The following is a 112,222-nucleotide window of genomic DNA, read 5'->3' on the forward strand; positions in this document are numbered from 1 at the left end:
CTGCGTCTTTGATGGATGGGGCGGACAAGTAAGTAAAATCAAATAGTTATGGGAGACCGTGTGCAAAAATCGCACACGAAAGTTCTGCTTCTCTTCTTTTTTCGTTCCCGCGAGGGAGCCGCCGGCAGCCCCTTTCGGACGCTCCTCTGCCCACGATATTGACCGCTCCAATGCGAATGTTCGCCAGAGTATTTGTGAACTTCATTGTTCGCTGCGGCGTCCAATTTGCCCGGGGTTCTTGGAAGTTTTTCGAACTTTCTGGCTTGCGCCTCCAGCCGAACTGCGCTCGCTTATGAGAGAAACTCGGATATCAGAGTCGTTTTTAGGAAAACTCTGACCAGAGCTCTACTCATTGCCGCGTCCCTCTGGTGTCGTGAACGTCAACTCCAATCATCCTGTTAGTTCGACGCAGTTAGGATGGCTTGCCTTATCCGCACAATAGAATTCCGGATCGTGTCCCAGGGAGTGGTGTAGCTGACGGCTTGGTCGCCGCGCTCTCCGGCATGGGGCCGGGCTGATCAGCGTGCCACGGCTGGCAGGCTGATGAGAGGATCATCGCTCATTTGGCTGATGGTTTCCAGCGTCATGTATCTCGCCCGCTGCACGGCCCATTCGTCGTTCTGTTCGAGTAGGATCGCGCCAACCAGGCGGACGATGGCGTCATCATTTGGGAAGATGCCGACGACCTCGGTGCGCCGCTTGATCTCGCCGTTGAGGCGCTCGATCGGGTTGGTCGAGTGCAGCTTGGCGCGGTGCTCCTTGGGGAAAGTCATGTAGGCAAGCACGTCGGGCTCGGCGTCGTCCATGATTGTCGCCAGCTTCGGCACCTTCGGCCGGATCTGGTCGGCGACGGCGCGCCATTGCGTGCTTGCGGCCTCGGGCGTTTCCTGGGCAAAGGCGGTGGCGATGAAAGCGGAGACGACGCGGCGCCCGCTCTTGCCGGCATGGGCCAGCACGTTCCTCATGAAGTGGACGCGGCATCTCTGCCATGTCGCGCACAGCACCTTGGTGACGGCCGCCTTGATGCCTTCATGGGCATCGGAGACGACGAGCTTGACGCCGCGCAGGCCGCGGCGGGTCAGCTTGCGCAAAAACTCCGTCCAGATCGGCTCGGCCTCAGAGGTGCCGACCTCCATGCCCAGCACCTCGCGCCGGCCGTCCGCGTTGACGCCGACAGCGATGATGACGGCGACCGAGACGATGCGGCCGCCGCGGCGCACCTTCAGGTAGGTGGCGTCGATCCACAGATATGGCCAGTCGCCCTCGATGGGTCTTTCGAGGAACGCTTTGACCTTGCCGTCGATCTCTTCACACAGCCGGCTGACCTGGCTTTTAGAGATGCCGCTCATACCCATGGCCTTGACCAGGTCGTCGACCGAGCGGGTCGAGATACCTTGCACATAAGCTTCCTGGATGACGGCGGTCAGCGCCTTCTCGGCCATGCGGCGCGGTTCGAGGAAACCGGGGAAGTAGGAGCCCTTCCTGAGCTTGGGGATGCGCAGTTCGACGGTGCCGGCGCGCGTCTCCCAGTCGCGCTCACGATAGCCGTTGCGCTGGGCCGTGCGCAACGGGTTCTTCTCGCCATAGGCGGCGCCGGTGGCGGCTCCCACCTCCAGCTCCATCAGCCGCTCGGCGGCAAAGCCGATCATCTCGCGCAAGAGATCGGAATCCGGAGTCTTCTCCACGAGCGCGCGCAGGTTCATCATGTCGTCGGTCATCGATGGTTCCTTCGAATCAGGTTGGTGTCAGCAACCCGACCTTACCGGCGAACTGTCGATGACCACCGCAAAGCCGCTCGCTCGCTACGGCGCTGTTGAGGGCGCGCTCGCGAGCGGCTTCGCTACCGCCGAGATACACCACCTGTGGGGACGCGACCGAATTCCGCACATAGTTTCCGTACACGACAGCCCTTGATCCGCTGATAAAAGGTGGTCGCCTGTGCCTGTACGGAAAAGGGTCGAGACTGTTGAATAACTAGCTGGAACCACCCCAGGGCACTGGAGCCGATTGGTTGGCGCCATGTCTGCCGAACCGGTCCACTTCATGCAGCGGCCAGCCGTCTTGCCAACAGTTGGAGGTTCTGAACCGCTGCGGCGAGAAGGAATTCTTCTTTTGCCCCGCTCAGGCCGCGTAGCCTCAATCGTCGAAACGCGATGTTGCGCTTGAGGTGGCCAAAGAGCCGCTCGATCCTCTTGCGCAGTCGCCGTGAGCGGGCATAGCTAGGTGTGTCGCGCAACGCTCGTACCTGATCACGCGCATCCTCGTCGAAAGATCGTGTAATTCGTCGCGCTGATCCGTCTGTGCAATCCAGCTTTGAGCGACAGGCGCCGCAGTCGGACGGGCGAGCGAAATAGACATTGGCGCGCGCGCCGATGTCCCTTCCCCGATAGGTCAATTGCCGACCTTCAGGACAGGTAAAGCTGTCGCTCTGCCTGTCATAGGAGAATGCGTCGCGGGTCAGTTTGCCGGCGGTCTGGTGTTGGCGTTCAATCACCGGGATATGCGGTTCGATACCCTGCTGCAGAAGCCAGCTTAGAAGACCGGCGCTGCCGTAAGCCTTGTCAGCTGCCAGCCGTTCAGGCGTCAGCCCAAGACGCTCGCGCGTCCGCAACACCATTGTCTTGGTTGTGTCCACCTCTGCGGCGAAGCGAGCCGGGCTGGCCTCGACGTCAAGAATGACGCTGGTTTCAGTGTCGATGTAGTAGTTGGTTGAATACCCGAAACGGCCACGTCCATGCTTGTTTGACCAGCCAGCTTGCGGATCAATCGGCGATATATGTTTCGGCGTCGAAGGTTCACGCTCATCTGGGGCCTGCGGCAGCGCTGCATCGAGAGCGTCGAGATACTCATGCACTGGCCGCGAGATAGTGCCACCGTCGGACCAGGCGGTTGCACCGGCGTCACCAGGAAGTTTCTTCTCCCAGCTCGCATCCGCCTCGATGAAGCTGGCATCGACTGCAGTATCCGTGCCTGAGACCAACCCAGCCGTGGCACAATGACCAACGATCTCCTCGAATAACTTTCGAAACAGATCCCCTTGGCGAAAGCGGCCGTAGCGGTTTTTGCTGAACGTTGAGTGGTCCGGCACAGCTCCGTTGAGGCCGAGCTTGCAGAACCAGCGGAATGCCAAGTTAAGATGAACGTCCTCGCAAAGCCTCCGCTCTGACCGAATGCCGTAGAGATACCCCACGAGGAGCATTCGTAGCATCAACTCGGGATCGATCGAAGGCCTGCCAGTGTGGCTGTAGCTTGAGGCGAGGTGCTCATGCACAAAGCTTAGATTAAGCGTCGCATCGATGCGTCTGAGTAGGTGACCGGCAGGTACGTGCTCATCAAGCCGAAACTCGTAGAAGAGTTGTTCTTGAAGAACGAGCCTGCCCATCATGACAAATCATCTCCAGCGCTCAGCAGAGAGATGGAATCACGTGTTGGGCGGCCATTCAAGCCGAGTTTTTCAACAGTCTCGGTCGTTAACTGGACATTATCTGCCGGTTGATCCAGACGACCCAGTCGCGCCAGGTTGGGCCGCTATTGGGTCGCCGGCGATCCGTCAGGACGGCATACCCGCTCGATTGCGCGGCTCTACGGTCTTTGGACCAAAACGAGTGGTCATACGCCACGACTCGTGTACGCGGCCGCTCCTCTCTGGTCGTGGCGAGCTCAGCACTATCTGCTTGATTTGGACTGGCCTAGGGCAGGCTATTGAGACGATCTTAACTCCAGATGAGCTATGAAATGGCCACAAACTGCACAAACTCAACGAGGCGGGCGGCCTCGAGTTTATCGATGGTTCGGCAATTTCATCGCGCTGAAAAGAGGCCGAAAGATACTCAGGGCAAACCCGGAGAGGCATGATGACCAGCCAGAAGGATCCTGAGGCGACTGCCGCCAACGCGGAGCCGATGACGGTCGACGTGGCGATCGTCGGCGCGGGTCTGGCGGGCACCACGTTGGCAACCGTGCTGGGCAAGGCCGGGCGCAATGTGGCGTTGATCGATCCGCACCGCGTCCATCACGACGAATTTAGGGCTGAGAAAACGCGCATCGAGCAGATGCGGGTGTTCGAGAAGCTCGGCCTAGGTCCCACCATCAGGCCCCTTGTCACCCCGACGGGCAAAATCCATGTCTTCCGCCTCGGCCAGTTCTTCCAGCGCAAGCCGGAGTCGGAGTTCGGATTCTCCTACGGCCCTCTGGTCAATGGCCTGCGCGAGGCCCTGCCGCCGGAAGTTACGCTGACGGTGGGTAAGGTCGCCGAAATCTCGACCGGGCCGGACTGGCAGCGCCTTGTGCTCACCGACGGCACCGTCATCGACGCCCGCCTGCTGGTGGTGGCCACCGGCTACAGTGAGTCGGTACGGCGCGCCGTCGGCGTGGAGCGCGTCGAGCATTCTAAGGCGCATTCGCTGGCGATGGGATTCGACCTTGCGATCTCGCCGCAGGAGTTCGGCTCTCGGTCCATCACCTTCTACCCTAAGCGCAACGCGGCCCGGATTCCCTTTATTACCATCTTCCGGATCGGCAACCGAATGCGGGCAAACATGTTTGCTTACCGGATCGTCGCCGATCCATGGATACAGGCTTTCCGCGCGGATCCCCAACAAGTGCTTTTGCAACTGATGCCGGAGATATCAGCGCTGTGCGGCAACTTCGCCGTCGCCAGCCCGGTAGAGCTCCGGCAGGTCAGCCTGACGACAACGACGGGACACCGCCGCGAAGGCGTCGTCCTCATTGGCGATGCGTTCTCCACGACATGCCCGGCGCAAGGTCACGGCATCCAGCGGGTGGTCACCGATGTTGATCGCCTGTGCTCGACGTACATCCCCGCCTGGCTGGAAACGCCTGGCATGGGTGTCGACAAGATCTGCGCCTTCTACGATGACCCGATCAAAATCGCCGCCGACGCAACCGCCTTGCGCTCCAGCCTCTACGCCAAGGCAATCACTACCGAAACCGGATTGGAATGGCGCATTCGCCGGCTGCGCAATAACACCGCCCGCCAGCTGATGATCATCGGCCGCAAGATCAGACACTTTTCGCCACGGCGGACGCTCGGGGCTGTTCCGGAGAAGCGGGCCTAGATTGGCGTCCAGCCCCCTTGACAGCACCCGACATGTGTCAGCGCCACGCGCTTTCATTCTTCTGTTCGTCGTCGCTGAACGCCTTTTTCAGTCCGCCGAGGACTTCATTTCCGGCTGGCTTTCAGCGCACTGGACATGACGACGGCAACACATCCGGCCAGCAGCAGCCCGCCCACCAAGAGCTGCGGCACGGCGAACCAGACAAGCAGCCCACAGATGGCAACCACCGCCAGCACCCCCAGGGCCAGGAATTCGTCATCGACGAAGAGGCCAAACAGCTCGCGCAAAATGAGGGAAGCAACGTTCATGGCGTGCCCTCCACATCCTTATGCACAGACAATCTGACCGTCACCATGCCGACCAGCAGGAACATCGCGACAAACGCGACGATGGCGAGATCCTGCCCCGGCCAGTCGATGCCGAGCCCTTCCCCGGTCCAGAACACGCCAAAGGACGAAAGCATGATGCCGACGCCAAACTTGAGCAGGTTTTCGGGGACGCGGGCAAGCGGCCGGTGGATGATAATGCCGAGCAGCAGTACGACCAGGCAGGCGGCCAGCGCGCCAATGGCGGCTGGCACAAGAAGCCCCCTGCCGGCACCCACCGCAATGACGATGAATACGACTTCAAGCCCTTCCAGCACCACCGCCTTGAACGCGGTGATGCCGGCAATCCAGTCGAGCTGCGTTTCGTGCTGGCCTTGGGCGGCCCGCAGATTGGCCTCTTCCTTGGCGAATGCCTTGGTTTCGTCATGCAGGGCGATCACCCCGGCCGAGCGCAGGATCGCCTTGCGCAGCCAGCGCAGGCCGAACAGCAGCAGCAGCACGCCGATAACGAGCTGCAGCGCGTGCAGCGGCACGCGGTCAAGTAGCGGCCCAAGGGCCAGGACCAGCAGTGCCAGCAAGGCCAGACCCGCGCCGGTGCCGGTCAGGGCCGGCCGCCAGCCGCGCACAGTGCCCACCGCCAGCACAATAGTCAGCGCTTCCACGGCCTCCACCAAGGAGGCCAGAAACGCCGCTGTCACGGCCGGCGCCGCTGTTGCCCACGAAATCATGACTTAACCACTTTGTTGTTTTGATCGTTCGTTGAATGGATGGAGGATGCTGCGTCTGGCTCCAAAGTGCCGCGCTGTTGGAGCCAATGGACGCCCGACCAGCAAAGGATTGCCCAGGCCGCCCCGACAAACCAGCCGGCGAACACGTCGGTGGGATAGTGCACGCCCAGATAGACGCGGCTCAGCCCGACCATGACGGTCAGAAACACCGCCATCGCCACGAAGTAGAATTTGACGCGCGGATCGGCGTTAACACGCGTCAGAAGGGCGCCCAGCGTCAAAAACACGATCGTCGATAGCGTGGCGTGGCCGCTCGGAAAGCTCGCAGTAAAGACGCGCGCGGCATGCGGAATGTCGGGCCGGGGCCGGTCGAAGCCTATCTTGAGAAATGTGCTGATGGCGACCCCGCCAAGCACCGCTACAGTCATAAGCAGCGCCAGTGCGCGCTTGCGGATCAGCAACAGATATCCGACCGTCGCCGCGAAAACAAAGCCGAGGAAGGTAAAGCTTCCGAGGGCCGTCACATCGCGACCTGCCTCTTCCAGCCAGGCCGGGCCGATAGGGTCGGCGAGATTGCCGCCGCTGCGCAAGGCCATGATGACGGACAGGTCGAATTTGGAGGTGTCGCCTTCCAGAACCTCTTCGGCGAGCATGCCGAAGCCTAGAATCAGGCACCCGGCCAGCAATACGGCGGCTATGGGCCAAATCTCACTGGCACTCGGATGCGCCAGGATCGAGCGCAAACGACGGCAAAGACTATTGCGCTTGGACATCGGCAGAGCTTGTCAAAGGGGCTTTGCTGGTTTCGACCACCTGCTGAAACGTGCGATCCATGGCGCCGGTGCGGCTGGTGAGCCACGGGAAATGCCCATAGCGGAATGACAGCTGCGCATCAGCCTCGGCCGCCGGTTTGCCCTCTTCAAGCAACTCGAACAGGGCAGAGGCCAGCCCGGTGCGGTCGGACCCAGAATTGCAATGGATCAGGATCGGACGGGGCGCCGTGCGCAGCGTCTGCACGAGCGACGCCAGCAGCGCGGCGTCGGGCTGGGTGGTGGCCGACATCGGCAGGCTGATGAGTTGCGCGCCGGCGTCGCGGACGCTTGCCACTTCCGCCTCATACCAGGGCGTGCCGGGGAATGCGCCGCGCAGGTTGAGCACGGTGCGGATGTGCCGCCCCCGAATCACGGAATCGAGCCGTTCCGGCGCGAGCTGCGCCGAGCGGTAGAGCACGCCCGGCTCGACCTCGTGGATGTTGCCGGTGAGCTGGAGATAGCCCGCCCATAAGGCCATCCCGGCGGCGACCCCGATGGCGGCGCCAACCAGGGTCTTAGCCGCACGACGCCAGAGGGGTTTGGGCTTGCGCAAGGCCGGTGTCATGGCGGATCGCACTTTCAATGGGGAAGCGTGCGCGCCAGCACGAAGAAGATACCGACCCCCAGCACCCAATTGCCGCCGGGACAGGCCGCGAGATCAACCTCGCGGACAAAGAGACAGGTTGCGGCGACGATCTCGCCGGCTCCAAGAACAATACGGCGGGACATTGTCTCGATGCCGTCTCCAAGGAACTGGTCATCGAAGACCAAGGCTGGCAAGGGTAGCCTGAGCATGTGTGGAAGTCTCGGTCTCATCATATGATCCTGATCGTTAATGTAACGATGGTAACATGCAAGGAGTTCCATGAAAACACTCGAATGGCTCTTATTGACGTATAAAGTGCCGCCGGAGCCGGCGCGCAAACGCATCGCGGTTTGGCGCAAGCTTAAGGGCATGGGTGCGGTCTACATGCAGGGCGGCGTATGCCTTCTGCCCAAGTCCGACGACCATCTACGTCGGCTGAAGGTGCTGGAGAACGAAATCGCCGAAATGGATGGCGAAGCGGTGCTGATGACGACCGCCGGGCTCGACCCGAGGGAAGAGGACAAGATCGTTCGGCGTTTCAACGCCGACCGCGACGAGGAATACAAGGAACTGGTCAGCAAGTGCGAGGCTTACGAAACGGAGATCGCCGAGGAGACCCGGGTCAAGCATTTTACTTACGCCGAGCTCGAGGAAAACGAGCAGGAATTCGCGAAGTTCAAGACCTGGTTCGCGAAGATCCAAAGGAACGATTTTTATGTTGCCCCTCTCTCTCAGGTGGCGCAGGAATGGCTCACCAAGTGCGAGGGTATTCTTGACGCCTACGCTCACAATGTCTTCGCCGCCCAGGAGGAGAATGCTGGCGGCTTGCCAGCGTCTCCCGTCCGCGACAGGACGCCATAGGCCGGTCACCATCTTCCTCGCGGATCAGGTCGAGCGCCTGCAGGCTGAACGAGGAGAACGTCGTATCTGCACATTTCTAGAGGCTTACGATATTAGGACAGCGTACCCGTTCTCCTGGCCCTGCTGCCAATCTGGAAGCGACAGAATGGCCGTCAATATGCAGGCACACTAAGGCGTAACGATCACTTCGCCGATCATCCCGGCACCCTCATGAGGAATGCAAAAGTATTTGTATCTGCCGGGTACTAAAAAGGCGTGCTCGAACCGCTCGTTGAGCTTCATGCGGCCGGAATCAAATGCGTTCGCGCCTGTGGGCAACACTGAATGCGCCGGCTTGAGGGCTTTGGCGGGGTCGTCGGTCACGGTGTGAACCAGGATGGACTGGTTTTGCCACACAACAGTGTCCCCGGCCCTGATGGTCACACTGTCGGGCTCGAAGCGCAGGTCCTCGGTCGCCGTCACAAAAGCAGACTGTTTCCCAGCCTCCGCCGGTGTGAGGGCAGTGAGGTTGCATAAAATGGCGCATGCTGCTGCTAGAGCGGCCGGTTTAATCATACGGAGGCTATCCGCTCGGCTGGCAATCTTCATCAAAACGTGGCCCGCCGATGCTATGCTCGGCAGGCAGGTAACATGTTTCGGGGACCTGTTTTGTCAACAACCCGTGAACTGCGGGCATCGTTGACCGTCAGCGCCACGCGCTTTCATTCTTCTGTTCGTAGTCGCTGAACGCCTTTTTCAGTCCACCGAGGACTTCGGCAGCCGTCTCGAACATCGCCTTGAGCTGGGGCTCGTCTACCTTGCCGATGTCTGCGCGAAGATGGTCCATGATCTCCTGAAGGCGGGTCTGCATCTTCTGGGTATGGTGCCGTGGATCGCGGTCTGCTTCGCTGGCCATGATAATCTCCTTTGGTACATGAATGCACCCGCCGACGCATTCGACGAGTTGCCTACCTAACTGATCCCGATTACAATCGGTTCCCGATATCGAAATTCGATTGTGAGGTTTTTTTGAGGTACACAAGCCATGGAGCATCAGGACCTGTTGAGCGGGCTGATCCGGCTGCACGTTCTGCATCACGCGGTGGAAGGCGAGGTCTACGGGCAGTGGATGATCGAGGAACTCGGCCGCCACGGCTACCGGCTGAGTGCCGGCACGCTCTACCCCATGCTCCGCGCGATGGAAAAGAAGGGCTATCTGGTTTCAGAGCCACGCCGCGCGGGTCGGTCCATCAGGCGCATTTACCGCGCCACGCCGCTCGGCCGGGATGCCCTCGAAATAGCTCGTGGCAAGGTGCGCGAATTGATTGGCGAGATGATGGAGCCGCGCTGAGAATACTTTGCTGCGCGGGGAGGGCATCATGAGCGCCGGCGAAGGGAGCGTAGTGGCGACCGGGCAGTCCCGGGGCACGGTCGCGGAAGTCTTCCGCGTGTTCCTCGGATTGGGACTGACCTCGTTCGGTGGCCCCGTGGCCCATCTCGGGTACTTCCGCGAAGCGTTCGTCGTCCGCAGGAAGTGGCTCACAGAGCAGGCTTATGCGGATCTCGTCGCGCTTTGCCAGTTTCTGCCGGGACCGGCCTCCAGCCAGGTTGGGATGGCGATCGGCCTTCAGCGGGCCGGCTATGCCGGCCTGGTGGCGGCGTGGGCCGCGTTCACGCTGCCATCTGTGATCCTCATGATCGCGTTCGCCTATGGGGCTGCGGCGCTTGGAGCCCAGGGCGGGAGCGGATGGATACAGGGGTTGAAGGCGGCCGCTGTCGCCGTCGTCGCCAACGCGGTGCTTGGCATGGCCCGCAATCTCGCGCCAGACCGGGAGCGGGCGACGATCGCCGTGATCGGCATGGTGATAGCCATGCTCATGCCGACTGCCCTGGGCCAGCTACTCGTCATTGCGGCTGGTGGAATAATCGGGCTTGTCTGGCTGCATCCGAGCCTCGGCGGGGATGGCCAGCATGATATGATCGCTGTCCCCGTCGGCAGACGGGCCGGTGCAATGTTCCTCGCCGTCTTCTTCGCATTGCTGTTTGTCCTGCCCGCGCTGGCGACGGCGACGGGAGACGCGACGCTGCGGATGGTCGAAGGCTTTTATCGCTCGGGCTCGCTGGTCTTCGGCGGTGGCCACGTGGTGCTGCCATTGCTGCAGGCCGCAGTCGTCGACACCGGACACGTCAGCAAGGAGGCGTTCCTTGCCGGCTATGGTGTAGCGCAGGCCGTGCCCGGCCCACTGTTTACCTTCGCGGCCTATCTGGGCGCCATCTACGCGCCGTCGCCCACCGGGGTTGTCGGCGCGGGGGTCGCGCTGCTGTCGATTTTCCTGCCGTCGGCGTTGCTTATCATGGGCGGTCTGCCGTTCTGGGACACTTTACGGAAGTCGCCCTTGGTAAGACGGGCACTCCTGGGCGTGAACGCTGCGGTCGTGGGCCTGCTCGCGGCGGCGCTCTACCATCCGGTCTTCACCGAGGGTGTGACTTCGCCGAGGGCAATGGCGATCGCAGCCGTGTCGTTCGCTGCCTTGACGGCCTGGAAAGCTCCGCCCTGGGCCGTGGTCATCGCCGCCGGTGTCACAGGATTTCTGGCGCTTTAGGCCGACATCTCACGAGGCAGCAACGCGAAAGGAAAAAAGATGCCTGTCAATCTCAGATACATCGTCCGGGACGTGGACGCAGCAATCCCGTTCTATACCAAGCTCCTGGGATTCGAGTTGGACATTCACCCCGCACCGGGTTTCGCGCGGCTGTTCTCGGCGACCTGCGCCTGCTTCTCAACCGGCCTGGCGCGGGCGGTGCGGGACAGGCGATGGCGGATGGTTCGCAACCTGCGCCCGGCGGCTGGAATCGCTTCCAGATCGAAGTCGAAGACCTCGACAAGGCCGTGGACGGGCTGAAGGCGGAAGGGGCGACGTTCCGGAGTGGAATTATCATCGGAAACGGCGGTCGGCAGGTGCTGGTCGAAGATCCATCCGGCAATCCTGTCGAACTGTTTGAACCCGCGCGCTAGGCACTTTCAGCGCTGTACAATGCTCTTGGCAATCGCCTTGGCCTGGATGCGGGCATTGGCGAAACAGCCGCGAATGTTTGGCCGCATGCCGGTAAACCACAGGCCGGGCAGTTTTGGGTCAGTTTCGCTACCGTTGAACAACGGCACACCCTTGTCGTCGAGCACACCGAGCTTGCCGACCATTCCCTCAAGCCCGGTCCGGTAGCCGGTCGCCGCGATGACAATATCCGGCCCGATTAGGTTTCCATTGTTCAGGACCACGCCGCCCCTGGTAAACTCCAGTATCCCTGGCAGCACGGCAATTCTCCCGGCCTTGATGGCGCGGACCGCGCCATCGTCGGTAGCAATGGCGGTATAGTCGGACTTGAGCCGGCTAGCCCCTCCCGAGGGTGCTCGCGGCAGGCCGAACCTGGTCAGGTTGCCGAACACCAGACGCTGCGTGATCGCTATGATCGGGTCGGCGAGCCACAATGGCAACCGCGCCAAGTATGGCGAAAAGCTATGGACCGCGATCTTGCCAATACGCTTGGGCAGCAGCGACGGGCCGTTGCGGGCTGACAGCCAGATATTTGCGGCGTTCGCATCCACCAGGTGATTGAGTAGGTCGAAACCGGAGTTGCCGGCGCCGACGACCAAAACGCGCCTTCCCGCGTAGTCTCGCACATTGCCAAAATTCGCCGAATGGATGATCCGGCCGGCGAAGTTCTTCGCGCCTTTCCATTCGGGTATGAACGGCTCCCGATCACGCCCGGTGGCAATGACGACATGGCGGGCCAGGCGGAGTCCGTTATTGGTGTTCACGGCCCAATGATCGCCATTGAACGTGATCTCTTTGACGGCGACGCCGAATTCGACCGGCAGACCGTGCGTGTCGCTGAATTTGTTCAAATATTGGATCACTGCCCTTTTATGCGGAAAGGCGGGAGTGTCTGCGGGATAATCGACGCCAGGCAACGTCGACAGATCCCTATGCGAGTTGAGGTGCAGCTGGTCATGCCGGCGATGCCACGGCTCCGCTAAGCGGGTTTCCTTTTCCAGTATCGTTGTTACAACACCCGCCTCGATCAGCTCATGGGCGACGACCAGCCCTGCTGCCCCGGCACCAATGACCATCGCGCCGGGAAAAATCGATTCCTGGCGGGTATGAACGCGCAATTCGCTGACTTCCATGCCTGTGCCTACTGTTAACGACGGCCACAACCGTGATTGACGCTATCGCGTATCTGGCAGTTTGCCGATTGCGACGCAACGTAAAGGACGCGGCCGGCCGTCGATAAGGTCATTAGATTAATATCCGCTCGACCCCATCAAGGCTTAACGAGATGTCATTGAACATGCTGCCGAAACTTCGAATGGCAACTTGAGCAGTCCTGCAGGATCAAGTGGAGTACATGCTCTGCGGGGAGTTTGGCGGGAGCAGTCTCCACAACACCTGGCCGCTTGCCGAGAAGGCTGCCGCCGCCCATGACCATCCCCGGTCCCATGCGCATGTCGGCGCTGATCGTGTTTGGTGCTCGTGCGGCGTCAGCCGCCAACACATCCGCAAGTGACGCGATGTGCGCTGCCAGCGCCTCGAATTCCGGTCGAGCCTGGTCGATTTCGAGCTTGGCACTGGACGGCGCTCCCAACGAAGCACTCGGAAACTCCGTCCCGAGGGCGGCGGTGTGCGAGCGGAGTGTCTCGGCCGCGGCCCTGAACGCACCGGGGTCGTAGGTCACTTTGCCATTGAACATTCCGGCGACGGTTCTGGCTGCACCGGCCATCGCCTTCATCGTGGCCTGCCGCGCCTCGACAACCGCATGGTCCGTGTTGGTGCCAGCGACACCGGATGCACAAGCTAGCGACAGGATCGCCGCCGCCGCCGCTCTTTTCATTGAACCAGCCCTTGGCCCGCCAGTTCGTCAATGATGGGACAGTCCGGACGTTCATCACCATGGCAGTGCGCTACAAGGTGGTGCAAAGCGCCGCGCAGTCCGACCAGCTCGGCAATCTTCCGGTCGATCTCCACCAATTTGGCTTCCGCAATCGCTTTGACGTCCGCGCTCTCACGGGCCTTGTCATTGTAGAGTGACAGCAGTTGCCTGCACTCGTCGACCGAAAACCCGAGACTGCGGGCACGCTGCAAAAACCTGAGCCCATGGAGATCCTTGACGGAGTAGTCACGGTAGCCGTTCTCGGCCCGCCCAGGCTTCAAAAGTCCGATTTCCTCGTAGTAGCGGATGGTCTTGGCCGGCAAGCCTGCCTGTGCCGATGCATCACCGATGTTCATGTGGAACCTCCTCGATCTTACAGTTTCAAAGTGCGCAGCCGGAGCGCATTTCCAATTACCGACACGGAGGACAGGCTCATGGCGGCAGCCGCGATCATCGGCGACAGCAGGGTCCCGAACACCGGATAGAGGACGCCAGCGGCGATCGGCACGCCAAGCACGTTGTAGATGAAGGCAAAAAACAGGTTCTGCTTGATGTTGCGTATGGTCGCCTGGGCGAGGGTCCTTGCCCTGACGATGCCATTGAGGTCGCCTTTCACCAGCGTGATACCGGCACTTTCCACAGCCACATCCGCGCCGGTGCCCATGGCGATGCCGACGTCGGCCGCCGCGAGGGCCGGGGCATCGTTGACACCATCTCCCGCCATGGCGACCTTGGAACCGCCCGCATGCGGTTGGTCGATGAGCGCCTTCTTGTCTTCAGGCAGAACGCCGGCGCGTACTTCATCGATGCCAAGCTTTGAGGCAACCGCCTTTGCGGTCAGTTCGTTGTCGCCGGTCGCCATGATGATCCGAAGGCCAGTTTCGCGCAGCGCTTGAATGGCCTCCTTGGTGGTGGCCTTGATCGGATCGGCCACCGCGACGATGCCACCGAGCTTGCCGCCGATCGCAAGCAACCCGACCTTACCGGCGAACTGTCGATGACCACCGCAAAGCCGCTCGCTCGCTACGGCGAGACCGCAGAAGGATGGCTCTACGTTGCCGCCGTGGTCGACCTGTTCTCCCGCCCCGTCGTCGGCTGGGCGATGAAGGCCGAGATGACAGCGCAGCTCGTCACCTACGCCCTGCTCGTTGCGAATGGCGTCCGCCAGCAAAGCCAGTTAGGCATTACGTTGCCGCCATTGCCGTACCTGCCGTGGACGTGATGGCGAAGAGCATGCGGCGGCGACAAGGCTTACTGATTTGAGGCCAAGTGAACTACCTGCATCCAATCGTGTTGGATTGTTATAGGCTCGATATTAACGGGGCATATCGACCAAGAGATCAGCGACCACCGGAAGGTGATCCGATCCCAGCGCCGGCCCGACAGAGCGGCTGACGAGCGTAACTGGCCCCTTCGCGGTGACGTGGTCGATAGCAGCTCCCAACCACGTTGGAAGGCCGTACTCTTTCGGAAAACGCGTAGGGGTTGCAAGCGTGTCGCTGTCGAGCAGCACGAGGCCTGTTGCTGTGCGGAACCGGACGAAAACCGGAAACTTCGGCACGGCATTGAAATCACCGCTGGCGATGATGACGCGATTTGTCGGCTCACCCGCCACCTGCAAGGACAACGCCGCGTAGTCCTCCTCCTGGCGCTCGATGCCGTTTCGCAGGCGCGGTGTCGCTGGATGGACATTGTAGATGGCCACCACACCATCGCCGCCATCACCAAGCGAAACCAGCACTCGTTGCGCCACCAGCCGGTGGACGCGTTTCCGGAGGCTGGCCGGCGCCGAATCCTTGACCAGCGGGAAGCGGCTGGCGATGACATAGTGGCCTGGCCCGGCTTGCCCATAAGGAAACTCTGCGAGCACCGTTTTCGCAAGCCAAGCTTTGCTCGCCTCCTGTAGCACGACAATATCCGGATGCAGGGTTCTGATGTAGGCGGAAAAGCTCTCGTAGGCCGTGTTGTGAATATTGACGTTGAAGGTCAACAATCTGATCGCTTGGGGTTGGGCCAACACGACCGAGGGCGTGGCGACCAGCATAAGAACGCTTACTGCCAGGCGAGCGAGGCTGGCAGTAGGCCAGCCGGTCAAGCATTCGCGCGTCATGTGGTAACAATCCTAAGAAACGGGCTGTGCAGCGAGCATACGCGAGTTCGGGCGATAATCGATCTCCAGGATTCAAGGGCGTGATGGCGCCCCACAGCAAGCTCCCGTCTGTGACGCCGTAAGGTCTTTGAAGATCACGCAGTCCTGGCCGGGTCCACCGGCACAGGCGATGTTGCAGCGGGTCACAAAGCTTTCCAGCCGACGTTCGAGCAAGCGCAGTTCGGCGAGTTTCTGGCGGACCTCGTCAAGATGCCCCTGGGCAATGTCGCGCGTCTCGACGCAATCGCGGTCGGTGCTGATGGATAGCTCCAGCAGCACGCGCACCTGATCGATGCCGAAGCCGAAGTCCCGGCATTGCTTGATGAACATGGCTGTGCGAGGCGATGCGTGGCGTCTTGTCGAAAAGCTCCCAGCGACGGAAGTCTTCTTCGATGTAGCCGGCGAGCTCGGTCAGGAAGCGCTCGATGCCGATGGCAATCACCAGCTTCATCATGCGGTCGACGCTGACGAAGGGGACGATGTTCAGCTTGGCTGTGGTCATGATCAAAAGCTCCCGGAATGGCTGCGGGTCGGACGGTCCATGATGCGGCGGCCCATCAGGCTCGCCGTCAGGTCGACCATCAGTGTCGCGGTCCGGCCACGCTCGTCCAGAAAGGGGTTCAACTCGACCAGGTCCAGGCTGGAGACGAGGCCGCTGTCGGACAGCATCTCCATAACCAGATGCGCCTCGCGGAACGTCGCGCCGCCGGGAACCGTGGTGCCGACCGCCGGCGCGATGGAGGGGTCGAGGAAGTCGACGTCGAGACTGACATGCAGCAGCCCGTCTTCATCAGCGACGCGCGCCAGGAAGGCGCGCAGTAACGGCGCGATGCCATGCTCGTCGATGGCACGCATGTCGTGCACGGTCACTCCCGCGTCGTTGAGCGCCATGCGCTCGGCCGGGTCGACACTGCGCAGGCCCATCGTGCAGATCCGCTTGGGATCGACGGCTGCCGGCAGGTCCGGGAAGTAGCCGCTGAAACCGGGCTGACCGCTGGCGTAAGCGAGCGGAACACCGTGCAGATTGCCGCTGGCGGTGGTGTCGAGCGTGTGGAAATCCGGATGCGCGTCGAGCCAAAGTACGAACAGCGGCCGACCAGCCTCTGCGGCGCGACGGGCGAGGCCCGACACGGTCCCGGCCGAGATCGAATGGTCGCCGCCGAGAAAGATCGGCATGGCGTCCGCACTCGCTGCGTAGGCGGCCTGGGCAATCGCGGATGTCCAAGCCGATATCTCGGGAAGGGCCTTCAGCGCCAAATTGCCGTGTACAATGCGCCTTGCCGGAGCTGCCTGGACGGCGCCCATATCCTCGACGGCGTGGCCGAGGCCGGACAGCACCTCAGCCAGTCCGGCGGTCCGCAGTGCGCTCGGCCCCATTTCGCATCCCATCCTGCCGGCACCGTCCTGCACCGGCGCCCCAACGATTCGGCAACGCATTAATTTCCCCGCGGTCCAAGTTCGAATGACCGCGAGGGGACCATGGCGAGGTGGCGATCTGAACAGGTAAAAGTGGCAATCCGGAAAGCTTAGTTTATCGTAGTGGCAGCGAAATTGATCAAAATGGTAGCCCACTATGGATGCACTGGACGAAAGGCTCGTGACCTTGCTGCGCCATGACGCGCGTCGCAGCGTGTCGGATCTCGCCGTCGATCTGGGCGTCTCGCGTGCCACGGTGAGGGCACGTATGGAGCGGCTGGAACGATCCGGCGAGATTATCGGCTACACGGTGGTGCTGCGCGCCGACGCCGTCGATCAGCGTATCCGCGGTATCATGTTGATCGAGATTGAGGGCCATGCTGCCGACCGCGTGGTCCGGGCGCTGGGCGGTCTCCCCGAGGTTTCCACCATCCACACCACCAATGGCCGCTGGGACCTGGTGGTCGAGCTCGGGACTGCCTCACTGACCGATTTCGATGCCGTGCTACGGCGCATCCGCCTAATTGCCGGCATAACGGGCAGCGAAACGAGCCTGCTTCTGGCCACGCCGCGCACGACGCGGGCACGACTGACATAAAATCCGATCAAGGCCTAAAGTCGCAGAGTATGCCCGCGACTGTGCGGGCGAGTGAGATGCAAGCCAGCGCTTCTAACGATGCAGAGCTTCTCGGCCGACCCGTTTCTGTTCGCCATGAGCCCGACCGAAACAAGGGAGGACGAGAGCCGAAAGCTCACAGCTAGCCAACCTCTCCGAGCAACGCAGGTTCATCGCCGACAACTTCGCCACGCTGATGCGGGTTGTTGATGCTGGCATTCCTAAGACCATCCACTACCTGCCCAGCGATCCGGCGGCCGTATTCGATCTCGCCTCTTACGCGCTGTTCGGCAAGCTTCACGGCTATTAATTTGAATCGTGAAACCTTTTGACACTCACATCTAGCAGGCTGTTGAAAAACTGTTTTGTTCACGGAACGTATCGGAATCAGACCGAGCACAAACCAGATTCAAAACGGGTATCTCCGATCCTTTTTCCACAGCCTGCTAGGCGGCGCGCGCTGCCAACAGCGCGTGAAAAGCGAGATCCTGCGTTTGAAGTATTTCCTCGAAATTGGTTTCCTAAACGCGAAGCCACGATTCGGGTAGCGCGTGTCCCTTCCTCCCTAAAGCGCGCGGTGTGGGAAGCCGATTCGCTCCAGCCGATGGCGCGCGCGGTCGGCCCTGGCCGGTCATCCGGATCGACGCCGATTGGCCGGGCGGTATGAGCGGCGGACCAGTGTTCAACGAGGCCGGTCATGTGATCGGCCTGGTGAGCACAGGCTTCAGCGGACAGGGCGGCGCAACTGCGACCTTCTTCTCGGGGTGGGATATTCCAGTTCGATCGATGCCGACAATCCTGGTCGCTTTCGTTGTTGGGGAGCGTTTGACGCCACGGGCGAGTTGGTGCGCTGTGGGCAGGACGTGGCCGAGATCGAAGAGTTCGGCCAGGAGCGTGGCATCAGCAATTTCGGCTTGCTCTCGATCGATCCGTCCACCGGCGAGTATATGAGGTTGTTGTGCGAGCGATCGGGATGATGACGGTCAAGGGAACGCCCAATGCTCCGCGTCGCACGCATAAGACTGTTGAATCCGCTCCCTCGCTTCGATCCATCAGAGCTTCTCCCAAAATGGGAACTGTTTTGCTCGACTGATGCGCCTTTCTGAAGCAAGCCGGTGCAGGCGCTGTAACTTGGAAAAGGCGGACGTTATGGCCCCACGGCAAATTGTGCTACAACCTGTTGCACAAACTCGCCGTCAGGCCAGGCCTCGGCGAACGCGCGCATACATTTCAGGTTTCGGGCGGACAGTCCGGTCATTTCCGGGAAAGCCCGGCCAAGATCGCCGGCCAGACGATCGATCACCTTGGCCCCCCAACCCTCGCGCTCCTGCCGGCCCAAAATGTCGCGGCCGATGGTCCAGTAGAGAAGGACCAATTCGCGATTGACCGACAGGCTGGCGCGGTGCCGCGCCGCGGCGATCTTCTGCTTCAGATCACCGACAAAGGCGGTGTAGGTTCGAGCGTCGATTTCGACGGAAGGCCTGTCGATCTTTGCGCGGCGAGGCGCGGGTTTGGATGGCGGAGGACTCATGCCGCCAACTTCATGCGCTTCTTGGCCAGCATGGGGCGGACGAATTTGTCCCATTTTGCCATGGCCGCGCGCTTCTCGGGCATATAGTTCCACCGGTCGTAGCTCTTGGAACTGACGTCTTGCAGCGTATGGTTCTGCAGGCGATCCCGGATCTCCTTGGATAGGCCGGCCTTGCCGGCAAGTGTTTTCCACGTCCGCCGCAGATCGCGGTTTGTCACGAACGGAATGACCTCGCGGTCTCGCTGGCGCCACATGAAGGAATAGAGGGTGCCGTGGCTCACCGGCTTGGTCGGATCGGTTGCTGAAGGAAAGAACCAGCCGTGAGCGTTGGGCGTGATTGATTCGATCAGTTCGGCGGCGATCGTCGGCACGGGGATGGCGTGCGGCTTACCGTTCTTGGTCTTCGACCAGTCGATGATGCGTTCCTTTGCGTCCCACTGATCGACGTGTAGTCGTGCGATTTCCTCTACACGCTGCCCGGTTAGCATCAGAATTCTGACCGCGCGCGTGTATGGCGGATGCACCGGCGTATCGGGGTATTCGAGCCAGCGATAGAGTCGGAGGAATTCGTCCTCGTCCAGCCAGCGCGTCCCGACCTTCTTGGGCTCCGTTGGTATACCCGCCGCAGGATTGTAGACCAAGCGGAAGCGACGCGCCGAGGCGGAGCGGTAGTCATGCTCTGATTTCAAACCCCAGCTAAAGGCGGATCGAATGTAGCTTCGTACATGATCCGCCATCGAGCGCTTGCCGCGCTCATAGATGGGACGGATGATCGCGGTAATCTCGTCCGGTTCAATGTCACGGGCAGGACGGTTGCGTCCGAGCGTGTCGGCGATCTTGTTCAGGCCCTTTTCCGCCTCCTTCCAGGATGGCTTCCCTGCCTCCTTCAGGTAAGCGACATAGGCTTCGAACAGATCGGCAACGGTGCCAGGCCGCGTGTCGCCAGCGATCCGGATGCTACGACCCTTTTGGATCATGTCCGCGAAATCGCGATTGAACACTTCTCGTGCCTTGCTAAGCGGCATCGAAGGATATGATCCGAGCTTCTTCTTGATACGCTTCTGATCGCGCCACTGTTGAGCCATCCAGTCGGCGGTCACGCGGGTCGGCATCGGCTTCATGACCAGCACGAGGCGCCCGGTTCCATGCCCTTCGCCATCGACGAGGCTTAGCTGCTTTCCAGTCTGTTCCACCTGCTTCAGGACGCGGCGTATTTCTCCATCGGTAAGGCTTGGCACTGGGGTTCTCCATCGGCTTCCAAGTGGGGTCGCCAGACGGTTTCGTGGGGTCGGCGACTGGGGTCAAAAAGGGCTTCGATCCCCCTAAAACCGACCCCAATATGCCACAGTACCCGACTCTACGACAAGCCAAAAAATCCTTATGATTCAGCGGTATCCAGCGTGATCCAGCGTGATCAAAATGGGTGAGTGGGATGGTTGTGGACCAGAATGATCGCGGTCGCCGACAGTTCTAGCGCGCGCTTGACCACCTCGCGCGGGTAGACAGGCGTGTGGTCGACGGTGCCGACCTGCTGCACCTCGTCGGCGATCAGCGCGTTCTTCTTGTCAAGGAACAGAATGCGGAACTGCTCGCGCTCCTCGAATGCCATGGCCGAGCGGCAATAGTCGAGAAGCTGCTGCCATGACGAGAGGACTTCGCGGCCGCGAACCTCGCCGCGCGCCATGCGCTGCGCGGTCGCCGCGACGACTTTCAAGTCGAGCGCCACCGCCGGACCGATGCCCTTGACCTCCTGCAGCAGGCCGACCGGTGCGCCCAGCACCTCGGCCAGCGTGCCGAAGCGCGCCAGCAGCGCCTTGGCGACCGGCTTGGTGTCGGCGCGAGGGATCAGGCGAAACAGCAGGAGCTCCAGCAGCTCGTAATCGGGCAGGGCGTCCGGACCGGCAGCGGCAAAGCGCTCGCGCAAGCGGTCGCGATGGCCGAGATAATGTGGCTTTTCGTCAAACGTCACGGGTTTCGCCGCAGGCCGGATGGGCGCCTCGGAGAAGAAACTCCGCTCGTCGTCGTCGCTTCCTGTCCCCACAAGCCGCTCCGCATTTTCCTGGCCGGAAAGACCCGGCGGAACAAGATTAGGCCGGCAGGCCGGGGCGGTCGAGCTTTTTGGGCGACAGCGTGAAGATCTCGCAGCCGGTATCGGTCACGCCGATCGTGTGCTCGTACTGCGCCGACAGCGAACGATCGCGCGTCACCGCCGTCCAGCCATCGGACAGGACCTTCACATGCGGCCGGCCGAGATTGATCATAGGCTCGACGGTGAAGATCATTCCGGGCCGCATCTCGACGCCCTCGTTGACATTGCCATAGTGCAGGATGTTCGGCGCATCGTGGAAGAGCTGGCCGACACCGTGGCCGCAGAAATCGCGTACCACCGAGCAACGCTCGCCCTCGGCATAGGTCTGGATAGCAGCGCCGATGGCACCGGTGCGGGCGCCGGGCCTGATCGCCGCGATGCCGCGCATCAGGCATTCATAGGTGACTTCAAGCAAGCGTTCAGCCGCACGCTTGATGGTGCCGACAGGATACATGCGTGAGGAATCGCCGTGCCAACCATCGAGGATGTAGGTGACGTCGATGTTGACGATGTCGCCATCCTTCAACGGCTTGTTGTCGGGAATGCCATGGCAGACGACATGGTTGATCGAGGTGCAGGACGATTTCGTGTAGCCGCGATAGTTGAGCGTCGCCGGCAGCGCGCCGTGGTCCATGCCGAACTCGAAGACGAAGCGGTCTATTGCCTCCGTGGTAACGCCGGGCTCGACCATAGGCACCAGCTCGTCGAGGCAGCGCGCCGTGAGATCGCATGCCCTGCGCATGCCGGCAAAGCCTTCCTCGCCATAGAGACGGATCTGGCCGGTATTTCTGAGCGGTGCCGTGGCGGCGTCGAGATAGGTGATCATTTTGTCCGTATTGCCGGTAGGGGGCCTTTGAAAGAGCCAGCGTGAAATCCCGACAGATTTGGCACTTGGGGGCGAAAGGTTCAAGGAAGAACTGCCAGGCACGGCCGGGCAGCCGGGATATTTGCATCGTCAGGGCCGGTGTCTTGCCGGTTTGTGCCCGGCTTGCTTTCCTTTCTTGCCACCTTGCGCTAGGGCGGGGGAGGTTTTGGGAGATCGCAACCTTTCATGACGGCCAAGCGTGGCAGATTGCTAGAAGCGCCGCTGGCGGCGGCATGCTCATGTCTGATGGGCATGGTGCTGCTGGCGATGCTGTGCCTTGGCCGGCCGGAGATGCCAGCCTTCGCGGACGCTTTGTCGGGCGGTGCCGGCGTCGGCGTGGAACGGTCTGGCGAGGTGGCGGCGCTGCTGCGTGTCACCGGCAAGGCGCAAGCGCTGGAGGTTCGCGCTGTCCGGCCGGTGCTGGCGAAGTTCGCCAGCGGCCATCCCGCCTTACCGGTCCCCGAAGCTGTTTTCCTTCGGTTTGAACGGACTTCGCCGGACGCGGTTGCTTCCGGACACGGACCGGCCTCGGGTCGCAAGACGAGCGCCAACCAGCCGCGCGCACCGCCCTCCGTCCCGGCCTGAGCGGTCCAGAACCGCACTTTTCACCGCATACCTATCCCTGTTCGCGTCGTGACCGTGCGGCGGCAGTCGGCCGCGCATGGTCGCGCGGCGCGTCATTTCCGGACTATTTCAATGCAACGCATCAAGACATTCAAAACCCTGTCGCGCGCGGTCTCTGCGGCTTCGTTCCTCTCCGTCCAGGCGCTCATCTGCATCGGAACCGTCTATTGGGCGGTCGCGGAGACACTCGGCCTGTCGGGAACGGGGGCAATTATCCTTGCCGTCATTTTCGCGGTGCCATCGGCCTTCGTTCTGGTCACGGTGGTCCGCATGGCTTTTGACTCCGAGACCGACCCGGCGAACCAGTAAGGCTGACGGCTCCTGGCGCAGTCGCTGTCACGCATCGGTTCGCGACCCCAGTGACGACACATTTCTGGGCCAGAAGCCGGTCAGAGCAACTTTTGACGACGAATGGCGTTGCTTGCGTGACGCCAGTTCGGGAGACAGGAAATGGACAGACTGCAATTCGAGGTGCCGGTGCGCATCGCACCCGCGCCCGACCTGCCAGTCGAGGAGATTTACGGCGTCGAACAGGCGCTCGATTTTCTTCAGGACTGGCCCGCGCGACGCCAGGGCCCGATCTATCAGAAGGCCTTCAATGCCTGCTTTGGCGCCACGGTGGACGTGGTCAAGACCGAGGATGCCTGCCGCGCATTCATGGCGTTTTGTCGTGCGAGCGGACTGCTGGCGAGGGACATGATGACGCCGCGTAAGCGCGGTGGCGAGGCGAGGTCGCTGCAGGCCTGACGGCCATCGCCCGTTCCGGCTGTCCGCTCGAAATGCCAAGGGCCGCGTTTGAACGCAGATGACGTGTCGCGATGATCGCTTGGCTTTGTCCTGGACGACTGCCTGAAGACGCGCCAACGCCAGCGCCGTTAAGGTTCCGTTTCCATCTTCGAGGTTACGCCATTGCTTGTTCAGCAATGGTTGATTCGTTGCGTCAGTCCCATGGTTCGGAAGATGTCCTCAGCAAACGTGCGTGCGTTCCCGATTGATCGTCAGGTTTTCCTTGTTCGCGAGGTTGCCGCCAAGCTGGGGACCCTGCATGGCGACAAGGCGACTTCCTTCTGGAAGGCCAAGGCTTCCGAGCTTCTCGATCACATTGTCGGTTCGGGCAAGGACAGGACTTCGGCCAGCGACGAGGTTCGCCGTTTCTTCTTTGCAGTCCAGCAAGAGATGCACATGCTGGCCGCCGACGCCGGCTGAACTGGATTTTTTTCGCGGAATCGGCGGCGTCAAGCTGAGCTGGGGCCGGGCTGCAACTGTCCCCTCACTTGCTCGCTGGCCACTCTGAGTCGATCCCTATGTTGGGTTGATTTCTGGCGACTTCAGAACTTGCCCATCGCCCATGGCGGCGAGCCATTTAAGCGATGGCTTGACAACCTTCGGCATCCCGACGCCATTGTGACGCAGAGGGCGGACAGGGGGATTCCTATGAAGAAGACATACGAACAGCCGACACTCATCAAGAAAGATCGACTGTCCAGCGTGACGGCTGGTCCGGTTGCCTCAACTACGCCGCCACCGCCTTGATGGTGCGATAACAAAAGCGCCCGCCTCGGCTCACGCTGGGGCGGGCGTTGCAATTCAGGCACCGATCCTGCTCTAGCTGAATTTCCGCCGTTACCTTGCCTTTGGAACGGTCGATGAAACGAGTATCGTTTCGCTGACGCCCGTTGACGCGACCGGGCAGGTTGCGACACTATCGTTGTGGGATAGGGGACCATGCGATGAAAGCCGCAGTTGCCGTGACCTTGATGGCCTGCATGACGGTGACGCCATGCCTGGCCGCCACCAAAGCCGATAAAGTAAGGAAGCAGATTTCGGAGGCGATGGAAGGGCTGAAGGACTGCCCGACGCTGTCAGTCAATCTTCCGAGGCTGCAGATGCTGCAGACGGAACTGGACAATCAAGGCAACATCACCGCCGCGCTGAAATCTAACGGCGACATGGCCATGGCCTTCGCCGGCACGCCGGGACCTGGCGGCCCCAAACCGGAACCGCTTTCGCCGATCTGCCAAAAGCTGGTCGACGACTACGGATACGAGGGCAAGAAGATCAAGCGGCTGATCAACGAGCCGTGAGGGCGGTGGGGAGATCGGCGACAAGGTGTGGGTCGAAACGATCACGCCGAAGCCGAAGCGCTGAGATTTTAGCCCCGTGTATGCCACCGCTGCAAGCTCCCTCAACAGGCGCTTTGATTTGCTGGCCAGCACTTCAGCGGGCGCATCTAGCCCCCTGACGGCCGCGTGATAGCCCCATGTCGTATGGACCCGCCGATAGTCGCAGGAAAGCCTTGGAAATCAGAATGGCGTTCACGCCGAGTATGCCCATGCCCGGAAGGAAATTGGCCAAACGTTGGATAGGGAGAGGAGTTTTCAGCTAAGTGCTTGAAAAGTCCTGGTACGCCCAAGGGGAATCGAACCCCTGTTACCGCCGTGAAAGGGCGGTGTCCTAACCGCTAGACGATGGGCGCGCTCAGACGAAGCGGCTTATACTGGCGTTGCGCGCAACCGGCAACCCGTCAGGTGCCACCTTGGGCAACTTTTTTCCCGCCCGTCAGATCGGGCGTTCCGCCGGGTCTGGCGGGCTCCGGTCTGTCGCCAGCTCCTGCCTGCGCGGCAGGCTGCAAACCTGGGATGAGAGGGGAAGATTTCAGTTCGGCATGAACCTGATCGAAATCGAGTTGACCGTCATGTGCTAGCCGTCGCCACCGCCGCTGCGCCGGCGGCAACGCCAGTTCCAGTCGCGCTCGGGGCCGACATCGACGTGCACGGATTCGGTGTGGCAGTAGGTGCCGACGCCGCCGCGGCCGGGCATGCTTCTGATATAGCTTGCCAGCTCCCATTTCGAAACGCCGGGGACCTGGATGTCGGCGGCGGCGCAATACATGTGCAGCGAATTCTTGGCGCCGTTGGCACGCCGGTTGCGGGCCGGGTCGCGATAGCCTGACGTCACCGTCATCTTGCGGCCGTAGTGGCCTTCGATCGTCTTCAGCACCCGAACCAGCGAGGGCTTCAGGCACGCCACGTCGACGCTCTCGTTCTGCTTGAGCAATCCGTTGGGCGCCAGCCGGGCCATGCCGGCGGCGGACGCGACCCGATAGGCCCCGGCGCCTGTGCCCTCGTCCTCATTGAGGTCGACGTCGCTTTCGTCATCGAGGCCGGATTTGCGCTTGATTTCGAACAGGGCCGTCTGGCGCACGCCGGGCAGGGCATCGCTGCCAGTGATGTGGCCGGTCTCTCCGCCGATCGAGGCCAGCTGCACCGGTTTTGCCGTGGAATTGGCCGAGGCCAGCGTGATGATCGGCTTTGCCGGTGCTGACGCCGGCTTGGCCTGCACTGCCGGCGGCTCACCCGACCTGGTGTTGATGAGCGGCGTCGCCGAGGCGGGCGTGGCGCCAAACATCGAGGCCAGGAAGCCTTTTTCTTGGGTACCTCGGCCTGCGGCGATTGTGGCATCTCGCCAGCCGTCACGTAGACCGGATTGTTCATCGCCGGCGCGGCCGTCGGCTTTGGCGCGGTCACGGCTGCATCGGCGGCTGCAATCTGTTGCGCAACCGCGTCGTTCTCCCGCGCCGTCTGTGCCGGCTGCTGCAACGACTGCGGCGTGTTTCCCGCGATCGTTTCGGCGCCCGCCGGGGTGGTCAGCGGAAAGGCGGCCTGGGGGTTCGCTATTGGCACATAGGCGACCGTCTCGGGAAGCGCCGTATCGCTTGCCGTCATCACGGTCGTCTGCTCAGTGGTGATCTGCGACGAATCGGTGACGGTGGCTGCCTTGGCGCTCGAGGCCGCGCTTATGTCCGATGCGGTGGCGTTGTAACCCGGCATTCCAACCGACATTGTCGGGTCGCCAGCCGAGGTGCAGGATGCCAGAAGCACGGAGCACAGCGCTGCCACGATGGCGCGGCGTTCTCCCTTTGCGAGGCTCCATCCTGCTGATTTCAAAGCCAAATTCCCCCTCGATGTCCGGTCGGCATATCCTCGGCGCGGCCCTGAAACGTCGCGACGAGGTACCTTTGTCTCCGATCCGGAAACGAGACCTGTGTCAAATCCGCAAGCTTGGAAGTATTTTTGTCGTGATTGCCGAATTGTGGCCGCTTGAAGGCTGACGACACCATTTCGCCCGCTTTTGCCGGCCCGTCAACTCACCAGACATTACAGTCCGTTACACACGCACCTTCACATAGGTACCGGGAGCATCCCCCAAGGTTTTCATATGCTTGCCGGGTTTGCGAGCCGGCACGCGGGTGTTGTCCTTGGTCTCGATCCAGTCTTGCCAGTGCGGCCACCAGGATCCTGGATGTTCGGTGGCCGCGGCAATCCACTGGCCGAAGTCGCCCGTCGGCGTCCCTCCAGTCCAATACTGATACTTCTTGGATGCCGGCGGATTGACCACGCCTGCGATATGGCCCGACCCGGCCATGACGTAGTCGACCTTGCCGCCGAAATATTTCGAGCCGAGGAAAACGGAGAGCGCCGGCGCGATGTGATCTTCCTTGGAGGCGAGGTTGTAGACCGGAATGGTGATGTCGGCGAGAGAGACCGTGTGGCCCGCCAGTTCCATCGTGCCGCGCGAAAGGTTGTTCTCGAGATAGCAGTTGCGCAGATAAAAAGAGTGGTTGGCCGCGCCCATGCGGGTCGAATCGGCATTCCAGTAGAGCAGGTCGAAGGGCAGGGGATCCTTGCCGCGCATGTAGTTGTTGACGACATAGGGCCAGATCAGGTCGCCCGAACGCAGCATGTTGAAAGCGGTCGCCATCTTGGTGCCGTCGAGGTAGCCCTTCTCGCTCATCGACTTTTCCACCGCCGCGACCTGTTCCTCGTCGACGAAGACTTTCAGGTCGCCGGCATGGGTGAAGTCGACCTGCGTGGTGAAGAAGGTGGCCGACTTGATGCGGTCGTCGCCTTCCTGCGCCATCAGCGCCAGTGCCGCCGCCAGCAGCGTGCCGCCGACGCAATAGCCGATCGCGTTGACATCCCTTTCGCCGGTGGCCTTCTCGATCGTGTCGAGGCCATATTGCAGCCCTTCGCGTATATAGGCTTCCCAGCTCTTGGTGCCGTGGCGCTCGTCCGGGTTGATCCAGGAGATGACGAAGACGGTGTGGCCCTGTTCAACCGCCCAGCGGATGAAGGACTTCTGCGGATTGAGATCGAGGATGTAGAACTTGTTGATCCATGGCGGGCAGATCAGCAGCGGCCGCTTGAGCACCATCTCGGTCGCGGGATCGTACTGGATGATCTCGGCGACATCGCTGCGGCCAACCACCTTGCCGGGAGTGGTGGCTATGTTCTTGCCAATCTCGAAGGGCGAATAGTCGGCCTGGCGCAGCTTCAGATCGCCCTTGCCGGCAGCGATGTCCTCGGCCAGCATCTTCATGCCGCGCACCAGGTTTTCGCCGTTCGAGGCGACGGTTTCGCGAAACAATTCCGGGTTGGTCAGGATGAAATTCGACGGCGAGATGGCGTTGGACACCTGCTTGACGTAGAAGCCGGCCTTGTGACGGGTGTGCTCGTCCAGGCCATCGGCGTGCTCAACCAGGTCGGCCGCCCAGCGCGAGGTGACGAGATAGGCCTGCTTGAGAAAATCGAAGAAGGCGTTGCGGCCCCATTCGGGGTCGAGGAAGCGCTTGTCGCCGCGTTCCGGCTTGACGGCGTCTTCAGTGCCTTCGGCCGCGTTGCTGGTGCGCTGAATGGCGTTGGCCCAGACAGTCATGTAGCCGGAGAACAGCCGCGTCTGCGCTTCCAGCGCGCGCTGCGGATCGGAAAGCCAGTATTCGCTGAGCTTGGAGAAGGTCTTCACCATGTCGACAACCGGCTCGGCGACGCTGTCGCGCACCTCGCCTTTTTCGCGCGGCTCGGCCCACGCGGAAGCCGCCTTGCCGGCCTGCTCGATCATGCGCGCCATGTTCAGGGCGAAGCGTTCCGGGTCCTTCACCAGATATTGCTCGACGGTCGAAGGCTCGTCATCTTCCGCTTTGCCCGAATCGGGTGTCTTGGACATGGTTCGCGGGGTTCCTCCCGAAGCGTTTTCTTGACATATTAACATGGGACATCCGACCGGGTCCAATCTCGCTCTACCTCGGCTGCCAAGGAAACCATATGACGATTAATATTGGCGAGACTGTTTTTTTTGGCGCTGGACGTTTTTTGCGCATCGGCGCGGCAATCATCCTCCTGGGGATTGCCGGGTGTTCGAGCACCAACGGCCCGGAGCCCGTCGCGGCGGGCATTGGGCCGAAGGACACCGGCACCTTTCCAAACCTGAACATCAAGCCGCAAGTGGCGGCGCCGCAGTTCACCGAAGCCGAGAGGAACGCCAAGCTTGCGCAATTGAAGGCCGATGAGAACGCGCAGGCGGCGAAAGGCGGCGGTCCCAAGGTCACCGACCAGGCGGCGCTCAAGGATCTGGCCAAAAAACATGGCGGCGAAACGCTGAAGCAGATCGAAGGCAAATGCGACCCCGCCCTCGACCCTACCTGCAAATGAGTATATAGGGCGCGCGCAAACGCGCCCTCCCAAACACCAAGTGATGTCTGGAACTGCCATGGAAGAGTTTCACAAGGTCCGCCGGCTTCCGCCTTACGTCTTCGAGCAGGTCAATCGGCTCAAGGCCAGCGCCCGTTCGCGCGGCGCCGACATCATCGACCTCGGCATGGGCAATCCGGACCTGCCGACGCCCAAGGCGATCGTTGACAAATTGTGCGAGGTCGTGCGCGATCCGCGCACCCATCGTTATTCCTCTTCGCGCGGCATTCCTGGCCTGCGTCGCGCCCAGGCCAACTACTATGCCCGCCGCTTCGGCGTGAAGCTCAATCCGGACACGCAAGTGGTGGCGACGCTGGGGTCGAAAGAAGGCTTCGCCAACATGGCGCAGGCGATCACCGCCCCGGGCGACGTGATCCTGTGCCCCAATCCGACCTATCCGATCCACGCTTTCGGCTTCATCATGTCGGGTGGCGTCATCCGTTCGCTGCAGGTGGAGCCTGATGACGGCTTCATCCCGGCGCTCGAGCGCGGCGTGCGGCACTCGATCCCGAAGCCGCTGGCGCTGATCCTCAACTATCCGTCGAACCCGACGGCGCTGGTCGCTTCGCTCGACTTCTACAGGGACGTGGTGGCGTTCGCGAAGAAGAACGACATCATCATCCTTTCCGACCTTGCCTATTCGGAGATCTATTTCGACGGCAATCCGCCGCCTTCGGTGCTGCAGGTGCCGGGCGCGATCGACGTCTGCGTCGAGTTCACCTCGATGTCGAAGACCTTTTCCATGCCTGGCTGGCGCATGGGTTTTGCCGTTGGCAACGAGCGGCTGATCTCGGCGCTGACGCGGGTGAAATCCTATCTCGACTACGGCGCCTTCACGCCGATCCAGGTGGCGGCCGCGCATGCGCTCAACGGCGACGGCGCCGACATCGCCGAGGTGCGCGACATCTACCACAAGCGTCGCGACGTGATGGTCGATGCCTTCGGCCGGGCCGGCTGGGCCGTTCCCGCGCCCGCGGCCTCGATGTTCGCCTGGGCGCCGATTCCGGAGCCGTTCCGTCATCTCGGCTCGCTCGAATTCTCCAAGCTGCTCATCGAGCACGCCGACGTGGCGGTGGCGCCCGGTGTCGGCTTTGGCGAGCATGGCGACGATCACGTGCGCATCGCGCTGGTCGAGAACGAGCACCGGATCCGGCAGGCGGCGCGCAACATCAAGCGCTTCCTGGCGACCAGCGCCAAGCAACCCAACAACGTGGTGCCGCTTTCCGCACACCGGTAGGCTTGCCGCACACAATTTCGATCTGACCTGAAGGACGTCGCCGGCTATGGCTGAAGCACTGCGTGTTGGAATTGCCGGTCTTGGCACGGTTGGCGCTTCAGTGGCGCGTGTGCTGCGCGACAAGGCGGCGGAACTGACCCGGCAGTGCGGGCGCGATATCATCGTCACCGCGGTCTCGGCGCGCGACAAGAAACGGGATCGCGGCGTTGATCTCGGTTCGGCGAAATGGTTCGACGATCCGGTCAAGATGGCGCAGGCCGCCGATATCGATGTTTTCGTCGAACTGATCGGCGGCGACGAGGGGCCGGCGCGCGCCGCGGTGAAGGCGGCGCTCGAAGCCGGCCATCATGTCGTCACCGCCAACAAGGCGCTGCTCGCCAAGCATGGTGTTGCGCTGGCTGAGATCGCCGAGAAGCGCGGCGTGCTGCTCAACTACGAGGCGGCGGTGGCGGGCGGTATTCCGGTCATCAAGACGATGCGCGAGGCGATGGCCGGCAATTCGGTCACCCGCGTGTTCGGCATTCTCAACGGCACCTGCAACTATATCCTCACCCGCATGGAGGCCGAGGGCATCTCGTTCGATGCTTGCCTGAAGGACGCGCAACGGCTGGGCTATGCCGAGGCCGACCCGACCTTCGACATCGAGGGCCACGACACCGCGCACAAGCTGTCGATCCTGACCAGCCTTGCCTTCGGCACGAGGATCGCCGCCAACGACATCTATATGGAAGGCATTTCCAACATCACCCAGGCGGATATCCGCGCGGCCGGCGATCTCGGCTACCGCATCAAGCTGCTTGGCGTCGCGCAGCGTACCGAAAGCGGCATCGAGCAGCGCGTGCACCCGACCATGGTGCCAACGGCCTCGGTCATCGCGCAGGTGCATGGCGTCACCAATGCGGTGGCGATCGAGACCGACATACTGGGCGAACTGCTGCTCTCCGGCCCCGGCGCCGGCGGAAACGCCACAGCCTCGGCCGTCATCGGCGACATCGCCGACATCGCCAAGAGCCGGCCCGGCTTCCAGCATGGCCCGGTCTTCGGCCGGCCGGCGAAGGAACTGAAACCCTACAAGAAAGCGCAGATGCGCAGCCATGCCGGCGGCTACTTCATCCGGTTGACCGTGCACGACCGCATCGGCGTGTTCGCGGCGATCGCCAAGCGCATGGCCGACAACGACATCTCGCTGGAATCGATCGTCCAGCACGCGGTCAGCGAGGAGGCGGCGGCGCAGAAGACGGTGATCCTCGTGACGCACGAGACGACCGAGGCCGCCGTGCGCAGGGCCGTCGACGGCATCACCAAGGATGGTCACCTGACCGACAAGCCGCAGGTCATCCGCATCGAGCGGGCAGGGTAGCATCCAGCCGGGTCGCAGCACGGGCAGGAATCGCGCCGGTATTGCACCTCGGTGCGATGGCAAACAGCCGCGATCTCCCGGAACGAATTCGCCTCGGAGCCGTTCTCTTGGTCAGCAACCAAAGGAACCGCTTCATGGCCGATACCAACAAGTCCGACACCCCCCATATCGACGACATCCAGAAGGCGCTGGAAAAGCAGATCGCCGAACTGCGCAAGGAGATCACCAAGATCAACAAGAGCATTGCGGCGCGCGGAGCGGAAATGCTGGATGACGCCAGCGAGCAGGCTTCCGATTTCTACGAGACGGCGGCCAGCCGCGCGTCGCGAACCGCGCAGCAGCTGCGCACTCAGGCCCAGGCAGTGTCGGAAGTCGCGCGCGAGAATCCCGGCACGACGACCGCCGTGGTCGGTGTGATCGGCCTGCTCGGCTTTCTGGCCGGGCTCGCGATTGGCCAGTCGATGAACGACACGCCGCGCCGCTGGTATTGATGGCGTCCCGATAGAGCGGGCTTTGCCGGCTCATTTCCTCGTTTTCGGCAAATCATTTCCAGGAGGGCATTATGGCTTCATCGATGTTGATAGGCATCCTGATCACGTTCCTCGTGATCATTCTCGTTCTCTATCTGGTTCAGCGTCTGCCGCTCGACGCCAGGATGAGGCAGATCGTCCAGATCATCGTCATCATCATTGGCATCATTTCGCTGCTCAAATATCTCGCGGTCTTCTAGGCGAGCGAAGCGCGCCAATGCGTCGCGGCTGGCTGTGATGGGATCAGGCAGCCGACCGGCAACCCATCATGATTTTCACTTTTTCAGTCCGGCCCGGTTCTTCTCGACCGGGCCGGCCGCATTTCAAAAATGTGTTTAATCGATTGATATTGCTGGTTATTCGATAAAACTCTCGGCAGGTCTTGCCGTTGTCATGCTCGTTTGACAAAAGAGACGCGCCTCCGGCGGGAGGCGGCGTGCAAGCGAGGATTTGCCGAAATGAATGTGGCCCAGAACATCGTCGCCGGACTTGACCGGATACTCCCCATGGAGCTGGTGCGCGTCACCGAACGGGCCGCTGTCGCCGCCGCGAGGTTGCGCGGTCGCGGCGACGAGAAGGCGGCCGACCAGGCCGCCGTGGACGCCATGCGCCAGGAGCTCAACCGGCTTGCCATCAAGGGCACGGTGGTGATCGGCGAGGGCGAGCGGGACGAGGCGCCGATGCTCTACATCGGCGAGGCAGTCGGCTCCGGCAAAGGTCCCGCCGTCGACATCGCGCTCGACCCGCTCGAGGGCACGACGATCTGCGCCAAGAACCTGCCCAACGCGCTCGCCGTCATCGCGATCGCCGAGAAGGGCAGTCTGCTGTTCGCGCCCGACGTCTACATGGACAAGATCGCCATCGGACCCGGCTATGCCGATGGCGTCATCGACATCGATGCCTCGCCGGCCGAGAACATCGCAAGCCTCGCCCGGGCCAAGGGCGTCGCGGTGTCGGACATCACCGCCTGCATCCTCGACCGGCCACGCCATGCCAAGCTGATCGACGCCGTGCGCGCCACGGGCGCCGCGATCCGGCTGATCGGCGACGGCGATGTCGCCGGCGTCATCCACACCACCGATCCCGAGGAAACCGGCATCGACATCTATCTCGGCACCGGCGGCGCGCCAGAAGGGGTGCTGGCCGCGGCGGCGCTGCGGTGCACCGGTGGCCAGATGCAGGGCCGGCTGATCCTCGATACGCCTGAGAGGATCGCGCGCGCCGCGAAAATGGGTATTTCCGATCCGAAGCGGGTCTATCGTGCGCAAGACATGGCGCGCGGCGACGTGCTGTTCGCGGCCACTGGTGTCACCGACGGCAACATGCTGGCGGGGGTCAAGTTCGGCCGCACCTACATCACCACCCACACGATCGTGTTGCGCTCGTCCTCGCGGACCGTGCGCGAGATCAAGGCCCGGCACCAGGATCTGGATAAGTTCTAGACCGGCTTGCGAAGCCACGTCGCAGTCGTTAGCCATCTGGTTGCATCCGATGCTGGCTGTAAGGACCTGGCGATGAAATCGTTCGACTGGCACGCCGACCCGATCTCGCGTGCCACGGCCATCACCAAATCCTATCGCAACACCCAGAACGTGCGCCGCTTTTTCACCCGCGAATGCGGCAATGGGTTCAGGTTCGATCGACCTTTCATGGCCTGGCTCAAGGACGGTGTTCAAAAGACAATGGGGGATGCCGCCGACGAATGGCTTCGGCGCCAGGCTGAAAAGCGGAAAGCGTAGTGAGGTCTCCCATCACCGCGAACCGCTTGGCTTTGCCTGCCTTTGGCCTATCCTGCGGCCACACATGAGTTGGCAAACCGCATGACCGGCGAACGGCGACTCTTCCTCGACGTCAGGCAGTCGGCTACCGGCATCTCCTGGGAGCACCGGCTGACCGAGCGGCAGGACATGGTTGCGCTTGCCATCGCGCAAGGCCATGGCGTGCCCGACATTGTCGCGCGCGTGCTTGCCGGCCGCGGCGTCACCGCCGAGCAGACCGAGCGTTTTCTCGATCCGACGATCCGCGACCTGCTGCCGGATCCGGCATCGCTGACGGACATGGACAGGGCGGCGGCCCGCCTCGCCGCCGCGGTGATAGCCAGGGAGAAGGTGGCGATCTTCGGCGACTATGACGTCGACGGCGCCGCCTCGTCGGCCTTGCTGAAGCGTTTTCTCGCGCATTTCTCGGTGCCGTCGGAAATCTACATCCCGGATCGCATTTTCGAGGGTTATGGTCCCAATCCGGACGCCATGCGCGAACTCGTTTCGCGCGGCGCGACACTGATCGTCACTGTCGATTGCGGCACCAACAGCGCCGCTTCCATCGATGCCGCCAATGCGGCGGGCGCCGATGTCGTCGTGCTCGATCACCATCAGGTTGGCGGTCCGTTGCCGGCGGCAATCGCTGTCGTCAATCCCAACCGCGACGACGACCTCTCCGGACAGGGCCATCTGTGCGCCGCCGGCGTCGTCTTCCTGGCCCTCGTGCAGACGGCGAAGATCCTGCGTGGCCTTATGGCCGACGCTGAGCCGCCGGACCTGCTTTCGCTGCTCGATCTGGTGGCACTTGCGACCGTCTGCGACGTGGTGCCGCTCATCGGCGTCAACCGCGCCTTCGTGGTCAAGGGGCTGCAAATGGCGCGCCAGCAAAAAAACGAAGGGCTGGCGGCACTCGCCCGGGTTTCGCGTATCGGCGAGCCGATCAGCACCTTCCACCTGGCCTATCTCATCGGTCCGCGCATCAATGCCGGCGGGCGCATTGGCGACGCGGCACTTGGCAGTCGCCTGCTTGCCACAGACGATCCGGTCGAGGCCCGCACCATCGCCGAGACGCTCGACCGGCTCAATCAGGAACGGCAGCTGATGGAGCAGGAGATGCTGGCGGCGGCGCGTGCCGAGGCCGATGCCGAGCTTGCCGGAGGCAATGGCCCGGCGATCGTCGTCACCGCCAGCAACAGCTGGCATCCAGGCATTGTCGGCCTGCTCGCTTCACGGCTGAAGGATCACGCGCGGCGGCCTGCCTTCGCCATCGCCTTCAATGCCAACGGCGTCGGCACCGGGTCGGGCCGATCGGTATCGGGTTTCGACCTCGGCCGATTGGTGCGAGAGGCCGCCGATGCCGGGTTGATCGTCAAGGGCGGCGGCCATGGCATGGCGGCCGGCATCACGGTGGAGCGCTCGCGACTTGGCGAGCTCAGGGCGTTTTTCGAAGAGCGGGCGGCGGCCGATGTGTTCCGGCTGCAGGGCGAGGAACGCCTGGCGATCGATGGCGCGCTGGCCGCCGAAGGCGCAACGGTTGGTCTGCTCGACGCGCTCGAGAAGGCGGGACCATTCGGTGCCGGGCATGCGGCACCCGTCTTTGTGCTGCCGCGTCATCGGCTGGCCGACGCCAGGCCGGTCGGCACCAACCACATTCGCGTCGACTTGCAGTCGGAAAGTGGCGGCCGTATCCAGGCGATCGCCTTCCGTGCCGTCGATACGGCACTTGGCGAATTCCTGTTCAAGAACCGAGGCAAGACGGTGCATGTCGCCGGCTCGCTGTCAGGCAATTACTGGAATGGCAACCGCACGGTGCAATTTCGCATTGTCGACGCGGCCCGAGCGTAGGGTTGATCAGGCGAGAACGGTCTGCAGCCGCGTCAGTTCGCCGATCTGCGCCATAGTTGCCTCATAGCCGAGGCGGATCGCCTCGTCGGCGCGATGGAATTCGGTCAGGCCGATATGGCTGAGCTTCGGCTGCAGCGACATGTCAGGCGGATCGCCGGCAAGCCTGGCGCGCGAAATGCGGTCCTGGATGATGTTGAAGGCTTCGACCATGACGCCGGTAATGCCGAGCCGTGTCTCGCGGGACTGGCGTTCCGTGTCGACCTGGCCGGGCCTCGGCGCATCCTTTTCGATGACCAGCTCGCCGGCGCTGTGCTTGATGACGGCGGCGCGGCCGAACAGATCGTAGTGAAGGTTGACCGCAACAACGAGCGGCTGCTCGTAGGCGCGGCAGACCGAAACCGGAACCGGGTTGACCAGTGCGCCGTCGACCAGCACGCGGCCGTTGCAGTTCACCGGCTCGAACACGCCAGGCAGCGCATAGGAAGCGCGCATGGCGGTGATCAGCGAGCCGCTCGACAGCCAGATTTCATGGCCGGTGCGGATCTCGGACGTCACTGCGACGAAGGGCTTGGGCAGATCCTCGAAACGAACACCGGCCACATGTTCACGCAGGCGGGCGTCCAGCTTCATGCCGCCGAACAGGCCGCTGCCGCGCAGATTGAGGTCGAGTAGGCCGAAAATGCGCCGCCTGGTCAGGCTGCGGGCGAAGTCTTCCAGCTCATCCAGTTTGCCGGCGAGGTAACAGCCGCCGACCAGCGCGCCGATCGAAGTGCCGGCGATCATCGAGAGCTCGATACCGGCTTCATCGAGCGCGCGCAGCACGCCGATATGGGCCCAGCCCCTGGCACAACCGCCACCCAAGGCGAGCGAAATGCCTGTTTTCTTTGCAGGTTTTGGTTCGGACGCGCCGCCCGACGAAGAGAGGCCGTTGGCTTCCCGAACGTCTGGTCTGCTACGCAATGACGCCCACTCGAGCACCATAATCTCCCTTGTCCCACTCCCTTTCTACAGGAAGTCCGTTTGAGAATAGTGAATATGAGTGGTTTGTGAATATTGAATGGTTCACAAAGGCTTCCGATACGTGTTTTCCGCATCGAACAGCGGCTTGCTGCCGTCGCCGGCAAGCGTCGCCCTGCCTTCGATCAGCCCCACCGTCCGATAAAAGCATGAACGCCGACCGGTGTGACAGGTTGCGTCGTGGCCCAACACTTTGACGCGCAGCCACAATGCATCCTGATCGCAGTCGGTGCGCATCTCGACGACATGCTGGAAATTGCCCGAGGTTTCGCCCTTCTTCCAAAGTGCGTTGCGCGAGCGCGACCAGTAGTGGGCGATGCCGGTTTCCAGCGTCAGCCCCAGCGCCTGCGCATTCATGTGCGCCACCATCAACAGCATGCCATCTTCGGCATCGGTGACGACCACCGTGACGAGGCCGGCGGCATCAAAGCGCGGCGAGAGGACAGTGCCTTCCTCCAGCGCTTTCTTGTCTGATGGGGCTTTCGGAAATTCCAGTGCCGACATCGCCGGTTCATTTTCTTGTTTGACCATGATCTTTTCCGAAAACCGGTCTCCACTTTTCGGGATCATGGTCTGGCGAAGCCGGCGGGACCGATCAGACTCCGCCGCCGCGCACCATTGTGACGAACCGAACCTGCTCATCGGGAGTGTCCTTGAAGACGCCGGTGAAGGTCGAGGTGAGGGTGGTGGAACCCTGCTTGCGGATGCCGCGCATGGCCATGCACATGTGCTCGGCCTCGATCATGACGGCGACGCCACGGGGATTGAGCACATCCTGGATGACGCCAGCGATCTGCGCGGTCAGCGCTTCCTGCGTCTGCAGGCGATGGGCGAAGATATCGACGACGCGCGCGATCTTGGACAGGCCAACGACCTTGCCGTCCGGCAGATAGCCGACATGCGCCTTGCCGATGATCGGCACCATGTGGTGCTCGCAATGCGAATGGAAACTTATGTCCTTGACGATGACCAGGTCGTCGTAGCCGGCGACCTCCTCGAAGGTGCGGCCGAGTTCCTCGGCCGGGCACATGTCATAGCCGCCAAACATTTCGCGATAGGCCTTGGCCACGCGTTTCGGCGTGTCGACGAGCCCCTCACGGTCCGGATTGTCGCCGGTCCAGCGCAAAAGCGTGCGCACGGCAGCCTCGACCTCGGCTTCGCTCGGTCGGTCGGTGACCGGCTTTTCCATATAGGCGGACTGGGGCATGAGTTTCTTGATGACGGCATCCATAAAAGGCGTCTCCCGTAGTTCCTCTCTCAAGGAGGAACGAGTTGAACGGACCACGACCTTTCGGTGTCGGAAACTCGCCCCGTTTCCAGCCCCGTAAGCGGCGTGAACTTTCCGGCAAGGACGCTGGCTTTCGCTGCCTTGTCGATACCGGACTGCCAGCATTATATATGGTCATGACGAGCGAAAGGAAGACACGGCAGCGGCAATCGCTGTTCGCTGGGCGGCGACGGATTGGAAAATAATGATCAACGACGTCTACAATGCGAAAATTCTCGGTTTTGCTGGAAACATCGCGCGCATCGGCCGGCTCGACCATCCCGACGCGACCGCGAAGGCGCACTCCAAGCTGTGCGGTTCGACCGTCACCGTCGACCTCAAGATGGCGGATGGCGTGGTCACCGACTTCGCCCATGACGTGAAGGCCTGCGCGCTCGGTCAGGCGTCATCCTCGATCATGGCGCAGCATGTCGTCGGCGCGAGCGCCGAAGAATTGCGCGCGGTGCGCGACACCATGCTGAAGATGCTGAAGGAAAATGGCGCCCCGCCTGACGGCCGCTTCGCCGACCTGAAGTATCTGGAGCCGGTGCGCGACTACAAGGCGCGCCATGCCTCGACCATGTTGACCTTCGACGCCGTGGTCGACGCGATCGGCCAGATCGAGAAGAAGCGCGCCGAAGAAGCAGCCTAGGCCGGATCCCCTAAATTCCGCGCGCGCCTGCTTTCGGCAAATTCGCCGCGGACCCAGTCGGCGAAAGCCGCGGCCGGTTCCGACAGATCCTTCAAATTTCTCGCCACCAGCCAATAGGAGCCGGAAGCGACGTCGATGTCGAACGGCTTGATCAAGGCGCCGGATGCGATTTCCTCGCCGATCTGCAAGAGATCGCCCAGCGCCACGCCGTGCCCGAGCAGGGCGGCCTGCTTTGAAAGTGACGCATCCGCCAGCATGGGACCGCGCGCGGGCACGGCATCGGCGGGAACACCGGCTGCTTCGAACCAGCGCGCCCAGCCCTGCCGGTTTTCCTCGTGCAAAAGCGTGTAGCGACCAAGGTCGATCGGCTTCTCGAGGGCAGGACCCGAGGCGAGCAGCGCCGGCGACAGAACCGGTGAATCGACTGTCGAGGCAAGTCGCTCGGCCTCGCTGTGCGGCCACGAGGCGGCATGCGCGCTGAAGCGCAAGGCCAGTTCGGGCTGATCGCCACGGAACTCGATCAGCCTTGGATCGACTTCGAGGGAAACGTCGATATCGGGTCGCAATTCGCGAAATCGATTGAGCCGTGGCACGAGCCACACGGATGCAAGTGAGGGTTCGACGCTGACGCGAACCACTGACTGCGCCGGGACCGCGACCAATTCCGAAAGCAGTCTGTCGATGTCGTCAAAACTCCGGACCAATTGGGCGAGCAGACGCCGGCCCGCATCGGTCAGTTCGACGCGGCGGTGGTGACGTTCGAACAGGGGCTGGCGCAGGAAGATTTCGAGCTCGCGGATCTGCCGGCTGATCGCCGCCTGCGAGACAAAAAGCTCCTCGGCCGCCCTGCTGAAGCTCAGATGCCGGCCGGCCGCCTCGAAGCTCCTCAATGCCGTCAGCGGCAATCGACCGCGCTTCATTCGCATAACCTCAGATTATCCGTAGTGGAAATTATACTCGTTTGAAGGCGAGAGCCAGTGGCGGTCTAATCGCGTCAAAGGAGACACGGTCATGATCCAGTTCCTGAGCATCCTTGGCGATGTCATGCGGGTCGCAACGTTTCAATGGCGTGACGAACAGCAGCATGCGAAGCGCCGTGAGGAGCCGGCCAGTCCTGGCCGCTGGGCGCCTTCGGCCGGGCGACATCCCTATCGTCGTTCGAGACCCTGAAGCGGACGACACGGCAACGGGTGGACGGGGATTGCGTTCTCCGGCCGAAGTCCACATCTATCCGTTGGGAAACGCGATACGGAGAATGCGGTGCGCGACCAACATGGGCATGCGCATATCGCCGGACGGCCGAGGCGCGGGCGCAACTGGCCAGGGCCATGGCGCAAGACGCCGGGGCGTCTCCTTGGCACATCGCTTGTGCGCCTTTACCAGCTGACGCTGTCGGGCTTTATCGGCAATTCCTGCCGGCATCTGCCGACCTGTTCCGAGTACGCGCATGAAGCAATCGCCCGCCATGGCCTGTGGGCCGGCGGCTGGATGGGGTTTTTCCGGGTGCTTCGCTGCGGGCCATTCGGCACGCATGGCATCGACCTTGTGCCGGAGGCGCTCGCGGATCGTTTCGTCTGGTTCATGCCCTGGCGATACTGGCGGATCGGAAGAAAGCGTGGCGATCCGCCAGGCTGATCGCGCCGATCAAGGCCGCGCGGGGGCGCACGATTTAACCATCTGGTAGGGTTAACGACAACCTGCACAAAGACTGCGCATTTGAGACAAAATCGAGACAAGAGACCTCGCTAAGCCGCTCGCGAACCCCTGCTGGAGCGAGCATCACATGCGCAACGTCGACCGACTTCCCTTCATCCTTGCCGGCATCCTGTTCCTGCTCGCCTGGCTGCTGGGATTTCCGATGCGCGCGCAATCGGCGCCGCTTGGGCAGGTGCGGTGCACGCTGACCGCCGATGCTGCAAGCGGCAAGACGCTCTACCAGGACGGGACCTGCGATCGGCTTCGGCGTGCACGGATGATGTGACCACCAGCGTTGTTCGCCGCTCCCTTCGGTGCCTTGGAAAAGCGGGCGGCGATATCGCTACTCTCGAGATCTTCGATTTCGTCGAAGCCTAGGTCAGTTAGGGATTTCGCCAGCTCGTCCGGAACAAAGAAGCTGATCCATGGCTCCCCGACAGACGCGACGCGCGCCGCATGGAAAGCGAGAGCAGCCTTTCCCGCAGCGTCGCGGCTCTCAGCCGGTTCGCTATAGTCGAACACCACCTCCGAGCCACGAACACCGGCTATCCAGGACAGCGTGTTGAAGATCGCTTCCTTCGTCAAATAGGGGACGACGCCCAGCCAGATGAAGAAGCTCGGTTCGGTCGACTGCAAGCCGGCCGCGGCCGATTCTGCGGACAGGCTTTGCCGCTCGAAGTCGACTGGCACGAATCTGGTGGCGGGTGGCTCGGCAAGACCGCTATCGGCAATGCATTTGCGTTTCCAGGCTTGCGTGGCCCGGTGGTCGACTTCGAACACGCTGAGACCCGCATACGGATTGCGCAGCGAAAACGTATCAAGGCCAGCGCCAAGCACGACGAGCTGCCGGATGCCGCGACGCACCGCCACCGCCAGCCAGTCCTCGGCGAACCGGGCGCGCGCGGTCACGAACAGGCGCATGCGCCGGCGGCATTCGTCTTCCTCCTCAAGCTCCTGTGCCGCGGGAGCCGCTTCACCCAGAATCGCGATCGCGTAGGGATCGCGAAACAGCCCTGCCTGCGGCGAAAACTGATGCAGGGCCCTCATGCGTGCGACGCCAAGGGCGGTTCGGCTGGGTGTTGCGTCTTCCATGCTGGTGATTCCAGTTTATGTCGTGCATTTTCGCAAGCCTCTGCGACTGGTCTGCGACATCCGTGGTGACATTTCCTGACGACTGCGCCAATTGCCGCTCTTTACCTGACGCAACGCTGCCTCTAAAACCTCGCCCGCTGCCGGACGCCTCCGGCTTTTCCCACGACCACCCGCGCTCGTTTGCGGGACTGGATAGGAGATACAAATGCTGAATTCCGTTTCCCTGACATTTCCCGATGGCTCCGTCCGCGATTACGACGCGGCGATGACCGGTGCTGGTCTTGCCGAATCGATCTCGAAGTCGCTGGCCAAGAAGGCCGTCGCCTACAGCATCGACGGCACGGTGCGCGACCTCTCCGACCCGCTCGGCAAGTCCGGCAAGGTCGAGATCATCACCCGCGACGATGCGCGCGCGCTTGAGCTGATCCGCCACGACACCGCCCACGTGCTGGCGGAAGCCGTGCAGGAGCTGTGGCCGGGAACGCAGGTGACCATCGGGCCGGTGATCGAGAACGGGTTCTATTATGACTTCGCCCGCAACGAGCCGTTCACGCCAGACGATTTCCCGGTGATAGAGAAGAAGATGCGCGAGATCATCGCGCGCAACAAGCCGTTCACCAAGGAAGTCTGGTCGCGTGACAAGGCGAAGAAGGTCTTCGCCGACAAGGGCGAGCGCTACAAGCTCGAACTGATCGACGCCATTGCCGAGGATCAGGATCTCAAGATCTATGCCCAGGGCGACTGGTTCGACCTCTGCCGTGGCCCGCACATGGCCTCGACCGGGCAGATCGGCAACGCCTTCAAGCTGATGAAGGTGGCCGGTGCCTATTGGCGTGGCGATTCGAACAACCCGATGCTGACGCGCATCTACGGCACGGCCTGGGCTGACCAGGCGCAACTCGACGCCTACCAGACGATGCTGGAGGAGGCCGAGAAGCGCGACCACCGGAAGCTCGGCCGCGAAATGGACCTGTTTCATTTCCAGGAAGAGGGGCCGGGCGTCGTCTTCTGGCACGCCAAGGGCTGGAGGATGTTCCAGAACCTGGTCAACTACATGCGCCGCCGCCTCGACGAGCAGGGCTATCAGGAGGTCAACGCGCCGCAGGTGCTGGACAAGAGCCTGTGGGAAACATCAGGCCACTGGGGCTGGTATCGCGACGCCATGTTCAAGGTGACCGTCGCCGGCGACGATACCGACGATGACCGCGTCTTCGCGCTCAAGCCGATGAACTGTCCGGGTCATGTGCAGATTTTCAAGCATGGGTTGAAGTCTTACCGCGATCTGCCCGTAAAACTTGCCGAATTCGGCAATGTGCATCGCTATGAGCCGTCGGGCGCGCTGCACGGGCTGATGCGCGTGCGCGGCTTCACGCAGGACGATGCGCATATCTTCTGCACCGAGGAGCAGCTGGCGTCGGAGTGCCTGCGCATCAACGACCTGATCCTGTCGACCTATGCCGATTTCGGCTTTGACGAAATCAGCGTCAAGCTGTCGACGCGACCGGACAAGCGCGTCGGCACCGATGAGGCGTGGGACCACGCCGAAGCGATCATGGGCAGCGTGCTGGAGACGATCAGGACGAGGTCCGGCAATCGGATCAAGACCTCGATCAATCCGGGCGAGGGCGCCTTCTACGGACCGAAATTCGAATATGTGCTGAAGGACGCCATCGGCCGCGAATGGCAGTGCGGCACGACGCAGGTCGACTTCAACCTGCCGGAGCGCTTTGGCGCTTTCTACATCGGCTCTGATTCCGAGAAGAAGCAGCCGGTGATGGTACATCGCGCCATCTGCGGTTCGATGGAACGCTTCCTCGGTATCCTGATCGAGAACTATTCCGGTCACTTCCCGCTGTGGTTCGCGCCGCTGCAGGTGGTGGTGGCGACGATCACGTCGGACGCCGACGACTACGCGACCGAGGTGGTGGCAAAACTAAAGGCCGCCGGGCTGCTGGCCGAAGCCGATCTGCGTAACGAGAAGATCAACTACAAGGTCCGCGAACACTCGCTGGCTAAGGTTCCGGTCATCCTCGTCTGCGGCAAGCGCGAGGCGGAGGAGCAGACGGTCAACATGCGCCGGCTGGGATCGCGCGACCAGGAATCGCTTGGTCTTTCCCAAGCGATCGCACAATTGACCGAAGAAGCGATCACCCCCGACCGCCGGCGCAAACGCGCTGCCTGATCCGCACAGTATCGACGAAATGGCGGTGGAGCGATCCACCGCCATTTTCATATCCCTGTCACGCCAACCTTGTAACGAGCCCTCATGCTCAAACTGAAGACGCGCGAAAAACCGTTTCCCGAGCTTTCCTATGCCAATCCGCGCCAGCCGGCGTTGACGCGGTGGGTCATCCATTCCATCGAAGGCCTGTCAGGACGCGATCGCTACACGGCGCTCTATGATTTCTGGCGTCGCCACGTCGTGCCGACTGGCGAGCGCGTGTTCAGCCGCATGCTCGACCTGATCGACGTCCGCGTGCGCACCGCCGATCAATGGCCGCCCGCGCAATTGCCGGATACGCCGCTGGTGATCGTCGCCAACCATCCGTTTGGCATCGGCGACGGCATTGCCGTGCTGTCGCTGGCCGAGCAACTGGGGCGCCCGTTCCGGGTGATGATCCACAAGGACCTGCTCAAGATCCGCGAGATGGAACCCTATTCGCTGCCGATCGACTTTTCCGAGACCAAGGACGCGCTGAAAAACAACATGGCCGTGCGCCACGAGGCGGTGCGGCTGCTGAAAGAGGGCGTCACCATCGTGGTGTTTCCGGCCGGTGGCGTCGCCACCGCGCCGAAGGGCTTTGGCCGTGCGCGCGACCTGCCATGGAAGATGTTTCCGGCACGTCTCGTCCAAGACGCCAGGGCGTCCGTCATTCCGATGCATTTTTCCGGGCAGAACGGCCGGCTGTTCCATCTTGTCAGCGGCCCGATGAACATGGCCGAGCGCGACGGCCGGGTGGCGAAATTCGTCGGCAAGGCCTCGCTGACGCTACGCATTTCGCTGCTCATTCACGAATTCGCGCGGCTGTCGGGCAAGGCGATCGACGTGCGCGTCGGCGATGTGCTGAGCTGGAGCGAGCTGGAACCATTGCGTGACCGCAAGGCATTGCTCGATCGCCTTCATCGCGGGGTGTTCGATCTGGCGCCAATCACAGCGCGTCGCAAGATTCCGTTTCTGCCGGCGCGGACCAAGCTAGCAGCCTGAAATCAGCATCCACGTACGGTGCTGACTTAAGGTCAAAGAAACGGGCATTTTCCGAAGCGTCCGCCAGAAGGCTAATCCGCGCCTTCCTCGGGGTCCATCGCCGCTGCCTCGGTGGCCAGAACCTCGATTTCCTGGTTCTGTCCGGCCACGACCGTAAAATCCTTCTGGTAGATGCGGTCGCGGTTCTTGGCGATGATGGTGTAGTCGCCCTCGGCAAGCACCATGGAGGCGAAGGCGCCGACGGTTTCCTTGATCGGATCGCCGGATTCGTTGAGCAGCGACCAGGACGTGTCGGCGATTGCCTCGCCACCGGTTTCGCGCACCAGCTTCATCGTGATCTCGGCAGCGTGGTGCTCGACGGTGGCTTCCGTCAGCTTGCCTGCCTCGACGCGGATGTCGGAACGGATAACCGCGTTGACCGCGCCATAGGTAGAGACGACGTGGTAGATGCCGGCGTTGAGCCGAACGACAGTGTTGGGTTCGACGTCGGGGATGATCAGCGCGCGGTCGCCATTGGGCTCGGCGTGGCTTTCGTAGATCGAGAAGCGCAGATTCTTGGGCGGGATGCGCACTCCGCCAGACAGCACGGCGTCAAGTTTGAGCCCGCCGGCGTCGAGCACCAGGTTTTCGCGCTTGGTGTCCTTGCCGACGGTGATGCGCTTGGTGGCGCCGGCCCGGCCATAGGAGGCGTGAACCAGATAGCTGCCGGGTTCGAGCTGGAAGACGGCGGTGCCGCCATGCGCGGAAGCCACCATTGGCAATTTGCCGTTGACGGCTTCGGGCTTGAAGACGCGCCAGACGATGCCGCGGGTGATGTCGGAACCCTTGTCGGTCAGCTGGGCGGACAGCGTGATGGCGCCGCCGCCACCGAGCGCGAGCGGTGTTTCGTTTTTCGGCGTCGCATAGCTCGAAATGCCGGGCAGCTTCAGGTCGCTGATGCCGTCCTTTTGCTGTGCAACAGCCATCGGAACCGGCGCGATGAACAGCGCGGCACAGAGCCAGACCAGGAAAAGACGCAGTGTCCCCTCAAACATGCCTTGCGTTGAAGCCCAAGGCGGTGGCAATTTCAAGGCTTAAGAGTCCGATCGACAGGACTCTTCCGTCGGCGCTGCCCGCGCCAATGCCCGAGCCGCCCGTGTTCCCGATGGCGCGCTTCAGCTCAAAACAAGAGTTCTAGGAGACTTGCGCCCATGACGTCGCCGATCATCGACTTTCTGCTGACCCGAAATTCAGCGCCGATCCCGGAACTCAAGGAGCCGGCGCCGAATGAAGCGGACATCGCGACGATAATCGCCGCCGCCTCACGTGTGCCCGACCACGGCCGGCTCGAACCCTGGCGTTTCATCCTCTACCGTGGTGACGCGCGCGTCGAGATCGGCAGACAACTGGCTGCCCTTGCCGAACAGCGGGAAGGACCTTTGCCGGAGGGCCGCCGCAACCAGGAATTGGCGCGGTTCTCACGCGCACCGCTGGTCATCGGCGTCGTGTCGATCCCGAAAGAGAATCCCAAGATCCCGCAATGGGAAATGTTCCTGTCCGGCGGCATGGCGGCGATGAACCTGATGATCGCGGCCAACGCGCTGGGTTATGGCACCAACATGATCAGCAACTGGTATTCCGACGTGCCGGAGGGCAGGGCGCTGCTGGGGCTGGCGCCGCAGGAGCGCGTCATTGGCTTTGTCCATATCGGCTCCTATGCGGGCCCGGCACCGGAGCGGCCACGGCCAGATCCGGCAAAGCTTTACGGCGACTATTCGGGGCCGTGGGTGGGCTGAATGTTCTACGAGCCGTCAAAGGGCCATGGGCTGCCGCATGATCCGTCGAAGGCGATCGTGGCGCCGCGCCCGATCGGCTGGATTTCGACGCTGAACGCGGCCGGCGAGATCAATCTCGCGCCATATTCCTTCTTCAACGCCGTTTCGACCCGGCCTTTCATCGTCTGGTTCTCCTCCGAAGGCGAGAAGGACAGCGCTACCTTCGCCCAGGAAACCGGCGAGTTCGTCGCCAATCTCGTCAGTCGCGATCTCGCGGAGAAGATGAACCGCACCTCGGTCAGCGCACCGCGCGGCGTCAACGAGTTCGTCTATGCCGACCTTGCCATGGCGCCGTCGCGCCTCGTCGCGCCGCCACGCGTGGCGGCAGCACCGGCGGCGCTCGAATGCCAGGTGACGGAGGTCTTTCGGCCAAGGGGGCTCGATGGAACGCCGACGAGCGCTGTCGTCGTCGCAGGCGAAGTGGTCGGCGTGCACATCGACGATGCCTTCCTGAAGGACGGCCTGTTCGACATCACCAAGGCCGGCAACGTCGCTCGTCTCGGCTACATGGATTATGCCAGCGTCGACAAGGTGTTTTCGATGCGCCGGCCGCGCTGGGGCACGGACTGACCCGCCGATTCGGCCCGTCCGCAATCCCAATGCTTCAGTCGGGAAGGCCGGTATGCGGCCCTGAGCGATCGGCCGTGAAAAGGCGAAAGCGATTTCCCCTTTGTTAGAACACACGCTAAGAGAGCGGCTTCGGCGGTGCGTTGGGGTTGGCGCATCGACCTTGGGGATAGTGCGGGGCGCAGGCTACATGAAGAAACGAGACTCGCTGGGAACCCGGCTGCGCTACGGCTTTGACAAGAGCATGGCCGCCGGCCCGATCGCGCTGATCGGCTGGCTCGCCGTCGTTTCCCTGCTGATCATCATCGCCGCCGCGGGTTTCCTTGCGGTGACCCGCATCGCGCCGGAAGGCGGCGAGCCGCTGAACTTTGTCGAAGCGTTCTGGGAAGCGCTGATGCGCACGCTCGATTCCGGCACGATGGGCGGCGACACTGGTTGGGCCTTCCGTCTCGTCATGTTGTTGGTCACGCTGGCCGGCATCTTCGTCGTCTCGGCTCTCATCGGCGTGCTCAGCGCCGGCGTCGACAGCAAGCTCGATGAATTGCGCAAGGGCCGTTCGCGGGTGTTGGAGACCGACCACACCATCATCCTCAACTGGTCGCCGTCGATCTTCGACGTCATTTCCGAACTGGTCATTGCCAATGCCAGCCGCCGCCATCCGCGCATCGTCGTCATGGCCAATATGGACAAGGTCGAGATGGAGGACGAGATCGCGGCCAAGGTCGGCAAACTGGGCAACACGCGCATCATCTGCCGCAGCGGCGACCCGACCGATCTCTACGACCTGGCCATCGTCAATCCCCAGACCTCGCGCTCGGTCATCGTGCTGTCGCCAGCCGGCGACGATCCGGATTCGCAGGTCATCAAGACGGTGCTGGCGCTGGTCAACGACCCAAACCGGCGTGCCGACCCCTACAATATCGCGGCCGAGATCCGCGATGGCAAGAACGCCGAGGTCGCCCGCGTCGTCGGTGGCGCCGAGGTGCAGCTCGTGCTGGCCGACCAGCTGATCTCGCGCATCGTCGTGCATTCGAGCCGGCAATCGGGTCTGAGCGGCGTCTATTCGGAGCTGCTCGATTTCGACGGCTGCGAAATCTACACGATCGAGCAACCGGATCTCACCGGCAAGACCTTCGGCGAGGCGGTAATGGCGTTCGAGCACTGCACGCTGATCGGGCTTTGCGACGCCAAGGGGCGCGTCAGTCTCAACCCTTCGTCGAACCTCGTGATCGCCAGGGACATGCGCGCCATTATCATCGCCGAGGACGATGCCGCGATAAGGCTGGGAAGCGCTGGGATCAAGATCGACGCGGCGGCGATCCGCGGCCCGCGGCCCGTCGAGGCGAAGCCTGAGCGCATGCTGATCCTTGGTTGGAACCGGCGCGGCCCGATCATCACCTACGAACTGTCGCGCTACGTCGCGCCTGGTTCGATCCTGACCATCGCCGCCGATACGCCCGGCCTCCAGCAAGAAGTTGCCGAACTGCCGGTCGCCGGCGACAATCTGACGGTCAATTGCCGCGTCACCGACACGTCGAGCAGTACGGCGCTGGCAGGTCTCGACGTGCCTTCCTACGACCATGTGCTGGTGCTCGGCTACAGCGAAACCATGGCAGCACAGCCGGCCGACACGCGCACGCTGGTGACGCTGCTGCATCTGCGCAAGATCGCCGATGATGCCGGCCTGCACATCAGCATCGTCAGCGAGATGATCGATGTGCGCAACCGGGAGCTTGCGGCGGTGACCAAGGCCGATGACTTCGTCGTCAGCAACAGGCTGGTCAGCCTGATGCTGGCGCAGGCGTCCGAGAACCAACACCTCGCCGCGATCTTCGATGACCTGCTCGACGAGAAGGGTTCTGAAATCTACATGCGTCCGGTCGCCGACTATGTCGCCATCGACCGACCTTTGACCTTCTGGACGATCGCGGAATCGGCGCGGCTGCGCGGCGAGATCGCCATAGGTCACCGACGCATCCGCGCTGGAGACACCGACCAGCGGGCGCTGGGCGGGGTGACCGTCAACCCGCTGAAGTCGGAAGCGCTGGCCTATCTGCCGGAGGACCGGATCATCGTGCTGGCGCGAGACTGAGACTAAGCGGAAATCCCGGCTGCCCTGGCCCGAGCCAGAAGCCGTTCGGCCAGCCGCAGATGCGGTCGGTCGACCATCTTGCCGTCGATGCCGACGACGCCGGGGTTTCCCGCCGCGTGGAACGCCGCCACGATTGCCGCCGATTGTCTCACCGCCTCGGGCGAAGGCGTGAAAGCGGCGTTGATGACGGGCACCTGATCGGGGTGGATCGCCATCTTGCCGGTGAAGCCGTCGCGCTCCGCCTCGGCACATTCCGCTTCGAAGGCGGCCATGTCGCGAAAATTCGGAAAGACGGTGTCGATCGCCGCGACTTCCGCAGCAGCTGCCGCAAGGATGGTCGTCAGGCGCGCGTGGCGGAACACATCGGTGTAGCGGCCTCGCTCGTCGCGCGCCGCGCGCGCGCCGAGCGCCGCGGACAGGTCCTCTGCCCCCCAAGTAAGGCCGGCAAGTCGCGCGCTTGCTCCGGCATAGGTCGCCGCCGCCAGCACGCCCGCCGGTGTTTCGGTGATGATCGGCAGGATCTTGATCGCGCCGTCGGCCAAGCCGTTTTCGGCCTCACGAACCCTGAGCTTTGCCGAGAGATGCTGCACATCCTGGCCGCTGTTCGACTTCGGCAGCATGATGCCGTCGGGCCTGGCTGAAACGAGCGCCGCCAGATCGTCATCGGTCTGCCCGGTCGAAAGGTCGTTGACCCTGACATAGATCGCGGAGCCGGTTTGCGTCCTGTGGCTGGCAACGAAACGTGCCGCGATCTCGCGCGCCAGCACCTTGTTCTGGGGCGCCACGGAATCCTCGAGGTCGACGATGACCACGTCGGCGCCGGCGCCAAAGCCCTTCTCCAGCTTCCTCTCCGAATCACCGGGGACGAACAGCAGCGAACGCATCAGGCCGCCTTCTTCAGCATCATGGCCTGCCTGGTGCATTTGGCAACAAGGTCGCCATGCTGGTTGTAGGCGCGGTGCTCGAATTCGACGATGCCGCGATCAGGCTTCGATTTTGATTCACGCACCGAAATCACCGTTGTTTCGACGCGGATGGTATCGCCATGGAAAACCGGATGCGGAAACACGGTTTCCTTCATGCCGAGATTGGCGACCGTGGTGCCAACGGTGATGTCATTGACCGAAATGCCGATCATCAGGCCGAGCGTGAACAGCGAGTTGACCAGCGGCTTGCCCCATTCGCTTTTGGCGGCGAAGTCGAAGTCGATATGCAGCGGCTGCGGGTTCAGCGTCATCACCGAAAACAGCATGTTGTCGCTCTCGGTGACGGTCTTGCGCAGTGTGTGCTGGAAGACACGGCCGACGACGAACTCCTGGAGATAAAGCCCGGCCATTTTCCTTCTCCTCCGCTGCCTGACGGTTGATAGGCGCTGCAAACCACGCTCGCAAGCCAGTTAATGAACATGGTGAACCGTTCGTAAACCATTTCTGCCTACCGTCTCCGCGGGGCCAGAAGCATTCTGGTGAGGGGCATAGGCAGGCGGCATGGTCGTTTCGCATTTTTTGAGGTGGATTTGCACAGCCAGGGTCTCGGAGCGCGCCGCCGCGGCCAACGCGCTGGCTCGAGCCTATGTCAATTCCGACCTGCCTTTCGAGGATCGCTGCGCCGCCGAGGCGGCGCTGACGCTGCTGCTCGACGACGCCTCGTCAAAGGTGCGGCTGGCGATGGCCGAAGCGCTGTCCATGAGCCACCACGCGCCGCTGCAGATCATCAGCGCGCTGGCGTCCGACCAGCCGGAAGTCGCCGGCGTGGTGCTGGCCCGCTCGCCGCTGCTCACCGACGCCGATTTGATCAACCGCGTGGCCAGCAGTCCGAAAGTGACGCAAAAATTGATCGCCGATCGGCCGCTCGTCTCGATGGCGCTATCGGCGGCCATCGCCGAGATCGGCGAGGCGGAAGCCTGTGCCGTGTTGCTCGCCAACAGCGGCGCCGAGATCGCCTCGCTCAGCTTTCGCCGCATGGCCGAACGCCATGGGCACCTGCCTTTGGTGCGCGAGGCGCTGATATCAGACGCCCGCCTGCCTGCCGACTGCCGGCATATGCTGCTCGTCAAGCTCGGTGAAATGCTCAAGACGTCGCCGCTAGTCATGGCGTTGATGGGCGCCGCCCGGGCTGACCGGGTCATGCGCGACGCTTGCATCAAGGCCTCGGTGACGCTGATCGAAGGCACGCGTCAGGAAGAACATTCGGCGCTGATCGAACATCTGCGCCTGCGCGGCGATCTTACCGCCAGCTTCCTCATCCGCACCATCGCGCACGGCAAGGTCGATTTCTTCGGCTCGGCGCTGGTCGCGCTCAGCCAGCAGTCCGAACAAAGGGTCAGGGCGTTGCTCGCCGGCGGGCACGATGTGGCTCTGCAGGCGCTGTTTCGCAGCGCTGGCCTCGCCGCCGCCACGCATGCCGTCATCCTGCGGGCGCTGAAGATCTGGCGGGAGGTCGCCAACGGCAAGCGCGTCGCTGGAGTGCAGGAGGTCAGCTGGCTGATGCTCAAGGAAGTGGGCGGACAGTCGGCGGAAGGCGATCTCGCCGCCCTGGTCAAGTCGATCCATCTCGATGCTCTGCGTGAGAATGCGCGCGGCCATGCGCTGGCGATCGCGGCGGCTTAACCTTTATTCTTCGCGAAAAAGTCCGGGAAATCGTCCATCGCGGCGGCGATGATGCGCAGCGATGCCGCGATCTGCAGCAATTCACCGGTGTCGTTTCGCCGGGCGATGGACGCCGCATATTGGCGAGCGACGGCGACGGTCGCTGTCTGCGGATCGCCCGGAGCGCGGAAGAGCAACTCGCGCGCCAGCCCCTTCAGGAAGTTGGCGATCGAAAGCGCGGTCTCGGACGGGATGGCATGGCCTTGGCTTGCGCTACGCAGCCGCAGGATTTCGAGGCCGACCGTGACGGCGGCGACGCCGCCGCCCAGAACCGCATCGCCTTTCCTGCCGGCATTCTGCACCAGCGGCATCAGCTGGTTGATGCGGTCATAGGCGAGGCTCTCGAAGGCCGAACGCCTCGCCACGCGCTCATGCAGGCAAAGCCGCGCCAGATCCTCGCGCATGGCGCGCACGATGCGGTTGGCCGCCAGCCACGGATTAGCGGGCAGCACGACGATGAAGACACCGATTGCCAGCAGGATGCCGACCAGTATCGACGCCGAGCCGGCGAAGAACGGGCCAGGATCATAGGTCATCGCCTGATGCGGACTGAGGAAGGCGAGGAAGTTGATGGCGAAGGCCGTCGCCACGCCAACATAGCGCGGATTGGCCATGGCCGGGGCCGTTGGCACCAGGATGGGCACCACAAACAGCATGAACCAGCCGAAGCCGGGCAGGGCGGGCAACGCGATCTGGCCGACGAGAAAGGCAAAGGGCAAAGCGAGCAGCGTTCCCTTGAAGAAGCCCCAGGACACCTGGACCGGGTCCGGCCGCGCGGCAAACAGGCTCGATACGACGGCAACGAGGATGACGGTGCCGGCGGCTTCCGTCCATTTGGTCGTCAGCCAGAAAGCCGCGACCAGCAGCGTCGCGAGGGCGGCGCGTACGGCGTTGCGCGATGCGCCGGGGTAATCGCGGTGCACCACCAGAGCGGGCTGCCTGCTGCCCCGGACCGAGCGCACGGCAGGCGCGCGCAGGGCGTCGAGGCCGCGTAGGACCTGCTTGAGGGCCTCGGCGAAATCGGCGGCGATGATGAGGCGGGTGACGGTGCCGACCCTGTCATCACCCTGGTTGAACGATGCATCGGGCATCTGCCGTGCCTTGGTCGAGATCGCGTCGAGCCGTTCCACCCAGGGCGCCGTGTCGTCGAGCGCGCCCGGCTTGGCCGCCAGCTCGGTGACAAGGGCCTGCAACTCTGAGCGCACCGGTATGAGTGCCGCGTTCTTCGGAGCGGCGTGGGAATGCAGCGTGCGAGCCGCCGACAGGGCGGAGAGCAGTTGTCCGATGGTGCGCCGGACCGGATGGGCGCGCGGCGCGAAGCTCGGCGCTTCGAGCACGGCATAGGCGCGCATCTCGCCGAGCGTCTGGGTGTCGGCGACCAGCTTTCGATGCAGGCCGGAGAGCGTTGCCGCATCGCCTCCGGAGAACGCGCCGCCGGCATAGGTGGCGAGATCGAGAATGCAGCGCTTCAGCCGCGAGATGATGGCGTCGCTGGCCAGTTTTGGCAGGATCAGCCGGCTGGTCAGGCCAGCGCAGACGATACCGAGCACGATCTCGGTACAACGCGCGACCGTGAGATCGACAACGAGTTGCGGCTGTCCGAAGGAGGGCAAGCCAATGATCATCGCGGTGTAGCCGGCAAGGGCGGCACCGTAAGCTTCGGGATTGCGCAGCAGCGACGAGACGAAGGTGCAGATGCCGATCCAGACGGCAAGCACGGTCACCAGCACCCAGGGGTTGGCGCCAAAGACCGTGATAATGCCGATCGCGGCGACGCCGCCGGCAAGCGTGCCGAGCAACCGGTAGAAGCCTTTCGCAAGCACCATGCCGGCAACGGGTTGGGCGACGATGAACACCGTCATCATTGCCCATTGCGGGTGGTCGAGCTTGAGGGCGTAGGCGACCAGAAGCGCCATCAAGCCGGCCGAAACGGTGCGGAGGGCGAAAATCCAGTCCGAGCGCGTCGGCTGGGTCAGGGCGGCAAACCTCGCCACAAAACCGCTGCGCAGCCGGTCCCAGGTCAATCGCTCATCTCCGCACTCGACGCCAACAAGCTAGAGCAATCCCAGGAAAAGTGTGAAACGGTTTTCCCTGGAAGAGCGCACAGCGCTTTCCCTTGGGAATTGCGTCAGAACAAAGAGATAGGGCGGTTCGGCGCTTCCGTGAAACGATGAACCGCTCTGGAGCAGACGATGTTCAGATATCGAGCACTTCCGTCTCGGCGAATTCGGCGCGTTCCTGGATGAAGCGGAAGCGGGCTTCCGGCTTGGTGCCCATCAGTGCGTCGACCGCATCCTTGGTTGCCGCCTCGGCGTCGATCACGTCGATCCGAAGCAGCGTGCGCTTCCTCGGATCCATGGTGGTTTCCTTGAGCTGCGCGGCCATCATCTCGCCCAACCCCTTGAAGCGGCCAAGCTCGACCTTGCCGCGCCCGGTGAATTCGGTGCGCAGAAGCTCGTCCTTGTGCGCATCGTCACGGGCATAGGCGACCTTGCCGCCTTGCCTGATCGAGTAAAGCGGCGGTACCGCCAGGAAGAGGTGGCCACCACGCACCAGGGCCGGCATCTCCTGATAGAAAAAGGTAATCAGCAGCGAGGCGATGTGGGCGCCGTCGACGTCGGCGTCGGTCATGATGATGACGCGGTCGTAGCGCAAATCCTCATCACGGTATTTCGACCGTGTGCCGCAGCCGAGCGCCTGGATCAGGTCTGAAATCTGCTGGTTGCCGGCAAGCTTGTCGTTGCCGGCGCTGGCGACATTGAGGATTTTTCCGCGCAGCGGCAGCACCGCCTGGCTGGCGCGGTCACGCGCCTGCTTGGCCGAGCCGCCGGCCGAGTCACCTTCGACGATGAAGAGTTCGGCGCCGGCGGCGGCATTCTGCGTGCAGTCGGCGAGCTTGCCCGGCAGACGCAGTTTGCGCACCGCGCTTTTGCGCGACACTTCCTTTTCCTGGCGCCGGCGCACCCGCTCGTCGGCGCGGGCGATCACCCATTCGAGCAGCTTCGAGGCTTCCTGCGGATTGTCGGCCAGCCAATGGTCGAACGGATCGCGGATAGCGCTTTCGACAATGCGGATCGCCTCGATCGTCGCCAGCCGGTCCTTGGTCTGGCCGACGAATTCGGGCTCGCGGATGAACACCGACAGCATGCCGGCCGCCGAGATCATGACATCTTCCGAGGTGACGATCGAGGCGCGCTTGTTGCCGACGAGATCGGCATAGGCGCGCAGGCCCCGCGTCAGCACATTGCGGAAGCCGGCCTCGTGGGTGCCACCTTCACCGGTCGGGATGGTGTTGCAGTAGGAATTGATGAAACCATCGCCGCCGAACCAGGTCACCGCCCATTCGAGCGAGCCATGGCCGCCTTGCTTGTCGCTCTTGCCGGCGAAGATTTCGCGCGTCACCTGGAAGTCGTCGCCGAGCGATGCCTTTAGATAATCCTTCAGGCCGCCGGGAAAATGGAATTCCGCCTTGGCCGGCGTCTGGTCCTTTTCCTTGATCAGGGACGGATCGCAGGTCCAGCGGATTTCGACGCCGCCGAACAGATAGGCTTTCGAGCGCGTCATGCGGTAGAGCCGCGCCGGTTCGAACGCGGCGCCCTTGCCGAAAATCTGCTCGTCGGGATGGAACCGTATTTTTGTGCCGCGCCGGTTATGAACCTCGCCGAGTTGCTCCAGGCCGGTCACTGGAACACCACGCGAGAATTTTTGCCGATAAAGCTGTCGTCCCCGAGCAACCTCGACCTCGAGATGGTCCGACAGCGCGTTGACCACAGAAACGCCGACGCCATGCAGGCCGCCCGAGGTCTCGTAGACCTTCGAGTCGAACTTGCCGCCCGAGTGAAGCGTCGTCATGATCACTTCGAGCGCGGGTTTCTTGAATTTCGGATGCGGATCGACCGGGATGCCGCGGCCATTGTCGGTGACGGCGAGATAGCCGTCGGCGGAAAGTTCGACATCGATGAAGGTTGCGTGGCCGGCGACGGCCTCGTCCATCGAGTTGTCGATCACCTCGGCAAACAGATGGTGCATCGCCTTGTCGTCGGTGCCACCGATATACATGCCTGGCCGGCGACGCACCGGCTCCAGCCCTTCCAGCACTTCGATGTCGGCGGCACTATAGCCCTCGCTGCCATCCTTGGTCGCGGCGGGACGCTTGGTGGCCTGCACCAGCGGGTCCGCCGGGCGCGCCGGTGTGCGAACCGGTTGCGGCTGCTTGTCCAGATTGCCGAAGAGATCGTTGTTGTCGTCCATGCCTGCCATAGGGTCCGTGCTGCGAATCACCCCGTGATACTGCCACGCTTTTCAGCGCCGAGCGACCGAGGTTCCTGTTCCGTTCGGGGATCTGCCCGTCTTAACCCAAAACCATTCGATAACCAAGCTGGCGGAAATAGGTCCGATGCCACGTGCCAAGATTCCTGATTCTTTAACAATGCCGCCTAGCGTGAGCCCAACAAAACAAGAAACTGCGGGCATCAGGGGTTTCGGCGTGAGGGGCAAGGCCATAACGATGATCGGCATCGCTGCCGTTTTCGGCGCGATCTCGATTTTTGCCGCGGATTTCTGGGTCAAGAGCCAGGCCAAGGCCGATTCCGAGGAGAAGACGGCGTCGATCGCCCCTCCCGCGGCACCCAGGATCGAGTTCAAGACCATCGTGGTGGCGAGTGCCCCATTGCGTTATGGCATGGAACTCGACCGCGCGAAGCTCAGCGAAATCCCCTGGCCGCAGGATTCCTTGCCGCAAGGCGCCTTTGCCACCATCGACGGGTTGCTTGGCGAAGGCAGTCGCGTGGTGCTGTCGCCGATCGAGGTCAACGAACCGGTGCTGCTCACCAAGCTGTCGGGGGCAAATGGCCGCGCGACGCTTTCCAACATGCTGACGCCCGGAATGCGGGCGGTGACCATCCGCACCGACGAGATTGCAGGTGTCGGCGGCTTCGTCACCCCGGGCGACCGGGTTGATGTCGTGCTGACGCGCGACGCCGGCGAAATCCAGGAGGTGGCCAAGAACGCTCAAGGGGCGGCCGGTTCGACGATCACCTCCGAGATCGTCGTCGCCGACGCCAAGGTGCTGAGTGTCGGGCAGGGCGCGGACGTGCGCCAGACGACGCCGCAGATTGCCAATTCGGTGACCATCGAGGTGACGACCGACGGCGCGCAGAAAGTGGCGCTTGCCCGCACCGTCGGCACGCTGTCGCTGTCGCTCCGCTCGGCCAGCGAAGGCGGCGACGGCAACAACGGCGTCACCACCATCTCATCCTTCGGCGGGTCGGTGGCATCCAACGTCAAGGCGACGGCAGGATCACTGTTCGATGCCATGCCGAAGGAGCCGGAGAAGCCAAGGTTCAAGACGATTATCGTAACGCGCGGCACGAAGGCCGAGGAATATCAGGTTCCTTCACGGGACCAGAAATAGAAGCCAGTGGGGACTGGGTGAGGGACGGGACAATGCTCGGGCTGATCACGTATCGGACTATGGGAAGGTTGCGCGTTTTGCGTAGCCTGGCTGTCGCGGCTTCGCTGGCCGCTGCCGCGACGCTGGCTTTCGGCGCCCCGGCCAGGGCCGACAACGACATCGTCTATGTGTCGTCGACCAAGAATGCCTCGATAAAGGTGGCGAAGGGCAAACCGAAAACCATCATGACGAGCGCTGCCTTCTACCAGATCGTCATCGGCGATCCGGAGATCGCCAACGTCAATCCGCTGACCGACAAGTCCTTCTATGTGCTCGGCAATAACCTCGGCACCACCGGCGTCGCTTTGTTCGATCAGAACAAGCAGCTTGTCGGCACCATCGACATCGAGGTGACGCTCGACACCGACCAGTTGGCGAGCACGATCCGCGCCAGCGTGCCGGACGCCAGGATCAAGGTCGGCTCGGCCAATGGCCGTGTCGTGCTGTCGGGCGAGGCGGATGACGCGGTCGCCGCCGAAAAGGCGAACAAGATCGCGACGCGGTTTTCCGGCAACGAGGAAGTGATCAACTCGGTCAACATCTCGTCCTCGCAGCAGGTCCAGCTCAATGTCCGCTTCGTCGAGATCAACCGCCAGGCGGGCCAGGATCTGGGTGCCAAATACAGCGCCAATTTCGCCTATGGCATTGGCGGGCGCGACGTCACGCTCGATCCGGGTTCGGTGCCGGCCGCCGGCACCGGTGAGATCATCGGCCGGCTTTTGTCGAACGGCGTATCGATCGATATTGCCATCAAGGCGCTGGAAGAGCGCGGCTTGGCCCGGCGGCTGGCCGAGCCGAACCTTATCGCCCGCTCCGGCGAGACGGCCAGCTTCCTCGCCGGCGGCGAATTCCCGATCCCGGTCTCCGAGGACAACGGCAAGATTTCCGTCAGCTACAAGAAATACGGCGTCAGCCTGGATTTCACCCCGACGGTGCTCAAGGATGGGCTGGTCAGCCTGGACATCGCGCCGGAAGTCTCCTCGATCGACGCCTCGGCCTCCTACAACATCGGCAGCATTTCGGTGCCCGGCTTCATCGTGCGGCGCGCCAAGACATCGGTCGACCTGAAGAACGGCCAGAGCTTCATGATCGCCGGATTGCTGCAGTCGCAGAACGACATCACCACGTCGCGCATTCCCGGCCTCGGCAAGATGCCGGTGCTTGGAGCGCTGTTTTCGTCGAAATCTTATCAGCGGCGCGAGACCGACCTGGTCATCATCGTCACGCCCTACCTGGTCAAACCGGTCGACCCGTCGAAGAAGCTCGTCGAACCGACCGACGGCACGCAGCCGGCCAGCAACGTCGATTATTTCCTCAACAACACCGAGGAAGTGAAGGGCTCCGATCCCGGCCGCACTGTCGCGTTGGCCGATGGCCGGGTCATGCAACCCGCGGCGGCCACCACGGCCGGCCATTTTCTCGACCTTCCAAAGGATTGAAGTCATGCGTCTGGTTCGAGGATTGGGCTTCACCCTGTTGCTTGCCGGCTTCGCCGCGGGCTGCACCAGCGACGACTATGTACGCAGCGAAGGGGTGACGACGGACGCCGGCAACGCACAGGCCGCGAACACCGTCATGCAGATGGTCGATCCGTGGAAATACGGCGTCCAGAACACCAGGCTCCTGGTACCCGCCCAGCGCGACAGCGCGGCGGCCGTAACCCCCGATCAGGCGGCCAGTGCGAAGGCGTCACAGAATACCACAACCAACTGATCCAACGGTCGACTGACCTGACAGGCTGACAAGAATGGCAAACGGCACCAAGACCAGGAAGATCCTGCTCATATCGACCGACAGGACGTTTGTGCAGGATACGCGGACCGCATTCGCCTCCTCCGAGATCATCCAGCTTGCGACCGTGGAAAAGAATGTCAGCGAACTGCGCGGCGAGATCCAAGAGGCCGATTTCGGCGTGATCATCGTCGACATGGATGCGGCAAAACTGGAGGAGGTCGAGTCGCTGCAGCGCATCATGCGCCGGCTGGAGGGCAAGGTGCCTGTTGTCGTCGTCACCCAGGAATTCAACGCGGCCGCGGTGCGCATCCTCGTGCAGCTCAAGGTCGCGGATTTCCTGGTCAAGCCGATCGGCACCGCCGACCTCGTGCGTTCCGTCGTCCGTGCGCTGCAAGGGCCTGGGCGCGAGGAAAACACCGAGTCGCAGATCTACACCTTCATGCCGGCCGCGGGCGGCGTCGGAACCACGACGCTGGCGTTGCAAACTGCTTTCCAGTTGCATCACTCGGTGACGCGCGGCGCCTCGACCTGCGTGGTCGACCTCAATTTCCAGCAGGGCGCCTGTGCCGAATATCTCGACCTCGAACCGCGCTTCGACATCACCGAGATCGAGAACCAGCCCGAGCGCCTCGACCGGCAACTGCTCGACGTGATGCTGTCCAAGCATGCCAGCGGGCTTTGCGTGCTGGCGGCGCCGACGCATCCCGCCGAGATGCGCTCGTTCAAGACCGATGTCGTGGTGCGTATGCTGGATCTCGTCTCGGCGTATTTCGACAATGTCGTCATCGACATGCCACGCACCTGGTTTCCGTGGACGGAGACCGTGCTGCTCGGTTCCAACAAGCTCTACATCGTCGCCGAAATGACGGTGCCGTGCCTGCGCCACACGCAGCGGCTGATCCAGGCGGTCTATGAGACCGTGGGCAAGGAAGTGAAGCCGAACGTCATCGTCAACCGTTTCGAGCAGAAGATGTTCGACAATGGCATCAAGCAAGCCGACGTCCAGGAGATCCTTGGCGAGCATTTCGTCGGCGGCATTTCGAACAACTACCGTCTGGTGCGTGAGGCGGTCGACCGTGGCGTGCCGCTGCACGAGATCGATCCGAACGCCAATGTCATCAACGACCTGAAGAAGATCATCCTGCCAGAGGAAGCGGTCCCAACCCGGACGAAATCGCGTTCGCTGTTTGGCATGGGCAGGGAATTGCTGAAGAGGAAAGCAGGATGAGCAGCCGCTTCTCCACCCTGCAGAACCGCGATGCGCGTCCGCAGCGCGCTGCCGAGCCAACGCCGGTCGCGCATAATGCCGTCGTCATCCCGACGAGCCGAAAGGCCTTGCCGGCAAAGCCGGAAGCAGCGCCTGCGAAGAATGCCAACAAGGTGCTCGATGCTCGCGTGCGCATCCACCGGCTGCTGCTCGAGGAGATCAATCTTGTCGCGTTGGAGCGTCTGCCCAAGGATGAGATGCGCCGCCAGGTGCATGATTTCGTGTCGGAAAAAACCAAGCAGGAGCGGATGGCGATCAACACCGCCGAGCTTGGCGCGCTGGTCGACGACATTGTCGACGAGATGGTTGGTCTCGGCCCGCTGGAGCCGCTGCTCAAGGATCCCGACATCAATGACATCCTGATCAACGGCCATCAGAACTGCTTTGTCGAAAAGAAGGGCAAGCTGCAGCAGGTTCACATTCCGTTCAAGGACGAGGCGCATCTCTTGCGCATCATCAACAAAATCGTTGCAGCTGTCGGCCGCCGCGTCGATGAATCCCAGCCGATGGTCGACGCGCGCATGCTGGACGGCTCGCGTTTCAACGCCGCCATCCGGCCGGTCGCCGTCGACGGGCCGCTGGTGTCGATCCGCAAGTTCTCCAAGAATAAGCTCGGCCTGCACAAGCTGGTCGAATTCGGCGCCATCACCCAGAACATGGCCGAAGTGCTGGCCGCGGCGGTCCACGCCCGCAAGACGACGATCATTTCGGGTGGTACCGGCACCGGCAAGACGACCATGCTCAACGCGCTGTCGGCCTTTATTCCCGAAGACGAGCGGCTGATCACCATCGAGGACGCGGCCGAGTTGCAGTTGCAGCAGCCGCATGTCGCGCGCATGGAGACGCGCCCGGCCAACATCGAAGGCCATGGCGAACTGAAGCAGCGCGATCTCGTCAAGAACGCACTGCGCATGCGTCCCGACCGCGTCATTCTCGGGGAGTGCCGCGGCGAAGAAGCCTTCGACATGCTGCAGGCGATGAATACAGGCCACGAAGGATCGATGGCGACCATCCATGCCAACACGCCGCGCGACGCCATTTCGCGCCTTGAGCAGATGCTTGGCATGACCGGCATGCCGATGACGGTGCAATCGATCCGCAGTCAGATCGCCAGCGCACTCGACCTTATCGTCCAGCTGACACGCCTGTCCGACGGCAAGCGCAAGGTGACCAGCGTCGCCGAGGTGACCGGCATGGAAGGCGACGTCATCCAGATGCAGGAGATCTTCCGCTTCGTGCGCACCGGCATGGAGGCCGACGGCAAGATCCTCGGTTACTACGAGGCGACCGGCATCCGGCCGCGTTTCCTCGAGGATCTGCGCGCCATGGGCATCGAATTCCCCGGGCGATACTTCGAACCCGGCCGGCCGCAGGAGTAGCCAAGTGTTCGACGGGTTCAGCGCGATCTATGTCATCTATGCTGCAGCCGCGCTTACCGGCGTCCTGATCGCCGAGGCCTGCTATCTGCTTTACGCCGGCCGCAGCGACAAGCGGAGTGCCATCAACCGGCGCATGAAGCTGCAGGGAAACAAGATCAGCCAGGAGCAGGTGCTGATCCAGCTGCGCAAGGAGCGCGGCCTCGATGCGGGGACATCGGTGTTCTCGCCGGACCGGTTTCGTGCGCTGCGCACCCAGTCTGGCATGATCATGCCGCAGCCGAAATTCCTGATGATCACCTCCGGCGTGGCATTCGCCGCCGCTCTGGTCGCCATCTGGTACGGCTTGCCGCTATTGATGGGGCTCGTGCTGTTTGTCGTGCTGGTGCCGGTGGTGCCGGTGATGACGATGCGTTCCATGCGCAAGCGCCGGCTGAAGCGGTTCGGCGTGCAACTGCCGGAGGCACTGGAACTGATCACGCGCGGCCTGAAGGCCGGCCATCCGGTGCCGGTGGCGATCGCCATGGTGTCGCGTGAGATGCCCGACCCGATCGGCACCGAGTTCGGCGTCATCGCCGACGAAGTGACCTATGGATCCGATCTGGTTTCAGCGTTGAACTCGCTGTTCGACCGGGTTGGCCATGAGGACCTGCCGCTGTTCGTCACCGCCGTCTCGATCCAGACCAGTTCGGGCGGCAATCTGCGCGAAATCCTCGATGGCCTGTCGGCGACGATCCGCGAGCGCGGCAAGCTGCGCCGCAAGGTGCGGGCCATTTCGACCGAAGGCCGCATGTCGGCTTATATTCTGACGGCAATACCGGCACTGCTGTTTGCCGCCATCATGGCGCTGATGCCTGAGTTTTATCGCGACGTCTGGGGTGTGCCGAAAACCTGGTACCTGATCGGCGGGTCGATCACCTGGCTGATGCTGGGCAATCTGATGATGTTCAAGATGTCGAATTTCCGGTTCTGACATGCAGGGCTTCGTCGAATTCCTCGCCTCGCTTGCACCGACCTCGCTGATGCCGGTGGCCATCATGCTGCTGGCTGCGGGCGCTATCGCTGTTGCCTGGCCGATGGTGGCGGCGAAGGGCGACCGTAACGAAGTCAAGCGCCGGCTCAAGGTCGACGACGGTCCCGTGGCCGCGAAGCCCGAGCCGGTGCAGAAGAAGAATGCCGGCGTGGTGCGCGAGAAGGCAGTCAAGAAGGCACAGGAATTCTATGCCAGGAGCGACCCGGAAAATGTCGCCCGGCTGCGCATGAAGCTCATCCAGGCGGGTTACATGGAACCGCGCGCCGTCGGCATGTTTTTCCTTGTCCGGTTCACGGCGATGATCGGCACGGCGATCGGTGTCTTCGGGCTCAACCAGTGGATGGCCAGTCCGGACGCGACAATGGCCAGCCGTTGGACATTCGTCATCCTGTCAGGCGCGGCCGGCTATTTCCTGCCAGGCCTGGTGCTGAGCCAGAAGGTGCGGGAAAAGAGGCGCGAATACCGCAACGGCTTTCCCGATTTCATGGACCTGATGATCGTCTGCTCGGATGCGGGCATGAGCATGGAAGCCGGCATCGAGCGCGTCTCGAGGGAACTCGCCAAGACCTATCCGGCGCTCAGCCAGAACCTGCAGCTGGTGTCGCTGGAGCTGAGGGCAGGGCGCAGCCTCGATGATGCGCTGAAGGCGCTTGGTGACCGTCTCAGCCTGGACGAGGTTCGCTCCTTCGCCACGTTGTTGCAGCAGTCGAAGGAGCTCGGCACCAGCCTGTCGGGGGCGCTGCGCGTCTTTTCCGACGAAATGCGCCACAAGCGCATGTCGCTGGCCGAGGAAAAGGCGCATGCCTTGCCAGCCAAGATGTCGGTGCCGGTGACGTTGTGCATCCTGCCGGTGGTGCTGATGATCGCGATCATCCCGATCATCGTCAGGATGACCTCGCATTAGGATGTATTGGATTTCAGATGAGGCCGGCCTGCAAGGGCTGCGGTACGTCGGGATTTGCAAAGCCGGCAAATGAGCGCTGAGAAATGCGGCTGCTCCATGACGGCAGCGGCGCTCAAGGTCCTGGGATCGTGAGAACTCCGCTCGCGCCTTTGCCGCAATGGTTCCTCTGGGAATAGGAAGCCTTGCGGCCTGTGCCTGGTGGTTAATGGCTGGTGTGCGGGAAACCAAATCTTAGGTGCATTTCGGCACCGAAGTTTAATCGCTCTTCTGTATCGTAATTCCTGAAGAAACGACCCGGCAAATCGGGCGACGGGGCAGGGGCATGCGTCATACAACTTTCACGGCGGCGGCCGCGATGGCGGCGATTCTTATGGTAACCGGCTGTTCGACCAGCACCATCGACAAGACCAAGACCACGGCTATTCAGCCGGCGGCAAAGGACGTCGACACCTCTGATCTGGCGCAAGGCAAGGCGCAGTTTCGCGACGCCAATTACGGTCTTGCCGAACAGCACTTCCGCAAGGCCGTCGAGCTGAAGGCCGACAACGCAGAGGCCTGGATGGGGCTAGCCGCGTCCTATGACGAGCTCGGCCGCTTCGACTTCGCCGACCGCGCCTACAGCCAGCTTTTGAAAGTCGCCGGCCGCAAGCCGCAGATCGTCAACAACATGGGCTATTCGCAACTGCTGCGCGGTAACAAGAAGAAGGCCAAGGTGCTGCTGCTCGAAGCGAAGGCCGGCATGGCTGATCCCACGGTCGTCAACGCCAACCTTGCTCTGCTGAACAAGGGTTGATCTGATGCGTCCCGGCAGCCGGTCCGGTTTCGGGACACATGGCATCGACACTTTGTAAACCGTCTCCGCAGGTCGGGTCGAAAGATCAGTTGAAAACCATATCTGAGGGCCGTCGCTGACCTAGAATGCAGCGCAACCGCCGACGCTCAAGGGGCCCTCTCCAAACATGCTGGACTTCAGTTCGCTCCTGCTCGCAGCCGCGCTGTCGGGCACCTGCCTCAGCATCACCATGTTTGCGATCTGGTTCGCCGCGCCCAAGGCAGGCTTCGTCCTGACGGTGGCGTGCGGCATTCTGGTGCTCGTCGCGCATGTGATCCTGTTCTGGCGGTACGCCAGGGAACCTGATCCGCTGCTTTGCCAGATCGCGCTTGCGCTGCTCAGTCTGGGGTTCCTGATCCTGTGCCTGTCGGCCATGCAGTATCTCGGCGTGCCCGGCTACCGGCGTGCCGTCGCGCCGACGCTTGCCGCCATGGCCGTTTGTGCGGTCGTGACCTTCTTCGGCCTTGATGGCGTCGGCTTCATCATCACCTACACGACGGTGACCGCGCTGCTGGCGGCGATCGGGGCCATGTTCTGGATCAACGGCAGCCATGATCGCCGGATCCTGCTGGTGGTTTCGTTTCTGAGCGGCACCTGTGCGGTATCGTTTGCCCTTTGCGGTCTTGTTCTGCTGACCAGCGGGCAGTGGACGCTCGGGGCCGCGCCCGACAACTGGGCCGAACGACTGAATACCGTCGTGGCGGTGGCCTGCATGACCGGTCTCGGCGCATTGACGCTGTCCCTCCACCATCTGCAGGCGCAGATCGAGCTGAAGGCCGAGACCATGACCGATCCGTTGACGGGACTGATGAACCGTCGCGGGTTGAAGTCACTCTATGGCGAGCGGACTTTCGGTCCGTTCATGTCCATCGTCATGTTTGACCTCGACCATTTCAAGAGGACGAACGATGTCTATGGCCACCCGGTGGGGGACCAGGTCCTGTGCCGCTTTGCCGCTGTCATCAAGAAGTATGCCGGGACCGGCGTCGACGCCTTTCGCCTGGGCGGCGAGGAATTCGCCATCGTCATGTCGCGGATGACCGAAGAGAGGGCGTATGATCTCGCCAGCAAGATCGGCGTTGCCTTCGGCACCGAAATCGTTGCCACCCAGAACGGTCCCTTGCGCAGCACGGTCAGCGGCGGCATCGGCTTTGGCGAGGCAAGCGGCAGCAGCCTCGATGAAGTACTGGCCGAGGCCGACGCGGCGCTCTATGCCGCCAAGCGCGCCGGGCGAAATTGTGTCATCAGCCAAAAAAGGACGGGCAAGGCCGAACCGGTCAAGCCGGCCTTGCGCTCCGCGTGACTTACTCCGCGGCTCCCAGATAGTCCGACAGCGGCGGGCAGGAGCAGACCAGGTTGCGGTCACCGGCGACATTGTCGATGCGCGACACCGGCGGCCAGTATTTTGCGGCGGTGTCGGCATCGCCGGCGGGATAGGCCGCTTCCAGGCGCGAATAGGGGTGGGTCCACTGACCGGCCAGCGCCTCGGCGGCGGTGTGCGGTGCGTTGACCAGCGGGTTGTCGGCCAAAGGCCATTCGCCCCTGGCCACCTCCGCCGCTTCGCCTGATATGGCGATCATTGCCTCGCAGAAGCGATCGAGCTCCCGCTTCGGCTCGGACTCGGTCGGCTCCACCATCAGCGTGCCGGCGACGGGGAAAGACATGGTCGGCGCATGGAAACCATAGTCGATCAGGCGCTTGGCCACGTCGTCGACGCTGATGCCGGCACTGTCTTTGAGCACGCGGGTGTCGAGAATGCACTCATGCGCGACGCGTCCCTGCCTGCCCTTGTAGAGCACGGGGAAATGCGCGCCGAGCCGCGTTGCCACATAGTTGGCGGAAAGAATCGCCGTTTCAGTCGCCTGCTTGAGGCCAGACGCACCCATCATGCGGATGTACATCCAGGTGATCGGCAGGATCGAGGCGCTGCCGAACGGAGCCGCCGACACGGCATGGGCCGAGCCTTCGGTGACATGGCCGGGCAGATAGGGCTTCAGATGCGCCTTGACGCCGATCGGGCCGATGCCGGGACCGCCGCCGCCATGCGGGATGCAGAAGGTCTTGTGCAGGTTCATGTGGCAGACATCGGCGCCGATGTCGCCGGGGCGCGCCAGGCCGACGAGGGCGTTGAGGTTGGCGCCGTCGAAATAGACCTGCCCGCCATGCTCATGGATCAGCGCGCAGAGGTCGCGCGCGCCTTCCTCGAACACGCCATGCGTCGAAGGATAGGTGAACATCAGCGCGGCGAGATTGTGCGCATGTTCGGCCGCCTTGGCCTTCATGTCGCCTATGTCGATGTTGCCGTCGTCGGTGCAGCGCACGACGACGACGCTCATGCCGGCCATGGCGGCACTTGCCGGGTTGGTGCCATGCGCCGAGGACGGGATCAGGCAGACGGTGCGGTGATTGTCGCCGCGCGAGCGGTGGTAGCCGCGGATGGCGAGCAGGCCGGCATATTCGCCCTGGCTGCCGGCATTGGGTTGCAAGGTGACGGCGTCGAAGCCGGTGATCTCCGACAGCCAGCCCTCCAACTCGCCGATCATGGCGCGATAGCCGGCCGAATGCGCGGCCGGCGCGAAGGGATGCAGGTTGGCAATGCTCGGCCAACTCACCGGCATCATCTCGGCGGCGGCGTTGAGTTTCATGGTGCAGGATCCCAGCGGGATCATGGCGCGGTCGAGCGCCAGGTCCTTGTCGGCGAGCCGGCGCAGGAAGCGCATCATGTCGGTTTCCGATTTGTTTTCATGGAAGACAGGCTGGGTCAGGAACTCCTTGCCGCGCGGTTTGCCGGGCACCGTGCTGCCGGCCGAGGGACCAGCCTTGGCGCCGAACAACGCCGCGATCGCGTCGAGATCGGCATCGGTCGAGGTTTCATCGAAGCTGATGCCGAGATGGTCGGCGTCGATGACGCGCAGCAGCCGGCCGGTCTCTTCGGCGGCCGTCGCGATCTGCGCGGCCTTGCCCTTCGCTTCCACCGTCACCGTGTCGAAACGGCTGGCGCCGATCACCGACACGCCTGCTGCCTCGAGGCCGCTTGCCAGACGGTTGGCGAGCGCATGGATGCGGCCGGCAATCGCCTGCAGGCCGGCGGGGCCGTGCCAGATGGCGTAAGCGGTCGCCATGTTGGCGAGCAGGGCCTGCGCGGTGCAGATGTTGGAGGTCGCCTTGTCGCGGCGGATATGCTGCTCGCGCGTCTGCAGGGCAAGCCGATAGCCGGGACGGCCCTTGCTGTCGGTGGATTGGCCGACCAGGCGGCCGGGCATCAGTCGCGTCAGCTTGTCGGAAACGGCGCAATAGGCAGCGTGCGGGCCGCCAAAGCCCATCGGCACGCCAAAGCGCTGCATCGGGCCGACAGCAATGTCAGCGCCGAGTTTTGCTGGGGCGTCGGTCAGCGTCAGGCCGAGTGGGTCGGCGATGAACACGACCAGCGCGCCGGTCGCACGGGCCTTTTCGATCGCGGCCTTGTGATCGCCATAGACGCCAAACGTGTCCGGCCAGGAGACGAGCAGGGCGGCGGTGTTGTCGTCGATCGTCTCGCCGTCGATCTCGATACCGAGCGGCTCGGCGCGGGTGCGCACCACGTCCAGAGTCTGCGGATGCGGCGTGCCGGCAAGCGCTATCTTGGTGCGCTTGTCGCGATGGTGGCGCAACGCGATGCCGACGGCTTCCGCGACCGCTGTGGCTTCATCAAGCAGCGAGGCCGACGCCACCGGCAGGCCGGTCAGCTCGGCCACCAGCGTCTGGAAGTTGAACAGCATTTCGAGCCGACCCTGGCTGATCTCGGCCTGGTAGGGCGTGTAGGCCGTGTACCAGGCCGGGTTCTCGAACAGGTTGCGCTGGATGACCGGCGGGACGTGGACGCCGTGATAGCCGGCGCCGATGAAGCTCTTCAGCACCGTATTCCTGGCCATCGTCGCCGAAAGCTCGGCCAGCGCTTCCGCCTCGCTCGCCGGTGCGGGCAAGGCAAGCGGCCGGTCGAGCCGGATCGACTTCGGCACGGACTGGCTGATCAGCGTCTCGACCGAGGGAACGCCGATGGCGGCGAGCATCGCTCTGGTATCATTGAGGCCCGGGCCGATGTGGCGGGCCGAGAAGGGGTAGGGTGCTGCGGTCATCTTGTCCAAGTCCTGATATCAGCCGATATGGGCTTTGTAGGCGGCCTCATCCATGAGGCCCGCGAGCTGGCTTTCGTCGGCAAGCTTCATCTTCCACAGCCAGCCGGCACCAGTCGCCGCCGAGTTGACCAGTGACGGATCCGAAGACAGCTTGCCATTGGCCTCGGTGATTTCGCCATCGACCGGCGCGTAGACGTCGGAGGCCGCCTTGACGGATTCGACCACGACGGCGGTGTCGCCCTTGGACAGCTTCCTTCCCGTTTCCGGAAGTTCGACGAAGACGAGGTCGCCGAGCTGTTCCTGCGCGTAGTCGGTGATGCCGACGGTGGCGACGCCGCCCTCGACGCGGAGCCACTCGTGATCTTCGGTGAAATAGGTCGTTGCCATGAAGATTATCCTTTGCGGTAGCGATGCGGAGTGAAGGGCAGGGAGCTGATATCGACAGGGATTTTCGTGCCGCGCACGTCGGCGAAAAGCCGTGTTCCGGGCTTTGCCAGTGGTGCCGCGACATAACCCATGGCGACCGGATGGCCGGCCGACGGGCCGAAGCCGCCTGAGGTGACATGGCCGGCGGGCTTGCCGTCGCCATCGAAGAGCGCAGCACCGGCGCGCACCGGCTGGCCGCCGTCCGGCTTCAGCCCGACGCGCTTTTGCGCGGGTCCTCGTTCCACGCTGGCACGCAGGGCGTCGGCGCCGATGAAAGCGCCGGAAGCGCGGATCTCCTTCGGGATCGCCCACATCAGCGCGGCAGCGACCGGGTCGGTCTCCGGCGTGATGTCCTGGCCATGCAGGCAGAGTCCGGCTTCCAGCCGCAGGCTGTCGCGAGCGGCAAGGCCGATCCACAGCACCCGCTCATCTGCAAGGAGTTTCGCGACAAGGCCGCGCGCATCGGCCTCCGGCAGGCCGATCTCGAAACCGTCCTCGCCGGTATAGCCTGACCGGCTCATAAACCAGTTCTTTCGTGGTTCGACACCGTGCATGAACAGCAGCGACCCGGTCTCGATGCCGGCACGGGAAAGGGCTGCCCAGGCTTCCGGTCCCTGGATGGCCAGGAAGACGCGGTCGAGGGGCTCGACCCTGGCGTCGAAACCCTTGGCAAGCTCACGCAGATGCCCTTCGTCCGCGACGGCATTGCCGGCATTGGCAACCACCATGAAGCGCTCGTCGCCGAGCCTGGTCACGATCAGATCGTCGAGAATGCCGCCTGCTTCATTGAGGAAAAATGTCAGTTTGGACTGGGAGATTTCCAGCGCGCCGGCATCCAGCGGGCAGGCGCGGTTGAGGAGCGAAGCCGCTCCCGGCCCGCTGACCTCGAACAGCCTCATATGCGAGATGTCGAACAGGCCGGCATGTTCGCGGGTGTGAAGATGCTCCTTCATGACGCCGGCCGGATAGGTCAGGGGCATCGACCAGCCGGCAAAGGCGCCAAAGCGCGCACCGGCGGCCACATGGATATCTTCGAGGGGAAGGTGTTTGGTGTCGTCGCCCGTCATGTCGTCTCCAGAGTCGCACGCAATCGGCCGCTGATGGCGACCAGTCCGTGCCCCTCTGTCTGAAGCCTGAGAGACTCGCGCAGCCGGAACTCTGTCAGCGGCGCTTACACCTTCGGCGCGGGGGCAAGCCCCGACTTTCCAGAGTGTCTTTCCCGTCTACGGTTCTTTTGCCTGAGAGATTTCGGGCGATTTCCCCTTCGGCGACAGCTCTCGCTGCTCTCTCCCGCAAACAGGTAGGACTCAAAACCTGAGCCCTCGACGCGCCATCCATAGCCCGTCGGCGACACCTTGTCACCTCCCAGCGACATCTAAAGCGCATCGAGCTGAAACGGATTCACTTAGCTCTTTGATTTTTGCGCGTGTCGTTCTCCGAAACCGCTGCACATTCTTGGGCGACATGCATTGGCCGGCAAGTCTTCGCTAACCACGCCGTTTGCCGGTTTTTCAAGACACTCCTGATATACCGGCAAAAATGACGCTTTGGGCCGGTTTCTGCTGGTAGCTGGGGACGACAAATGGGCGAATTGATCATGAGCGCGCCGGTGGCGGGGCTGACCTCGAAAAGCCGCATCGCCGCTGAAGACGTGGCCATGTTGCGCCACGAAGTGTTCGGCGACGGCGTGGTTACGCGCGGCGAGGCCGAGGCGCTGTTCGCTCTCGACGCCACGGCGCGGGAGAAATGCCCGGAATGGCCGCCGTTCTTCGTCGAGGCGGTTACCGACTACATCGTTCACCAGGAAAAGCCTTCCGGCTACATCTCGCAGGACAATGCCGACTGGCTGATCCGCACGATCTCGCGTGACGGCATGGTCGACAGCCGGACCGAACTCGAATTGCTGGTGCACGTGCTGGAAAAAGCGCGGTCGTCGCCGGGCCGGCTTTGCGTCTATGCGCTGGAGCAGGTCGCCCACGCGGTCATCGATGGCAAGGGGCCGCTGATGCTCGGTGGTACGTTGGTTCCCGGACTGATCGCCAAGGCGGAGGTCGAGCTGCTGCGCCGCATCCTCCATGCCCATGGCGGCGACGGCAACATTGCCATCACCCGCGCCGAGGCCGAGGTGCTGTTCAGGATCAACGAACAGACCGCCCAGGCCAACAACGATCCGTCCTGGAACGACCTGTTCGTCAAGGCGATCGCCAATTTTGTCATGTGCTCGGCCGGCTATGAAGCACCGACACGCGATGTGGCGCTGCGCCAAGAATCCTTCCTGGAACAGGCCGATCCGCAAATCGGCAGCTTCTTCAGCCGCATGATGTCGGGTGGATTTGCCGGCCTCATGGAGGCCTACCGGTCCCCGGACGACATCGAGGCCGAATGGGAGGCCAAGAACAGGGCGGCCGAGGCATTGGCCCGTCGTGCCGAGACGATCGATGCCGGCGAAGCCGGATGGCTGATCGAGCATATCGGCGTCGACAGGCCCTTGTACGAGAACGAACGCGCACTGCTGACGCTGATCAAGCACGCCACGCCGGAGATTCATCCGGCGCTGAAGCCGCTGCTCGACAAGGTCGCCTGACAAATATTGGGTCGCCTGACCAGTCTTGGGTTGCCTGGCCAGTCTTGGGTTGCCTGATCAGATCGGGTCGACGTCGATGTAGATCCGGGCCAGGCCTTCCCTGACGCTCGACATGGCGTCGGCGACACTGATGCTGATGTGGTCATGCATGAGCCTGGCGGCGCTGTCGGCATCGCGGGCGACCATGGCGCGGGCGATGTCGCGGTGTTCGGTGTAAGTCGTCGACAGCCGCCGGTGCTTTTCCACTTCGATCTTGCGCACGAAATGGATGCGCGTGTTGATGCCTTCGAGCATGCGCGCCAGTTCGGAATTGCCTGACAGTCTGGCGATGCGGATATGGAATTCTTCGTCCCTGGCTGTCAGTTCGGCGCTGGAAAACGCGTCCGCGCGCGCCATGGTGTTTGCCCACCAGTCGACGAGCGCGGCGAGGTCCTCATCCGTGGCACGCTGGATTGCCAGCCTGACGGAACGCTCCTCGAGCACGATGCGCACGTCGGAAAGATTGACGACCTCCTCGACATCGAAGCCGCGACAAAAGAAGCCGCGATTGGTCTGGAAGGTGATGAGCCCCTCCGTGACAAGCCGCTGCAGGGCCTCGCGGATCGGGCTGCGGCTGACATTCAGCCTGGCGGCAAGCTCCACTTCGTTGATGCGTTCGTTCGGCTTGAAGCGATAGTCCATCGCCATCCGGCGGATCTCCGCATAGACCCGCGGCCCGGTCTTGATCGGCTTGGATGTCAGCGCTGCGCTGTGGTCCTGGCTGCTTTGCCTGTTGGATCGGAGCATGGCGTCGGTCAAGCCTTTGCGGCGCTCGGCGCGTCGAACCGCACTTGTGCGGGGAGTATGCCGTCGAGGGCGATTGGCGCGGCGCGCCCGGCGATCAGATCGGCGACGATGCGGGCCGATCCATGCGCCATGGTCCACCCGATATGACCATGGCCGGTGTTCAGCCAAAGGTTCCTGATGCCCCGCTGGCCGAGGACCGGCAGATTGTCGGGCGTCATCGGTCTGAGGCACGCCCGCATCTCGGCGCGATCATAGTCGATGCCGCGCGGGAACAGCTCCTGCGCGACGCGTTTCATGAAGGCGAAATCCGAAGGCTTGTGGCTGCGATCATAGCCGGCGAATTCCGCGGTGGCGGTAACGCGGATGCGATCGCCCATCGGCGTGATGGCAACGAGATTGTGCTCGTCGATAACGGGAAGCTTTGGGGCCAGGGCCTGGTCGACGATGGGAATGGTCAGCGAATATCCCTTGATCGGATAGATCGGCAGGCCAAGGCCGATCTTGCGTGCGAGGATCGGGCTCTCCGCGCCCAGACACAGGACGTAGCCGTCGGCCAAAACCTCACCCTTGTCGGTGGTCACCCGGGTGATCGCACCATTGCTGCGTTCGATGCCGAGGATCCTGGTTCCCGTCAGGATCTTGCCACCTCGCGACTCGATGATGGCCGCCAGGGCGCGCGTGAACTTGGCGGCGTCGCCGGTTTCGTCGGTTGGACACAAAATACCACCGGCAATGCTGTCGCGCGACGAAGCAAGTGCCGGCTCGCGGTCAACGATTTGCTGCGCGTCGACAATGCGGATCTCTTGGCCGTCGGCTTCCAGCAGGCGCATGTTGGCGACGCCCTTGTCGAGCGCCTGACGGCTGCGATGGAAGTAAAGGATGCCGGCCGACGTCCTGTCATATTCCAGGCCTTCATCCCTGACGACCGCCTGAAGGACCGATTGGGAATGAACCGCCAGGCGATGCTTGAGGAGGGTGTTGCGGCGCGCCTTGGCGGCCGTGCATTGCATGAGGAAGCGCAGCGACCAGGTGTAGAGATGCGGGTCGGCGGAGAGTCTGAAGCGAAGCGCCTGGTCTTTCAGGAACAGCGATTTCAAAAGGATTTTTGGCGCGGCAGGCGATGACCAGACGAAGGAATGGCCGGGCGCGATCATGCCGGCATTGGCCCAGCTCGCCCCCTCGGCCACCTGCGGCGCCTGCTCGAGAACGGTGACCGCGTGGCCATCCTTTTGCAGCTGATAGGCGGTGGTTATCCCGACAACGCCCCCGCCCAAGATCACTACGTGCATCGCCGCCCCGAATGGCTGTCGTTTCACTGTCGACAATTCAATAGGAAGACGTCGATCGTTGTCAACGGCGCACGCATTGGCGACCGGGAAGTGGTTCGTTCAGACCGAAATTCCCACGTTTTTTCACCCTTCAAGCCTCGGGTGCCTCTTGACACCTTCGACATTGTCGCCGTTTTCTATTGTCGACAATTCGGATTGGCATCTGGAAAGGGGACTGCATTTGGACACCCCGGTTACACGCGCCGAAGACACTCTCGTCCTCGACAAGGAACACATTCCATTCAAGACGGATGACGGTATCGGCACCCGCGCCAATCTCGGTCTGCTGGTCCTGCGAACCGATCAGACCATCGAGGACGAATTCCGCTACGCACTGCCCGCGCGCGACGTCGCGCTCTACGAGGCCCGGCTTTACAGCGATGTCGAGATCACGCCGGAGAACCTGATGAAGATGTCGGCGGTGATCCCCGGCACGGTCGGCCTTTTGCCCGACGTCAAATTCGATGTGATCGGCTTTGCCTGCACGTCGGGAGCGCTTGTCATCGGCGAGGACAAGGTCGCCGCGCGGGTGCACGAGGTGCTGCCCGGCGTACAGGTGACCAACCCGGTGACGGCGGCGCGCGCCGCGCTGAAGGCCCTGGGCGTCTCGCGGATCGCGCTGCTGACGCCCTACCTTGCAAAAATCAATCATTCGCTGCGCGCATCGCTGATGGCGCGGGGCATGGAGATCCCGGTCATGGGCTCTTTCAACGAAGCGGACGACAATGTCGTGGCACGCATCACGCCGGCATCGGTCAAGCAGGCCATTCTCGAGATCGGCGCGTCCAGCGAATGCGAAGCGGTGTTCGTTTCGTGCACCAGCATGCGTGTTGCCCGGATCATCGAGGAGGTCGAGACGGAGCTGAAGAAACCGGTCACCTCGAGCAACCATGCACTTGCCTGGCACATGCTGCGGCTCGGCGGCGTCGCCGAACAGATCGCCGGAAAGGGCGAACTGTTTCGCCGCCCGCTTTAGGGACGGTCGTGCTGGTGGTACCAAGGGAGGGGCTAGGCGCTGCTGTCGCTGTGGTCGGAAAGATCCCGCATGGCGGCGGTAACCAACCTCACCAGCTCCGATTGCCGGCGCACGCCGGTTCGGCTGTAGGCAGCCTTGAGATGATAGCGAACCGTGTTCATCGAGATGCCGGCGCGATCGGCATAGGTTTGCAGGTCTTCGTTGGCGGCGATGGCCGCGACGAGTTGCGCCGTGCCTCTTGGCAGGCCGAAAAGTGCTGCGATCGTCTGTGCGTCCGACCGCGCCTTGAGCAGCGGGTCGTGGATTATGAACATGACGCCGCGCGGCCTCGAATTTGTGGTGCCGACGCCATGATCGAGGAAGAACGGGGCAACCATGACGCCATAAGGTGGTCTACCGGCAGCCCGGGCAGCTCGCACGACGCCGCCGGCGCCGCCTGAGCGGACATCGTTTTCGAGTTCCGCGAGCTTGTTGTTGGCGGCTCGGCTCAAGGCTAAAAGCCGGCCGCCACGGCCAATCGACAGACCGTCACCGGCATCGGCGATCCGGCGAGCCGCGGCGTTGACGAACAGGCTGCGCCCGTACTCGTCGAGCGCCACGACACCAGCGGCGAGCCGGTCGCACATTTCGGACATGGCGCCTGCCGCGCCTTCGAGTTCTAGAAAACTGCGGCGAAGCTGCAATGCCCGTGCAAGGTGGGGCATGAGCGCTTCGAGCCTGGCGATATCGTCGTCGTCGAAGGGCTTGCGGTCACGCGGCCGCTGCAGGCCGACCATGGCGAAACGGCCCTTTGTCGACGCGAGCGTCCCGCCAAGGCATTCTTCCAGCCCCAGGGGCCGGAAGAACTCGTTGAAGAAAATGCCGGGTTTTCGGGTCTCTTCCGGAAGCAGCCGATAAGTGGGCATGGCGGTGCCGGCAGGCAAGGCCATGAACGCCCTTGGTGCCGGGTCCAGTGCGGTGAAATCGCGCTGATAGCGATCCAGCACCTCACCTTTGAAAAGGCCGACGGAAGCCTGCGCCGACACCTCCGGCCGCGCCGCATCGAAATCCAGCAATATGGCCGTGGCGACGTCGAACAGGCCGCCGAGGAGGTCAAGCGAGGCGTCAAATTCCGCCCTGTCGCGCACCCCAAGATAGAGCGCGTCGAGAAACTGCGTCTCGCGCTTCTGCACCAAGGTCAAGCCCGCCCCCGGTTTCCGGCAGCGGCGCACCCCATAATCGGAGCACGCAGCATGCCCGAAAAGAAGTTCTGTCTGAGTTACCCCGGCCGCATCGTCCCCAACTGGAGGCAGGTTGTCAAACGGTGCCTTGGTGGAAGCCAGGATCAGCGCTGAATGAAAAGGACCTCGCCGCCTACCCGTTTGGGTAGGGTTCTCCAGTCGTGAAACTGCTCTTCTACCCGGAGGGACGTCCACTCAGGGAGAACAACACATGACCATATTGCGTAAAGTGCTGGCTCTTGCATTTGCTGCCGGCCTTGGCTCGACAACGCTGGCCTTCGCCGGCGGGATGACGCCGGAACAACAGGCCGATGCGCGCACGAAGGTCGAAACCGCCGTGGCGCTAGCCAATATCGCCAAGGCCGACAAGGACGGCGAAGCAATGCTTGTCGCCGCCAGAATGCTGGCCGAGGCCGGGCCGGTGGCTGAGCAGGGCGCCAAGATGAAGGACGGCAAGCCGGTCCTCATGGACACAGGCAAGATGGCCAAGATGGCCAAGGAAATGGGCGCCGATGCCAAGAAGGCCGATGCCGTTGCCAGCAAGGCCACGTCCAGCGGTGAAACGGCGCGCAGCGATGGCTACTGGTACTACAGCTGCGATTCCTACAACAATTGTCAGTGGATTTACGCCGGCTATTGAGCGGGGCCGGGGGGCTCATGCAAAGCCAAGCGTAACTGATCGGCCCGTGGCCTCCGCGGGCCGATCATCCTTTTGTCGGTGGGTCAAATCCCGCCATACCAGTCGTAGCCATTGTCTTCCCAATAGCCACCGCGACCACCGCCGACATTGGCGAAGCCATCGACCAGTTCGATCTTGTAGAGATATTTCGGCATCTTGTAGCCGAGCTGGCGTTCGACACGGGCACGCAACGGCGCGCCGTTCTCGACCGGCAGCGGCTTGCCATTCAGGCCATAGGCGAGGATCGTCTGCGGGTGGCGAGCATCGATCAGGTCGATGGTGCCGTAATATTTGATGTCGCCGGACAGGCTGCGATCGATCGTATCGAGGCAATGGAACATGACGTAGCGCGCCTGTGGCTTGACCACCGCCTGGTCCAGCACCAGAGACAGCGGTGTGCCGGTCCATTTGGCGATGCAGCTCCAGCCTTCGACGCAGTCGTGGCGGGTGATCTGGGTGCGGCTCGGCATGTTCATCAATTGCTCACGGCTAAGCGACAGCGGCTTTTCGACAAGGCCGGAAACCTCAAGCCTCCAGTCGGCGAAGTTGTTGGCGAGCAGACCCTTGTAGACATCGTCGTCCGGTGCCGTGACGCCGTTCGGCCGCTGCGGCTGACGGATGTCGGCCTCGGTGAATTCCGGCGCCAGCGCGTCGCGGCCGGCGAGCAGGCGTTGCGCGCGGTATGTCAGGTCATTGGCGTTTTCGAGGAAACCGCGCAGGCCGCCGCCGATGCTTAGCTGGCTGTCGAAGGCGTCGCATCCCGACAGCATCATGCCTGAAGCGCCGAGGCTGGCCGCGGTCAGGAACTTTCGGCGGCTGATCTGAAATTTCGCCATGTCACGCACTCCTCTGCTCGGTTTCGTCCTCATGTACCGGAGGGTCGGTGCGGTACCAGCCGGTGATGATGGAGCGCAGTTCGTTGATCGGGCCGGCGGCGAGGATCATCAGCATGTGGATGACGAAGAAGGCGACCAGCAGCACCATGACGGTGAAATGGATGGTGCGTGCGGTTTGTCTGCCACCGAGCAGATCGTTGAGGAACGGCAGCACCGAATTCATGCTTGGCGACATGGCCAGACCGGTGATGATCATCAGCGGCAACAGCACGAACAGCACACCGCCATAGGCCATCTTCTGCAGCGTGTTGTATTCGCGCGTGTGGTGGAACCTGAGCTTCGCATGGTCGACGATGTCCCGCGGCAATCGCTTGAGATCATCAAGGCGCGGGGCGAGGTCGCGGCGCAGATGGCCGTTGATCAGACTGGCGACCAGCCAGACGAGCAAGGTCGTGGTCAGTATCCAGGCAAAGAAGAAATGCACGACACGCGCGGTGCCGAGATCGTAGTAGGACGGGATTGTCGCCCAGGACGGAAAGCCGCGCGCCGTCTCGTTGCCCGCCGGACCCGACCAGCCGAGCACCCCGGTGGTGTCGAAGCGCTTGCCAAAGACCTCGGTGTAGCCGCGCGGCCCGGCGTCGGTATTCTCGGCGCCGATGGCGAAGACGGTATTGTTGTACTCGAAGCCCGACTGCTTGCCGATGTAGAGCTGCGGGCGGGCGTTGAAGATCTGCAGGCCGGAAAGCAGCATGAAGAACAGCGAGATGGCCCAGAGCCAATGCGTCAGCCGCGTCCAGCGCGATTGCCGGTAGATCAGCGTTTTGTCGCTCGAAGCGGGAGCGCCCGGTCCCGCGGTGGATTGGCTTCTGGCAACGGATTCCATGTTTGTCTCGTCTCCCGGCCTCGCGGCGTGGCCTGCGCGTTCATTGTCCTCCTGATACGTAGCGATCCAAACCGATGTTTCATCCGATCACGGATTTATTACGAGTTGCCGAGGCTGACGGCGAGGTTGACGACGGCAGCGACGATGACCGTGTTGAAGAAGAACGACAGGATCGAATGGACAAGGACGACACGGCGCATATGCGAGGTCGTTATGGCGGTGTCGGCGGTCTGCGCGGTCATGCCGATGACCGTCGCGAAATAAAGGAAATCCCAACCCTCAGGCCGCTTGCCGCCAGGAAAATCGAGGCCGCCGACCGGGATCTTCTTCTTGGTTTCGGCATCGATCGCATCGCCGTCCATCCAGTAGACATGGGCATAGTGGAGCGCCGCCATGGCATGGATGGTGAACCAGCCGAGCGGGATCGACAACAGCGCAAAGCTGAGTTCGATGGGGTCGCGGCCCTTGTGATTGATCAGCTGGAACAGCAGGACCGTGGCAACGGCGACAACACCAAGCGTGACGGCAAAGATGCCGAGAACCGGCAGGTCGATCTCACGCGCATTCTTGCTCAGATAGCGGCCGGTGAGCAGCGGCATCTGGGCAATGACCAACACGACAAAGGCGGCGAAGAATATATTGGCGCCGATCAAAATCGAGTAGGCTAGCGGCACGCCCGAGATGAGCGCGATCACGAATGCCGGTATGCCGACGCAGGCAGACATCGCGAACTGCATGTGCCGGTGCACTGGCGTCTTGATCGGCGTATCGATCGTCATGGCTCAGCCCGGTGTGGCGGATTTGAGCGCCCGCCGCAAGATGCGGTCGAGTTCGCCAAGGAACCGCGAGCGATCCTGCGGCGCGAAGCTGGCATTGTAGCCCTTGCTTTCGCCGGTCTCGCGCAGATGCTGCTTGAGGTCGCGCATCGCCACTGCCATGCCGATCGTTTCCGGGGTGAAGGGGCGCCCGGTGGGTCCGAGCACATGTGCGCCGAGCGCCACCGCGCGCGCCGCAAGTGGAATGTCGGCCGTCACCACGATGTCATTGGCGCGCGCATTGTCGACGATCCAGTCGTCGGCGGCGTCGGCTCCCTTGGAGACGACGACATTGCGGATCATCGGATCGCGCGATGGCCGCAAGCCGCCATTGGAGACGTAGGTTACCACAACGCCATGGCGCTCGGCGACCTTCTCGACCTCGGCTTTGACCGGGCAGGCGTCGGCATCGACGAGGATTTGGGGGCTGGAAGTCACTGGGCGGGCACAAGTCCAAGAAGCAGCTGCGTTACAATCGGGTCACGATCCACTAGCCCTTTTGGCTTGCGATCGGAAGTCACCGCAACCAACCTTGGCGTGTTCAGTTCTTGCATCCTTTGCAAGGCGGCCACGTTGTTGGCCGTTTCGGGAATTGACTGATCAGAGAAGCCGTAGAGCGAGCGAACCGGCGCTGGGTCGGTCCCGTGTATGGCATCGATGAATGGTTTTGCATTGAACAGTGGCACAGGTGACTGTTCGTAGTCGTCCTTGTCTGTCAGTTGCGAGAGGATCACATCAGCCCTGGCCGACGCGATGTAGGCCCCTCCGGAATCAGCTATTATAATCAGCAGGTTGGGGTCGTAGTGAACGAGAACCGAGATGTATTTCGCTATGATATCTGCCTTGTAGTAGTCGCCTCTGCCCAACTGCAGCGACACGGCTATCGGTTGACCGAGACCAAGGTTGCCAACGATGCGCTTAAGGTCGTCCAGCCCGCCTTTGCCGTAAAGATCGCCGGAGACTTTAATGTGTCCCACCGGGACGATTGTCTTTTCCGCTTCTTGCTTGAATTTCGCGCCCCAGCCGCCGGGTCCCGCCAATTCGCTGATTTTTCCCGAGCCGATCCCATAAGCAAGCAGCGGAATGATCATCAGCGCGATCAGCGTCGTGCTGTCGCCAAACGAAAATCGCTTGATGCTGTACGCGAGGCCTGTTCCTACGATCAAAACGCCGGCGGCAAAGAGGATCGGCAGCATCGTCTCCCCCAACTGCTTTAAAGCATGTCTGGGGAATTCATATCACATCTTGTCTTGTCGGTCCGTTCGGCTTTGGACCCTTCGGCGAAGTTGGAAAAGACCAAGGGGGCGGGTGCAACCACCCGCCCGCCCGTTTCACGCCGGCAAGACGCCGGACTTCTTCGCCGTCCATGTGGCGATGTAGTCCATCAGACCGGGATTGAGGCAGTCGTAGGGTTCGAGCCCGATTGTCCTCAGCTGTGCACGGATGCCGTCCATCCGCTTCGGGTCGACACCGGATTCGATGATCGAGGACACGAAAGCGGCAAAGCCCGGCGGCGACCAGCCGTCCTCCACGAAGCGTTCGGGGTGGATGAAGGACAGGCCCTTGAACGCATGGTCGCGCTCGACCGGCCCGTGCATGTGGACGCCGCAGCCGGTGCAAGCATGACGCTGGATCAGCGCCGCGGGATCGACCACTTTCAGCTTGTCGCCGTTCTCGGTGACCGTGACGTCGCCCGTGCCCGCCACGGCGACGACCGAGAAGATCGCGCCTTCGGGCTTCCAGCACTTGGTGCAGCCGCAGGCATGATTGTGGGCGATCTGTCCCTTGACCTTCACCTTTACCGGCTTGCTAGTGCAAGCACAGACCAGCGTGCCGCCGGCGAAGCTGGCGCTTTCCTTGGGCAGGCCATTGTCGATTTTCGGATGCAGTTTCTCCGCCATTCTTTTCTCCTCCCAGTTTTGAACCACAGAGGTCGCAGGCCGGTTGGTCGGCGGCTTGTGGTCTTCCTCAGTAAATCACCACGCTCCGGATCGATTTGCCCTCATGCATGAGGTCGAAGCCCTTGTTGATGTCCTCGAGCTTCAGCGTGTGGGTGATCATCGGGTCGATCTGGATCTTGCCGTCCATGTACCAGTCGACGATCTTCGGCACGTCTGTGCGGCCGCGCGCGCCGCCAAAGGCGGTGCCCATCCAGGTGCGGCCGGTGACCAGCTGGAACGGCCGCGTAGAGATTTCCTGGCCAGCACCGGCAACGCCGATGACGACCGACTTGCCCCAGCCGCGATGTGACGATTCCAGCGCCTGGCGCATCACCTTGGTGTTGCCGGTGCAGTCGAAGGTGTAGTCGGCGCCGCCGATCTGGTCGGCGCCGCGCTTGGTCATGTTGACGAGGTGGGGCACGATATCGCCATCGATTTCCTTCGGATTGACGAAATGCGTCATGCCGAATTTCTCGCCCCAGGCCTTCTTGTCGTTGTTGAGGTCGACGCCGATGATCATGTCGGCTCCGGCAAGGCGGAGCCCCTGAATGACGTTGAGGCCGATGCCGCCGAGGCCAAAGACCACGGCCGTCGCGCCGATCTCGACCTTCGCCGTGTTGATGACAGCACCGATGCCGGTGGTGACGCCGCAGCCGATGTAGCAGATCTTGTCGAAGGGCGCGTCCGGGTTGACCTTGGCTAGCGCGATTTCCGGCAGCACGGTAAAGTTGGAGAAGGTCGAGCAGCCCATATAGTGGAAAATCTTGTCCTTGCCGATCGAGAAGCGCGACGAACCGTCCGGCATCAGGCCCTGGCCCTGCGTGGCGCGGATGGCGGTGCACAGATTGGTCTTTCTGGACAGGCAGGAGGGGCACTGCCGGCATTCGGGCGTATAGAGCGGGATGACGTGGTCGCCCTTCTTGACCGAGGTGACACCCTTGCCGACATCGACCACCACGCCGGCACCCTCATGGCCCAGGATCGCGGGAAACAGGCCTTCCGGGTCGGCGCCGGACAGCGTGAACTCGTCGGTGTGGCAGATGCCGGTCGCCTTGATCTCGACCAGCACTTCGCCCTCGCGCGGACCGTCGAGGTCGACCTCCATGATCTCCAGCGGCTTTCCGGCGGCGACAGCGACAGCGGCGCGGGTTTTCATCAGACAATCCTCCCAAGGCGATTTTACGCTCAAGCTTTCAGGTTTTGGCGACGCGATCAACTGGAAGCTGGTGCCGAAACTGGGCCACAGCGGCGAATTGGAATCGCAAATCGATTGAAAGGCAGTGATTTGCATGGTCGGCTTGACCCTGCAAGCACAGGCCATAAAAGGAACGGCCGACCTAGGGATGCTATCCGCATGTTCACCAAGATCCTGATTGCCAATCGTGGCGAGATTGCCTGCCGCGTCATCAAGACGGCGCGCAAGATGGGCATCGCCACCGTCGCCGTCTATTCCGATGCCGATCGCGACGCCGTGCATGTCGAGATGGCCGACGAGGCGGTTCATATCGGACCTTCGCCCGCCGCGCAGAGTTATTTGCTGCCTGAAAACATCATTGCCGCCTGCAAGGCGACGGGCGCGCAGGCCGTGCATCCGGGCTATGGCTTCCTGTCGGAACGGGCTGCCTTCTGTGAGGCACTGGAAGCGGAAGGCATCGTCTTCATCGGCCCGAAACCCAAGGCCATCAAGGCGATGGGCGACAAGATCGAATCAAAGAAGTTCGCCAATGCAGCGAAGGTTTCGACGGTGCCGGGCTGGCTCGGTGTCATCGAAAATGCCGACCATGCCGAGAAGATCGCCGGCGAGATCGGCTATCCCGTGATGATCAAGGCCTCGGCCGGCGGCGGCGGCAAGGGCATGCGCATCGCCTGGAACCAGTCGGAAGTGCGCGACGGTTTCGACCGGGCACGCTCGGAAGCCAAGAGCTCGTTCGGCGATGACCGCGTCTTCATCGAGAAGTTCGTCGTCGATCCGCGTCACATCGAGATCCAGGTGCTGGCCGACGCGCATGGCAATGCGCTCTACCTTGGCGAGCGCGAATGCTCGATCCAGCGCCGCAACCAGAAGGTGGTCGAGGAGGCGCCGTCGCCGTTCCTCGACGCCAAGACACGCAAGGCCATGGGCGAGCAGTCGGTGGCGCTGGCCAAGGCGGTCGACTATCAGAGCGCCGGCACGGTCGAGTTCATCGTCGACAAGGACAAGAACTTCTATTTCCTTGAAATGAATACACGATTGCAGGTCGAGCACCCTGTGACGGAGCTGGTCACCGGCATCGATCTGGTCGAGCAGATGATCCGCGTGGCCGCCGGTGAAAAGCTTGCCTTGAAGCAGAGTGATGTGAAGCTGAACGGCTGGGCGGTGGAAAGCCGACTCTACGCCGAGGACCCGTACCGCAATTTCCTGCCATCGATCGGCCGGCTGACGCGCTACCGTCCTCCGGAAGAAGGACAATTCGGCGATATCGTCATCCGCAACGACACCGGGGTCACCGAAGGCTCGGAGATCTCGATGTTCTATGATCCGATGCTCGCCAAGCTGTGCACTTGGGCGCCGACGCGCATTGAGGCCATCGACGCCATGTCGGAGGCGCTCGACAGCTTCATCGTCGACGGCATCGAGCACAACATCCCGTTTCTGGCGGCGCTGATGCAGCATCCGCGCTGGCGGGAAGGGCGGATATCGACGGCCTTCATCGCCGAGGAATATCCCGACGGCTTTGCGCCGATTGTACCCAACAGCGAGGAAAAGGCCGTTCTGGCGTCGATCGCCACAGCGGTGGAACTGCTGCGCCGTGATCGACTCGACCGGCTGGGCGGGCGCCTTGCGCCACATTCGGGCGTGCTCAAACGCGACTGGGTGGTGAAGATCGGTGAGGGCTATTTGTCGGCGTCCATCCTCGAAGGCATGATTTCCATTCCGATGGAGATCGATCTGTCGATCGAGGGTGGCAAGGTGCTGACCGTTTCATCCGACTGGCGGCCGGGAGACCTGATCTGGCGCGGCACGGTCGGCCAGCGCAAGGTCGCCGCTCAGATCAGGCCGGTTGCCAATGGTTTTCGCATCGCCTGGAAGGGCATGTCAGTGACCGCGCGCGCCATGCTGCCGCGCATCGCCGAACTTGAAAGGCTGATGCCGGAAAAAGTGGCGCCGGACACGTCGAACCTGCTGCTGTGCCCGATGCCCGGCCTCGTCGTGTCGATTGCGGTTGCCGAGGGCCAGGAGGTCAAGGCCGGCGAGACGCTGGCCGTGGTCGAGGCGATGAAGATGGAAAACGTGTTGCGCGCCGAACGCGACCTTGTCGTCTCGAAACTCAACGCCAAGCCGGGCGACAGTCTGGCTGTCGACGCGGTGATCATGGAATTCGCCTGAGATTGAACCGGGCAGGGCGTGGCAAGCCTGTGGTCAGAGGTCGTTTGTGCTGGACTGGCATCGCCCCGTCCCGGACAATACATGTCCATCGACTCAAGTCCTTCAGGCAGTACGAAAAACCATGGCGGATGACAGACTTCCACGCGATCCCCTGAAGCGCGAAGCCGCAATAGCGGCGGCGCGGCCAGAGGCGCCGGCGCGGCCCTTCATCCATTTGCGCGTGCATTCGGCCTATTCGCTGCTGGAAGGTGCCTTGCAGATTGGCAAGGTGGTGGCTCACGCGGTCAAGGACGAGGCCCCGGCGATCGCCGTCACCGACACCAACAATCTGTTCGGCGCGCTGGAGTTCGCGCAGAAGGCGGTGAAGGACGGTATCCAGCCGATCATTGGCTGCCAGGTCGCGCTCGCCTTTTCCGGCGAGAACAGCGACGGACAACGCGACCGCAGACGGCAGGGTCCGGAGATGCGGCCGGTGGTCCTGATCGCCGCGACCGAGGCCGGCTATTCCAATCTGGTCAGGCTGGTCAGCCGGGTTTACCTCGAAACACCACCCGGCGAGGCGGTGCACCTGACCACTGAAATGATGGAAGGCTATTGTGGCGGGCTGATCTGCCTCAGCGGGGGGCCGCGCGGCCCGATCGGAATCGCGCTCAAGGAAGATCGCCGCGATCTTGCCGAGGCACGGCTTTTGACCCTCAAGGCGATGTTCGGCGATCGGCTCTATGTCGAATTGGATCGGGTTTCGGGTTACGATCGAATGATCGAGAAATCCTCGATCGATCTCGCTTATGCCCACGAATTGCCGCTTGTCGCCACCAACGAGGCGTTTTTCTCGGCGCGCGACGACTACGAGGCGCATGACGCGCTGATCGCCATCGCCGAAGGCTCGGTCGTCGCCGCCGACAACCGCCGCCGGCTGTCGCCGGACAATTTCCTGCGCAGCCAGGCCGATATGGCCAGGCTGTTCGCCGACCTGCCGGAAGCGATCGACAACACTGTCGAGATCGCGCTGCGCTGTTCCTATTATCCGAAGAACCGCAATCCGATCCTGCCGCGCTTTGCCGGCGGTGATGTCGCCGATGCCGATGCCGCGGTGAAAGCGGAAGCCGACGAACTCGCCCGCCAAGCGCATGAAGGGCTGGAAGCACGGCTCGCCGCGCATGGTCCCACCCCGGGATATACGATCGAACAGTATCGCGAGAGGCTGAATTTCGAGCTCGGCATCATCGAGAAGATGAAATTCCCCGGCTACTTCCTGATCGTTGCCGACTTCATCAAATGGGCCAAGGCGCAGGGGATCCCGGTCGGGCCCGGCCGCGGCTCGGGTGCAGGGTCGCTGGTCGCCTATTCGACGACCATCACCGATATCGATCCGCTGCGCTTCTCCCTGCTGTTCGAACGTTTTCTCAATCCGGACCGCGTGTCGATGCCCGACTTCGACATCGACTTCTGCCAGGATCGCCGCGAAGAGGTGATCCGCTACGTCCAGCAGAAGTATGGTCGCGACCAGGTCGGCCAGATCATCACCTTTGGTACGCTGCAGGCCCGCGCGGTGCTGCGCGACGTCGGCCGCGTGCTGCAGATGCCCTATGGCCAGGTCGACAAGCTCTCCAAGATGGTGCCGCAGAACCCGGCCAATCCGGTCAAGCTCGCCGACGCCATCGCCAACGAACCGCGTTTCGCCGAAGAGGCCGAGAAGGAGCCGATCGTCCAGACGCTGCTCGACATGGCGCAGAAGCTCGAAGGGCTCTATCGCCACGCTTCGACACACGCCGCCGGCATCGTCATCGGCGACCGGCCGCTGTCGGAACTGGTGCCGATGTACCGCGATCCGCGCTCGGACATGCCGGTCACCCAGTTCAACATGAAATATGTCGAGCAGGCAGGGCTGGTGAAGTTCGACTTCCTCGGCCTGAAGACGCTGACCGTGCTGGAGACAGCGGTCAAATTGATCCGCCGCCGCGGCATCGAGATCGATCTGGCGACGATACCGCTCGACGACCCCGAAACCTACGCCATGCTGTCGCGCGGCGAGGTGGTCGGCGTGTTCCGGTGGAAAGCGCCGGCATGCGCAAGGCGCTGATCGGCATGCGGCCCGACTGCATCGAGGACATCATCGCGCTGGTGGCATTGTACCGGCCGGGGCCGATGGAGAACATCCCCACCTACAACGCCAGAAAGCATGGCGAGGAGGAGATGGCGTCGATCCATCCCAAGATCGACCATCTGGTGAAGGAGACGCAGGGCGTCATCGTCTACCAGGAACAGGTGATGCAGATCGCGCAGGAGCTTTCCGGCTATTCGCTCGGCGAAGCCGACCTTCTGCGCCGCGCCATGGGCAAGAAGATTCGCGCCGAGATGGACAAGCAGCGCGAGCGCTTCGTTTCGGGTGCGGTCGAGCGCGGCGTCGGCAAGCCGCAAGCCGACTTCATTTTCGACCTGCTGGCCAAGTTCGCCGACTATGGTTTCAACAAGTCGCACGCTGCCGCCTACGCGGTGGTCTCGTACCAGACCGCCTACCTCAAGGCGCACTATCCGGTCGAGTTCCTGGCGGCGTCGATGACGCTCGACATGGGCAATACCGACAAGCTAGCCGATTTTCGCCAGGACGCGCTGCGCCTCGGCATCGAGGTCTTGGCACCGTCGGTGATGACGAGCTTCCGCGCTTTCGAGGTGGGCGAGAACCGCATCTACTATTCGCTGGCGGCACTCAAGGGCGTCGGCGATGCGGCGGTCGAGCACATCGTTGCCCAGCGTGGCGAAAAACCGTTCAAGAACCTTGCCGATTTCTGCGAGCGGGTCGATCCCAAGATCGTCGGCAAGCGTGTCTTTGAAAGCCTGATCATGGCCGGCGCGCTCGACTGCTTCGGCCACGACCGTGCTTCCATGATGGCAGGCGTCGAGCGCATGATGGGGCTGGCATCGCTGGCGCAGCAGAACGCGGTGTCCGGCCAGCATGACATCTTTGGCGCCTCGCTCGGCGCCCAGTCACAGGCGCTCAATCTGCCGCCGACGGAGCCGTGGCTCGCCGCCGACCGGCTACACCGCGAATTCCAGGTGGTCGGCTTCTACCTGTCCGCCCACCCGCTCGACGAATACAAGGCGGCGCTGCAGAAGATGCGGGTGCAGAGCTGGGCGGAATTCTCGGCCGCCGTCAAGCGGGGCGCCGCCGCCGGGCGTCTGGCCGGTACCGTCACCACCAAGCAGGAGCGCAAGACGCGCACCGGCAACAAGATGGGCGTCGTGGCCTTTTCCGATACGTCCGGCCAGTATGAAGCCGTGCTGTTTTCCGAAGGGTTGGCGCAATATCGCGACCTGCTCGAGCCCGGCCGCTCCGTCGTCATCACCGTTGCAGCCGAAGACAGACCGGAAGGCGTCAACCTGCGCATCCAGACCGTGCAGTCGCTGGAGGACGAGGCAAGCCGTATACAGAAGGCGTTGCGCATTTTCGTGCGCAGCGCGGCGCCGATCAACACGCTGGCTGGCCAGCTTGCCGTCAGGGGCGAAGGCCAGGTGAGCTTCGTGCTGATCAAGGAAGAAGGCGAGGGGGAAATCGAGATCGAACTGCCGAACCGCTACCGGATTTCGCCGCAGATCGCCTCGGCGATGCGCGCGGTGCCTGGCGTGGTCGAAGTGGAGCTGGTGTGATCACCAGTCTTTCCGGCAAACGGAAATTCACCGGGCGGCTCTTGCCGCACTCGCCATGAAGACGACCGACAGGGATGGATCAGTGACGGCGCGCCTGCGCGACACGCTACGCAAGCTCTATCACGGGCGTACGCCCGGCGCTTTTCGGTTCCAGCTGGTGGCCATCATCATCGATCTTGCCATCATCGCTTTCTTCATCGCGACGCCCGTCATCCAGCAATCCACCTCGTTTCTCTGGTTTGACTATGCGGTCGCCGCCCTCGTCGCCGCCGACATGATTGCCAGGCTGCTTGCCTCCAACGACATGCTGCGGCTGATGAAACAGCCGACGTCATGGGTGGATGTCTTCATTCTCCTGACCCTGCTGATGCCGACGGCTCTCGCCAATCTCGGCTTTCTGCGCATCCTGCGGCTGTGGTCGCTGTCGCGCAGCGGTTCGCTTTGGCGGCATTTCGAGATGCGCGGCCTGAGACCCTGGCGCGAGGCAAGTCACGCGGTCATCAACCTGTTGACCTTCCTGTTCGTCATCACCGGCTTCGTTTACACCTTCTTCTTCCGCGCCGGCGCCGGCCTCGAAAACTATATCGACGCGCTCTATTTCACGGTCGCCACGGTGACGACGACCGGCTTTGGCGACATCGTGCTGCCGGGCATGGCCGGCAAGCTGACCGCGATCGTCACCATGATCATCGGCATATCGCTGTTCGTCAGGCTGGCGCAGGCGATCTTCCGTCCGGCCAAGGTCTTCTTTCCCTGTCCGCAGTGCGGGTTGCAACGGCACGAGCCGGACGCCGTGCACTGCAAGGCCTGCGGGCATGTTCTCAACATACCCGACGACGGAAGCTGACCGACGGCGGCTCTGGTCTAGGATGCCGCTATTTCGGCTGGTTTTGTGGATTTCCGCTGCAGATTGAGCAGGTTGCCCATCAGGATCAGCAATGCGCCGGCGGCGGTGAAGGCGTCGATCCGTTCCTGATAGAGCAGCCAGCCGATCAGCGCCGACAGCGGCACGCGCAGGAAATCCATCGGCGAAATGACGGTGGCGTCGGCATAGCCAAGCGCGCGGGCCATGCAGAAATGCGAGGACATGCCGCTGAAGGCGATCAGCAGGATCCATGGCCACAGCTCCAGCGGAGGGTTGCGCCACGCATAGAGCGCCGGCACGAGGCCGACTACCGACTGGATGATCAGCATCCAGAAGATGATACGCACGACGCTCTCCGTCCGCGTCAGCGATTTGACCATGACCACCGAGATGCCGAAGCAGACCGCGGCACCGAGCACGACGAGATGTCCCGGATCGACCGAACCGACACCGGGGCGAACGATGATCACCACGCCGATCAGCCCCAGCACGATCGCCGCAAGCTTTGGGCGAGAGAGCCTTTCACCAAGGAAGCTGACCGCCAGGAGGGCCGTCCAGATCGGCGTCGTGAACTCGATCGAGATCAGCACGGCCAGGGGGATCAGCGTCAGGGCGTAAAGCCAGGCCGCCTGGCCGGTATAGTGGATGACGTTGCGGGCAATATGGGCGACGGGGCGTTGCGTGCGCATTGCCGCAAAGCCGCCGCTCATCATCACCAGCGGCAGAAGGATGAAAAAGCCGATCACCGAGCGCAGTTCCAGCACCTGGAAGACGTTGAGCTCGGCTGTCGTGGCGCGGCCGGCGACCGACATCGCCAGGAACGAGGCGATCGACAGCGCCATCCAGAACGCGGCCTTGGGGATGGAGGGGGTGGGTGCCATGCCCGCTATGTCGCAGGCCGGAGCTCTTGCCGCAATCGCTAGCCGTTGCATTCTTCTGGGCCAGCCAGCGTTGCGAAACAGTCATGTCGCTGACGGAACCCGATACGGCAAAGGGCGTTGAGTCCCGATATTCGCCAGTGCTTCGCGGAACAATTCCGACAAGGAGAGTTTTCCATGAGACCATTCGCGCAATTCGCGCTTGCGGGCTGCCTGCTGGTTGCCGCAGGCGCGGCTCATGCCGATGAGGCCAAATTTCTCCAGTCGTTCAAGGGCAGTTTCGCCGGCGAGGGCACAGTCCAGGTGACCACCGACGTGCCGAACGTTGGTGTCACATGCAGCTTCAAGTCGAACGCGACCTCAACCTCGCTCTCGCTGGATGGCAGTTGCCGGGGTCTCGTCGTGTTGACGCGGGCCATCAGCGCCAATTTGAAGATCACCGATGCGAAATACAGCGGCGTCTATGTCGGGTCTCGTACCGGGCCGGCACAACTGAACGGTAGCCGCTCGGGCAATGCGATCAATCTCGGCATCCGCTGGGCCAAGGAGGTCAATGGTGATCGCAAGGCAAGGATGACGGTCGAGAAGCGAGGCGAGAACGGCATCCGGCTGACGGTAACCGACACCGACCCGAAAACCGGCAAGAGCGTGGTGACGAGCCGGATAGACCTGCAGCGCACCTGACGTGGTTCACTCCTCAAGTGGCTCCGGCGGATGGGCGTCGCGGCCCTTGCCGAACGTATAGCCGGTTTCCACCGCCTTGCGGCCGAACTTGTCGCGCAAGGCATCGATGGCGCCTTCGGCCATGGCGCGTTTGCGCGCCTGGACGTCGACCAGGTCGGGCGGATCGGCCTTGTCGTCGTCGGAGAGGTCGCTGACGCCGATGCCGAGCAGCCGAAATCTCGTGCCATCCGTTTCCTTGCGCAGAAGCTCCACCCCGGTCTGAAAGATGCGGTCGGCAAGCCGGGTCGGGTCGCCAAGCTGGCGGTTGCGTGTGCGCAGCTTGAAATCCTGGGTCTTCAGCTTCAGCACCACGGTGCGCCCGGCAATGCCGGATTTCTTCAGCCGCGCCGAGACTTTCTCCGAAAGCCCCCTCAGCACAGCGACAAGCTCATCCAATGAAGCGATGTCGGTGTCGAAGGTGGTTTCGGCCGATACGCTCTTGGCGTCCTGGTCGGGATCGACGCGGCGGACGTCCTCGCCACGCGAAAGGCGATAGAGCCGGTCGCCCATCGTGCCGTAGCGGCGCATCAGGTCGGCACGATCCATCTGCTGCAACTGGCCGATGGTGCGGATACCGTCACGCTCCAGCGTGGCGTTGAACGCCTTGCCGACCCCCCAGATCATGGTCACCGGCTGCGTTGCCAGGAAGCCGACCGCCTCTGCCTCGCCGATGATCGAGAAGCCGCGCGGCTTGCGGAAGTCCGACGCTATCTTGGCGAGGAACTTGCAATAGGACAGGCCGGCCGAAACGGTGATGCCGATCTCCTTCTCGACAGCCAGCGCGAACCGCGCCATCACCACCGCCGGCGGCAGTCCGTGCAGCCGTTCGGTGCCGGCGAGGTCGAGAAACGCCTCATCGATCGACAGCGGCTCGACCAGCGGCGTCAGCGCTTGCATCATGGCGCGCACCTCGCGGCCGACGCGCACGTATTTTTCCATGTTCGGGCTGATCACGACCGCCTCGGGACAGGCTTCGAGCGCCTTGAACATCGGCATTGCCGAGCGCACGCCCTGGATGCGGGCGATGTAACAAGCGGTGGAGACGACGCCACGCTTGCCGCCGCCGATGATCAGCGGCTTGTCCTTCAGCGCCGGGTTGTCGCGCTTTTCGATCGCCGCGTAGAAAGCATCGCAGTCGATGTGGGCGAGATGCAGCCGGTAAAGCTCCGGATGGCGCGCCAGCCTGGGGCTGCCGCAGCGCTCGCAACGCCTGACGTCGCCGCGCTGAAAAGTCAGGCAGTCGCGGCAAAAACCGTGATCGGGATTGTTGACAGGGGCCGCCATCGCTGCGAACATAAAGAGAACAGAAGCAATGGTACGACAGTGCAAGGTCAGCGACAAGGCTGGCCTGGGGAGAACGCATGAGCACGACCATAGCGCCGCTGGCGCCCGAACTTTGGGCGGATTTCGAGGACCTCTTCGGCAAGCAGGGTGCCTGCTATGGCTGCTGGTGCACGCATTTCCGGCTGGCGCCGGCAGTGCGCCGTGAGAGCAGCCGCGAGCGCAACAAGGACCACATCAAGGCGCGCATCGAAGCCGGCCCGCCGCCCGGCCTGCTGGCATTCGAGGATGGCAAGGCGGTTGGCTGGATGCAGATCGGACCACGCGCCGACGTGCCCGAATGGAACAATCAGGGCAGGGGGTCGGCGCCGCTCGATCCTGCCGACGCCACGGATCCGGCCGTCTGGGCGATCTCCTGCTTCTTCATCCGAGCCAGGGCGCGCGGCAGGGGCATCACGCACCGCCTCGTCGAAGGCGGCATCGACTTCGCCCGCGAGAATGGCGCGCGGCTGGTCGAGGCTTGCCCGATAGACCTGTCCCGGGATTCGCGTTCGATAGGGCTGTTCGTCGGCTCGTCACGGGTTTTCGAGAAGGCCGGGTTCGAGAGGCTTGTGGAACGCAAGGCAGGCCGGCCGTTGATGCGGCTGGTGCTGTAGCAAACCGCCAGCACTCCACGGCTTTGTCTTGCGGCTGTGATGGTATTTTCCTACCAGTGGTAGAAGCGATTTTGACTGCCGGGATAAATTTGGAGGATCAACGTGAAGCGCGTTTTGCCATTTGTTTTGCTTCTTGCGCTCAGCGCACCGGCCCTGGGCCAGACGATCGACAACCAGGGCGCCAAGCAACTTTCCGACAACTTGGCGCACTATTTCGGCAGGAAGCTGTTCGATATCGGATTCATAAAAATCTCGGTCGACGGTGATGCCTACAAGCTCGCGTTCGACTTCAAGCCAGTCGCGGACATGCTGGCAAAGCAGCAATCCTTCAAATTCGACCTCACGCCTTACTTCATGTTGGTCAAGCCACGCAAAGACGGTCAGTGGGACGTTGCGGCGGACGTGTCTCCGAAAGGATCGGTTGATGTCGTTGGTCCCGAGGGGCCGCAGCATGTCGATTTCTCCATCGCGAACAACAAGTTCACCGGCACTTATGACCCCGAAATGGCCGCTTTCGCGAGCGCTTCGGGTTTGACATCAGGCATGACGATCAGTTCAAAAAGCTCTCTGCAGAACGCTGAAGTCGCTGTGGATTCCGGTTCTGGCAGCATGACAGCGACGAAATCCACGAATGGTGGCGTCGATTTTACCTATTCGCAAACAATGACCGCCTTTGCCGAGACCGTCAGACTGGACGATCCCAAAAGCGGTCTGAAACTCTCGTACAACGTCAAATCGCCGCAAGCGTCGGTGGGTGCGACAGGCAAGGGCATGCGGACAAAGTCGTTGCTCGATCTGCTTGCCTTTGCCGTGGCCAATGAGGACGAGGCGAAACTGAAGGCCAGCCAGGCGGAGTTCAAATCGCTTCTGACTGCCGCATTGCCGTTATGGGACCGGATCGACGGCACCTACGGCTTCAAGGATTTTGTGGTGGAGAGCCCGGTCGGCAAATTCGGCGCGACACAACTGAGCACCGCCTTCGGCATGGACGGCATCTCTCAGAGCGGCAAGGTGAATTACGCCATCAAGGCCTCAGGCCTGACAGTGCCGCAGCAGATGTTGCCCAACTGGAGCGTCGCGTTGCTGCCGACGGATCTCGACCTGAATTTCGGTGGCGCCAATATCGATCTCGACAGCATGGCGAAAAAGACGATCGACACGCTTGATCTCAATAACAATCCGCCGCTGCCGGAAGATTTCGGCGACCAGATCTCCGCCGATTTCCTGGCCATGACACCAAAGGTCGTTCTCGGGCACAGCACGGTCAAGAATGGCAATATCGAGATCGCGCTGGAAGGCGAGATGACCTTCCCCGGCGAAAAGCCGGACGCGAGCCTGACCGTCGACATCGCCGGCTACGAGAAGATCGTGGAAACCTTGCAGAATGCGGCGAAGACGGATCCGGAAGCCGCGCAATACTTTCCTATGGTGCTTGCAGTCAAAGGGTTCGGCAAGACGCTGCCGGACGGTCGTGTCGAATGGGTCATCAACGCCAAGCCCGATGGTTCGGTCCTCGTCAATGGCGCCATGTTGAAGGCGGCCGATCCGGTTCAGGACGACAGCAGCGATCAGGATGACGGCACCGATCAGGATGTCAGCCCTGATGAGGGTAACAGCGGCGGAGCGGGAGCGAAGCTAAATCCCTGAGCGTCGAAATCAGAGTCCGAGTGCGGCCGCGATCTTCGGCGCGGCTTCGCGCCAGTCCTGGACGACGACGATGTCGTCCGGCACCGGCGGCAGGAACGCGCGCAGCGAATTGTCGGCCATCAGATGGAACAGATGCGCGTCCGCAACCGAGCCGCGCGCCGACAGGAGATTGTGCGGCTGGTCGTCGACGAAGGCTATGCGCCGGCCCTTGACGCCGCGTAGCTTGGCCAGCGCCGGGCCCTTGGCCATTTCGGTGGTCAGGAGCGGGTAGTTCAGGCCGAGCGCATCCAGGTGGGCGCGGCGGGTGGAGCGATGCCTGTGTGGCATGGCGGTCAGCAAGATGATCTCGGCCCGGTCGCCTAGACCCGCCAGTGCGTCCGCGGCGCCGTCGGTTATGCTTTGCCAGTCGGCCTGTGCATCGAAGAACTCGCCAAGAAGCGCGGTTACCTCCGCCTGTTCGATCAGCCGGCCACTTTCCGTTTCGGCGATATTGCCGGTCAGCCGGAACGAGGCCAGAGTCAGGCCAAAGCCGCGCGATTTGAGGAAATGCGGGAACGGGCGGATGAATTCAAGCACGACGTCATCGACGTCGAGCACCAGCAGCGGCCGATCGTCGGCAGCCAGTTCCTCGATCTGTCGCGCGGTTTCGGGATCATCGCTCATATGGAATGCTCGTGGTTGTCGTCGCCCAGCGGCAATGCGCGCAAAGCCTTGCCGACGGCAGCGGGCGGCGTGCCGGTTTCCTCGGCAAAGCGCATCAGGGTCGGCTCGTGGGCGAGAATGAACTGCAGAACGCCGGCCAGGAATCCCGGCTCGCTGGCGGCCTTGCGGATCGAATGCGCCTCTATGCCGGTGATCGCCAGAAACCGTGGCAACAGCTCCGGATCGGAGGCGACAAAGCCCAAGGCCTTCACGGCAATGTTTTCCGCTTCTTCGCGCATTGACGCTGCGTTTGCCATCACTACCTTCGGTGTGTGGAATGAGTCTCTCCCGCAGTAATGGCAAGAGTGGCTTGCGGCAAGCCATTACGGCGCGGCGCGTCCTTTGGATGCGCAGGGGGCGAGGTGGAATTCGCGCTGTTTGTCAGCCGCAGATTTCCGTTTCGTCAATCATATTGCCGTAAAGTGAACCAGGGTTTGGTGCGTTCCGAGACAGGGCGCATGACGGCCACCTTCGAGCGGAAGGACGGCCGGGACGGGATATCGATGCCTAAGAAGGTGATGATCGTCGAGGACAATGAGCTCAATATGAAGCTCTTTCGGGACCTCATCGAAGCAAGCGGTTACGAGACCGTGCGCACCCGCAACGGTCTGGAAGCGCTCGATCTGGCGCGTCAGCACCGGCCGGATCTCATCCTGATGGATATCCAGCTGCCCGAAGTGTCGGGACTGGAGGTGACCAAATGGCTGAAAGAGGACGACGAACTGCACGTCATCCCGGTCATCGCGGTGACCGCCTTCGCGATGAAGGGCGACGAGGAACGTATCCGCCAGGGTGGCTGCGAGGCCTATATTTCCAAGCCGATCTCGGTGCCGCGTTTCATCGAGACCATCAAATCCTATCTGGGCGATGCCTGATGTGCCCTTTCAGCCGAGCCGGAGCCTTGTGAAATGACTGCGCGGATCCTCGTCGTCGACGACATCCCTGCCAATGTGAGGCTGCTGGAAGTCCGGCTGCTGGCCGAATATTTCGAAGTGCTGACCGCCACCAACGGGCCGGATGCGATCGAGACCTGCGAGAACGGCAAGGTCGATGTCGTGCTGCTCGACGTGATGATGCCCGACATGGACGGGTTCGAGGTCTGCCGGCGGCTGAAGAGCGATCCGGCGACGTCGCACATTCCGGTGGTGATGATCACCGCGCTCGACCAGGTCTCCGACCGCGTGCGCGGGCTCGAGGCCGGCGCCGACGACTTCCTGACCAAGCCGGTCAATGACCTGCAACTGATGACGCGCGTCAAGAGCCTGGTCCGGCTGAAGTCGCTGACCGACGAGTTGCGGCTGCGCGCCTCGACCACGCGCAACATCGGCATCGAAGAGCTGCTGAGCCGCAATTTCGCGTCGGAAGACACCACGCCGAAAGTGCTTTTGATCGACGAACGCCAATCATCCGTCGAGCGCATCCAGAAGATGCTGCGCGACCGCGCGGATCTCGACATCGCCAGCGATCCGCATGCCGGCTTCTTCCAGGCCGCCGAGACCCCCTATGAATGCGTGATGATCTCGACCGCCTTTGCCGATTTTGACCCGCTCAGGCTTTGCTCGCAGTTGCGCTCGCTCGACCGCACCCGCTTCATGCCGATCATCCTGCTGGCGGAGGAGGGCGAGGAGGAGCGCATCATCCGTGGCCTCGAACTCGGCATCAACGACTATCTGATGCGGCCGATCGACCAGCAGGAGCTGACGGCGCGGCTGCGCACCCAGGTGCGCCGCAAACGCTACAACGACCAGTTGCGCGCCAGCGTCACCCAGACCATCGAAATGGCGGTAACCGACGGCCTGACCGGGCTGCACAACCGTCGTTACCTCGACAGCCATCTGCAGACGCTGTTCGACCGCGCCGTGGCGCGGCGCCGACCGCTGTCGGTGATGATCACCGACCTCGACCGCTTCAAGGCGATCAACGACACGTACGGCCATGATGGTGGCGACGAGGTGTTGCGGGAATTCGCGCGCCGGCTGCGCAAGAATGTCCGCGGCATCGACCTTGCCTGCCGTTTCGGCGGCGAGGAGTTCGTCGTGGTGATGCCGGATACCGAGGGTGTGGTGGCCGAGAAGGTCGCCGAGCGCATACGCGCCGAAATCGCCCAGGCGCCTTTTGCGATCGGTTCGGATGGCAAGACGATCGAAGTTACCGTCAGCGTCGGCGTGTCGTCCGTGCTGAAGGGCGCGGATACGGTGGCGGCGCTGATGAAGCGCGCCGACCTTGCGCTCTACGAAGCCAAAAGCGGCGGCCGCAACCGCGTCGTCGCCAAGGCGGCGTGACGGCCAGCCCCGATTATCCAGTCAACCCGGCAGGGTTACCCATTTACCTTAATCCAAGCGATTCGCGAGCCTTGGTTAAGAAACTGTTGATTTTCATAAGCTCTTGCGCAACTGTGCTGGCCTAGACGAAAGCGAGGCCGGCACGAGGGTAGGCAGCCGGCTCGATCCCAAGAGTACCCCATGATGCTCAGGTCCGCCGCATCTCCTGGGTCCGTGGGGTCGGCCGGCCGGCGCTGGCACATAGTGGCCTCCTCGTACCGCTGCCAAACGCCGACCGGCCCCCTTTTTTCAACATGACATCAGGATTCTGCGCCAAGCCACGGAAGCACCGGGGCTTTTTCAGATGTGAAATCTGAATAACGCTTCCTGGATGTGACGGCCCCGGCCGCACGTGCTGCCGCTTCGCAACGCTGTGGTTTTGGGCTGTAGTTCTGATCCGGGGAGAGCCTCGGTCTCTCCACTTCATAGATATGGCGCACAAGGGACTTGCTTCAAGACCTGGTTCCTCCCGTAAAACCGCGGCCCATGGCAAGGAAACGGGAGTGACGAGAATGCGTGCGATGGTGCCGACAGATGGATCGCGTCATGCGGTGGTGATCGCCGGGGGCGGTCCGACAGGGTTGATGCTGGCGGGCGAGCTTGCGTTGGCGGGCGTCGACGTCGCCATTGTCGAGCGGCGCCATAACCAGGAACTCGTCGGCTCGCGCGCCGGTGGGCTGCACGCCCGCACGATCGAGGTGCTCGATCAGCGCGGAATCGCCGACCGGTTTCTCTCGCAGGGACGGCGGTCACAGTCCGTGGGCTTCAACATGATCCGGTTGGACATCAGCGACTTTCCCACCCGGCACAACTATATGCTCGGGCTGTGGCAGAACCACATCGAGCGCATCCTGGCCGACTGGGTCGGTGAGCTGGGAGTGCCGATCTATCGCGGACAGGAGGTCACGGGTTTCGCGCAAGACCATAGCGGCGTCGACGTCGAGCTGTCCGAGGGCCAAAGGTTGAGGGCGGAGTATCTCGTCGGCTGCGACGGAGGACGCAGCGTCATTCGCAAGACAGCTGGCATCGATTTCGCCGGGTGGGATCCGACGGTGAGCTGGATGATCGCGGAGGTCGAGATGTCGGAGGAGCCGGCATCGGGCTTTCGCAACGACGCCTACGGTATCCATGCCATGGGCAAGACGGAGGAGGGCGGGCCAGTGCGTGTCGTGCTGACCGAACGGCAGCTGAGCACTGGCGGTGAACCAACCCTGCTCGATCTCAGCGAGGCGCTCACAGCCGTCTATGGCACTGACTACGGGGTGCACAGTCCCATATGGATCTCTCGGTTTACCGATATGACGCGTCAGGCCGCCGCCTACCGCGACGGACGCGTCCTGCTGGCCGGCGACGCCGCGCACGTCCATCCGCCGATGGGCGGACAGGGTCTCAACATCGGCGTGCAGGACGCGGTGAACCTGGGATGGAAACTGGCCCAAGTGGTCAGCCGTACAGCACCGGAAGGCCTGCTCGACAGCTACCACGCCGAGCGCCATCCGGTCGCCGCCCGGGCATTGCGCAACACAATGGCGCAGGTTGCTCTTCGCCGTATGGATGACCGCACCAAGGCCTTGGCCGATACCGTTGGCGAATTGCTCGGCATGGACGAGCCCCGCAAGCGAATCGCCGCGGAGCTGTCCGGCCTGGGTGTCCACTACAACCTGGGGGAGGGGCACCCACTCCTTGGGCGGCGAATGCCCGACCTCGATCTGGTCACCACCAATGGCCCGTTGCGGCTGTTCGGCCTGCTGCACAATGCCCGACCGGTGCTCCTCAACCTCGGTGAACCGGGCAGACTGGACAGTGCGCCTTGGGCGGATCGGGTCCGGCGGATCGACGCGGGATATGAAGGTGCCTGGGAGCTTCCGGTCCTCGGGACGGTCGCCGCGCCCGAGGCCGTATTGATCCGGCCCGACGGATATGTGGCCTGGGTCGGGGTTAGAACCCAGCAGGGGCTGGCTGAGACGCTGACGACTTGGTTCGGGCCGCCGGCCGCGAATTAGCGAGGTGATCGAAGCGGTCTCGCGCCCCTCCTGGAATGCATTGCCTCGTAACCTTCGGCAGCCTGAAGGCGGGCGGCCTCCTGACAACCGGTTGACAGGAGTTTCCATCTGTGCAGAAATTGGTTGGACCATTGGACCACTTGGAGGATTTGTGGACCAGAACAGCCTGCCACCCATTCAGACGACGGCGCGTGATGACGCCGTGCTGAAGGCGTTGGTGGGCTTTGTCGGCGCCGAGGCCTTGCGGCCCGGCGAAAAGCTTCCGACCGAGCGTATCCTTGCCGAGCGGCTGAAGGTCAGCCGCAACACGGTGCGCGAGGCGCTGACACGCTGGGAAGGGCTCGGTCTCGTCGAGCGCCGGCAAGGCAGCGGCACCTATCTCAAGGCGGCTGTGTCACCCGACATGCTGCACATGCCGCTGACGCTGTCGGGCGGCAACGATTTCACCAGCCTGATGCAGACGCTTGAAATCCGCCGCGCCCTGGAAGCGGAGGCAGCGGCACTGTGCGCCGAGCGGGCGAGCCCGGCCGACATTGCCGAGATCAAGCGCAAGCTCGACATCATGGAGCAGGCGTTCCGCACGCGCGACGGCATGTCGGCGGAAGAAGACTGGGAATTCCACCAGGCGATCTACCGGGTCTCCGGCAATCCGCTGTTCGAACAGATCATCGCCGCCATGCACGAGCTGTTCCATCGCTTCTGGGAGCATCCGCTCGGCGTGCGCGACTTCGGCCACGCCAGCTTTCCCTATCATCGCACCATCTACGAATGCATCGCCGCGCGCGATCCGCAAGGCGCCCGCGCCGAGGCGCTAAAGCTGATCGCCACCGTCGAGGACGATCTCAAGCGCGGTGCCGCCAAACTCAAACTTTCGAGCCAGACATGAACGAGCATCCATCGGGTTTCGATCACGACTATCTCGCCGAGGCGGCAACGCTGTTGGCGCATGACGAGCCGTTCCCTGGCGGCGCGGTGGTGCCGCCGATCTACCAGACCTCGCTGTTCACCTTCGCCAACTATGCCGAGATGGCCGACACTTTTGCCGGAAAGCGCAGGCAGCCGATCTATTCGCGCGGCGACAATCCAACGGTGATGGAGTTCGAGGCGCGGGTGGCAGCACTCGAGGGCGCTGACGCCGCGCGCGGCTTTTCCAGCGGCATGGCGGCGATCAGCGCCACCGTGCTCGCCTTTGTCGGGGCGGGCGAGCGCATCGTGGCGGTGCGCAACTGCTACGGCGATGCCTACCGGCTGTTCGAGCGGCTGCTGCCAAGGCTCAACATCAAGGTCGACTATGTCGACGGTTCCGATCCGGATGCGGTCGCGGCGGCACTTCCCGGCGCCAAGCTGCTCTATCTGGAGAGTCCGACCTCGATGATGTTCGAGCTGCAGGACCTGCCGCATCTGACCCGGCTGGCCAAGGAGCAGGGCATCGTCACCACGATCGACAATTCGTGGGCGACGCCGGTGTTCCAGAAGCCGATCATGCATGGCGTCGACCTGGTGCTGCACTCGGCCTCGAAATATCTCGGCGGCCACAGCGACACCGTCGCCGGTGTGGTGGCGGGTTCGGCCGCGCATATCAAGCAGATCAACGAGCAGACCTATTCCTATCTCGGCGGCAAGCTGTCGCCGTTCGAAGCCTGGCTGCTCTTGCGTGGTCTGCGCACGCTGCCGCTGCGCCTGCCACACCACATGAAGAGCGGCCTGATCATCGCCGAGCGGCTGAAGGCGCATGCCAATGTCGAGCGGGTCAATCATCCCGTCTATTCGAACCACCCGGGCAAGGCGACGCTGGCCGGCTATGCCGGACTGTTCTCCTTCGAGGTGACGGACGACATCGACATCCCCGTCTTCGTCGACGCGCTGAAATATTTTCGCATCGGCGTCAGCTGGGGCGGGCATGAAAGCCTGGTCGTGCCGGCCAAGGCGTCGCTGGAGCAGACGCCGGGACTGAATTCGATGGCGCGCTTCGGCGTCAGCCCCCGAACCATCCGCTTTAATGTCGGATTGGAAAGTGTCGAAGACCTCTGGGCGGATGTCGCCCAAGCCTTCGAAAAAGCCAGAAAATAACAAGCGGGTTCAAAATGGGAGTCTTGAATATGAAAAAACTGACCGTCATGCTTGCCACCGTCGCGGGGCTGGCGATTTCCGCCGGGAGCGCGCTGGCCGATTCGACCCTCAAGATGGTCGAAGTGATCACCAGCCCGCCGCGCACCGAATTCCTGAAAAAGCAGATCGCCGAGTTCGAGGCGGCCAATCCCGGCGTCAAGGTCGAGCTGATCTCGCTGCCCTGGGGCCAGGCCTTTGAGAAATTCCTGACCATGGTGCAGGCCGGCGATACGCCCGACGTGGTCGAGATGCCGGAACGCTGGATGGGCCTCTATGCCAACAATGCCCAGCTCGAGGATCTTGGGCCCTACATGGCCAAATGGGACGATGCCAAGACACTCGGCGACCGTGCCAAGCAGTTCGGCTCGACGGTCAACAACACCCAGTACATGATCCCCTACGGCTACTATGTGAACGCGCTGTTCTGGAACAAGAAGCTGTTCAAGGAGGCCGGCCTCGACGGCCCGCCGGCGACGCTTGACGATTTCATCGCCGACTCCAAGAAGATCTCGGCCTTGCCGGGCAAATATGGGTACTGCCTGCGCGGTGGGCCGGGCGCCTTCAATGGCATGCACATGTTCATGAACATCGCCGCCGGCAAGGGCGGCTACTTCAACGAGGACGGCACCTCGACCATCAACGACGAGGGCTCGGTCAAGGGCCTGCAGATGCTCGCCGACATGTACAAGGACGGACTGGCGCCGAAGGATGCGGTGAGCTGGGGCTTCAACGAGACCGTCACCGGCTTCTATTCCGGCACCTGCGCCATGCTCAACCAGGATCCCGACGCTCTGCTCGGCATCGCCGACAAGATGAGTGCCGACGACTTTGCCGTGGCGCCGATGCCGGTCGGGCCGAGCGGCAAGTCCTATCCGACGCTGGGCTATGCCGGCTGGGCGATGTTTGCCAATTCGCAGCACAAGGACGACGCCTGGAAGCTCATGGCGACGCTGCTGTCGCCGAAGGACAATCTGGAATGGGCCAAGGAAGTCGGCGTCGTCCCGATCCACAAGGGCGCCGACCAGGATGCCCATTTCAAGACCGAGCAGTTCAAGGGATGGTTCACGGAGCTGAGCGACACCTCCAAATATGAAATGGTGACCCCGCCGACGCATCTGGAGAACCTCGGCAATTTCGTCGACCAGGTGGCGATCAAGAATTTCCAGGAAGTGCTGCTTGGCCAGAAGACGGCCAAGGACGTCGCCGACCAATGGGCTGCCTTCCTGACCAAGGAACAGCAGGATTGGCTGGCGAAGAACAAGAAATAACGCCTTCTTCCTTCTCCCCGTTTCACGGGGAGAAGGTGGCCCGATAGGGCCGGATGAGGGGCAGACCCAAGCATTTCAAGGCTCACGCCGCCCCTCATCTGCCTGTCGGCATCTTCTCCCCGTGGACGGGGAGAAGGACGCTTGTTGCCCATCCCGATGCTTCCTGGAGCCGATCCGCAGCCAATGACTTATGCCGTGTCCGAAATACGATCCGCCGGCAAGCCGCGTCGCAAGCGGTTGTCCCACGCCGCTATCGAGCCATGGCTCTATCTCAGCCCGGCGATCATCCTGCTGATCGTGGTGCTTCTGGTGCCATTGGTTATCGGCATCAGTTATTCGTTCCGCAAGTTCTCGGCCTTCAAGTCCGAATATGTCGGGCTCGGACAGTATCAGGCGATGCTGTCGGATCAGGTGCTGGGGCAGGCGCTGGTCAACACCTTGTGGTGGACGGCGGCCAGCCTGTTTTTCCAGTTCTTCCTCGGTCTCGGCCTGGCGCTGCTGCTCGACAAGCCGTTCCCGGGCCGCAAGGTGGTGCAGGCGCTGGTGTTCCTGCCCTGGGCTGTGCCGTCCTTCCTTTCGGGCCTGACCTGGGCCTGGCTGTTCAATCCGATCATCGGGCCGCTGCCACATTGGCTTTTCGCGCTGGGGCTGAAGGCCGAGCCGACCAACATTCTGTCCGATCCTTCAACCGCCATGTGGGGGCCGATCATCGCCAATGTCTGGTTCGGCATTCCCTTCTTCGCCATCACGCTTCTGGCGGCGCTGAAATCCATTCCATCCGAGTTGCATGAGGCGGCGGCGATCGACGGCGCTTCGCCCTGGCAGCGCTTCACCAAGGTCACGCTGCCGTTCCTGGCGCCGACCATTGCCATCACCGTCATGCTGCGCACCATCTGGATCGCCACCTTCGCCGACCTGATCTTCGTCATGACGGAGGGCGGGCCGGCCGGAGCGACCAACACGGTGCCGGTCTACATCTATGTCAGCGCCTTCAAGTCGCTGGACAAGGGCTATGCCTCGGCGGTGGCCGTGCTGCTGCTTGTCCTGCTGATTGCCTATGCGATTGCGCTGATCGGCATCCGTCGCACATTGGTGAGGCACGTCTGATGATCGCAGGACGTTCAGCCTCGCAGCGCTTCTTCGGCGGCATCGGCCTCTACGCCGCCGTCGCTGCCTATGTGATCTTCGCCCTGTTTCCGATCTACTGGACGCTGAAGATCTCGGTCACGCCGGAGCGGCTTCTCTATTCCGAGGGCGTCACCTTCTGGCCGTCGCAAATGACGTTGCAGAACTTCGTCACGGTTCTCGAGGCCACCGATTTCCCGCGCTATTTCCTCAACAGCGTCATCGTCTCGGTATCGACCGCGGCGCTGGTGACGGTCGTTGCGACGCTGGCCGGCTACGCCATGTCGCGTTTCACCTTTCGCGGCAAGGCTGCGCTGGCGCTGATGCTGCTTTTGACCCAGACCTTTCCGCTGGTGATGGTCATTCCGCCGATCTATCGCGTGATGGGGCAGATCGGCCTGATCAACAGCCTGACCGGGCTGATCATCATCTACACTGCCTTCAACACCGCCTTCGCCACTTTCCTGATGCAGTCCTTCTTCGATGGCATTCCGAAGGACCTGGAAGAGGCGGCGATGATCGACGGCTGTACGCGCGCACAAGCGATGCGCAAGGTGATCGTGCCGCTGACGCTGCCGGGCATGGGGGCGACGCTGGGGTTTGTCTTCACCGCCGCCTGGAGCGAGCTTTTGTTCGCGCTGATGCTGATTTCCAGCGACGACCAGAAGACCTTTGCGGTCGGCCTGCTCACCTTCATCGGCAAGTTCGCCGTCGACTGGGGGCAGATGATGGCGGCGTCCATCCTGGCGCTGATCCCGGTCTGCATCTTCTTCGCCTTCCTGCAACGCTATCTCGTCACCGGCCTGACCGCCGGTGCCGTCAAAGGATAGATCGATGGCCTCTGTCACACTCGAAAAAGTCCGCAAGGACTATGGCGCCGTCCGCGTCCTCCACGCGGTCGACCTTGAGATCGCCGACGGCGAGTTCGTCGTCCTGGTCGGCCCTTCCGGCTGCGGGAAGTCGACCTTGCTGCGCATGATCGCGGGGCTGGAAGAGGCTTCCGGTGGCGAGATCCGCATCGGCGAGCGGCTGGTCAACGACGTCGCGCCAAAGGACCGCGACATCGCCATGGTGTTCCAGTCCTACGCGCTCTATCCGCATATGGATGTGTCGAAGAACATGGGCTTCAGCCTGCTCTTGAAGAAAGCGGAGAAGACCACGATCGACGCCCGGGTGGATGGTGCCGCCAAACGGCTCGGGCTGGACACCTTCCTGCAACGCCTGCCGCGGCAATTGTCCGGTGGCCAGCGCCAGCGTGTCGCCATGGGCCGCGCCATCGTGCGCGATCCCAAGGTCTTCCTGTTCGATGAGCCGCTTTCCAACCTCGACGCCAAGCTGCGCGTCCATATGCGCGCCGAAATCAAGGCGCTGCACCAGCAGCTGAAGACGACCTCGGTCTATGTCACCCACGACCAGATCGAGGCGATGACCATGGCCGACCGGATCGTTGTCATGCATGACGGGATGATCCAGCAGGTCGGTGCGCCGCTCGATCTTTATGACCGGCCGGCCAACATATTCGTCGCCGGCTTCATCGGCTCACCGGGCATGAATTTCCTGCCGGCGACGGTTCGCAACGGCGGGAAGCCAGAAGCGGTGCTGGCCGACGGCCAGACACTGCGGCTGCCGGACGGCCTGACGCTGAAGGATGGCGACGCGATAACCGTCGGCCTGAGGCCCGAGCATATCCGGCTGGCGGATGACGGTGCGCTGCAAGGCGAGGTGGTGGTGGTGGAGCCGCTCGGCCTGTCGACGCAGTTTTATGTCAAGTTGGCCGGCCAGATGCTTTGCGTCTTCGCCATGGGCCGCGCCGGCGTGAAGCCCGGCGACATCGTGCGGCTGTCGGCCGATCCGGCGTCGCTGCATCTGTTCGATCCGAAAAGCGGCGATCGCATCGGCTGAGGGAACTCAGCCCGGGCTGAGGGCACTTCAGCCCATGGTGCAAACAAAAAACGCCGCCCAATGGGCGGCGTTTTTGTTTGCGAAGGGAAAACCCAGATTACTTGATCTTGGTTTCCTTGAATTCGACGTGCTTCTTGGCGACCGGGTCGTACTTGCGGAACGACAGCTTGTCGGTCTTGGTGCGGCTGTTCTTGCTGGTCACGTAGAAGAAACCGGTGTCGGCGGTCGACAGAAGCTTGATCTTGATGTTTGCGGCTTTGGCCATGATATCAGTCCATTAATGTTCGTGGAGTTTTGGCCGCTGGAGCACGGGGAAACACCCGGACGCGGGAAACTTGGCGCGACACATAAAGAACGCGCCCGGAAAGTCAAGCCCGGCTGAGCTCATGTGGCCCGCCGCGGCCGGCAAACGGCCTCAAATCATGCGGTTTCCGCCTCAGGCGCGGCAACCTTCTTCCAGTCTCCGGTCGTGTTCCACCAGCGATTCGGATTGGCGCGGTCGTCCAGTCCCTTGGAACGGCTGGCAAGGATCGGCTGGAGGCGGATCACCGGTTCCTGGTCGGAGTGCGCCTGGAAAATCGCCTCGACCACGCGGGCGGCCAGCGCCTGGTCATCGGGCAGTTCGAACGAAACCTCCACCGTGCCAGGGCGTCGCCGCAATTCGGTTTCGGCACCGGCGGCAGCGCCGTCGAGCGGTCTGTAGCGCTCGATGCCATGTGCCGATTGATAGGCATTGCGGTCATACTTGCCCATGGCCAGCGGCGCTATCGCTACCACCGCATCCATGATGCGGTCGACATCGGCGGCGGGCGCCTGGAAGCTCACAAGCAGGAGCAGTGTCATTCGCAACGAAGTGGTTTCAAAGCCGCTGTCGATCATGGGAGTGTCCTCAACTTCAGGTGTTTTGAGGCAACTTTATAGCCGGAGGCTGCTGACATGGTTCTGTCAGCAGCCTGCCATCGCGCACCTGTGGAATGCGACGGCTCGGTCGCGCTACAGGACAATCTTGCGGATCAGCCTGACGCAGACCAGGGCTACATAGGCGGCGAAGAACAGGCCGAGCGACCAGCCGAAGCCGGACGGACCGAACGCATCCATGCCGATGCCGATCGCCTGCGGGCCGAGCACCATGCCGACGCCATAGCAAAGCACGAAGGCGGCGTTGGCGGATGCCAGTTCGTGGCCGGAAAGCTGCGAGCCGAGATGGGCAAGGCCGATCGTGTACATGGCAGCAACGACGCCGCCCCAGACGAACAGAAGCGCGGCCATCAGGTGCCAGTTCTGAGCGAAGAAGGGCATGAAGATCGTGCCGGCAAGGCCGACAGTGGCGCAGGCCAGCAGCAGATAGCGGCGGTCGCTGACGCGGTCGCTGATCATGCCGATGGGGATCTGCAACAGCACGTTGCCGAGACCGATCATGGTCAAGAGAAGGGCCGCGTCGGCTTCGGAATAGCCGATGCGGTTGCCGTAGACCGGGAACAGCGCAAAGCCGCCGGTTTCGACCGCACCGAACACCAGCACCGCGGCCGTCGCCGTCGGCACCAGCCAGATGTAGCGGAGGAAGTTGCTGGTCTCACCGTCGGAGACGATCGTAGGGCTCTCGTTGCGCGCCGCCAGCACGGGTATCGCGGCCAACGCCACCAATCCGATGATGACGCCGAAAGGCCTGAAGCCGGAACTGCCGAGATGGGCGAACAGCCACGGTCCGGCGGCAAAGCCGAGCGACAAGACAGTGGCGTAGATGCCGAGGACAAGGCCACGTCGGTGTGGCGGCGCCGAGGTGCTGATCCAGAATTCCGACAGGATGAACAGGACCGTCAGCGCGATATGCAGCACGATGCGCAGTGGGAACCACATCCAGAAATCCGGCGCGAAATGGAAGCCGACAAACGCCAGGGCGCCGGTGGCAATCATGGCAATCATGGTCCAGGCGACCCCGAACCGCATGGCGAGCGGTGTGGCCAGCGGCGCGCCGGCGATCGATGCCAGGCCAGCGACGGCCGTGTTGAGGCCGATCATCGAGGCCGAATGGCCGCGCGTTTCCAGGATGACGCTCAGCAGTGGCATGCCGAGGCCGATGGCGATGCCGACGACGCTGATCGACGAAATCGCCGCCACCATCGGCAGCCAGTGTACGCGCTCGTCGCCCTGTGGTTGGGTATCGACCGTCATGGGATGCTGGACACTCTACAGAAGTTCGCGGGTGAAGCGGTTGCGGACAAGCCGGTAAAAGGGCACCGGGCCGCCCGGACGCAGCAGCGGATCATGGGCGAGCCGCTTTTCCAGCTCGTCCAGGATCATCCGGGTGATGTCGGGGATGTCAGCTTCCCTGGCCTTGGCAAGCGGCAGCCAGACCAGCTCTTCGAGTTCGTTGGTCGGACCGCCACCAGGCAGTTCGACCGCGACATCGTCGCGCCAGGCGCTGAAGAACCGCGTGTCGAAGCGGCGCACCCGGTTGGGCGGCGTGATGGCGCGCGCGACGAAGCGCAGCATGTCCAGAGAGGGCCGCACGCCGTGTTCGGCAAAGCCTTGCCAATCGGCCCTGGCCGTGGCGAAGGCGCCCTTCCGGCCGATCAGCAGCCCGGCTTCTTCATAGGTCTCGCGGATCGCCGACAAGGCGATGGCGCGGGCCCGCGCCGTGCTCGTGCGGCCGGGACCGGCGAGGAGCTTTGCTTCCTGCTCGGGGTGCAATGCGGCGGCGATTGGGACGCGGCTGTCGGCTGGGTCGGTACGGCCGCCGGGAAAGACGAACTTGCCCGGCATGAAGGCATGGCCGGCGTGGCGACGGCCCATCAGGACCAGCACTTCATCGCCCCTGCGGTCGAGAAGGATCAGGGTTGCCGCGTCGCGCGGGCGAATTGGCCGGTCGCTATGAGCGATCATGCTCCGCTCGATCCTGTCGACTTCCGCCTTGGTCATACCGTCCATGCGCAGGACCTAGCGGAAACTTCTGGCAAGCGAAAGTGGCCTTTCACGGTCGGTATGTTGCGCCAGCGCGCGCAGTCGAGCTTGGTCTAAACCCCGGGATGGGGCTCGATCATATCCTGCTCGCCGCCAAAGCCGTGCATATAGAAGGCCCATTGCAGTCCGATGACGGCACCTTTCACGGGTTGCAAAAGCGCGACCGACAAGAGGATCGTCAACGGCACCCAGATAGCGATGTGCTGCCATGTGGACAAGGTCGATGTCGCCTCTACGCCCATGAAGGCGCCGAGGACGATATGACCGACGATGACGATGACGAGATAGGCGGGCAGGTCATCGGCGCGATGGTGATGAAGTTCCTCGCCGCAGACACTGCACGTGTCGACGGTCTTGGTGAAGGCGCGAAATAGCTTGCCTTCGCCGCAACGCGGGCAACGGCCGAGCAGGCCACGCTTCATTGCAGTCCACAGCGGACGGGCAACCCGGCCCGAGTGATGTTCGCCGCCAAAAACCTGTTGTTCCATCATCGTCTCCTGCCGCGCGAACCCGGTCGCGATTGCGACGCGCGGGCGCGGCCTTTGGCCTTGTGAAACGACCGCTTGGAGCCGGGCAAAGGCTTCGGATCGGTCAACATCTCGAAGCGCATCGCGCCAGCCATCGGCGCCACCTCGATCAATCGGACCTCGACGCGGTCCGCGAGCTGGTAGCCTTTGCCCGAGCGTTCTCCGAACAGGGAGCGGGCCGTTTCGTCATATATATAGTAATCGCCGTTCAAAGTTGACACCGGGATGAAACCATCCGCGCCATACTGCGGCAATTGGACAAATAGTCCCGATTTGGTGACGCCGGAGATGCGGGCGTCGAACCGGTCGTCCACGCGCTCGGCGAGATAGGCGGCAATCAGCCGGTCGACCGTATCCCGCTCGGCCGCCATTGCGCGGCGTTCCGTGCCAGAGATCAGCACCGCGACATCTTCGAGCCGTGCCGCTTCGTCCTGTGTCAGCCCGCCCGGACCGAGACCAAGTGCCGCAATAAGTCCGCGATGCACGATGAGGTCGGCGTAGCGGCGGATCGGCGATGTGAAATGTGCGTAGCGCCTGAGATTGAGGCCGAAATGGCCAATGTTCTTCGGCGAGTATTCGGCCTGGCTCTGCGAGCGCAGCACCACTTCGTTGACCAGTCCTTCATTGTCGGCCCCGCGCACGCGCTCCAGGATGCCGTTGAACTGGCTTGGCCGCATCTGGGCGCCGCGCGCCAGCGACAGGCCCAGCGTCTGCAGGAATTCGCGCAGCGATTCCTGCTTGGCCAGCGAAGGTGCGTCATGGACGCGGTAGACCAGCTCCTGTTTCCTCGCCTCCAGCGTCTCGGCGGCGGCGACATTGGCCTGGATCATGAATTCTTCGATCAGTTTGTGGGCATCGAGCCGTTCCGGCACGATGACGCGATCGACGGTGCCGTCCGGCTTGAGCATGATCTTGCGCTCCGGCAGGTCGAGTTCGAGCGGCTGGCGGCCGTCGCGCCCGCGCTTGAGGATCGCATAGGCGTCCCACAGCGGCTTCAGCACCCTGTCGAGGATCGGTCCGGTCTTGTCGTCCGGCATGCCGTCGATCGCTGCCTGCGCCTGCGGATAGGCGAGCTTTGCCGCCGACTTCATCATGACGCGGTGGAAGGAGTGCCTGATCTTATGGCCATCGGCGGAGAAGGTCATGCGCACCGCCAGCGCCGGCCGGTCCTGACCTTCGCGCAGCGAACAGAGATCGTTGGAGATGCGCTCGGGCAGCATCGGCACGACGCGATCCGGGAAATAGACCGAATTGCCGCGCTTCAGCGCTTCGCGGTCGAGTGCCGTGCCATAGCGGACATAGGCGGCGACATCGGCGATGGCGACCGTGATGAGCACGCCGCCAAGGTTCTTCTCATCGAGATCCGGTGTGGCGAAGACGGCATCGTCATGGTCCTTGGCGTCGGCCGGATCGATGGTGACCAACGGCAGCTCGCGCCAGTCCTCGCGGTGGTCCATCGTTGCCGGCTTTACCGCTTCGGATTCAGCGATGACGTCGGCCGGGAAGATATGCGGGATGTCGTGGGCGTGGATGGCGATCATCGAAGCCGCCTTCTCGCTGGTCAGCGAACCCAGCACGTTGAGCACCTTGGCTCTCGGCAGCCCATAGCGGGAGGCCCGTGCGGGCTCGACCTCGACCAGGTCGCCGTTCTTGGCGCCGTTCTGGAATTCCTTGTCGACGATCAATTCCGGTTGGCGCCGCTCCACCGGCTCGATGCGCAGGGTGCCGTCCTGAAGCACGCGAAAGACGCCGAGAACGGCATCGGTGCGCTTCTCGAAGATCTTCATCACCCGCCCGGTATAGGCGGGGCCGGTCGGCTCATCGGTCGGGAAGGTCTTGGCCAGGACGCGGTCGCCAATGCCGGGCGCCGGACTATTGCCGCTACGCGACACGCGGATCGAGACCACCGGCGGCTCGCCCGTGCCCACGGCCTCCGCCGGATGCGCCAGCAAAATGCCGTCGCCATCGCGGCCAAAAATGTCGAGCACCGCTACAGGGGGCAGGGCACCGACGCGGGCCAGTCGCTTGCGCTCCTTGGTCAGGACGCCTTCGTCCTGAAGGTCGCGCAAAATGTCCTTCAGCCAGATGCGGTCGTCGCCGCGCAACGCGAACGCCTTGGCGATGTCGCGTTTTCCGGCGCGGTCGGGATTTTCGGCGATGTAGCGCAGGATTTCGTCACGCGAAGGCCGATAGTCGTCCTTGACCCCGGCCCTCGTGTCGGCGGTGCGCGGATCGCCGTGGCTTCTACCGGTGATCCTGCGCGCCACGCTGACCTATCCTTTTTTCTTCGCGGCCGGCTTCTTGGCCGCCGCTTTCTTGGTTGCAGGCGCCTTCTTGGTTGCAGGCGCCTTGGCCGCTGCCGCCGCCTTGCGGAACGGCTTCTTGCCGCCACCGCCCTTGGCTTCCTTTTCGGCAATCAGCGCCAGCGCGTCCTCGATGGTCACCGATTGCGGATCCTTGCCTTTCGGCAGTGTGGCGTTGACCTTGCCGAAATTCACGTATGGTCCGTATTTGCCGTCACGCACGACGATCTTGCCGCCACCATCGGGATGGTCGCCAAGCTCCTTCAGAGCCGCCGGTGTGCCGCCATTGCGGCCGCCCTTGCCCTTCAACTGCTTCTCGGCGATCACCGACACGGCGCGATTGAGGCCGATCGAGAACACATCCTCGATGCTGTCGAGATTGGCATAGGTGCCGTCATGCAGCACGAACGGACCGTAGCGGCCGAGCCCGGCCGAGATCATCTTGGCCGTTTCCGGATGCTGGCCGACATCGCGCGGCAGCGACAGCAGGGCAAGCGCCTTTTCATGATCGATCGAATCGGGTGTCCAGCCCTTGGGCAGGCTCGAGCGCTTGGCTTCCTTGCCGTCGCCGCGCTGCAGATAGGGGCCGAAGCGGCCGCTGCGCAGCGTGATTTCCTCTGATGTGTACGGATCCTTGCCAATGACCTTGGTGCCGTCCTCGCCGCCGCCATTCTCGCCATTGGGATTGGCGGCATCGCCGAGCTGACGGGTGAAGGAGCATTCGGGATAGTTCGAGCAGCCGACAAAAGCGCCAAACTTGCCGAGCTTCAGCGACAGATTGCCGGTGCCGCATTTCGGGCAGATGCGGGGGTTCGAGCCGTCTTCCCGCGTGGGGAACACCAGCGGCGCCAGT

108 protein-coding genes, 1 tRNA gene, 6 pseudogenes and 1 riboswitch (1 of these 116 only partly in view) are annotated in these 112,222 nt (G+C 62.8%); of the genes and pseudogenes, 56 read left to right on the top strand and 59 right to left on the bottom strand.

Annotated elements, in window-relative coordinates; all coding sequences use genetic code 11:
• Positions 1-518: 518 nt before the first annotated feature.
• A complete protein-coding gene (locus AC56QQ_RS16605; protein ID WP_489864002.1) occupies positions 519-1,718 on the bottom strand; it encodes an IS256 family transposase in 1,200 nt (399 codons plus the stop codon).
• Between the two features lie 323 nt (positions 1,719-2,041).
• Complete coding sequence (locus AC56QQ_RS16610) at positions 2,042-3,385, bottom strand: transposase (RefSeq protein ID WP_497128266.1); 1,344 nt, start codon at positions 3,383-3,385, stop codon at positions 2,042-2,044.
• A gap of 469 nt (positions 3,386-3,854) precedes the next feature.
• Between AC56QQ_RS16610 and AC56QQ_RS16615 the strand changes: the two genes are divergently transcribed.
• The gene (locus AC56QQ_RS16615) at positions 3,855-5,078 is read left to right on the top strand and encodes an FAD-dependent oxidoreductase (protein WP_497128690.1); all 1,224 of its coding nucleotides are present in this window, start codon (positions 3,855-3,857) and stop codon (positions 5,076-5,078) included.
• Positions 5,079-5,182: 104 nt separating this feature from the next.
• Here AC56QQ_RS16615 and AC56QQ_RS16620 read toward each other — a convergent pair whose 3' ends face one another.
• The 5 genes from AC56QQ_RS16620 to AC56QQ_RS16640 are packed head-to-tail and all read right to left on the bottom strand — an operon-like array spanning position 5,183 to position 7,760.
• On the bottom strand, positions 5,183-5,386 hold the full coding sequence (locus tag AC56QQ_RS16620; protein WP_497128692.1) for a hypothetical protein: 204 nt from the start codon (positions 5,384-5,386) through the stop codon (positions 5,183-5,185).
• Positions 5,383-6,132 carry a COG4280 domain-containing protein gene (locus tag AC56QQ_RS16625; protein WP_497128694.1) on the bottom strand — a complete coding sequence of 250 codons (750 nt, stop codon included), beginning with the start codon at positions 6,130-6,132 and terminating at the stop codon, positions 5,383-5,385. The genes AC56QQ_RS16620 and AC56QQ_RS16625 overlap by 4 nt, the downstream gene beginning before the upstream one ends.
• Positions 6,129-6,905, bottom strand: a complete 777-nt coding sequence (locus tag AC56QQ_RS16630; protein ID WP_497128696.1) for a phosphatase PAP2 family protein — start codon at positions 6,903-6,905, stop codon at positions 6,129-6,131. The genes AC56QQ_RS16625 and AC56QQ_RS16630 overlap by 4 nt, the downstream gene beginning before the upstream one ends.
• Complete coding sequence (locus tag AC56QQ_RS16635; RefSeq protein WP_497128698.1) at positions 6,889-7,497, bottom strand: tyrosine-protein phosphatase; 609 nt, start codon at positions 7,495-7,497, stop codon at positions 6,889-6,891. Before AC56QQ_RS16635 ends, AC56QQ_RS16630 begins: the two co-directional genes overlap by 17 nt.
• A 26-nt stretch (positions 7,498-7,523) precedes the next feature.
• The gene (locus tag AC56QQ_RS16640; protein WP_497128700.1) at positions 7,524-7,760 is read right to left on the bottom strand and encodes a hypothetical protein; all 237 of its coding nucleotides are present in this window, start codon (positions 7,758-7,760) and stop codon (positions 7,524-7,526) included.
• 49 nt (positions 7,761-7,809) lie between these two features.
• Between AC56QQ_RS16640 and AC56QQ_RS16645 the strand changes: the two genes are divergently transcribed.
• The gene (locus tag AC56QQ_RS16645; RefSeq protein ID WP_497128702.1) at positions 7,810-8,391 is read left to right on the top strand and encodes a Chromate resistance protein ChrB; all 582 of its coding nucleotides are present in this window, start codon (positions 7,810-7,812) and stop codon (positions 8,389-8,391) included.
• A gap of 168 nt (positions 8,392-8,559) precedes the next feature.
• Here the strand turns inward: AC56QQ_RS16645 and AC56QQ_RS16650 are convergent, their stop codons facing one another.
• Entirely contained in the window at positions 8,560-8,979 is a 420-nt protein-coding gene (locus AC56QQ_RS16650) for a cupredoxin domain-containing protein (protein ID WP_497128704.1), read from the bottom strand.
• A gap of 97 nt (positions 8,980-9,076) precedes the next feature.
• The gene (locus AC56QQ_RS16655; protein ID WP_497128706.1) at positions 9,077-9,286 is read right to left on the bottom strand and encodes a hypothetical protein; all 210 of its coding nucleotides are present in this window, start codon (positions 9,284-9,286) and stop codon (positions 9,077-9,079) included.
• 129 nt (positions 9,287-9,415) lie between these two features.
• Between AC56QQ_RS16655 and AC56QQ_RS16660 the strand changes: the two genes are divergently transcribed.
• The 3 genes and pseudogenes from AC56QQ_RS16660 (at position 9,416) to AC56QQ_RS16670 (ending at position 11,386) form a co-directional block, all read left to right on the top strand.
• Positions 9,416-9,721, top strand: a complete 306-nt coding sequence (locus AC56QQ_RS16660; protein ID WP_497128708.1) for a PadR family transcriptional regulator — start codon at positions 9,416-9,418, stop codon at positions 9,719-9,721.
• Positions 9,722-9,749: 28 nt separating this feature from the next.
• Positions 9,750-10,973: a chromate efflux transporter gene (gene chrA / locus AC56QQ_RS16665; protein ID WP_497128710.1), complete on the top strand. Its 1,224-nt coding sequence runs from the start codon at positions 9,750-9,752 to the stop codon at positions 10,971-10,973.
• A 39-nt stretch (positions 10,974-11,012) separates the two neighbouring features.
• Positions 11,013-11,386, top strand: a pseudogene (locus tag AC56QQ_RS16670) (VOC family protein).
• Between the two features lie 6 nt (positions 11,387-11,392).
• On the opposite strand, the gene AC56QQ_RS16675 reads toward AC56QQ_RS16670, so the two are convergent.
• The 4 genes from AC56QQ_RS16675 to AC56QQ_RS16690 all read right to left on the bottom strand — a co-directional run bounded on the left by AC56QQ_RS16675 (position 11,393) and on the right by AC56QQ_RS16690 (position 14,272).
• Positions 11,393-12,556 carry a flavin-containing monooxygenase gene (locus AC56QQ_RS16675; protein ID WP_497128712.1) on the bottom strand — a complete coding sequence of 388 codons (1,164 nt, stop codon included), beginning with the start codon at positions 12,554-12,556 and terminating at the stop codon, positions 11,393-11,395.
• A 155-nt stretch (positions 12,557-12,711) separates the two neighbouring features.
• The gene (locus AC56QQ_RS16680; RefSeq protein WP_497128714.1) at positions 12,712-13,260 is read right to left on the bottom strand and encodes a cytochrome c; all 549 of its coding nucleotides are present in this window, start codon (positions 13,258-13,260) and stop codon (positions 12,712-12,714) included.
• Positions 13,257-13,655, bottom strand: a complete 399-nt coding sequence (cueR, locus tag AC56QQ_RS16685) for a Cu(I)-responsive transcriptional regulator (RefSeq protein ID WP_497128716.1) — start codon at positions 13,653-13,655, stop codon at positions 13,257-13,259. The genes AC56QQ_RS16680 and cueR overlap by 4 nt, the downstream gene beginning before the upstream one ends.
• A 17-nt stretch (positions 13,656-13,672) precedes the next feature.
• Positions 13,673-14,272: an HAD-IC family P-type ATPase gene (locus AC56QQ_RS16690; protein WP_497128718.1), complete on the bottom strand. Its 600-nt coding sequence runs from the start codon at positions 14,270-14,272 to the stop codon at positions 13,673-13,675.
• 51 nt (positions 14,273-14,323) lie between these two features.
• On the opposite strand from AC56QQ_RS16690, the pseudogene AC56QQ_RS16695 reads away from it, so the two are divergent.
• Positions 14,324-14,452: pseudogene (locus AC56QQ_RS16695) on the top strand (DDE-type integrase/transposase/recombinase); the annotation flags it as partial.
• A gap of 162 nt (positions 14,453-14,614) precedes the next feature.
• Here AC56QQ_RS16695 and AC56QQ_RS16700 read toward each other — a convergent pair.
• From AC56QQ_RS16700 to rocF, 4 genes and pseudogenes are all read right to left on the bottom strand, one after another.
• The gene (locus AC56QQ_RS16700) at positions 14,615-15,409 is read right to left on the bottom strand and encodes an endonuclease/exonuclease/phosphatase family protein (RefSeq protein ID WP_497128720.1); all 795 of its coding nucleotides are present in this window, start codon (positions 15,407-15,409) and stop codon (positions 14,615-14,617) included.
• A 72-nt stretch (positions 15,410-15,481) separates the two neighbouring features.
• Positions 15,482-15,778: a MerR family DNA-binding protein gene (locus tag AC56QQ_RS16705; protein WP_497128722.1), complete on the bottom strand. Its 297-nt coding sequence runs from the start codon at positions 15,776-15,778 to the stop codon at positions 15,482-15,484.
• A pseudogene (locus AC56QQ_RS16710) lies at positions 15,759-15,950 on the bottom strand (ornithine cyclodeaminase); the annotation flags it as partial. The gene AC56QQ_RS16705 and the pseudogene AC56QQ_RS16710, both read right to left, overlap by 20 nt.
• A gap of 2 nt (positions 15,951-15,952) precedes the next feature.
• Positions 15,953-16,885, bottom strand: coding sequence for an arginase (gene rocF / locus AC56QQ_RS16715; RefSeq protein ID WP_497128724.1), 933 nt, complete (start codon positions 16,883-16,885; stop codon positions 15,953-15,955).
• Between the two features lie 136 nt (positions 16,886-17,021).
• Here rocF and AC56QQ_RS16720 point away from each other — a divergent pair, with 136 nt between their 5' ends.
• Positions 17,022-17,462 carry an Lrp/AsnC family transcriptional regulator gene (locus AC56QQ_RS16720; protein WP_497128727.1) on the top strand — a complete coding sequence of 147 codons (441 nt, stop codon included), beginning with the start codon at positions 17,022-17,024 and terminating at the stop codon, positions 17,460-17,462.
• A 1,165-nt stretch (positions 17,463-18,627) separates the two neighbouring features.
• Here AC56QQ_RS16720 and AC56QQ_RS16725 read toward each other — a convergent pair.
• The 4 genes from AC56QQ_RS16725 to map form a co-directional block, all read right to left on the bottom strand.
• Entirely contained in the window at positions 18,628-19,065 is a 438-nt protein-coding gene (locus AC56QQ_RS16725) for a DUF1016 N-terminal domain-containing protein (RefSeq protein ID WP_497128729.1), read from the bottom strand.
• Positions 19,008-20,249, bottom strand: a complete 1,242-nt coding sequence (locus AC56QQ_RS16730; RefSeq protein WP_497128731.1) for a tyrosine-type recombinase/integrase — start codon at positions 20,247-20,249, stop codon at positions 19,008-19,010. The genes AC56QQ_RS16725 and AC56QQ_RS16730 overlap by 58 nt, the downstream gene beginning before the upstream one ends.
• 176 nt (positions 20,250-20,425) lie before the next feature.
• Entirely contained in the window at positions 20,426-21,052 is a 627-nt protein-coding gene (locus AC56QQ_RS16735; RefSeq protein ID WP_497128733.1) for a JAB domain-containing protein, read from the bottom strand.
• A 46-nt stretch (positions 21,053-21,098) separates the two neighbouring features.
• Positions 21,099-21,926, bottom strand: coding sequence for a type I methionyl aminopeptidase (gene map, locus AC56QQ_RS16740; protein ID WP_489861806.1), 828 nt, complete (start codon positions 21,924-21,926; stop codon positions 21,099-21,101).
• A 225-nt stretch (positions 21,927-22,151) separates the two neighbouring features.
• Between map and AC56QQ_RS16745 the strand changes: the two genes are divergently transcribed.
• The 5 genes from AC56QQ_RS16745 (at position 22,152) to AC56QQ_RS16765 (ending at position 24,673) form a co-directional block, all read left to right on the top strand.
• Positions 22,152-22,550: a hypothetical protein gene (locus AC56QQ_RS16745; protein ID WP_497128735.1), complete on the top strand. Its 399-nt coding sequence runs from the start codon at positions 22,152-22,154 to the stop codon at positions 22,548-22,550.
• A 111-nt stretch (positions 22,551-22,661) separates the two neighbouring features.
• Positions 22,662-22,898 (top strand): hypothetical protein, encoded by a 237-nt coding sequence (locus AC56QQ_RS16750; protein WP_489861804.1) that lies wholly within the window; start codon positions 22,662-22,664, stop codon positions 22,896-22,898.
• Positions 22,899-23,039: 141 nt separating this feature from the next.
• Positions 23,040-23,336: a DUF982 domain-containing protein gene (locus tag AC56QQ_RS16755; RefSeq protein WP_497128737.1), complete on the top strand. Its 297-nt coding sequence runs from the start codon at positions 23,040-23,042 to the stop codon at positions 23,334-23,336.
• 213 nt (positions 23,337-23,549) lie between these two features.
• Positions 23,550-23,795 carry a DUF6074 family protein gene (locus AC56QQ_RS16760; protein ID WP_489861802.1) on the top strand — a complete coding sequence of 82 codons (246 nt, stop codon included), beginning with the start codon at positions 23,550-23,552 and terminating at the stop codon, positions 23,793-23,795.
• Positions 23,796-24,319: 524 nt separating this feature from the next.
• Positions 24,320-24,673: a hypothetical protein gene (locus tag AC56QQ_RS16765; protein WP_497128739.1), complete on the top strand. Its 354-nt coding sequence runs from the start codon at positions 24,320-24,322 to the stop codon at positions 24,671-24,673.
• A 317-nt stretch (positions 24,674-24,990) separates the two neighbouring features.
• Here AC56QQ_RS16765 and AC56QQ_RS16770 read toward each other — a convergent pair.
• From AC56QQ_RS16770 to AC56QQ_RS16780, 3 genes and pseudogenes are all read right to left on the bottom strand, one after another.
• A tRNA-Glu gene (locus tag AC56QQ_RS16770) sits at positions 24,991-25,065 on the bottom strand.
• 224 nt (positions 25,066-25,289) lie between these two features.
• Positions 25,290-26,542, bottom strand: a pseudogene (locus AC56QQ_RS16775) (YcbK family protein).
• Positions 26,543-26,756: 214 nt separating this feature from the next.
• The gene (locus tag AC56QQ_RS16780) at positions 26,757-28,592 is read right to left on the bottom strand and encodes a PHA/PHB synthase family protein (protein WP_497128741.1); all 1,836 of its coding nucleotides are present in this window, start codon (positions 28,590-28,592) and stop codon (positions 26,757-26,759) included.
• A gap of 98 nt (positions 28,593-28,690) precedes the next feature.
• Between AC56QQ_RS16780 and AC56QQ_RS16785 the strand changes: the two genes are divergently transcribed.
• From AC56QQ_RS16785 to recJ, 8 genes are all read left to right on the top strand, one after another.
• Positions 28,691-29,077 carry a hypothetical protein gene (locus AC56QQ_RS16785; protein ID WP_497129035.1) on the top strand — a complete coding sequence of 129 codons (387 nt, stop codon included), beginning with the start codon at positions 28,691-28,693 and terminating at the stop codon, positions 29,075-29,077.
• A gap of 58 nt (positions 29,078-29,135) precedes the next feature.
• Positions 29,136-30,353, top strand: coding sequence for an LL-diaminopimelate aminotransferase (locus AC56QQ_RS16790; protein ID WP_497128743.1), 1,218 nt, complete (start codon positions 29,136-29,138; stop codon positions 30,351-30,353).
• Positions 30,354-30,399: 46 nt separating this feature from the next.
• Positions 30,400-31,713, top strand: coding sequence for a homoserine dehydrogenase (locus tag AC56QQ_RS16795; RefSeq protein WP_497128745.1), 1,314 nt, complete (start codon positions 30,400-30,402; stop codon positions 31,711-31,713).
• A 134-nt stretch (positions 31,714-31,847) separates the two neighbouring features.
• A complete protein-coding gene (locus tag AC56QQ_RS16800; RefSeq protein WP_489861795.1) occupies positions 31,848-32,204 on the top strand; it encodes a hypothetical protein in 357 nt (118 codons plus the stop codon).
• A 71-nt stretch (positions 32,205-32,275) separates the two neighbouring features.
• Positions 32,276-32,443 carry a Thivi_2564 family membrane protein gene (locus AC56QQ_RS16805; protein ID WP_081293949.1) on the top strand — a complete coding sequence of 56 codons (168 nt, stop codon included), beginning with the start codon at positions 32,276-32,278 and terminating at the stop codon, positions 32,441-32,443.
• A 258-nt stretch (positions 32,444-32,701) separates the two neighbouring features.
• A complete protein-coding gene (glpX, locus tag AC56QQ_RS16810; protein WP_497128747.1) occupies positions 32,702-33,685 on the top strand; it encodes a class II fructose-bisphosphatase in 984 nt (327 codons plus the stop codon).
• 72 nt (positions 33,686-33,757) lie between these two features.
• The gene (locus AC56QQ_RS16815) at positions 33,758-33,982 is read left to right on the top strand and encodes a DUF6434 domain-containing protein (RefSeq protein WP_489861793.1); all 225 of its coding nucleotides are present in this window, start codon (positions 33,758-33,760) and stop codon (positions 33,980-33,982) included.
• An 81-nt stretch (positions 33,983-34,063) separates the two neighbouring features.
• Positions 34,064-35,848: a single-stranded-DNA-specific exonuclease RecJ gene (gene recJ, locus AC56QQ_RS16820; protein ID WP_497128749.1), complete on the top strand. Its 1,785-nt coding sequence runs from the start codon at positions 34,064-34,066 to the stop codon at positions 35,846-35,848.
• Between the two features lie 6 nt (positions 35,849-35,854).
• Here recJ and AC56QQ_RS16825 read toward each other — a convergent pair whose 3' ends face one another.
• The 3 genes from AC56QQ_RS16825 to folE all read right to left on the bottom strand — a co-directional run bounded on the left by AC56QQ_RS16825 (position 35,855) and on the right by folE (position 38,096).
• Positions 35,855-36,826, bottom strand: a complete 972-nt coding sequence (locus AC56QQ_RS16825; protein ID WP_497128751.1) for a patatin family protein — start codon at positions 36,824-36,826, stop codon at positions 35,855-35,857.
• Positions 36,827-36,910: 84 nt separating this feature from the next.
• Positions 36,911-37,369 carry a phosphoribosyl-AMP cyclohydrolase gene (hisI, locus tag AC56QQ_RS16830; RefSeq protein ID WP_497129037.1) on the bottom strand — a complete coding sequence of 153 codons (459 nt, stop codon included), beginning with the start codon at positions 37,367-37,369 and terminating at the stop codon, positions 36,911-36,913.
• A gap of 91 nt (positions 37,370-37,460) precedes the next feature.
• Positions 37,461-38,096: a GTP cyclohydrolase I FolE gene (folE, locus tag AC56QQ_RS16835; protein WP_091575232.1), complete on the bottom strand. Its 636-nt coding sequence runs from the start codon at positions 38,094-38,096 to the stop codon at positions 37,461-37,463.
• A 241-nt stretch (positions 38,097-38,337) separates the two neighbouring features.
• Between folE and AC56QQ_RS16840 the strand changes: the two genes are divergently transcribed.
• On the top strand, positions 38,338-38,784 hold the full coding sequence (locus AC56QQ_RS16840) for an iron-sulfur cluster assembly scaffold protein (RefSeq protein ID WP_489861789.1): 447 nt from the start codon (positions 38,338-38,340) through the stop codon (positions 38,782-38,784).
• Here the strand turns inward: AC56QQ_RS16840 and AC56QQ_RS16845 are convergent.
• Together AC56QQ_RS16845 and AC56QQ_RS16850 are read right to left on the bottom strand one after the other, a co-directional pair.
• Entirely contained in the window at positions 38,781-39,704 is a 924-nt protein-coding gene (locus tag AC56QQ_RS16845; RefSeq protein WP_497128754.1) for a LysR substrate-binding domain-containing protein, read from the bottom strand. The genes AC56QQ_RS16840 and AC56QQ_RS16845 overlap by 4 nt on opposite strands.
• A gap of 31 nt (positions 39,705-39,735) precedes the next feature.
• Positions 39,736-39,870, bottom strand: coding sequence for a hypothetical protein (locus AC56QQ_RS16850; RefSeq protein WP_497128756.1), 135 nt, complete (start codon positions 39,868-39,870; stop codon positions 39,736-39,738).
• A 174-nt stretch (positions 39,871-40,044) separates the two neighbouring features.
• Between AC56QQ_RS16850 and yidD the strand changes: the two genes are divergently transcribed.
• Positions 40,045-40,419 (top strand): membrane protein insertion efficiency factor YidD, encoded by a 375-nt coding sequence (yidD, locus tag AC56QQ_RS16855; RefSeq protein WP_497128758.1) that lies wholly within the window; start codon positions 40,045-40,047, stop codon positions 40,417-40,419.
• Positions 40,420-40,567: 148 nt separating this feature from the next.
• Positions 40,568-40,741: pseudogene (locus tag AC56QQ_RS16860) on the top strand (class D beta-lactamase); the annotation flags it as partial.
• Here AC56QQ_RS16860 and AC56QQ_RS16865 read toward each other — a convergent pair.
• The gene (locus AC56QQ_RS16865; protein WP_497128760.1) at positions 40,717-41,571 is read right to left on the bottom strand and encodes an SAM-dependent methyltransferase; all 855 of its coding nucleotides are present in this window, start codon (positions 41,569-41,571) and stop codon (positions 40,717-40,719) included. The pseudogene AC56QQ_RS16860 and the gene AC56QQ_RS16865 sit on opposite strands and share 25 nt — an antisense overlap.
• Positions 41,572-41,776: 205 nt before the next feature.
• On the opposite strand from AC56QQ_RS16865, the gene thrS reads away from it, so the two are divergent.
• Both thrS and AC56QQ_RS16875 read left to right on the top strand, forming a co-directional pair.
• Complete coding sequence (thrS, locus tag AC56QQ_RS16870; RefSeq protein WP_489861785.1) at positions 41,777-43,753, top strand: threonine--tRNA ligase; 1,977 nt, start codon at positions 41,777-41,779, stop codon at positions 43,751-43,753.
• An 84-nt stretch (positions 43,754-43,837) separates the two neighbouring features.
• On the top strand, positions 43,838-44,776 hold the full coding sequence (locus AC56QQ_RS16875; protein ID WP_497128762.1) for a lysophospholipid acyltransferase family protein: 939 nt from the start codon (positions 43,838-43,840) through the stop codon (positions 44,774-44,776).
• 71 nt (positions 44,777-44,847) lie between these two features.
• Here the strand turns inward: AC56QQ_RS16875 and AC56QQ_RS16880 are convergent, their stop codons facing one another.
• Positions 44,848-45,810: an RgsD C-terminal domain-containing protein gene (locus tag AC56QQ_RS16880; RefSeq protein WP_497128764.1), complete on the bottom strand. Its 963-nt coding sequence runs from the start codon at positions 45,808-45,810 to the stop codon at positions 44,848-44,850.
• Between the two features lie 156 nt (positions 45,811-45,966).
• Here AC56QQ_RS16880 and AC56QQ_RS16885 point away from each other — a divergent pair, with 156 nt between their 5' ends.
• The 3 genes from AC56QQ_RS16885 (at position 45,967) to AC56QQ_RS16895 (ending at position 49,249) form a co-directional block, all read left to right on the top strand.
• Positions 45,967-46,551, top strand: a complete 585-nt coding sequence (locus AC56QQ_RS16885; protein ID WP_497128766.1) for a nitroreductase family protein — start codon at positions 45,967-45,969, stop codon at positions 46,549-46,551.
• Positions 46,552-47,160, top strand: a complete 609-nt coding sequence (locus tag AC56QQ_RS16890; protein WP_497128768.1) for a flavin reductase family protein — start codon at positions 46,552-46,554, stop codon at positions 47,158-47,160.
• A 187-nt stretch (positions 47,161-47,347) separates the two neighbouring features.
• A complete protein-coding gene (locus AC56QQ_RS16895) occupies positions 47,348-49,249 on the top strand; it encodes a CASTOR/POLLUX-related putative ion channel (protein WP_497128770.1) in 1,902 nt (633 codons plus the stop codon).
• Positions 49,250-49,251: 2 nt separating this feature from the next.
• Here AC56QQ_RS16895 and AC56QQ_RS16900 read toward each other — a convergent pair whose 3' ends face one another.
• Both AC56QQ_RS16900 and AC56QQ_RS16905 read right to left on the bottom strand, forming a co-directional pair.
• Entirely contained in the window at positions 49,252-50,133 is an 882-nt protein-coding gene (locus AC56QQ_RS16900; protein ID WP_497128772.1) for an HpcH/HpaI aldolase/citrate lyase family protein, read from the bottom strand.
• Positions 50,133-50,585, bottom strand: a complete 453-nt coding sequence (locus AC56QQ_RS16905; protein ID WP_497128774.1) for a MaoC family dehydratase — start codon at positions 50,583-50,585, stop codon at positions 50,133-50,135. Before AC56QQ_RS16905 ends, AC56QQ_RS16900 begins: the two co-directional genes overlap by 1 nt.
• Positions 50,586-50,736: 151 nt before the next feature.
• On the opposite strand from AC56QQ_RS16905, the gene AC56QQ_RS16910 reads away from it, so the two are divergent.
• Positions 50,737-51,858 carry a DUF2336 domain-containing protein gene (locus tag AC56QQ_RS16910; protein ID WP_497128776.1) on the top strand — a complete coding sequence of 374 codons (1,122 nt, stop codon included), beginning with the start codon at positions 50,737-50,739 and terminating at the stop codon, positions 51,856-51,858.
• Here AC56QQ_RS16910 and AC56QQ_RS16915 read toward each other — a convergent pair.
• The gene (locus AC56QQ_RS16915; RefSeq protein WP_497128778.1) at positions 51,855-53,921 is read right to left on the bottom strand and encodes an FUSC family protein; all 2,067 of its coding nucleotides are present in this window, start codon (positions 53,919-53,921) and stop codon (positions 51,855-51,857) included. The two genes, AC56QQ_RS16910 and AC56QQ_RS16915, sit on opposite strands and share 4 nt — an antisense overlap.
• Before the next feature lie 172 nt (positions 53,922-54,093).
• Positions 54,094-56,148, bottom strand: a complete 2,055-nt coding sequence (gene parE, locus AC56QQ_RS16920; RefSeq protein ID WP_256750471.1) for a DNA topoisomerase IV subunit B — start codon at positions 56,146-56,148, stop codon at positions 54,094-54,096.
• Between the two features lie 235 nt (positions 56,149-56,383).
• On the opposite strand from parE, the gene cpaB reads away from it, so the two are divergent.
• From cpaB to AC56QQ_RS16965, 9 genes are all read left to right on the top strand, one after another.
• Positions 56,384-57,310: a Flp pilus assembly protein CpaB gene (gene cpaB, locus AC56QQ_RS16925; protein WP_497128780.1), complete on the top strand. Its 927-nt coding sequence runs from the start codon at positions 56,384-56,386 to the stop codon at positions 57,308-57,310.
• 59 nt (positions 57,311-57,369) lie between these two features.
• A complete protein-coding gene (locus tag AC56QQ_RS16930) occupies positions 57,370-58,788 on the top strand; it encodes a type II and III secretion system protein family protein (RefSeq protein WP_489863457.1) in 1,419 nt (472 codons plus the stop codon).
• A gap of 4 nt (positions 58,789-58,792) precedes the next feature.
• Positions 58,793-59,062: a hypothetical protein gene (locus AC56QQ_RS16935; protein WP_497128782.1), complete on the top strand. Its 270-nt coding sequence runs from the start codon at positions 58,793-58,795 to the stop codon at positions 59,060-59,062.
• A gap of 34 nt (positions 59,063-59,096) precedes the next feature.
• Positions 59,097-60,311, top strand: coding sequence for a CpaE/TadZ family protein (locus AC56QQ_RS16940; RefSeq protein ID WP_489861773.1), 1,215 nt, complete (start codon positions 59,097-59,099; stop codon positions 60,309-60,311).
• The gene (locus tag AC56QQ_RS16945; protein WP_489861772.1) at positions 60,308-61,729 is read left to right on the top strand and encodes a TadA family conjugal transfer-associated ATPase; all 1,422 of its coding nucleotides are present in this window, start codon (positions 60,308-60,310) and stop codon (positions 61,727-61,729) included. Before AC56QQ_RS16940 ends, AC56QQ_RS16945 begins: the two co-directional genes overlap by 4 nt.
• A gap of 4 nt (positions 61,730-61,733) precedes the next feature.
• Positions 61,734-62,699 (top strand): type II secretion system F family protein, encoded by a 966-nt coding sequence (locus AC56QQ_RS16950; RefSeq protein WP_489861771.1) that lies wholly within the window; start codon positions 61,734-61,736, stop codon positions 62,697-62,699.
• A gap of 1 nt (position 62,700) precedes the next feature.
• Positions 62,701-63,663 carry a type II secretion system F family protein gene (locus tag AC56QQ_RS16955; RefSeq protein ID WP_489861770.1) on the top strand — a complete coding sequence of 321 codons (963 nt, stop codon included), beginning with the start codon at positions 62,701-62,703 and terminating at the stop codon, positions 63,661-63,663.
• 322 nt (positions 63,664-63,985) lie between these two features.
• On the top strand, positions 63,986-64,456 hold the full coding sequence (locus AC56QQ_RS16960) for a tetratricopeptide repeat protein (protein WP_489861769.1): 471 nt from the start codon (positions 63,986-63,988) through the stop codon (positions 64,454-64,456).
• A gap of 166 nt (positions 64,457-64,622) precedes the next feature.
• The gene (locus AC56QQ_RS16965; RefSeq protein ID WP_497128784.1) at positions 64,623-65,798 is read left to right on the top strand and encodes a GGDEF domain-containing protein; all 1,176 of its coding nucleotides are present in this window, start codon (positions 64,623-64,625) and stop codon (positions 65,796-65,798) included.
• 1 nt (position 65,799) lies between these two features.
• Here the strand turns inward: AC56QQ_RS16965 and gcvP are convergent, their stop codons facing one another.
• The 3 genes from gcvP to gcvT are packed head-to-tail and all read right to left on the bottom strand — an operon-like array spanning position 65,800 to position 70,103.
• Complete coding sequence (gcvP, locus tag AC56QQ_RS16970) at positions 65,800-68,610, bottom strand: aminomethyl-transferring glycine dehydrogenase (RefSeq protein WP_497128786.1); 2,811 nt, start codon at positions 68,608-68,610, stop codon at positions 65,800-65,802.
• A gap of 18 nt (positions 68,611-68,628) precedes the next feature.
• Positions 68,629-68,997 (bottom strand): glycine cleavage system protein GcvH, encoded by a 369-nt coding sequence (gcvH, locus tag AC56QQ_RS16975; protein ID WP_256750460.1) that lies wholly within the window; start codon positions 68,995-68,997, stop codon positions 68,629-68,631.
• A gap of 5 nt (positions 68,998-69,002) precedes the next feature.
• Positions 69,003-70,103: a glycine cleavage system aminomethyltransferase GcvT gene (gcvT, locus tag AC56QQ_RS16980; RefSeq protein WP_497128789.1), complete on the bottom strand. Its 1,101-nt coding sequence runs from the start codon at positions 70,101-70,103 to the stop codon at positions 69,003-69,005.
• A gap of 149 nt (positions 70,104-70,252) precedes the next feature.
• Positions 70,253-70,339: riboswitch (glycine riboswitch) on the bottom strand.
• A gap of 279 nt (positions 70,340-70,618) precedes the next feature.
• On the opposite strand from gcvT, the gene AC56QQ_RS16985 reads away from it, so the two are divergent.
• Positions 70,619-71,620, top strand: a complete 1,002-nt coding sequence (locus AC56QQ_RS16985) for a hypothetical protein (RefSeq protein ID WP_489861764.1) — start codon at positions 70,619-70,621, stop codon at positions 71,618-71,620.
• Between the two features lie 57 nt (positions 71,621-71,677).
• On the opposite strand, the gene AC56QQ_RS16990 is transcribed toward AC56QQ_RS16985, so the two are convergent.
• Both AC56QQ_RS16990 and AC56QQ_RS16995 read right to left on the bottom strand, forming a co-directional pair.
• The gene (locus AC56QQ_RS16990) at positions 71,678-72,406 is read right to left on the bottom strand and encodes a GntR family transcriptional regulator (RefSeq protein WP_497128791.1); all 729 of its coding nucleotides are present in this window, start codon (positions 72,404-72,406) and stop codon (positions 71,678-71,680) included.
• A gap of 8 nt (positions 72,407-72,414) precedes the next feature.
• On the bottom strand, positions 72,415-73,695 hold the full coding sequence (locus AC56QQ_RS16995; protein ID WP_497128793.1) for a D-amino acid dehydrogenase: 1,281 nt from the start codon (positions 73,693-73,695) through the stop codon (positions 72,415-72,417).
• Between the two features lie 220 nt (positions 73,696-73,915).
• On the opposite strand from AC56QQ_RS16995, the gene AC56QQ_RS17000 reads away from it, so the two are divergent.
• Positions 73,916-74,710, top strand: coding sequence for a maleate cis-trans isomerase family protein (locus AC56QQ_RS17000; protein WP_497128795.1), 795 nt, complete (start codon positions 73,916-73,918; stop codon positions 74,708-74,710).
• A 32-nt stretch (positions 74,711-74,742) separates the two neighbouring features.
• On the opposite strand, the gene AC56QQ_RS17005 is transcribed toward AC56QQ_RS17000, so the two are convergent.
• Positions 74,743-75,891, bottom strand: coding sequence for a helix-turn-helix transcriptional regulator (locus tag AC56QQ_RS17005; protein WP_497128797.1), 1,149 nt, complete (start codon positions 75,889-75,891; stop codon positions 74,743-74,745).
• Positions 75,892-76,141: 250 nt separating this feature from the next.
• Between AC56QQ_RS17005 and AC56QQ_RS17010 the strand changes: the two genes are divergently transcribed.
• Positions 76,142-76,570: a hypothetical protein gene (locus AC56QQ_RS17010; RefSeq protein WP_489861759.1), complete on the top strand. Its 429-nt coding sequence runs from the start codon at positions 76,142-76,144 to the stop codon at positions 76,568-76,570.
• 83 nt (positions 76,571-76,653) lie between these two features.
• Here AC56QQ_RS17010 and AC56QQ_RS17015 read toward each other — a convergent pair whose 3' ends face one another.
• From AC56QQ_RS17015 to AC56QQ_RS17045, 7 genes are all read right to left on the bottom strand, one after another.
• Positions 76,654-77,445: a molybdopterin-binding protein gene (locus AC56QQ_RS17015; protein ID WP_497128799.1), complete on the bottom strand. Its 792-nt coding sequence runs from the start codon at positions 77,443-77,445 to the stop codon at positions 76,654-76,656.
• Between the two features lies 1 nt (position 77,446).
• Entirely contained in the window at positions 77,447-78,328 is an 882-nt protein-coding gene (locus AC56QQ_RS17020) for a cytochrome b/b6 domain-containing protein (RefSeq protein WP_489861757.1), read from the bottom strand.
• A gap of 98 nt (positions 78,329-78,426) precedes the next feature.
• Positions 78,427-79,107, bottom strand: a complete 681-nt coding sequence (locus AC56QQ_RS17025; RefSeq protein WP_489861756.1) for a DUF1345 domain-containing protein — start codon at positions 79,105-79,107, stop codon at positions 78,427-78,429.
• A 3-nt stretch (positions 79,108-79,110) separates the two neighbouring features.
• Entirely contained in the window at positions 79,111-79,581 is a 471-nt protein-coding gene (locus AC56QQ_RS17030) for a YaiI/YqxD family protein (protein ID WP_256750448.1), read from the bottom strand.
• Positions 79,578-80,339, bottom strand: coding sequence for a hypothetical protein (locus AC56QQ_RS17035; RefSeq protein WP_497128801.1), 762 nt, complete (start codon positions 80,337-80,339; stop codon positions 79,578-79,580). Before AC56QQ_RS17035 ends, AC56QQ_RS17030 begins: the two co-directional genes overlap by 4 nt.
• A 135-nt stretch (positions 80,340-80,474) precedes the next feature.
• On the bottom strand, positions 80,475-81,044 hold the full coding sequence (gfa, locus tag AC56QQ_RS17040; RefSeq protein ID WP_489861754.1) for an S-(hydroxymethyl)glutathione synthase: 570 nt from the start codon (positions 81,042-81,044) through the stop codon (positions 80,475-80,477).
• Between the two features lie 67 nt (positions 81,045-81,111).
• Positions 81,112-82,239, bottom strand: a complete 1,128-nt coding sequence (locus AC56QQ_RS17045) for an S-(hydroxymethyl)glutathione dehydrogenase/class III alcohol dehydrogenase (protein WP_497128804.1) — start codon at positions 82,237-82,239, stop codon at positions 81,112-81,114.
• A gap of 198 nt (positions 82,240-82,437) precedes the next feature.
• Between AC56QQ_RS17045 and AC56QQ_RS17050 the strand changes: the two genes are divergently transcribed.
• From AC56QQ_RS17050 to AC56QQ_RS17060, 3 genes and pseudogenes are all read left to right on the top strand, one after another.
• On the top strand, positions 82,438-84,450 hold the full coding sequence (locus tag AC56QQ_RS17050; protein WP_497128806.1) for an acetyl-CoA carboxylase biotin carboxylase subunit: 2,013 nt from the start codon (positions 82,438-82,440) through the stop codon (positions 84,448-84,450).
• A gap of 121 nt (positions 84,451-84,571) precedes the next feature.
• A pseudogene (dnaE, locus tag AC56QQ_RS17055) lies at positions 84,572-88,098 on the top strand (DNA polymerase III subunit alpha).
• A gap of 55 nt (positions 88,099-88,153) precedes the next feature.
• Positions 88,154-88,945, top strand: coding sequence for an ion channel (locus AC56QQ_RS17060; protein WP_497128808.1), 792 nt, complete (start codon positions 88,154-88,156; stop codon positions 88,943-88,945).
• Positions 88,946-88,962: 17 nt separating this feature from the next.
• Here the strand turns inward: AC56QQ_RS17060 and AC56QQ_RS17065 are convergent, their stop codons facing one another.
• A complete protein-coding gene (locus AC56QQ_RS17065) occupies positions 88,963-89,844 on the bottom strand; it encodes a DMT family transporter (RefSeq protein WP_497128810.1) in 882 nt (293 codons plus the stop codon).
• 174 nt (positions 89,845-90,018) lie between these two features.
• Here AC56QQ_RS17065 and AC56QQ_RS17070 point away from each other — a divergent pair, with 174 nt between their 5' ends.
• Positions 90,019-90,525 carry a hypothetical protein gene (locus tag AC56QQ_RS17070; protein ID WP_489861748.1) on the top strand — a complete coding sequence of 169 codons (507 nt, stop codon included), beginning with the start codon at positions 90,019-90,021 and terminating at the stop codon, positions 90,523-90,525.
• Between the two features lie 6 nt (positions 90,526-90,531).
• On the opposite strand, the gene AC56QQ_RS17075 is transcribed toward AC56QQ_RS17070, so the two are convergent.
• Positions 90,532-91,860, bottom strand: coding sequence for a DNA polymerase IV (locus AC56QQ_RS17075; protein ID WP_497128812.1), 1,329 nt, complete (start codon positions 91,858-91,860; stop codon positions 90,532-90,534).
• A 65-nt stretch (positions 91,861-91,925) separates the two neighbouring features.
• Here AC56QQ_RS17075 and AC56QQ_RS17080 point away from each other — a divergent pair, with 65 nt between their 5' ends.
• Together AC56QQ_RS17080 and AC56QQ_RS17085 are read left to right on the top strand one after the other, a co-directional pair.
• Positions 91,926-92,501 (top strand): GNAT family N-acetyltransferase, encoded by a 576-nt coding sequence (locus AC56QQ_RS17080; protein WP_497128814.1) that lies wholly within the window; start codon positions 91,926-91,928, stop codon positions 92,499-92,501.
• A gap of 102 nt (positions 92,502-92,603) precedes the next feature.
• Positions 92,604-94,148, top strand: a complete 1,545-nt coding sequence (locus AC56QQ_RS17085) for a hypothetical protein (protein ID WP_497128816.1) — start codon at positions 92,604-92,606, stop codon at positions 94,146-94,148.
• A 9-nt stretch (positions 94,149-94,157) separates the two neighbouring features.
• Here AC56QQ_RS17085 and AC56QQ_RS17090 read toward each other — a convergent pair whose 3' ends face one another.
• Both AC56QQ_RS17090 and AC56QQ_RS17095 read right to left on the bottom strand, forming a co-directional pair.
• The gene (locus AC56QQ_RS17090; RefSeq protein ID WP_497128818.1) at positions 94,158-94,811 is read right to left on the bottom strand and encodes a hypothetical protein; all 654 of its coding nucleotides are present in this window, start codon (positions 94,809-94,811) and stop codon (positions 94,158-94,160) included.
• Complete coding sequence (locus AC56QQ_RS17095; protein WP_269905412.1) at positions 94,808-95,107, bottom strand: DUF3572 domain-containing protein; 300 nt, start codon at positions 95,105-95,107, stop codon at positions 94,808-94,810. The genes AC56QQ_RS17090 and AC56QQ_RS17095 overlap by 4 nt, the downstream gene beginning before the upstream one ends.
• Before the next feature lie 201 nt (positions 95,108-95,308).
• On the opposite strand from AC56QQ_RS17095, the gene AC56QQ_RS17100 reads away from it, so the two are divergent.
• The 9 genes from AC56QQ_RS17100 (at position 95,309) to AC56QQ_RS17140 (ending at position 105,578) form a co-directional block, all read left to right on the top strand.
• Positions 95,309-95,725: a response regulator gene (locus AC56QQ_RS17100; RefSeq protein WP_306280002.1), complete on the top strand. Its 417-nt coding sequence runs from the start codon at positions 95,309-95,311 to the stop codon at positions 95,723-95,725.
• 33 nt (positions 95,726-95,758) lie between these two features.
• A complete protein-coding gene (locus AC56QQ_RS17105) occupies positions 95,759-97,132 on the top strand; it encodes a PleD family two-component system response regulator (protein WP_497128820.1) in 1,374 nt (457 codons plus the stop codon).
• 551 nt (positions 97,133-97,683) lie between these two features.
• Positions 97,684-99,174, top strand: a complete 1,491-nt coding sequence (locus AC56QQ_RS17110) for an FAD-dependent monooxygenase (protein WP_497128822.1) — start codon at positions 97,684-97,686, stop codon at positions 99,172-99,174.
• A gap of 151 nt (positions 99,175-99,325) precedes the next feature.
• The gene (locus AC56QQ_RS17115) at positions 99,326-100,060 is read left to right on the top strand and encodes a FadR/GntR family transcriptional regulator (RefSeq protein ID WP_497128824.1); all 735 of its coding nucleotides are present in this window, start codon (positions 99,326-99,328) and stop codon (positions 100,058-100,060) included.
• Entirely contained in the window at positions 100,057-101,244 is a 1,188-nt protein-coding gene (locus tag AC56QQ_RS17120; protein ID WP_497128826.1) for a PLP-dependent transferase, read from the top strand. Before AC56QQ_RS17115 ends, AC56QQ_RS17120 begins: the two co-directional genes overlap by 4 nt.
• Positions 101,245-101,273: 29 nt before the next feature.
• Entirely contained in the window at positions 101,274-102,551 is a 1,278-nt protein-coding gene (locus tag AC56QQ_RS17125; RefSeq protein WP_489861739.1) for an ABC transporter substrate-binding protein, read from the top strand.
• 183 nt (positions 102,552-102,734) lie between these two features.
• On the top strand, positions 102,735-103,658 hold the full coding sequence (locus AC56QQ_RS17130; protein ID WP_489861738.1) for a carbohydrate ABC transporter permease: 924 nt from the start codon (positions 102,735-102,737) through the stop codon (positions 103,656-103,658).
• Positions 103,658-104,506, top strand: a complete 849-nt coding sequence (locus AC56QQ_RS17135) for a carbohydrate ABC transporter permease (RefSeq protein ID WP_489861737.1) — start codon at positions 103,658-103,660, stop codon at positions 104,504-104,506. Before AC56QQ_RS17130 ends, AC56QQ_RS17135 begins: the two co-directional genes overlap by 1 nt.
• Before the next feature lie 4 nt (positions 104,507-104,510).
• On the top strand, positions 104,511-105,578 hold the full coding sequence (locus AC56QQ_RS17140) for an ABC transporter ATP-binding protein (RefSeq protein ID WP_497128828.1): 1,068 nt from the start codon (positions 104,511-104,513) through the stop codon (positions 105,576-105,578).
• A 97-nt stretch (positions 105,579-105,675) separates the two neighbouring features.
• Here the strand turns inward: AC56QQ_RS17140 and rpmG are convergent, their stop codons facing one another.
• The 7 genes from rpmG to topA form a co-directional block, all read right to left on the bottom strand.
• Positions 105,676-105,843 (bottom strand): 50S ribosomal protein L33, encoded by a 168-nt coding sequence (gene rpmG / locus AC56QQ_RS17145; RefSeq protein ID WP_006201775.1) that lies wholly within the window; start codon positions 105,841-105,843, stop codon positions 105,676-105,678.
• 155 nt (positions 105,844-105,998) lie between these two features.
• A complete protein-coding gene (locus tag AC56QQ_RS17150) occupies positions 105,999-106,457 on the bottom strand; it encodes a YqfO family protein (protein WP_497128830.1) in 459 nt (152 codons plus the stop codon).
• A gap of 114 nt (positions 106,458-106,571) precedes the next feature.
• Positions 106,572-107,750: an MFS transporter gene (locus AC56QQ_RS17155; RefSeq protein WP_497128832.1), complete on the bottom strand. Its 1,179-nt coding sequence runs from the start codon at positions 107,748-107,750 to the stop codon at positions 106,572-106,574.
• A 15-nt stretch (positions 107,751-107,765) separates the two neighbouring features.
• Positions 107,766-108,506: an NUDIX hydrolase gene (locus tag AC56QQ_RS17160; RefSeq protein ID WP_497128834.1), complete on the bottom strand. Its 741-nt coding sequence runs from the start codon at positions 108,504-108,506 to the stop codon at positions 107,766-107,768.
• Between the two features lie 86 nt (positions 108,507-108,592).
• Entirely contained in the window at positions 108,593-109,027 is a 435-nt protein-coding gene (locus tag AC56QQ_RS17165) for a DUF983 domain-containing protein (protein ID WP_256750424.1), read from the bottom strand.
• On the bottom strand, positions 109,027-111,333 hold the full coding sequence (gene rnr, locus AC56QQ_RS17170) for a ribonuclease R (RefSeq protein WP_497128836.1): 2,307 nt from the start codon (positions 111,331-111,333) through the stop codon (positions 109,027-109,029). The genes AC56QQ_RS17165 and rnr overlap by 1 nt, the downstream gene beginning before the upstream one ends.
• A gap of 6 nt (positions 111,334-111,339) precedes the next feature.
• Positions 111,340-112,222, bottom strand: partial view of a type I DNA topoisomerase gene (gene topA / locus AC56QQ_RS17175; RefSeq protein ID WP_497128838.1) — the final stretch only. The gene runs 1,760 nt beyond the window's last position; only the last 883 of its 2,643 coding nucleotides appear in the window; its start codon lies off the right edge, out of view; its stop codon occupies positions 111,340-111,342.

This window comes from Mesorhizobium sp. RCAM 05099 (assembly GCF_059683685.1).

Bases quoted from the DNA above. Each gene is read 5' to 3' on its own strand.
- AC56QQ_RS16865 (WP_497128760.1), bottom strand. From the start codon at position 41,571: ATGGAAGACGCAACACCCAGCCGAACCGCCCTTGGCGTCGCACGCATG.
- AC56QQ_RS17130 (WP_489861738.1), top strand. From the start codon at position 102,735: ATGACTTATGCCGTGTCCGAAATACGATCCGCCGGCAAGCCGCGTCGC.
- AC56QQ_RS16935 (WP_497128782.1), top strand. From the start codon at position 58,793: ATGCGTCTGGTTCGAGGATTGGGCTTCACCCTGTTGCTTGCCGGCTTC.
- AC56QQ_RS16940 (WP_489861773.1), top strand. From the start codon at position 59,097: ATGGCAAACGGCACCAAGACCAGGAAGATCCTGCTCATATCGACCGAC.
- rpmG (WP_006201775.1), bottom strand. From the start codon at position 105,843: ATGGCCAAAGCCGCAAACATCAAGATCAAGCTTCTGTCGACCGCCGAC.
- AC56QQ_RS17165 (WP_256750424.1), bottom strand. From the start codon at position 109,027: ATGGAACAACAGGTTTTTGGCGGCGAACATCACTCGGGCCGGGTTGCC.
- AC56QQ_RS16645 (WP_497128702.1), top strand. From the start codon at position 7,810: ATGAAAACACTCGAATGGCTCTTATTGACGTATAAAGTGCCGCCGGAG.
- AC56QQ_RS16640 (WP_497128700.1), bottom strand. From the start codon at position 7,760: ATGAGACCGAGACTTCCACACATGCTCAGGCTACCCTTGCCAGCCTTG.
- thrS (WP_489861785.1), top strand. From the start codon at position 41,777: ATGCTGAATTCCGTTTCCCTGACATTTCCCGATGGCTCCGTCCGCGAT.
- AC56QQ_RS17065 (WP_497128810.1), bottom strand. From the start codon at position 89,844: ATGGCACCCACCCCCTCCATCCCCAAGGCCGCGTTCTGGATGGCGCTG.
- AC56QQ_RS16930 (WP_489863457.1), top strand. From the start codon at position 57,370: ATGGGAAGGTTGCGCGTTTTGCGTAGCCTGGCTGTCGCGGCTTCGCTG.
- AC56QQ_RS17125 (WP_489861739.1), top strand. From the start codon at position 101,274: ATGAAAAAACTGACCGTCATGCTTGCCACCGTCGCGGGGCTGGCGATT.
- AC56QQ_RS17110 (WP_497128822.1), top strand. From the start codon at position 97,684: ATGCGTGCGATGGTGCCGACAGATGGATCGCGTCATGCGGTGGTGATC.
- AC56QQ_RS16850 (WP_497128756.1), bottom strand. From the start codon at position 39,870: ATGCTGCTGTTCGTCACGCCATTGAAACGTTGCGACCCGCATGACATC.
- AC56QQ_RS16760 (WP_489861802.1), top strand. From the start codon at position 23,550: ATGTCCTCAGCAAACGTGCGTGCGTTCCCGATTGATCGTCAGGTTTTC.
- AC56QQ_RS16815 (WP_489861793.1), top strand. From the start codon at position 33,758: ATGAAATCGTTCGACTGGCACGCCGACCCGATCTCGCGTGCCACGGCC.
- AC56QQ_RS16625 (WP_497128694.1), bottom strand. From the start codon at position 6,132: ATGATTTCGTGGGCAACAGCGGCGCCGGCCGTGACAGCGGCGTTTCTG.
- AC56QQ_RS16605 (WP_489864002.1), bottom strand. From the start codon at position 1,718: ATGACCGACGACATGATGAACCTGCGCGCGCTCGTGGAGAAGACTCCG.
- AC56QQ_RS16765 (WP_497128739.1), top strand. From the start codon at position 24,320: ATGAAAGCCGCAGTTGCCGTGACCTTGATGGCCTGCATGACGGTGACG.
- AC56QQ_RS17135 (WP_489861737.1), top strand. From the start codon at position 103,658: ATGATCGCAGGACGTTCAGCCTCGCAGCGCTTCTTCGGCGGCATCGGC.
- AC56QQ_RS17015 (WP_497128799.1), bottom strand. From the start codon at position 77,445: ATGGCGAAATTTCAGATCAGCCGCCGAAAGTTCCTGACCGCGGCCAGC.
- AC56QQ_RS16745 (WP_497128735.1), top strand. From the start codon at position 22,152: ATGACGGCCAAGCGTGGCAGATTGCTAGAAGCGCCGCTGGCGGCGGCA.
- AC56QQ_RS17060 (WP_497128808.1), top strand. From the start codon at position 88,154: ATGAAGACGACCGACAGGGATGGATCAGTGACGGCGCGCCTGCGCGAC.
- AC56QQ_RS16620 (WP_497128692.1), bottom strand. From the start codon at position 5,386: ATGAACGTTGCTTCCCTCATTTTGCGCGAGCTGTTTGGCCTCTTCGTC.
- gcvH (WP_256750460.1), bottom strand. From the start codon at position 68,997: ATGGCAACGACCTATTTCACCGAAGATCACGAGTGGCTCCGCGTCGAG.
- AC56QQ_RS16840 (WP_489861789.1), top strand. From the start codon at position 38,338: ATGATCAACGACGTCTACAATGCGAAAATTCTCGGTTTTGCTGGAAAC.
- AC56QQ_RS17010 (WP_489861759.1), top strand. From the start codon at position 76,142: ATGACCATATTGCGTAAAGTGCTGGCTCTTGCATTTGCTGCCGGCCTT.
- AC56QQ_RS17050 (WP_497128806.1), top strand. From the start codon at position 82,438: ATGTTCACCAAGATCCTGATTGCCAATCGTGGCGAGATTGCCTGCCGC.
- AC56QQ_RS16805 (WP_081293949.1), top strand. From the start codon at position 32,276: ATGGCTTCATCGATGTTGATAGGCATCCTGATCACGTTCCTCGTGATC.
- AC56QQ_RS16785 (WP_497129035.1), top strand. From the start codon at position 28,691: ATGACGATTAATATTGGCGAGACTGTTTTTTTTGGCGCTGGACGTTTT.
- AC56QQ_RS17100 (WP_306280002.1), top strand. From the start codon at position 95,309: ATGACGGCCACCTTCGAGCGGAAGGACGGCCGGGACGGGATATCGATG.
- AC56QQ_RS16995 (WP_497128793.1), bottom strand. From the start codon at position 73,695: ATGCACGTAGTGATCTTGGGCGGGGGCGTTGTCGGGATAACCACCGCC.
- AC56QQ_RS17160 (WP_497128834.1), bottom strand. From the start codon at position 108,506: ATGGACGGTATGACCAAGGCGGAAGTCGACAGGATCGAGCGGAGCATG.
- gcvP (WP_497128786.1), bottom strand. From the start codon at position 68,610: ATGACCGCAGCACCCTACCCCTTCTCGGCCCGCCACATCGGCCCGGGC.
- AC56QQ_RS16985 (WP_489861764.1), top strand. From the start codon at position 70,619: ATGGGCGAATTGATCATGAGCGCGCCGGTGGCGGGGCTGACCTCGAAA.
- AC56QQ_RS16910 (WP_497128776.1), top strand. From the start codon at position 50,737: ATGGTCGTTTCGCATTTTTTGAGGTGGATTTGCACAGCCAGGGTCTCG.
- parE (WP_256750471.1), bottom strand. From the start codon at position 56,148: ATGGACGACAACAACGATCTCTTCGGCAATCTGGACAAGCAGCCGCAA.
- AC56QQ_RS16655 (WP_497128706.1), bottom strand. From the start codon at position 9,286: ATGGCCAGCGAAGCAGACCGCGATCCACGGCACCATACCCAGAAGATG.
- AC56QQ_RS16615 (WP_497128690.1), top strand. From the start codon at position 3,855: ATGACCAGCCAGAAGGATCCTGAGGCGACTGCCGCCAACGCGGAGCCG.
- AC56QQ_RS16650 (WP_497128704.1), bottom strand. From the start codon at position 8,979: ATGAAGATTGCCAGCCGAGCGGATAGCCTCCGTATGATTAAACCGGCC.
- AC56QQ_RS16965 (WP_497128784.1), top strand. From the start codon at position 64,623: ATGCTGGACTTCAGTTCGCTCCTGCTCGCAGCCGCGCTGTCGGGCACC.
- AC56QQ_RS16990 (WP_497128791.1), bottom strand. From the start codon at position 72,406: ATGCTCCGATCCAACAGGCAAAGCAGCCAGGACCACAGCGCAGCGCTG.
- AC56QQ_RS16905 (WP_497128774.1), bottom strand. From the start codon at position 50,585: ATGGCCGGGCTTTATCTCCAGGAGTTCGTCGTCGGCCGTGTCTTCCAG.
- gfa (WP_489861754.1), bottom strand. From the start codon at position 81,044: ATGGCGGAGAAACTGCATCCGAAAATCGACAATGGCCTGCCCAAGGAA.
- rocF (WP_497128724.1), bottom strand. From the start codon at position 16,885: ATGCGTTGCCGAATCGTTGGGGCGCCGGTGCAGGACGGTGCCGGCAGG.
- AC56QQ_RS16720 (WP_497128727.1), top strand. From the start codon at position 17,022: ATGGATGCACTGGACGAAAGGCTCGTGACCTTGCTGCGCCATGACGCG.
- recJ (WP_497128749.1), top strand. From the start codon at position 34,064: ATGACCGGCGAACGGCGACTCTTCCTCGACGTCAGGCAGTCGGCTACC.
- AC56QQ_RS16885 (WP_497128766.1), top strand. From the start codon at position 45,967: ATGACGTCGCCGATCATCGACTTTCTGCTGACCCGAAATTCAGCGCCG.
- AC56QQ_RS17070 (WP_489861748.1), top strand. From the start codon at position 90,019: ATGAGACCATTCGCGCAATTCGCGCTTGCGGGCTGCCTGCTGGTTGCC.
- glpX (WP_497128747.1), top strand. From the start codon at position 32,702: ATGAATGTGGCCCAGAACATCGTCGCCGGACTTGACCGGATACTCCCC.
- AC56QQ_RS16705 (WP_497128722.1), bottom strand. From the start codon at position 15,778: ATGTTCATCAAGCAATGCCGGGACTTCGGCTTCGGCATCGATCAGGTG.
- AC56QQ_RS17025 (WP_489861756.1), bottom strand. From the start codon at position 79,107: ATGACGATCGATACGCCGATCAAGACGCCAGTGCACCGGCACATGCAG.
- AC56QQ_RS17035 (WP_497128801.1), bottom strand. From the start codon at position 80,339: ATGCTGCCGATCCTCTTTGCCGCCGGCGTTTTGATCGTAGGAACAGGC.
- AC56QQ_RS17140 (WP_497128828.1), top strand. From the start codon at position 104,511: ATGGCCTCTGTCACACTCGAAAAAGTCCGCAAGGACTATGGCGCCGTC.
- AC56QQ_RS17020 (WP_489861757.1), bottom strand. From the start codon at position 78,328: ATGGAATCCGTTGCCAGAAGCCAATCCACCGCGGGACCGGGCGCTCCC.
- AC56QQ_RS16960 (WP_489861769.1), top strand. From the start codon at position 63,986: ATGCGTCATACAACTTTCACGGCGGCGGCCGCGATGGCGGCGATTCTT.
- AC56QQ_RS17075 (WP_497128812.1), bottom strand. From the start codon at position 91,860: ATGTTCGCAGCGATGGCGGCCCCTGTCAACAATCCCGATCACGGTTTT.
- AC56QQ_RS17045 (WP_497128804.1), bottom strand. From the start codon at position 82,239: ATGAAAACCCGCGCCGCTGTCGCTGTCGCCGCCGGAAAGCCGCTGGAG.
- AC56QQ_RS16845 (WP_497128754.1), bottom strand. From the start codon at position 39,704: ATGAAGCGCGGTCGATTGCCGCTGACGGCATTGAGGAGCTTCGAGGCG.
- AC56QQ_RS17155 (WP_497128832.1), bottom strand. From the start codon at position 107,750: ATGACGGTCGATACCCAACCACAGGGCGACGAGCGCGTACACTGGCTG.
- AC56QQ_RS17090 (WP_497128818.1), bottom strand. From the start codon at position 94,811: ATGAGCGATGATCCCGAAACCGCGCGACAGATCGAGGAACTGGCTGCC.
- AC56QQ_RS16725 (WP_497128729.1), bottom strand. From the start codon at position 19,065: ATGGGACAAATTCGTCCGCCCCATGCTGGCCAAGAAGCGCATGAAGTT.
- AC56QQ_RS16750 (WP_489861804.1), top strand. From the start codon at position 22,662: ATGCAACGCATCAAGACATTCAAAACCCTGTCGCGCGCGGTCTCTGCG.
- AC56QQ_RS16900 (WP_497128772.1), bottom strand. From the start codon at position 50,133: ATGCGTTCGCTGCTGTTCGTCCCCGGTGATTCGGAGAGGAAGCTGGAG.
- AC56QQ_RS17095 (WP_269905412.1), bottom strand. From the start codon at position 95,107: ATGGCAAACGCAGCGTCAATGCGCGAAGAAGCGGAAAACATTGCCGTG.
- AC56QQ_RS17150 (WP_497128830.1), bottom strand. From the start codon at position 106,457: ATGATCGACAGCGGCTTTGAAACCACTTCGTTGCGAATGACACTGCTC.
- gcvT (WP_497128789.1), bottom strand. From the start codon at position 70,103: ATGACGGGCGACGACACCAAACACCTTCCCCTCGAAGATATCCATGTG.
- AC56QQ_RS16880 (WP_497128764.1), bottom strand. From the start codon at position 45,810: ATGTTTGAGGGGACACTGCGTCTTTTCCTGGTCTGGCTCTGTGCCGCG.
- AC56QQ_RS16660 (WP_497128708.1), top strand. From the start codon at position 9,416: ATGGAGCATCAGGACCTGTTGAGCGGGCTGATCCGGCTGCACGTTCTG.
- AC56QQ_RS16790 (WP_497128743.1), top strand. From the start codon at position 29,136: ATGGAAGAGTTTCACAAGGTCCGCCGGCTTCCGCCTTACGTCTTCGAG.
- AC56QQ_RS16755 (WP_497128737.1), top strand. From the start codon at position 23,040: ATGGACAGACTGCAATTCGAGGTGCCGGTGCGCATCGCACCCGCGCCC.
- AC56QQ_RS17105 (WP_497128820.1), top strand. From the start codon at position 95,759: ATGACTGCGCGGATCCTCGTCGTCGACGACATCCCTGCCAATGTGAGG.
- AC56QQ_RS16955 (WP_489861770.1), top strand. From the start codon at position 62,701: ATGCAGGGCTTCGTCGAATTCCTCGCCTCGCTTGCACCGACCTCGCTG.
- AC56QQ_RS17080 (WP_497128814.1), top strand. From the start codon at position 91,926: ATGAGCACGACCATAGCGCCGCTGGCGCCCGAACTTTGGGCGGATTTC.
- AC56QQ_RS16630 (WP_497128696.1), bottom strand. From the start codon at position 6,905: ATGTCCAAGCGCAATAGTCTTTGCCGTCGTTTGCGCTCGATCCTGGCG.
- folE (WP_091575232.1), bottom strand. From the start codon at position 38,096: ATGGATGCCGTCATCAAGAAACTCATGCCCCAGTCCGCCTATATGGAA.
- AC56QQ_RS16890 (WP_497128768.1), top strand. From the start codon at position 46,552: ATGTTCTACGAGCCGTCAAAGGGCCATGGGCTGCCGCATGATCCGTCG.
- chrA (WP_497128710.1), top strand. From the start codon at position 9,750: ATGAGCGCCGGCGAAGGGAGCGTAGTGGCGACCGGGCAGTCCCGGGGC.
- cueR (WP_497128716.1), bottom strand. From the start codon at position 13,655: ATGAACATCGGTGATGCATCGGCACAGGCAGGCTTGCCGGCCAAGACC.
- AC56QQ_RS16875 (WP_497128762.1), top strand. From the start codon at position 43,838: ATGCTCAAACTGAAGACGCGCGAAAAACCGTTTCCCGAGCTTTCCTAT.
- AC56QQ_RS16795 (WP_497128745.1), top strand. From the start codon at position 30,400: ATGGCTGAAGCACTGCGTGTTGGAATTGCCGGTCTTGGCACGGTTGGC.
- AC56QQ_RS16800 (WP_489861795.1), top strand. From the start codon at position 31,848: ATGGCCGATACCAACAAGTCCGACACCCCCCATATCGACGACATCCAG.
- AC56QQ_RS16945 (WP_489861772.1), top strand. From the start codon at position 60,308: ATGAGCAGCCGCTTCTCCACCCTGCAGAACCGCGATGCGCGTCCGCAG.
- AC56QQ_RS17120 (WP_497128826.1), top strand. From the start codon at position 100,057: ATGAACGAGCATCCATCGGGTTTCGATCACGACTATCTCGCCGAGGCG.
- hisI (WP_497129037.1), bottom strand. From the start codon at position 37,369: ATGTCGGCACTGGAATTTCCGAAAGCCCCATCAGACAAGAAAGCGCTG.
- AC56QQ_RS16610 (WP_497128266.1), bottom strand. From the start codon at position 3,385: ATGATGGGCAGGCTCGTTCTTCAAGAACAACTCTTCTACGAGTTTCGG.
- map (WP_489861806.1), bottom strand. From the start codon at position 21,926: ATGATCACCTATCTCGACGCCGCCACGGCACCGCTCAGAAATACCGGC.
- AC56QQ_RS16700 (WP_497128720.1), bottom strand. From the start codon at position 15,409: ATGACGCGCGAATGCTTGACCGGCTGGCCTACTGCCAGCCTCGCTCGC.
- AC56QQ_RS16680 (WP_497128714.1), bottom strand. From the start codon at position 13,260: ATGAAAAGAGCGGCGGCGGCGGCGATCCTGTCGCTAGCTTGTGCATCC.
- AC56QQ_RS16895 (WP_497128770.1), top strand. From the start codon at position 47,348: ATGAAGAAACGAGACTCGCTGGGAACCCGGCTGCGCTACGGCTTTGAC.
- AC56QQ_RS16675 (WP_497128712.1), bottom strand. From the start codon at position 12,556: ATGGAAGTCAGCGAATTGCGCGTTCATACCCGCCAGGAATCGATTTTT.
- AC56QQ_RS16780 (WP_497128741.1), bottom strand. From the start codon at position 28,592: ATGTCCAAGACACCCGATTCGGGCAAAGCGGAAGATGACGAGCCTTCG.